Source organism: Pelagibius sp. CAU 1746, from assembly GCF_039839785.1.
In the GTDB taxonomy this organism is placed as follows: Bacteria; Pseudomonadota; Alphaproteobacteria; order Kiloniellales; family Kiloniellaceae; genus Pelagibius.
Genome location: NZ_JBDOQT010000002.1, coordinates 564,399 through 677,555 on the forward strand (window position 1 = coordinate 564,399; position 113,157 = coordinate 677,555).

The following is a 113,157-nucleotide window of genomic DNA, read 5'->3' on the forward strand; positions in this document are numbered from 1 at the left end:
AAACCGGAAGGCGCGTTGCGGCGCGGCTGGACCACGGGAGCCTGCGCCACGGCGGCCACCAAGGCTGCCTACACTGCGCTACTGACCGGACGTTTCCCCGATCCGGTGGCCATCACCCTGCCCAAGGGCGAGCAGCCCGCCTTCGCCCTGGCCCGCGAAACCCTGAAAACGGCGGCGGAAGGGGATGGCGGCGAGGCCAGCGCCGCCATCGTCAAGGACGCCGGCGACGACCCCGACGTCACTCACCTTGCCCTGGTGCAAGCCCGCGTCCGGCACGGGGCGGAAGGCAGCGGCGTCACCTTCAAGGCCGGCCCCGGCGTCGGCACGGTGACCAAGCCGGGCCTGCCGCTGGCGGTGGGCGAGCCGGCCATCAACCCGGTGCCGCGCCGCATGATGGAGGCGGTGGTGGCCGAGGTCGCCGCCGACCACGGCGGCAGCGGCGACGTGGAAATCGAAATCTCCATCGACGGCGGCGAGGAACTCGCCAGGAAGACCTGGAACCCGCGCCTGGGCATCCTGGGCGGCCTGTCGATCCTGGGCACCACCGGAGTGGTGGTGCCCTTCTCCTGTTCCGCCTGGATCCACTCCATCCACCGCGGCATCGACGTGGCGCGGGCGACCGGCCTTTCCCATGCCGCCGGCTGCACCGGCTCCACCTCCGAGGCGGCGGTCCAGCGGCTCTACGGCCTGCCCGAGGCCGCGATGCTGGATATGGGCGACTTCGCCGGCGGGCTGCTGAAGTACCTGCGGCTGCACCCGCTGCCGCGCCTCACCCTGGCCGGAGGTTTCGGCAAGCTCTGCAAGCTGGCTGCCGGCCATCTGGATCTTCATTCGGGCCGCAGCCAGGTCGACTTCGATTTGCTGGCGGATCTCCTGAAGGGCCTCGGCGCCAGCGATGCGCTGGTTACCGAGGCGCGGGGCGCCAACACCGCCAAGCAGGTGCTCGACCTGGCCACGGCCGCCAGGCTGCCGCTGGCCGACGCCGTGGCCGCGCGGGCGCGCGAGACGGCGCTGGGCGTGCTGGCGCGGCGCGGCGGCGAGGGCGAGACGGCAGTGGAAGTGCTGGTTTTCGATCGGGCTGGCAATCTCGCCGGCAAGGCGGCAGGGTGGCCCGCGTGAGCGAAGAGACCATCACCAAGCCGCGGCGGATCCTGCTGCTGGGCGGCACCGGCGACTCCCGCGTCCTGGCCGAGCGTCTCGCGGGGCGCGGCGACGTGGAAGTGATCTCCTCGCTTGCCGGGCGCACCGAGCAGCCGGCGCCCCTGCCCGGCGCCCTGCGCATCGGCGGCTTCGGCGGCGTCGCGGCCCTGGCCGACTTCCTGACGCGCGAAGGCATCGACCTGCTGGTGGACGCCACCCACCCCTACGCCGCGCGCATCACCGACAACGCCGCCGCCGCCTGCCGGCGCGCCGGCACGCCGCGCCTGCTGGTCGAGCGCCCGCCCTGGCAGAAGCGGCCCGGCGACGACTGGATTTCCGTGCCCGATACCGAGGCCGCGGCCAAGGCCCTGCGGGGATTGGCCGAACGCGTCTTTCTCGCGGTCGGCCGCGGCGAGTTGGAGGCCTTCGCGGGGCTGCCGGACATCTGGTTCCTGGTGCGCACGGTCGACGCGCCCGGCGGCAGGCTGCCGCTCGAGAACTACGAGGTGGTGTTGGGCCGCGGCCCCTTCGAGGCCAACGGCGAGCGGGCGCTGTTCCTGCTGCACGGCATCCAGGCCCTGGTCACCAAGAACTCCGGCGGCGAGGCGACCTACGCCAAGATCGCCGTGGCCCGCGAACTGGGCCTGCCGGTGGTGATGATCGAGCGCCCGGCGCACGCGGACGGCGAGACGGCGCATTCGGTCGAGGAAGCTTTGGGGTGGATCGAGGCGCGGCTGTAAGCCCAAAGCCCGGGTGTCGCTTCCTTCAACCCACACGTTGGCCGCTGAAATTCGCCTGCACGCCAGGGTCGCGCGCGCCGGCCCCGGCGGCGCCCCCCGGCCACTTCACATGGATTCGCGGCAGCGCCTGTTCTAGGCTCCTGGTCTGGGAGGCCGCATGGAACGCCGTTTGGCCGCAATTCTGGCCGCTGACGCCGTCGGATACAGCCGCTTCATGGCCCGTGACGAGGAGGCCGCGCTGGCGGCGCTCTCCGAACGGCGGAGCGTCATTGACCCGCTCATCGCCGCGCACAACGGTGTGATCTTCGGCTCGGCGGGCGACAGCGTCATCGCGGAGTTCCCGAGCTCCGTCGAAGCCGCCCGCTGCGCGGTGGAGATTCAGGAGCGCCTCACGGCGCTCAACGCCGGGCTGCCGGAGGAGCAGCGGATGCTGTTCCGCATCGGCGTCAGCTTCGGCGATATCATGGAGGAGGATGAAGACTTCTTCGGCGACGGCGTGAACCTGGCCGCGCGGCTGGAAAGCCTGGCGCCACCCGCCAGCATCTGCATCTCCGCCGCGGTCGCCGAGCAGCTCTCCGGCCCCCTGGCCGCAGCCTTCGCAAAAGCCGGCCGCCATCACCTCAAGAACCTGCCCAAAGCCGTCGAGGTCTGGTGCTGGCCCGCGCAGCGCGCCGGCCTGCTGCGCCGCAAGGCCGCTGCCGCGAAGCAGGGACAGCTTTTCGCCGCGACCCTGCTCGCCGCGGTGGCCGCCGCCGTCGTCGTGCTGTACCTGCGCGAGCCTGCGGAAGACGCGGTGCCTTCGGGCCCCCGAATCGCCGTCCTGCCGTTCACCAATATCGGCGGCAACACGGAGGATGCCTACTTCAGCGTCGGCCTGACCAACGACATCAACACGCTGTTGTCGAAGTTCTCGAACCTCTTCGTCATCGCACCCCATTCGGTGAGGAGCTTCGGCGAGGGTGCGGGCTGTGCGCGGGTGCGCGAGGAACTGGGTGCGGACTACATTCTTGCCGGTACGGTACGGCGCTCTCAGAACAAGCTGCGCGTCACCACTTCCTTCACCGACGCCAAGACCTGCCGCCGGCTGGATTCGCCCGGGCCATTCGACCGGGACCTCAGCGCCGACAACATCCTCGACCTGCAGCTCGAGATCGCCAAGAAGGTGGTGGCGGAGGTCGGCTCGGCCGACGCCCCGCTCTTCAATGCCCAGGTCCAGAACGCCATTCGGCGCAAGGCGCCGGACAGCCTGGAAGCCTACGACTGCGTCCTGCTGTCCTATTGGTTCTACGAGACCTTCGAGGCGCAACGCCATCGCCGGGCGCGCGCCTGTCTGGAGCGCGCCGTCGAGATCGACCCCGGTTATTCGCTCGGCTGGTCGCGGCTGGCCTTCAGCTACATCGAGTCCAAGAAGTACGCAATCGACACGCCCTCCGACTGGGCGGAGCGCAGCCGCGCCGCGGCGGAGCGGGCCATCGACCTCGATCCCGACAACCCCGATGCCTACTATGCGCTCGCCATTCTCAGCCAGGTGACCGGCCAGGACCGGACGGTGTTCCGGAACTTCGCCGAGAAAGCCATCGCCCTGAACCCGAACGACGCCTTCGTCCTGGCCGACCTGGGCCTCTGGATGGGCTATTCCGGCGCCTGGAAGCAGGGCGAGGAGTGGGTGACCCGCGCCAAGCTGATCAACCCCAAACACCAGAGCTGGGTGGATTACATCTGGCACCTTCACGCCTACCTGGAAGGCGACTACGAGACGGCGCGCGATGTCGCAGTGAAGATGAACCTGCCCGGCAACTACATGGTCCAGGCCAGCCTCACCGCGGCCTATGCGATGAACGGCGAACAGGCGAAAGCCGAACAGGCACTCGCGCACCTGCTGAAAATCCGCCCCGACTACCCGGCGGACCCGCGTGCGCCCTTCCGCAGCCGCGGCATGCCCGAGGAACTCATCGAAGGCCTGATGGAAGGCCTGCGCAAAGCCGGCCTGGACGTGCCGCCACAGTGATTTGAGCTTCCGGGACCGGTTTATGTTGCGTTGCAGCATAAACCGGTTTATTTGTGCCCTCCCGCGACGTCCGGCGACAGGCCGCGGCGCGGCTCACCCCTGAAACCTGAGCACTTCCTGCTGCGGCCCGGCCGGGCCGCGCGGTGCCGCCAACTGTTCCGGACCCCTGCATGCCCTCGCTCAGCGCCTACCGCGGCCAATGGCTCGGCAACATCCGCGGCGACGTCCTTTCCGGGCTGGTCGTCGCCCTAGCCCTCATCCCCGAGGCCATTGCCTTTTCCATCATCGCCGGGGTCGACCCCAAGGTGGGGCTCTACGCCTCCTTCTCCATTGCCGTGCTGGCGGCCATCACCGGCGGGCGGCCGGGCATGATCTCCGCGGCCACGGCGGCCACCGCCGTGGTCATGGTCACCCTGGTGAAAGAGCACGGCCTGGAATACCTACTGGCGGCCACGGTGCTGACCGGCGTGCTGCAGATCGCCGCCGGCTTCCTGCGGCTCGGCTACCTCATGCGCTTCGTCTCGCGCTCGGTGATGACGGGCTTCGTGAACGCGTTGGCCATCCTGATCTTCATGGCCCAGCTGCCGGAGCTGATCGGCGTACCCTGGCTGACCTACGTGATGGTCGCCGCAGGCTTGGCCATCATCTATCTCTTTCCCTTGGTCACCAAGTCGATCCCCTCGCCGCTGATCTGCATCCTGGCGCTGACCGCCGTCACCCTCGCCCTGGGCCTTGACCTGCGCACAGTGGGCGACATGGGCGAGCTGCCCTCCACCTTTCCGGTCTTCGCGCTGCCCCAGGTGCCCTTCACCTTCGAGACCCTGATGATCATCCTGCCCTATTCCGTCGCCGTGGCGGCGGTGGGCCTGCTGGAATCGCTGATGACGGCCACCATCGTCGACGACCTGACCGACACGCCCAGCGACAAGAACCAGGAGTGCATCGGCCAGGGCATCGCCAACGGCCTGACCGGCTTCATCGGCGGCATGGCGGGCTGCGCCATGATCGGCCAGTCGATGATCAACGTGAAGTCCGGCGGCCGCGGGCGGCTCTCCACTTTCTGCGCCGGCATCTTCCTGCTGTTCCTCATCGTCGTGCTGGGCGACTGGGTGAGCCGCATTCCCATGGCCGCCCTGGTCGCCATCATGATCATGGTCTCCATCGGCACATTTAGCTGGTCGTCGATCAAGAACCTGAAGAGCCATCCGCGCAGCTCCTCGCTCGTCATGCTGGCGACGGTGGTCTGCGTCGTCCTGACCCACAACCTGGCCATCGGCGTGCTGGCCGGGGTGCTGCTCTCGGGCATCTTCTTCTCCTGGAAGATCGCCCAGATCTTCCGCGTCACCTCGACGCTGTCGGAAGACGGCCGGGCTCGCACCTATGTGGTGGAGGGGCAGGTGTTCTTCGCCTCGGCGGACGATTTCACCGCCGCCTTCGACTTCAAGGAGGCGCTGGAGAAAGTCACCATCGACGTCAGCCGCGCGCACATCTGGGATATCTCCAGCGTCGCCGCGCTGGATATGATCGTTCTGAAATTCCGCCGCGAGGGCGCCGAGGTCGAGATCGTCGGCCTCAACCGGGCCAGCGAGACCATCGTCGACAAGCTGGCGATCCACGACAAGCCCGGGGCGCTGGAACGCCTCATGGGGCATTAGGGAAAGCAAAGCAGATGACCAAACTCATCGCCCTGGTGGACGGGTCCATCTATTCCGAAAGCGTCTGCGACCACGCGGCCTGGATTGCCGGGCGCAGCGGCGCGGAGATCGAGCTGCTGCACGTGCTGGGCCGGCGGGAAACCTCCAGCGAGCCCGCCAACCTCAGCGGCAACATCACGCTCGGCGCCCGCACCGCCCTGCTGGAGGAACTGAGCGCGCTGGACGAGCAGCGCGCCAAGCTGGCGCAGAAGCGCGGCCGCGCCATCCTGGAAGATGCCGCGGCGCGCCTGGCCGCCGGGGGCGCCGCCAATGTGACGTCCAAGCTGCGGATCGGCGATTTCGTGGAAACCGTCGCCGAGCTGGAGCCCGGGGCCGAGATGATCGTCGTCGGCAAGCGCGGCGAAGCCGCCGACTTCGCCAAGCTGCACCTCGGCTCCAACCTGGAACGGGTGGTGCGGGCCAGCCACAAGCCGGTCTTCGTCGCCTCGCGCGCCTTCAAGCCCATCCAGCGCTTCCTCGTCGCCTACGACGGCGGCACCAGCGCCATGAAAGCGATAGACCACATCGCGCGCAGCGACCTCTTCGCCGGCCTGGAGTGCCGCCTGATCTCCGTGGGCGGCGACAGTCCGGAGAACCGCAAGCGCCTGGACGACGCCAAGGCCCTGCTGGAAGGCGGCGGCTATAAGGTCGAAGCCGCGCTCCTGCCGGGCCAGCCGGAGCGCGCCATCGCCGAGGCCGTCGAGGCGGAAGGCATCGACCTTCTGGTCATGGGCGCCTACGGCCACTCGCGTATCCGCACCCTCATCATCGGCTCGACGACGACGGAGATGATCCGCTCCTGCAAGGTGCCGGTGGTGTTGTTCCGCTGAGGCCGGCGGAGCGCCTCTTCACTCCACCGCTTCGATGTCGAAGTATTTCACGCCCTGCGGCGTCTGTACTTCGATGCCGTCACCGGCGGACTTGCCCATGAGCGCGCGGGCCACCGGCGAGCCGATGGAGATTTCGCCGCGTGCCATGTCAGCCTCGTCGTAGCCGACGATGCGCACCACATAGCTGCGGTCGTCCTCGTCGATATAGGTGACGCGGGAGCCGAAGCGCACCTTGCCGCCGGGGCCGCCCACCGTCTGATCTTCCGGGCGCACCAGCGTTGCGTTCTTCAGGCGCCGCGCCAGCCAACCGCAGCGCTTGTCGATCTGGCGCAGGCGCTGCTTGTTGTAGATGTAGTCGCCGTTCTCGCTGCGGTCGCCGTTGCCGGCGGCCCAGGAGACGATGGCGCAGACCTCGTGGCGCTCGGCCTGCAATTGCTTCAGCTCCGCCTGGAAACGGGCCAGACCTTCGGGGGTGATCAAGGTGCGGATATCCTGCGCCATGGCGACCTGCGTCGTTCCTTTCCTTTGCCGGGCGGCGATTCGGCCCGCAGCCTAATGCCTCGTCCCGGCCCGCGGAAGCGGCAGATCAATTCTCCCCCGTTGCGCCGTAGAATAAGTTGCGTCAAGATTGCGAAACTTGGCGCACTTGCAACCAGACATAAGAAAACCCAACCGGGAGGAAACTGCAATGCATAGCGTCTTAGTGCGTTTCGCGGCGCCGGCCCTGACCGCAGCGGCGGCCCTCACAGCCGGCACGGCGGGGGCGGAGGAAAAGCGCGGCGCGGTCCTCGCCAACACCTGCTTCTCCTGCCACGGCACCGACGGCCACAGCGCCGGCGCCATGCCCTCCATCGCCGGCAAGTCGGCCGACTACATCGTCGAGACCTTGAAACGCTTCCGCAGCGGCGACAAGGCTTCGACGGTGATGGTCCGTATCGCCAAGGGGTTCACCGACGACGAAATCGTGGCCCTGGCGGACTACTTCAGCGCCGGCAACTAGGAGGACTCCCGCCATGACCCGCAAGACCTCCGCGATCGGCCGCCGCGGCTTCAACAAGCTGCTCGCCGCCTCCACCGCCGCCGTCACCCTGGCCGCTCCCTTCGTCGCGCGGGGCGCCGCCGCCAAGGTGGTGGTCGTCGGTGGCGGCTTCGGCGGCGCCACGGCGGCAAAATACCTGCGCCGCTTCGACAGCTCCCTGAGCGTCGAACTGGTCGAGCCCAACGCGAGCTTCGTCACCTGCCCCTTCAGCAACACCGTCATCGGCGGGCTCAATCCCATCGGGCGCGTCACCCACGGCTACCAGGGTCTGCGCGGCCACGGTGTCGTCGTGGCCCACGATACGGCCGCCGCCGTCGACGCGGACAAGCGCGAGGTCCGGCTCGCCGGCGGCGCGCGCCTGGCCTACGACCGGCTCATCGTCTCGCCGGGGATCGACTTCAAGTGGGGCGCCGTCGAGGGCGCGGAAGAATCGATCATCGGCCGGATTCCCCACGCCTGGAAGGCCGGAGCGCAAACCACGCTGCTGCGCCGCCAGTTGGAGGCCATGCCCGACGGCGGCGTCTTCGTGATCTCACCGCCGGTCAATCCCTTCCGCTGCCCGCCGGGGCCGGGCGAACGCATCAGTCTGGCCGCCCATTACTTCAAGACCCATAAGCCGCGCTCGAAGATCCTGGTCCTCGACCCCAAGGAGAAGTTCTCCAAAGAAGGGCTTTTCCGGCAGGGCTGGGCCGAACTCTACGGCGACATGATCGAGTACCGCAGCCTCAACGACGACGGCCGCGTGGTGCGGGTCGATGCCGCGAGCATGACGCTGCATACCGATTTCGATTCGGTGCGGGGCGACGTCATCAACTTCATTCCGCCGCAGCGCGCCGGCCGGATCGCCCAGGACGCCGGGCTGACCGATGAAACCGGCTGGTGTCCGGTCCATCAGGCCGATTTCGAATCGGCGCTGCTGCCCGGCATCCACGTCATCGGCGATGCCTCCATCGCCGCCCCCATGCCGAAGTCCGGCTTCGCCGCCAGCACCCAGGCAAAGGTCTGCGCCGCCGCCATCGTGGCCAAGCTGCGCGGCGAGGCGCCGGGCGCCCCCAAGTTCGTCAACACCTGCTACAGCCTGGTGGCGCCGGATTACGGCATCTCGGTGGCCGCGGTCTACAACGTCGAAGACGGCAAGATCGTCGCGGTGGAGGGGGCCGGCGGCCTCAGCCCCATGGAGGCCGACCACAGCTTCCGCCAGCAGGAGGCCGACTACGCCCGCGGCTGGTACGACAGCATCACGCAGGACATCTTTGCCTGATCGGCAGGGGCGTCCGCGCGGCCGGGACGGTCCCCTCCTTCATCGCGGTGGTCCGGCCACCGGCGACCGGCTATGGTTTGCACAGGCGGGCGCGCCGAGCCTGCGCCCGCTCCACCCCTCGCAAGGCAAGTTGCCGGGGAGAAGCGATGAAACGGCACAGCTTCAAGGACGGTGAGGTCATTTTCCGCGAAAACGACCCCAGCGACGCGGCCTATCTCATCATGGAGGGTAAGGTCGAGATCATTCACGGGCGAAGAAGCGAGGCGAATACAACCGTCGCCGTGCTCGGCCGGGGTGAGTATTTCGGCGAGATGGGCGTGATCGACGACAAGCCGCGCTCCGCCACCGCCCGCGCCAAGGGCGAGACGGCCTGCATGTCGGTGAGCCGGGATGAATTCATGGACATGCTGCTCAACCGGCCAGAGGAGTCCATTGAATTGCTGAAGGTTCTCTTCGAGCGCCTGCGCAAGGCCAACGACCGGCTCATGCTGATGGAGAAGTCCGGCGGGACGGCCTGACGAAGCCCCTCTATCGTCTGGGGCGAAGAGACGTGCTAGGCTTTCCGCGCTTCAGGAAGAGGGGCGGGATGTAGGCGAATGAAAGCGACGATGTTCGACCGCTACGGAGGGTTCGGCACCGTGCATCGCGTTGTCCTGGCCTTCTACGACAGGATGCTCGATTCGGACATCGTCGGCCCCTACTTCGACGACGTCGACATGGCCGCCCTGGTCGATCATCAGACCAAGTTCATCTCCCAAGTCATGGGCGGCCCCGCCTCCTACACCAACGAGGTGTTGGAGCAGGTTCACCGCAACATCGGCGTGACCGACGAAGCCTTCGACGAAATGGCGGGCATCCTGCAGCGGACGCTGCGGGAGTTCGAGTTCAAGGAAGAGGACGTGCACAGCGTCATTGCCGACATCAACAGCCGGCGCTCCTACATCGTTTCCCGCAAGTAGGCGTCCCGCCCCATGAGTTTCCAGCTCGATACCTTCAACAAGTTGCTGCTGGAGACCGTCGGCGTCGGCTTGGTGATCGCGACCTATCCCGACCTGCGCCCGGTGTTCCGCAACCACCTGGTGCTGGAGTGGTTTCCCGGCGCGGCGGACAGCGCCGGCGGCGGCCTGGAAGCGCAGTTCCCCGACATCGACATCCCGGCGCTGCAGGCGGCACTGGAGGAAAACGAGACCTACAAGGCCTCCCTGGAGGTCAAGGTGCGGCGGCGCATCCATGCTCTCTCCCTGGCCGCGACCAGGGCCGACATGGCCGACGGTTCCTGGGTCATCATCGAACTGCACAACGTCACCAAGGTGCAGGAACTGGAGTCCATGATTTCCTCCTACTCCGGCATGGTCGAGCGGCAGAACCGCATGCTGAAGAAGGAGAAGGAACGCGCCGAGAAGCTGTTGCTCAACATCATGCCGGAGTCGGTCTACCAGGAACTCAAGACCTTCGGCGTGACCACGCCGCAACGCTTCGACGAGGCTTCGATCCTGATGCTCGACTTCGTCGGTTTCACCACCCTGTCGGTGGAGCACGATCCCGCCACCATCGTTTCGGAGCTGAACGACATCTTCACCGCCTTCGACCGCATCGCGGAGCACCAGGGCTGCGAGCGCATCAAGACCATGGGCGACGCCTATGTCGCGGTCAGCGGGCTGCCGGAGGCAAACCCCGACCACGCCCAGGCCATCGCGCGCCTGGCGCTGCTGTGCCTGCGCTACCTGAAGCGGCGCAACGAGACCCAGAAGATCAAGTGGCACTGCCGTATCGGCCTGGCGCCGGGCCCGGTGATCGGCTCCGTGGTCGGCATCCAGAAATACGTCTACGACATCTTCGGTCCCGGCATCAACCTAGCGGCCCGCCTGGAGGCCCTCGCCGGCCCGATGGAGATTCTGCTCAGCGAGGAGATGCACCCGCGCCTGCACGCCCAGTTCCAGGTCGAGGATTGCGGCGAGGCCGAGGTACGCGGCTTCGGGCCGCGCCGGATCTACCGGCTGCTGGGCGCCGACGAACTGCACCTGCAAAACGATCCCGCGGCTTTCGGGAACTGAAGCCAGATGTCCCGAAGCGGGTCATCCCCCGCCGCCGAGCACCAGCACCGTCGGCTGCTTGGGCAGGCTGCGCAGCGAAACCCGGATAGTGGGATCGCGCGCGACCCGGATATCAAACTCCTCGGCCATACCTGCCAGAAAGGCGTTGAGGGAACCGCTGCCGAAGTAGTGCATGGGGATCACCAGGCTGGCGCGCAGATCCTTCAGCACCTGGATCATCGACGGCAGATCCAGGGTCATGCTGCCGTCGACCGGGGCGAAGACCACGTCCAGGCGGCCGATCAGGGCCAGATGCTCCGGTGTCAGCTTATGGTGCAGATGGCCAAGGTGCCCGATGCAGAGGTCGGCCACCTCGAAGACGAAGATCGAGTTGCCGTGAGGTTCGACGCTGCCGCCCCAGGAGCGGATGTCGGTGGAAACGTTGCGGATGAGGAGGTCTGCCAGGGTCAGATTGTGGACGGCGGGACCGCCTTGCGGATTCCAACCGCGCAGGACGTGCCGAATACCCGGGTCGGGGAAAAGGGTGAAGTGGGTTTCGTGGGCGTGGTTCATGGTGACCACCGTCGGCAGCGGACCGGGGCCTGCATCGCCCGCATAGTCCGTGGCGATCACCACGCCCGCCGGGCTGCGCAAACGGAAGGTGGAATGGCCGATGTAGGTGACCTCCACCGCGCCGCCGGCCTGGACGGAGGTAAAGCTGGCCGGAACGGCCGTGGGCTGCCGTTCGACAAAGGCGATGCACTTGCTCGCCTGCGCGGCGGAAAGCGGTAACAGAACGAAGGACGACAGCACGGCGAGAAACAGTGTCACGCCGTAAAGGAGCCTGGTCATACCATCCCTCCCAGCGGGCCTTTTTCAGGCCGGCGGGCGGAGCGCGCCCTTGCGCCGAAACTACCGCCCCGGCCAGCGCTCATTGTGTCAGCAGGCGGCGCGCTGCGCCAGACGCTTCAGGTGCGAAAGGTCAGGCGGTCCGCTTGGGGCGCAACACGTGGACGTGCTTAGGGTCGTAGAGCTTCGAATCGATGAAGTCGGTCTCGCCCAACACGCGGCCGACCAGAATGAGGGCGGTGCGGGTGATCTTGGCGGCGCGCACCTTCCCGCGGATGTCGGCGAGGGTGCCGCGGATGATCTGCTGGTCCGGCCAGGAGGCACGGTAGACGACTGCCACCGGGCAGTCGGCGCCGTAGTGCGGCGTCAGTTCCGTCTCGACGTGCTTCAGGTTGCGGATCGAGAGGTGGATGGCCAGCGTCGCGCCGGACTTGCCGAGGGTCGCCAGGTCCTCGCCCTCGGGCATGGCCGAGGCCTTCATGGTGGTGCGCGTGAGGATCACCGTCTGGCTCACCTCCGGCAGCGTCAATTCGCTCTCCAGCGCCGCGGCCGCCGCGGCATAGGCCGGCACGCCGGGGACGATCTCGAAGGGTATCTCCAGCTTGCGCAGGCGGCGGATCTGCTCGGCGATGGCGCCGTAGAGCGAGGGATCGCCGGAGTGCACCCGCGCCACGTCCTGGCCCGCTGCCTGCGCCTCTTCGATCTCGGCCAGGATCTCGTCCAGGGTCATGGGCGCGGTGTCCTTCACCGTCGCGCCTTCCGGCGCGAAGGCCACCACCTCCTCCGGCACCAGGGAGCCCGCGTAGAGCACCACGGGGCAGCGCGCAATGAGGTCGCGCCCGCGCAGGGTGATGAGGTCGGGCGCGCCGGGGCCGGCGCCGATGAAATAGACGGTCATGCCGCATCCTCGGAGTTCTTTTGGGCTTTCCCCGCGTAGCCGCGGGGTGTGTAAACCCAGGCGCCGCCATCCGACCGTGCGACGCGTTTCGTCTCGCTGGAGCCGACCAGCACCACGGTCAGCATGTCGACCTTGTCGGGCGTCAGCTCGGCGAGATCGACGACAGTGACGGTCTCCCCCTCGCGGCCCAGGTTGCGCGCCAGCACCACCGGCGTGTCGCCGGGCCGGTGCTTGCGCAGGATTTCCACCGCCTCGGCCAGTTGCCGGGTGCGCCGCTTGGAAGCCGGATTGTAGAAGGCGATGATAAAGTCCCCCTCCGCCGCGGCCTTGAGGCGGCGCTGGATCGCCTCCCAGGGGGTCAGCAGATCGGAGAGCGAGATGGTGCAGAAGTCGTGGCCGAGGGGCGCCCCGGCGCGCGCCGCCGCGGCCTGCAGCGCCGAGACCCCGGGCATGACGGTGACATCGACACGGGACCAGTCGGCGCGTCCGCCGCGCTCCAGCAGCTCGAAGACCAGGGTCGCCATGGCGTAGATGCCGGGATCGCCGGAGCAGACCAGCGCCACATCGCGCCCCTCGGCGGCGAGGTCGAGGGCCACGCGCACGCGTTTTTCCTCCTCGCCCAGCTCGTAGCCGTGGCGCGCCTTGCCGGCGGCCAGCGGCCCCAGCAGATCGAGATAGAGGCCGTAGCCGACCAGGTCCGTGGCGCGCAGTACGGCGGTTTCCACCTCCGGTGTGCGCCAGACCGCATCGCCCGGGCCGGTGCCGATGACGCTCAAGGTGCCGCGCCCGCGCCCGAGCCGGGCCGCGTCTACAACGGCGGGGGCCAGGGCGACGGCGCAGGTGGCGCGCTTGGACTTGGTCTTGGCGACCACCAGCTCGCCCTGCGCGCCGGCGGCGGCCAGGGCCGCGCCTTCGGCGACGCCGTGGCAGCCGACCTCGCGGAACACCAAGCCGGAAGGATTGGCGAGGCGCGGCGTCTCCGCTTCCAGCGTCGCGGCGTCGAAGAAGCGCGCCGGCACGCCCAGCGACTCTGCGAGCGCCAGCACCGCCGCCTCGTCCGCTTTCACGTCGATGGAGAAGACCCCGGCGACGGCCAGCGGCGAGAGGCCGGCTGCGGCCAGGGTGCCGCGCACCAGGGTTTCCAGCTCTTCGGGCGCGGCATGGCGCTCACAGCCGACGCCGAGGCAGAGCTTCGCCGGGTGGTAGACCAGGCGCTCGGGAGCCGGGCTGCCGGTTTGCTCCGTGATCTCGATCGCCAGCGGCCCGTCTCCGGCAAGCGGCAAGCCGCTGTCGGCCAGCCAGGGCGCCTCGCCGTCCAGCCGCACCGTCTTGCCGCCCAGCAGCGCCGCGGCGAAGCCCTTGTAGTCTCCGGGATTGCCGAGACGCCAGCCACTCGGCGGCGCGTCCAGGGCCACGGCGAAGCGGCGGTCGCCGGCGGTGGTGACGGCGGCTTCGATGCCGAGCACTTCCGCGATGACCTTCGCCAGCTCGTTGGCGCCCCGGTGGCCGCCCAGCAGCGGCACCGCCGCGCCGCCGTCCTCGGCCACGGCCACCACCGGCGGCTCGGCGCGCTTGTCGGCAACCAGCGGTGCCAGAGCACGGATCAGCGTGCCTGCAGCGCAGCAGCCGATGACGGGCCGGCCTTCCAGGAAGGCGGCCTGCACCGCCGCGGTGAAATCGTCGTAGAAGACGTCGGCCGCCTCGACCCGTCCGCGCCTGGCGTGGATCAGCGCGTTCGGCAAGACAGCCTTGAGGTGCGCGGCCAGCGCCGCGCCGCCCGGCGTCAGAACGATAAAGGCGGGAGCGAGAGTCAGCATGTCCAGGCCTCCCCGCGCCGGTGCACCAGGATCATGGAGAAATAGGGCGCGCTGTCTTCTTCCATCTCGGCCAGCGGCAGGATGCGCTGCTCGTCGAGGGTGGCGCGCTCCACGTAGCGGGCGCGGTCGAGCAGGCCCAGGAGGCCCAGCACCTTGCGCACCTTCTGCAGATGGCGGCCGACCTTGATGATGGCCGCCGCCTCGGTGTCGCGCAGCAGGCCGGCCAGCACCTGCGGCTCCAGGGTCGCGGGGACGACGTTCAGCACGTCGTTGCGCGCGGCCAGCGGCGCGCCCAGCACCGCCGCGCAGGCGGTGAGCGACGACACGCCGGGCACCACCTCGACCTTGTGGGTCTCGGCGACGCGCCCGAAGAGGTACATGAAGGAGCCGTAGAAGAAGGGATCGCCCTCGCAGAGCGCCACCACGTCGCGGCCCTCGGCAAGATGCCCGCCGATTTCCTCCGCCGCCCAGTCGTAAACCTCCTGGGCGGGAAAGCGCGCCGCCACCATGGGCATGCGGATCGCGATCTCGCTCTGCCCGCCGGGCAGGTGCGGGGCGACGATGGCGCGCGCCAGGCTATCGCCCTCTTCCGGCGCCGGATAGGCCAGCACCGGCGCGGCCTGCAAGAGACGCAGCGCCTTCAGGGTGATGAGCTCGGGGTCGCCGGGGCCGATGCCGAGGCCGTAGAGGGTGCCGGTCATGTCTTGACGCCCGCATACTGGGTGACGGGCATCATCGGCCGCCAGCCGCGGAAGGGGCCGACCGGCTCGGCGCGGGAGACGGCGATGCGGGTCAGGCTGCCGCCGTGCTGCTTCTGCCAGTCGAGCAGCACCGCCTCGCCCTCCAGCGTCACGGCGTTGGCGACCAGGCGGCCGCCGGGCTTCAGCTTGGTCCAGCAGACTTCGATCAGGCCGGGGTTGGAGACGCCGCCGCCGATGAAGACGGCATCGGGCGCCTCCAGTCCGTAGAGCGCCTCCGGCGCCTCGCCGGCGGCGATCTGCAGCAGCGGCGCGCCGAGGCTCTCGGCGTTCTCCGCGATCAGGGCGCGGCGTTCCGCCTTGCGCTCGACGGCAACGGCGCGGGCGCGCGGCGCGGCGCGCATCCATTCCACCGCGACCGAGCCGCAGCCGGCGCCCACGTCCCACAGCAACTGCCCCGCTACCGGCATGAGCGCAGAGAGCGTGGCCGCGCGCACCTCCCGCTTGGTCATCTGGCCGTCGTGGCGGAAGGCCGCGTCCGGCAGGCCCGGCGTGCGCGGCAGCAGCGGCGCGTCCGGCGCGGCGATGCAGTCGACGGCAATGGTATTGAGGTCGGCAACGTCATTGGCCGACCAGGTAACGGCAGTTCCCTCGACGCAGCGTTCCTTCTCGCCGTCCAGGTGCTCCAGCAGCGTCATATGGCTCTCGCCGTAACCGCGCTCGGTCAGCAGTGCGGCGACGGCGGCGGGAGTCGCCGCATCTTCGCTGAGGATGAGCAGCTTGGCGTTCGGTTGGATGTAAGGATGCAGCATCGCGAGGGGGCGGCCGTGCAGCGTGAGACAATCGATCTCCGCCAGGGGCCAACCGATCCGGGCGGCCGACAGGGTGAAAGCCGACCGCCCGGGCAGGATGGCAATCTCGCTACGCCGGATTCGTTTAAGCAGCGAGACACCGACCCCATACCACAAAGGATCGCCGGACGCCAAAACGCAAACGCGTGTGCCGCGGCGAGATTCGATTTCATCGAGCAGCGCGGAGAGCGGCGACGGCCAGGCAAGACGCTCGCGATCGTCCCGCGGCAGCATCGCCAGATGACGTTCGCCGCCGACGAAGACTTGCGCATCGTCAACCAGGGCGCGCGCCGGCGCGGTGAGACCCGCAAGCCCGTCCTCGCCGATGCCGACGATGGAGAGCCAGGGTTTCGTCTCGTCCAACATGACGCTCAGAGTCCCGCGCGCGCCAGCGCGTTCACCGCCGCCGCCGCCATGGCACTGCCGCCGCGCCGGCCGCGCAGCGTCAGGTAAGGCACTTCCAGATGAGCGGCTATCAGCGCGTCCTTCGATTCGGCGGCACCCACGAAGCCGACGGGAAAGGCGAGAATGACCGCCGGGCGCGGCGCGCCCTGCGCGAGCGTTTCCATCAGACGGTAAAGCGCCGTCGGGGCGTTGCCGATGGCCACCACCGCGCCGCGCAGCTCGTCCGACCAGAGATCGACGGCGGCGGCCGAACGCGTGGTGCCGAGGCGCTTGGCGAGATCGGGCGTGCGCGGGTCGTTCAAGGTGCAGATCACCCGGTTGCCGGCAGGCAGGCGCGCGCGGGTGACGCCGTCGGCCACCATCTCGCAGTCCGCCAGCACGGTCGCGCCGGCCTGCAGGGCCGCCCGGCCCGCGCCCAGCACGTCGCCCGAATAGGCGAGGTCCGGCGCGATCTCCGGCATGCCGCAGGCATGCACCACCCTGAGCGCGATCTCGCCGAGGTCTTCCGGCAGGGCCGAAAGGTCGGTCTCCGCGCGCACGATCTCGAAGGAGCGGCGGGTGATCTCCTGAGGGTCGCGGATGTAGTCCTGATCGGGATCGTTGAGGGGCGTGTTCATGTCGCTACCCTAGACTCGGTCGTCACCCTCGGGCTTGACCCGAGGGTCCATTTCTCCGCAAGCCCGGTGTCTGCCACAACCATGGATGCTCGGGTCAAGCCCGAGCATGACAGTCGGTGTTTGTGGTGGCCGCCGGAGCACATGCTTACGCCGTCTTCTTCTTCATGCTGACCGGCCCGTGCGGGTGGTCGGCGTGGGGATAGGGGTGATGATGGTGGTCATGCCCGTGACTGTGGCCATGATCGTGACTGTGGTCATGCCCGTGACTGTGGCCATGATCGTGCGAATGATCATGGTTGTGATGGCCATGGTCGTGGCTGTGATCATGGTCATGGTCATGGCCATTGCCCGCCGGGCCGGTGCCGATGCCCTCGACGTGGTGGTGATGGCTTTCCTGGGCCAGGCCGACCTCCGCCTCGAAGCCCAGCACCTGCTCGCGGTACTTGCAGAGCTTGCAGTTCATCAGGTTCTCGCCGTCCAGGATCTCCTGCACCCGCTCGGCGAAGGCGTCCAGCACCGCCGGATGATCGTTCAGGTAACCTGCCTTGACGAACTCAATCTCCGGATGGCGCGCGGCGACTTGGTCGGTGTAGTCGTAGATGCGCTTCACCAGGATGCCGGTGAAGAGGAAATAGGGAAAGACGACGATGCGCCTGTAGCCGAGCTTCGCCGCGTGCTCCAGGCCCGGCTCCACCAGGGGAAAAGTGACGCCGGAATAGCAGGTCTCGCCCCAGCCGAAGCCGAAACCTTCCCACAGCAGGCGCATGACCTTGGCGACGTTGGAATTGGCATCGGGATCGGACGCGCCGCGGCCCACCACCATCAGCAGGGTCTCGTGGCGCGGCACATCGCCGCCCCCAGCGCCATTGGCCGCTTCCAGGGCCTGCTCGATACGCGCGGCGGCAGCCTTGATCAGCTTGGGGTCGATGGCCAGCTCGCGGCCGTAGTCGATGGTCATCTCCGGGTGCTGGGCCTGGTAGGTATTCAGCACCGAGGGGATGTCGTTCTTGGCGTGGCCGGCGGCGAAGAGCATGCCGGGCACCGCCAGACAGCGGGTCACGCCCTTCTCGCGCAACTTGTCGAGCCCGCTGCGGATGATCGGGGTGGCGAACTCCAGGAAGCCGCTCTCGACTTCGTACTGGGGCAGACGTTCGCGGATGCCGCGCGCCACGGCCTCGAACTCGCGCACCGCGCCCTCGTCGCGGCTGCCGTGCCCGCAGACCATTACACCGATCTTGCTCATGTGTTTCTCCTCTACGCCTTCTGGCAACGCCTGCCCTCGCCTCGGCCGGGAGGAACGGCTCGCTTCGTTGCGGCGGACTTTACGGGGCCATCCGGGGGCGGGGCAAAGGGAAATCGGCCACCTCCCCCGCTCTCTCGGCCCTCCGCGCGATATCCAAGACCCGGTCGAGGTCCAGGTGCGCCTCCAAATGCGCCGCGAGCCGGTCCAGCACCGCCTCGATCTGGGCGTCATAGGCCAAGCCGGAGGCCGCACGGTCCTTCAAAGCGCCCAGGAAAGCGGCGCGGAAGCCGTCGGCGGCGAAGAGTCCGTGCAGGTAGCAGCCGGCCACCTTGCCGTCGGCCGAGACGGCGCCTTCCCAGCGTCCATCGAGATCGAGGAAGGGCCGCGTCAGGCCGGGCCCTTCGGTGACGCCGACGTGCATCTCATAGCCTTGCAGGGCGGCGGCGCTCTCCAGGTGGATGCCCCGCACCTCCTTCAGCGCCTTGTCGCCGGTGAGGACGGTTTCGACGTCGAGCAGGCCGAGACCCTCGGCCTCCCGGCCCGCCGGCCCCTCGATGCCCTCGGGGTCCGATACCCTGCGGCCCAGCATCTGGTAGCCGCCGCAGACCCCCAGCACGCGGCCGCCGCGGCGCAGGTGCGCCGCCAGGTCGATGTCCCACCCCTGCTGACGCAGGAAGTCCAGATCGGCCAGCGTCGCCTTGGAACCCGGCAGGATGACGAGGTCGGCGTCGCCCGGCAGGGCGCGGCCCGCCTCGACGAAGTCCACCGCCACGTCGGGCTCGGCAATCAGGGGGTCCAGATCGTCGAAGTTGGCGATGCGGGCGAGCTGCGGCACCGCCACCTTGATCTCGCGGCCCTCGGCGGCTTCCGCGCGCGCCACTTGTGTACGAGACAGGGCGACCGCGTCCTCCGCCGGCAGCTTCGCGGCCTCCGGAAAGAAGGGCACCACGCCCAGCGACGGCCAGCCGGTCCGCGCGGTGATGATCGCCAGGCCCTCGTCGAAGAGGCTGCCGTCGCCGCGGAACTTGTTCACCACGTAGCCGGCGACGCGGCCCGCCTCGGCCTCGCCCAGCACCGCGTGGCTGCCCACCAGGGTGGCGATGACGCCGCCGCGGTCGATGTCGGCCACCAGGATCACCGGCAGGTCGGCGGCCTCGGCAAAGCCCATGTTGGCGATGTCGCCCTGGCGCAGGTTCACCTCCGCCGGGCTGCCCGCGCCTTCGACAATCACCAGATCAGCCTCATCCCCGAGGCGCCGGAAACTCTCCAGCACCCTGGGCAGCAACTCGCCCTTCATCGCCTGATAGTCTCGTGCCTTGGCATTGCCGAGGATCTTCCCCTGCACCACCACCTGGGCGCCGACCTCGCTCTGCGGCTTCAGCAGCACCGGGTTCATGTCGGTGGTGGCGGGGACACCGCAGGCGCGCGCCTGCAGCGCCTGGGCGCGGCCGATCTCGCCACCGTCCGCCGTCACCGCGGCGTTGTTGGACATGTTCTGCGGCTTGAAGGGCCGCACCTTGAGGCCGCGCCGGGTGAAGGCGCGGCACAGCCCGGCCACCAGCAGGGACTTGCCGACGTCGGAGCCGGTTCCCTGCACCATGATGGCCGGAGTCTTCTCCATCAGAACTCGATGCCCAGTTGCGCCTTCACGCCCTGCTCGCGGAAGGGATGCTTCACCTGGGTCATTTCGGTCACCAGGTCGGCGGCCTCGATCAGCGGCTCCTTGGCGTTGCGGCCGGTGACGATGACGTGCAGCATTTCCGGGCGGCCCTCCAGGAAGGCGACGACCTCCTCCAGCGGCAGGTAGTCGTAGCGCAGCACGATGTTCAGCTCGTCCAGCAGGATCATGTCGTAGGGCCTGCCCTCTTTAGAGCTGGCTTCGCCCCGGCAGGCGTCGATCATTTCCTTGGCCATCTCCCAGGCGCCCTTGGCGGCGGCGATGTCGCGGGCGCGATCCTGGGTGTCCCAGGTGAAGCCCTCGCCCATGGCCTTGATGGTCACCTGGTCGCCGAACTTCTCCAGGGCGTGGCGCTCGCCGGTCTCCCACTTGCCCTTCACGAACTGGACGATGCCGACTTTCATGCCGTTGCCCAGCGCGCGGAAGACCAGACCGAAGGCCGCCGTCGACTTGCCCTTGCCCTTGCCGGTATGGACGATCAGCAGGCCCTTCTCCTTGGTCTTGTCGGCCAGCATCTTCTCCCGCGCGGCCTTGCGCTTCTTCGCCTTCTCGTTGGCGCGGGCGTTGACTTCCTCTTCGGTGAGCTCGGGCACTATTCGGCGACCTCCACGTGTTTCTTGGGCAACTTTCTCAAGGTGTTCAGTTCGGCGGCGGCGGAATTGGAGCGCGGCCGCCAGAGGCCGCGTTCCTGCGCCTCGGTCAGCCGCTCAGCCATCTCGGTCAGCGCCGCCGGGTTGTGGGCTTCCAGGAAGTCTCGCACAGCCGCGTCCTCCAGGTAAGCCGCATAGACGGCGTCGAAGTGGTGGTCGGCCACCGCGCCGGTGGTGGCGGCGAAAGCGAAGAGGTAGTCCACCGTGGCCGCCATCTCGAAGGCGCCCTTGTAGCCGTGGCGCATGACCCCGGCGATCCACTTGGGATTGACCACCCGGGCGCGCACCACGCGGGCGATCTCCTCCTCCAGGGTACGGATTTTGGGGTTTTCGGGGCGCGAGTGGTCGTTGTGATAGACGACGGGCCGCACGCCGGAGAGATGCTCCACCGCTGCGCTCATCCCGCCCTCGAACTGGTAGTAGTCGTCGGAATCCAGCAAGTCGTGCTCGCGGTTGTCCTGGTTGTGGACCACGGCCTCGACCTTGCCGAGGCGGTCCTCGAACAGCCCCTGCGCAGCCTGGCCACCGGCGCCGGCGCCATAGGCATAGCCGCCCCAGGCGAGATAGGCCTTGGCGAGGTCCGCCGCCTCGCGCCAGCCGCGCTCGTCGATGAGCGCCTGCAAGCCCGCACCGTAGGCGCCGGGCTTCGAGCCGAAGACGCGGAAGCCAGCCCGCCGCGCGGCCTCCTCCTCCGACGCGCCTTCAGCGATCATCAGCGCCTTGTCCTCGGCCACTTGCGCCGCCAGCGGGTTCTGCTCTGGCGGTTCGTCCAGCGCGGCGACGGCGCGGGCCGCCGAGTCCACCAGGTCGATCTGCGCCGGAAAGGCGTCACGGAAGAAGCCGGAGACCCGCAGGGTCACGTCGACGCGCGGGCGGTCGAGCACCGAGAGCGGCAGGATCTCGAAGCCGGTGATGCGCCGCGAGGCGGTTTCCCAAGTGGGTTTTACTCCCATCAAGGCCAGCGTCTGGGCGATATCGTCCCCGCCGGTGCGCATGTTGGCGGTACCCCAGGCCGAGAGCGCCAGGCGGCGCGGCCAGGCGCCTTCCTCCTGGCGGTGGCGCAGCAGCAGGCGCTCGGCGGAGGCCCAGCCGAGCTGCCAGGCCGCCGGGGTCGGCACCGTGCGGGTGTCGACGGAGTAGAAGTTGCGCCCCGTGGGCAGCACGTCGAGGCGCCCGCGGGTCGGCGCGCCGGAGGGGCCGGGTTCCACGAAGCGGCCCTTGAGCCCGGTCATGATCCCGTCGATCTCGGCGTCGCCCGACGACAGAACGGCGGGACGTACGACGCTGTCAATCTTCGCCAGCACGGCGGCGGTCCGCGTCCAGGCCGGGTCGGCTCTGCGCGCACCGGAAACCAGCGCCTGCGCTAAGTCTTCCAGGCGCTCCACCGTGTCGCCCTGGGTCCGCCAGGCCTCCTCACGTTTTCCTGGCGCCTCGCCCAACACCTTCGGGCGCGGCCCGCTCCAGGCCTCGCCCAGGACGCAGTCCAGGGGATCGAAATCGTCCAATCCCAGGTCGGCAGCCAGGGCGCGGATCAGGGAGGCATCGCCGCCCTCCCCCCTGCCGCGCGGCAGGCGGGTCAGCGCCACCAGCAGGTCGGTGAGTTGCCGCCCTTCCGGCGCCTGCCCGAAGATGTGCAGACCGTCGCGGATCTGCAGCTCCTTCAGCTCGCAGAGGTGGTTGTCGAGCTTGCCCAGCGCCGTGTCCGGGTCGTCGTCCTGGGCGATGCCGCAATCCTTGTCGAGGCCGGTCGCGGCGGAAAGCTCCAGGATTTCCTCGCGCAGCACCTTGAGGCGGCGCGGGTCGAGACCGGAAGCCTCGTAGTACTCGTCCACCAGGCGCTCCAGCTCGGCCAGTGGGCCGTAGCTCTCGGCGCGGGTCAGCGGCGGGGTCAGGTGGTCGACGATCACCGCCTGGGCGCGGCGCTTGGCCTGGGTGCCCTCACCGGGATCGTTGACGATGAAGGGATAGAGGTGCGGCAGCGGACCGAAGACCGCTTCCGGGAAACATTCCGAGCTCAGCGCCAGGGCCTTGCCCGGCAGCCATTCCATGTTGCCGTGCTTGCCCATGTGGACGACGGCCTGCACGCCCCCTCCCGCACCGGCCGCCTCGCGCAGCCAGGCATAGAAGGCGAGGTAGCCGTGCGGCGGCACCAGGTCCGGGTCGTGGTAGCTGGAAACGGGATCGATGTTGTAGCCGCGCGCCGGCTGCAGGCCGATCACCACCTTGCCGAGGCTGAAGGCGGCGAGACGGAAGCTGCCGCCCTCAACGAAGGGATCGCTTTCCGGCGCCCCCCACCTTTCCGTCACCGCGTCACGCACCGTCTGCGGCAGCTTGGCGAAGAAGCGCTTGTAGGCGGAGACTGCATACAATTCCCCGCCGGGACGCCGGGCGCGGTCGGTCAGGTCGTTGGTCGGCCCCGCCGCCAGCCGCCCGATGAGGGCCTGACCGTCGGCGGGCAGTTCGCCTGTGTCGTAGCCCTCGGCCTCAAGCGCGCGCAGCAGGTTCATGGTGCCGGCCGGCGTGTCCAGGCCGACCCCGTTGCCCAGGCGTCCGTCACGGTTGGGATAGTTGGCCAGCACCACGGCAAGGCGGCGCTTGGCCGTGGGCAGGCGGCGCAGGCGCAGCCAGTTGGCGGCCAGGGCGGCGACGAAGCCGATGCGGTCGGCCCGCGGTTCGTAGGCGACCACGGAGGTCTGGGTCGCCGGGTCCCAACGCGCCGCGCCCTTGAAGGAGACGGCGCGGCTCAGAACCCGGCCGTCGACCTCCGGCAGGGCGACGTTCATGGCGATGTCGCGCGCCGAAAGGCCGGTGGTGCCCTCCTCCCAGGCCGCGGCGTTGCCGCCGGAGAAGACCACCTGCAGCACCGGGCCGTCGCAGGCATCGAAAGGCGTCTCGGCCCTGGCCGCGCCCGGCGCGGAGAGCGCGAAGCCGGTGGCATTCAGCACGATCTCGCAGGAGGCTTCGGTGAGCAGGCCGCGCACCACCTCCGCCGACTGGGCGTCCTTCAGGGAATTGCAGTAAAGCGGCAGCGGGTTGATGCCCTCGGCCCGCAGCGCGGCGACGAGGGCATCGACCGCCGCCAGATTGCCGGCCTGCAGCAGCGCCCGGTAGAAGACGATGGCCGCCACAGGGGCCGCCGTGCGCCACCCGGCGCGCAGGTCGTCCAGCCCCGGCTGCGTCCTGCCCGGCCAGTAGAGCCCGGCGCGCAGCAGCGGGCGCGGCTCCTGCCAGTCGCTGTCATGGCCGAGCAGACCGGCGGCATAAGCGAGGAAATTACGGGCGTTCTCCGGCCCGCCCTCGATGCAATAGCGCCAGAGGCGGAAGGCCGCCTCTTCCTCCAGGGTCGAGAAGGCCGAGAGCCCCGGGTCCGGCTGCTCGTCGCCCGGCAGCATGGCGAGCTTGATGCCTCCGGCGCGGCAGGCGGCATGGATCTGCTCGACGCCGTAGGGCCAGTAGCTCTCGCCACCCAGCAGACGCACCACCACGAGTTTCGCCCCGGCGATCACCTGCTCCACGTAGAGGTCGACCGACATGTTGTGGCCGAGCTGCATGAGGTTGGCGAGGCGCAGGCTGGGCGCGCCCTCGCCCAAGGCGGCTTGCGCCGCGGAAAGCGCCGCCAGTTCGCTGTCGGCCGCCGAGAGGAAGACGATGTCGCCGGGGTCCTGGCCCAGGTCGACCGCCTCCGAGCCGTCGGTGACGGCGCCGGGCGTGGCCTGGAGGAGATGCATGACCCTGTTTCCTAGCCTGCGAAGGCCGCGCGGATCGCCGCCTCGTCCAGGCCGGTCTCGCCGATGAAGACGAGGCGCGTGGCGCGGCTCTCTTCCGGGCGCCAGTCGCGGTCGTAGTAGTGCTGCAGGCGCTCGCCCACGCCCTGCACCACCAGGCGCATGGCCTTGCCGGTGACGGCGGCGAAGCCCTTCACCCGCAGCACGCCGTGGGCGGCGATGACCGGGCGCAGACGCTCCAGCAGGGCGTCGGGGTTCTCCGTTTCCCCCAGTTCCACCGAGAACGACGTGAAGTCGTCGTGGTCGTGCTCGCCCGCTTCGTCGTGGTGCGACCGGCGGCTGTCCAGGTCGTCCTCCGCCGCCGCGTCGAGGCCCAGCAGCACCGCGGCGTCGATGGCGCCGTGGCTGGCGCGCAAGGTCTTGACCGCCGGGCGCAGATGGCGGGCGACGGTCGCCTCGACCTCGGCCAGCAGGGCGTCGTCCAGCAGGTCGGCCTTGTTGATCACCACCATGTCGGCGCAGGCCAGTTGCTCCTCGAAGAGCTCTTCCAGCGGCGTATCGTGATCCAGGGTCTCGTCCGCTTCGCGCTGGGCGGCCACGGCCTCGGGATCGCCGGCGAAGAGGCCGTCGGCCACGGCGGGCCCGTCGATCACCGTGATGACTCCATCCACCGTGGTGCGGGTGCGCACCTCCGGCCAGGCGAAAGCTTTTACGAGCGGCTTGGGCAGCGCCAGGCCGGAAGTCTCGATGACGATGTGATCGGGCGGCTCCGGACGGTCCAACAGGGCCTGGATGGTGGGCAGGAAGTCGTCGGCCACGGTGCAGCAGATGCAGCCGTTGGCCAGTTCCACCACGTCGTCATCGCCGCAGTCCTCGATGCCGCAGCCCTTCAGGATTTCGCCGTCAACGCCCAGATCCCCGAACTCGTTGATCACCAGGGCGATGCGGCGCCCCTGGGCATTCTGGAGCAGGTGGCGGATGGCGCTGGTCTTGCCGGCGCCGAGAAACCCGGTGATGACGGTCGCGGGGATCTTACCCGCAGGAATCTTAGGGATTTGGGACATGCTTACCTGAACCTGAGCCTCAATTCGCGCTTTGCCCGGAGGGTGAACCGGAAGCGGCCCCGGATCAAGTCCGGAGCCGCTCCAGGAGAGTCGAATTTGAGACCGGAAGGCCCTGTCCGGGCTGTCCCGGCAGCGACAACTTTGCGTTCAGGCCGGCCCTGATCCCCCTAGTCCTGTTCCAGCGCCTTGACGATGTCCTCGCACATCTTCTTGGCGTCGCCGAACAGCATCATGGTGTTGTCGCGGAAGAACAGCTCGTTCTGCACGCCCGCGTAGCCGCTGGCCATGGAGCGCTTGACGAAGAGCACCTGCCCGGACTTGTCGACGTCGAGGATCGGCATGCCGTAGATCGGCGAGGCCGGATCGGTCTTGGCCGCCGGGTTGGTGATATCGTTGGCGCCGATGACGAAGGCCACGTCGGTGCCGGCGAAATCGCGGTTGATCTCGTCCATCTCGAAGACCTCGTCGTAGGGTACGTTGGCCTCCGCCAGCAGCACGTTCATATGCCCCGGCATACGCCCGGCCACCGGGTGAATGGCGTAGCGCACGTCGACGCCCTTGGCTTTCAGCAGGTCGGCCATCTCGCGCAGCGCGTGCTGGGCCTGGGCCACGGCCATGCCGTAGCCCGGGATGATGATGACCTTCTCGGCATTGCCCATCAGGAAAGCCGCGTCGTCGGCCGCGCCCGACTTCACCTGGCGGTCGTCGTCGCCGGCGGCGGCCGCCGCCGCCGTCTCGCCGCCGAAGCCGCCGAGGATGACGTTGAAGATCGAGCGGTTCATCCCCTTGCACATGATGTAGCTGAGGATGGCGCCCGAGGAGCCGACCAGCGCGCCGGTGACGATCAGCAGGTTGTTCTGCAGGGTGAAGCCGATGCCGCAGGCCGCCCAGCCGGAGTAGGAGTTCAGCATCGACACCACGACCGGCATGTCAGCGCCGCCGATCGGCAGGATCAGCAGGAAGCCGAGCACCAGGGCCACCACGACGATGAGCCAGAAGACCACCGGCGATTGGCCGAGGCAGAGCCAGACGATGAGCGCCACCAGCAGAAGACCCAGCGCCGCGTTCAACGGATGCTGCAGCGGGAAGACCAGAGGCTTGCCGCTCAGCAGGGCCTGCAGCTTGGCGAAGGCGACCAGCGAGCCGGTGAAGGTGATGGCGCCGATGGCCACGCCCAGCGACATTTCGATGAGGCTGGCGACCTTGATGTCGCCGGGCACACCGATGCCGTAGGCCTCCGGCCGGAAGAAAGCCGCCGCCGCCACGAAGACCGCGGCAAGACCGACCAGGGAGTGGAAGGCCGCCACCAGCTGCGGCAGGGCCGTCATCTGGATCTTCAAGGCGATCGCCGTGCCGATGGCGCCGCCGATGAGGACGCCGGCGATGATCAGCCCGTAGCTCACCACCCCCGGCAGGGCCAAGGTGGTGAGGATGGCGATGGTCATGCCGACCATGCCGTAGATGTTGCCCATGCGGCTGGTCGTCGGATGCGAGAGGCCGCGGAGCGCCAGGATGAAGCAGACGGAGGCGACGAGATACAGCAGCGCTGCGAGATCAGCGTTCATGATGGTCCAGCCCCCCCTTACTTCTTTTTCTTGAACATGGACAGCATGCGCTGGGTGACGATGAAGCCGCCGAAGATGTTGACCGACGCCAGGATCACCGCCAGCACGCCCATGACCTCGCTGAAGCCGAAATCCGCCGGCCCCGCGGCAATCAGGGCGCCGACGATGATGACCGAGGAAATGGCGTTGGTCACCGCCATGAGCGGAGAGTGCAGCGCCGGCGTCACCCGCCAGACCACGTGGTAGCCGACGAAGACGGCCAGCACGAAGACGGTGAGGCCCACCACGAGAGTACCGGAGCCCTGCGCCGCCGCGGACTCGGCGGACATCCGCCCGGCCTCGACCGCCAGGGACGCCACGTCGTTGGCGAGATCTTGCGCCTGATTGGCGATCTCCGCGGCGCGTTCAGAGAAGGTTTCGTTGGCCATGGGCGTCAGCCTCCCTGTCCGTCGCTAGAGTCATCGGATTTTTCCTCTTCGGCCGCCGGCTCGGCGGGTGCTTCCTCCCCGGGTACGTCTTCCTGGGGCGCCTCTTCCTGGGGCGCGAGGGCCGGATGCACGAGCTTGCCGTCGCGGATGATGCAGGTGTCGGCGACGATCTGGTCCTCCCAGTTCACCGCCAGCTTCTTCTCTTCCTTGTCGACCAGAAGCTCGATGAAATTGTAGATGTTGCGGGCATAGAGCGCCGAGGCGTCGGCGGCCAGGCGGCTGGGCACGTTGACGTAGCCGACGATCTTCACGCCGTTCACGTCCACGACCTTGCCGGGCTGGGACAGCTCGCAGTTGCCGCCGGTCTCGACCGCCAGGTCGACGATCACAGAGCCGGGCTTCATGGACTCGACCATCTCCTTGGAGATCAGCTTCGGCGCCGGGCGGCCCGGAATCAGGGCCGTGGTGATGACGATGTCCATCTTGGCGATGGTCTCGGCAATCAGCGCGGCCTGCTTCTTCTGGTACTCGGGGCTCATCTCCTTGGCGTAGCCGCCGGCGGTCTCGGCCTGCTTGAACTCCTCGTCCTCGACCGCGACGAACTTGCCGCCCAGGCTCTCCACCTGTTCCTTGGCCGCCGGGCGCACGTCGGTGGCCGAGACGATGGCGCCCAGGCGCTTGGCGGTAGCGATGGCCTGCAGGCCGGCGACACCGGCGCCCATGACCAGGGCCTTGGCCGGCGGCACTGTGCCGGCCGCGGTCATCATCTGCGGGAAGGCCGAGCCGTAGGCCGCCGCGGCGTCCAGCACCGCCTTGTAGCCGGCCAGGTTCGATTGCGAAGACAGCACGTCCATGGACTGGGCGCGGGTGATGCGCGGGATGAGGTCCATGGCGAAGGCGGTCACGCCGGCGTCCTGCAGCGGTTTCAGCTCATCGCCGGCGCGGAAGGGATCGGCGATCGAGATGACCAGGGTGCCGGCTTTCAGGCCCTTGGTCTCCTCCGGCAGCGGACGGCGCACCTTGGCGACCACGTCCGCCGAGCCGAAAGCCACAGTGGCGTCGGCGGCGATGGCCGCGCCGGCCGCCTCGTACGCGGCGTCGGGAATGGCCGCGCCCAGCCCTGCGCCCTTTTCGACAGCGACCTCGAAGCCCAGGTTGATGAGCTTCTTCACTGTCTCGGGCGACGCCGCGACACGCGACTCGTCCGGGCGCTGTTCCTTGGGAATAGCGATCTTCATACCTGGAATGTCCCCTTGTGTGCCCCGATATGTGCCCAATTATACCCAAAATGCCGCCTGAGAAGCCCCCAGACTGCCAAGAACCGGTATTAAGCCCCTCTCAGTCAAAGCAATCGGCCCTTTGACCCAGGACGGATCATGTTAATGACGGTCGGAACGGCGCGATTCAACCTTATTCTTGCGGGTGGGCAGCCGTTCAGACCGGTTCCCTGCCCGCAGGCGGCGATCGCGGACTGAGGACCAGACCGGAGAAGCCGGCAAGCGGTGGACATCCGCCAGCCTGGCCGATAAGAGGGACGCTGAACAGTCCACCAGAGCGTGAGGACCGGCGACGTGAAGCTGCTGTCAGAGGCCGAGGAACTCCAGAACCTGATGGAGAACCTCGGGACCTTCATCGTAACCGGGGTCACCAAGTCCGGCACGACCTGGCTGCAGCGCATGCTGGACAGCCACCCGGAGATCGCCTGCGGCGGCGAGAGCAAACTGAACGTCTTCCTAGCCCGGCTGGCCCCGGCGCTGCGCGCCTACAACGAGGCGCTGACCAAGACCAACGCCAAGATCTACAAGGAAGGGGCGGTCTACCAGCCCGTGACCCAGATCCAGGCGTGGGCGGTCATGCAGTACCTCTTCCTCGACCGCCTGGCCGCCGTGCGCCGCACCGCCGAGGCTGCGGGCAAGCTGAGCGCCCTGAAGTGGATCGGCGACAAGGATCCCGACTACAAGCGCGAGCTGACCTCCTGGCGGGCCATCCTGCCGGAGACGCGGGTGGTGAGCACCACCCGCGACGGGCGCGACTGCTACGTCTCCCTGTGGTTCCACCTCTACCCCGAGCGCGAGCCCCTGGCGGCCGAGAACCGCGGCGACTTCGTCGGACGCATCCAGGGCCACGCCGCCACCTGGCGCGACACCATGGCGAAGTTCGAGAAGGACGCGGCCGACCACCCCGGCCGCCACTTCGCCGTGCGCTACGAGAGCCTGCTGGAAGATGCGCAAGGGGAGATGACCAAGCTCTTCGAGTGGTTCGGCTGCGACGCCTCCGAGGCCACCGTCGCCGAGGTGGTCGCGCGCAACGCCTTCGCCGTCGCCTCCGGCGGGCGCCAGCCGGGCGAGGCAGACCCCAGGAGCTTCCTGCGCAAGGGCATCGCCGGCGACTGGAAGAACCACTTCGACGAGGAGTGCAACCGGCTCTACTGCGAGGTGGCGGGCGAGGCCCTGACCGCCGCCGGCTACGAAGTATGAGATATCCCCTGCCCAACCCCGTCTACGTGGTCACTGACATCGAGGTGAACGGACCGACGCCGGGCGAACATTCCATGCTGGCCTTCGCCTCCGTCGCCGTCGATGCGGCAGGCGGCGAGATCGATACCTTTGAAGCGGTGCTGGAAACCCTGCCTGACGCGGGCGAGAACCCCACCACGATGGAATGGTTCAAGAGCTTCCCGGAAGCCTGGGCCGCCGCGACGACGAACCCTGAGCCGCCGCAGACCGTGATGGAAAGCTACGTTGACTGGCTGCGGGGCCTGCCGGGCCAGCCCATCTTCGCCGCCCACCCCCTGGCCTTCGACGGCGCCTGGATCGACCACTACCTGCGCCGCTTCCTCGGCATCCGCCTGCTGAAGGGCCCCTGGGAAGGCGAACCGCTGTTCTACACCGCCGGGCTCTGCCTACAGGCCTTCGCCGCCGGGCGCACCGGCTGGGACTTCTCCGCCTGCTTCACCGGCGGCTACCCGCCGGAGTGGCTCGGTCACGTACCGCACAGCCACATCTCCATCGACGACGCCCGCGGCTACGCCAACCTGCTGCGCACGCTGCTGCAGATGAAGCCGCCAGCAGGATAACAGCGGCCTCACAATGCAACCTGCACCTGCGGGCCGCGCGGGTAACGAAGGTTTCCGCGCACTGTTTCAATTGAAACCTTGCCCGCCGGCGGCGGTGCGCGCTCTGATAAGGGCCGTTCCACTCCGCCGGAAGGAGTCTCCGGCGGCAAGTTGACCTCCCTGGCGAGGAAACCGCGGAGATGCCGATGAGATACGAGAGCATCCTGGAGACCGTGGGCGGGACCCCGGCCGTACGCATCAACAAGCTGGCGCCCGGGGGCGTGAACCTCTACGCCAAGCTGGAAGCCTTCAACCCGATGGGCTCGGTGAAAGACCGCCTGGCCCTGGGCGTGATCGAGGACGCCGAACGCAGCGGCGCGTTGAAGCCCGGCCAGACGGTGGTCGAGGCGACCAGCGGCAACACCGGCATCGGCCTGGCCATGGTCTGCGCCCAAAAGGGCTATCCCCTGGTCATCGTCATGGCCGAGAACTTCAGCGTCGAGCGGCGCAAGCTGATGCGCTTCCTCGGCGCCAAAGTGATCTTGACCCCGGCGGCGGAAAAAGGCACCGGCATGCTGAACAAGGCCATCGAGTTGGCCGAGAAGCACGGCTGGTTCCTCTGCCGCCAGTTCGAGAACGAGGCCAACGCCGACTTCCACTCGCGCACCACGGCGCGCGAGATCCTGGAGGACTTCGCCGATGCACCGCTCGACTACTGGGTCACCGGCGCGGGCACCGGCGGCACCTTGAAGGGCGTCTCGCGCGTGCTGAAGGCCGAGAGCCCGAACACCAAGATCATCGTCTGCGAGCCGGACAACGTGCCGATCCTGGGCAGTGGCATTCCCATGCCGGAGACCCCCGGCGAGAGCCATCCCCTGTTCCGCCCGCATCTGATGCAGGGCTGGACGCCGGACTTCATCCCGCGCCTGACCGGCGACGCCCTGGCCGACCACAACGTCGACCGTATCCTGCCGGTCGGGGGCGAGGAATCGCTGCGCCTGGCGCGCGATCTGGCCTTGAAGGAAGGCATCCTGACCGGCATCACCGGCGGCGCCACCCTGGCCGGCGCCCTCCAGATCGCCAAGGAAGCGCCCGTCGGCAGCACCATCCTCTGCATGCTGCCGGACACCGGCGAGCGCTACCTCAGCACGGTGCTCTTCGAGCACGTCTCCGTCGACATGACCGCCGAGGAGATCGAGATCTCCAAGTCGACGCCGGCCGCCCGCTTCGACCGGCCTTCCGCTCCGCCGGCCGCCAAGCCCGAAGAGGCGAAGCCGGCCGCCGCTGCGGCGAAGGATGCCGAGGCCGAGGCCACCCTGGCCGAGGTGCTGGGCGACACCGACAAGCCGGTGGTCATGTTCGCCCTGGAATGGTGCGAGTTCTGCTGGTCGGTGCGGCGCTTCTTCGCGCGTCTCGGCATCGACTACCGCTCCGTCGACCTCGACTCGGTGGCCCTGCAGGAGAACAACATGGGCGGGCGCATCCGCGCCGCGGTCAGCGCCAAGACCGGCATCCGCACCATCCCGCAGATCTTCGTCGGCGGCACCCTGATCGGCGGCTGCACGGAGGTCTTCGACGCCTACAAGAGCGGCGCGCTGCAGAAGCTGCTGGAAGAAAGCGGCGGCGCCTACGACAGGAAGGCGCAGCTCGACCCCTACGGCTTCTTCCCGGCCTGGCTGCAGTCCCGCCAGGCGGTGGCGCAGAGCGACGAAGCGGCGGAGTAAAGGCTAGAACAGCAACTCCACGGCCGATGGCATCTAGTCGGAACAGTACTTTCGAGTATTCGTGAAGCTGGCTCTCACATCGCGGATGTAGCCGAGAGGAGTCACACCGCCGAGAAAGTAGACTTCTCCCTGGTCGCCGACCGTCCCTTCCAGGGCGTCCAAGGCTGCATCCGCGGCAGGGTCGCACATTCGGCTCAAGGCAATGACAGCCGCCCCGAAGGTCGGCGAATCTTGCTGCTCTGCCACAGCATAGATCGCCGGTACGTCTTCAGCCGTATCCAACAGGCCGAGGGTCAGGATAACTTGTCCCAAGGTGTGCCCGCTGGTATCCGCCATTCGGCCGCGCAAATAAGTCGCTATACCAGCGACATCAGCATCCAAGAGGCCGTTCCGGTCGGCCTGCAAAAGGATGTTCGCCATCTCGACCCTCACGGCCGGAAAACTGGCCGTCTCCCAGTCGACGTCGGGCAAGGCACGCCGGTCCTGTCGCCAAACCGCCTGCACTACGGGAAGGATGGAGTCCTTGTGGCGCATTCTCTTGATGGCATTGGTCACCATGAGAATCCCATCGATGTCCTTTGAGTTCAGGGCCGCAGTCAGCTCTTCCCGCGTGACGGCGGCAGCATTGTCGACCGCGAGGGCCGTCGCGCCGATGGCCGCAGGGACCAACAGAGAAGCAACCGCCAGGATTCTCACAGCGAAACGCCTTGGCATTTTCTTTTCCACTATCTCGGGTTGCCCGCAGCCGCACCACCTGAGGCAACGACAGTGCCCAAATGGGGTGCACATTCAAAGGCAAAATGAATGGGAAGATTTCATCCTTAGCGGGTTAATTCTTCGCTAAGATCCAGCGGCAGCAAGTCAGGCCATTCTCTCACTCCGGCAGCGGCAGGTTGCGGGCCTTCAGCACCTTCTTCTGACGCTTTTCCAGCTTCTTGACGTCGAAGTCGCGGATCAGGTCGTGGAACATCTGGTGCCAGTTGATCTCGGCGTCCAGGTGCATGAAGACCGAGCCCAGGCCGATGGCGGCGCGGTCCATGAGCACGAACTCGCGCGGCGGCTTCACGCCGCCGAGGCGCCGCAATTCCTTGTGTACCTCACCGGCCACTTTGGCGCCGTAGAGGCTGCCCTGCTCACCCATGATCTTCTGCGGCTTGTCCTCCAGCAGCGGGGCGTAGAGGAAGGCGGCCCAAAGGTTCAGCGCCGCCAGCAGGTCTTTGCTCAGGTTCGTGAAGCCCCAGGTGCGGTAGGCCTCCACCGCCAGCTCGGGATCGTCGCGCTCCAGCGCGAAATAGAGGTCGATGACGCCCTTGACGAACTTCGGCTGGAAGACGCGGATGCAGCCGAAGTCCAGCAGGTTCACGGTGCCGTCCTCGCGGAAGGTGTAATTGCCCAGGTGCGGGTCGCCATGGATGATGCCGTAGAAATAGAAAGGCACGTACCAGCAGCGGAACATGTTCATGGCCACGGCGTTGCGCTGCTCCACCGTGACCTCGCCCTTCACGAAGTCGAGCAGCGGATGGCCTTCCAACCAGGTCATGGTCAGCAGACGTTTGGTGGAAAGCTCCGGCAGCAGGTCGGCGACGTGCACGCCGGGCTCGTCGCGCAGCATGTCCTGGTAGAGCTGCATGTGGCGGCCTTCACGCGCGTAGTCCAGCTCCTCGCGCAGGCGCTCCGCCAGCTCGTGGTAGATGTTCGAGGGGTCGATGGCGCGGTCGTAGCGCCGGTAGATACCGAAGAGGATCTTAAGCTGCTGCAGGTCGGCCTCCACGGCCGAGAGCATGTCCGGGTACTGCAGCTTGCAGGCCAGGAGACGGCCGTCCAGGGCGACGGCGCGGTGCACCTGTCCCAGGGAGGCGGCGGCCGCGGCCTCGCGCTCGAAGGACTTGAACTTCTTCTCCCAGTCCGCGCCCAGCTCGCTGCGCATGCGCCGCTTCACGAAGGGCCAGCCCATGGAGGGTGCGTTGGACTGCAGCTGGCGCAGCTCCTCGGCATACTCACGCGGCAGGGCGTCGGGGATGGTGGCGAGGATCTGCGCCGCCTTCATCAGCGGCCCCTTGAGGCCGCCCAGCGCCGCCTTCAGCTCCGAGGAGTGCTTGCCGCGGTCGAGACCGATCCCCAGATAGCGGGCGCCGACCACCTGGGCGGCGAGGCCGCCGACGGAGCTGCCCACCTTGGCGTAGCGGCGCACCCGGCCGGAAAGGCGCGAGTCCTCCGCGCCAAAGTCCTCGTCATCGGGCCCCGGCTCTTCGTGATCCTCTTCCCGGCTGTCCTGCTCTTGGCTGTCGTGCTCTTGGCTGTCGTGCTCTTGGCTGTCGTGCTTGGGCATGCCCTAGAAGGTGGGCGTGCCGGCCCCGGAAGTCCAGAGCCCACCGCACGTCAGGGCTGCAGCACATAGCGGCCCGGCGCCGCCTCCAGTGCCGGATAGCCGGCCTCGGCCTTGCCCATCGGTGGCGGATCGACCGGCGCTCCCGAGTTTTTCGCCAGCCAGGCCTGCCACTCCGGCCACCAGGAGCCCTTGTGCACCGGCGCCGCGGCGCGCCAGCGGTCGGGATCAATGTAGCCCTCGTGGTCGCGCAGCCGGGCGGTCTGGTAAATGCGGCGCGGATGGCCCGGCGGGGTCACGATGCCGGCGTTGTGGCCGCCGCTGGTCAAGAGGAAGGTCACTTCGGTGTCGGTCAGCAGCACGATCTTGTAGACCGAGCGCCAGGGGGCGACGTGATCCTTGGCCGTGCCGACCGCGAAGACCGGTTGGCGGATGTCCGTCAGCGCCACCGGCCGCCCTTCCACCTCGAAGCGGCCCTCGGCCAGGTCGTTGTTGAGGAACAGGCGGCGCAGGTATTCCGAATGCATCCGGTAGGGCATGCGCGTCGCATCGGCGTTCCAGGCCATGAGGTCGGTCTGGTTGCTGCGCCGGCCCAGGTAATAGTCGTGCACCAGGCGCGACCAGATGAGGTCGTTGGAGCGCAAGAGCTGGAAGGCGCCGGCCATCTGCGTGGTGTCCAGGTAGCCCTGCGACCACATGATGTCTTCCAGGTAGGTGAGCTGGGCTTCGTCGATGAAGAGCATCAGTTCGCCGGCCTCGGTGAAGTCGGTCTGCGCGGCCAGCAGGGTCACTGTCTTCAGGCGCTCGTCCTTGTCGCGCGCCATGGCCGCCGCGGCGATGGACAGCAGCGTGCCGCCCAGGCAATAGCCCGCGGCGTGGACTTTTTGGTCCGGCACGATCGCGCCCACCGCGTCCAGCGCCGCCATGACGCCCAAGCGACGGTAGTCGTCCATGTCCAGGTCGCGGTCCTCGGCGCCAGGGTTCTTCCAAGAGATCGCGAAGACCGTATGACCCTGGGAAACCAGGAAGCGGATCAGCGAGTTTTCCGGCGAGAGATCCAGGATGTAGTACTTCATGATCCAGGCCGGGACGATCAGCACCGGCTCCGGATGTACCTGCCCGGTCGCAGGGCTGTACTGGATCAGCTCGATCAGGGCGTTGCGGTAGACGACCCGGCCCGGGGTCACCGCCAGCTCCTTGCCCGGACGGAAATTCTCGGTGCCCGCAGGGCCGCGTCCGGTGAGACGGCGCTCCATATCCTCCAGAGCGTTCAGCCAACCCTGATAGAGGTTGGCGCCGCCCTGCTCCAGGGTCTCGCGCAGCAGCAGCGGATTGGTCATCACGTAGTTGGAGGGCGAGAAGACGTCCAGCAATTGGCGCGTGGCGAAGGACACCACCGCCTCGTGATGAGTGGAGACGCCGCGTACGCCTGTTGTGGCCTGCTGCCACCACTTCTGGGTCAGCAGGAAGCCCTGGGTGATCATGTCGAAGGGGGGCCGGCACCAGGCTTCGTCCTGGAAGCGCTTGTCGCGGTGCTCCGGTTGGATGCAGGGTTCGCAAACCTCGCCGGCGGCCGAGCGTGCCGCACTCAGGGACAGCCTGACCATCTCGGACCAGGCTTCCTGCATCAGTTGCGCCTGCTTGCCGGGCGCTCCGGCCAGGTGCATCCACCAGTCGGTATAGGCCAGGCCCAGGGCTGCCGGCGAGATGCCCGCCGTCACCCGCGCGAGGCCGGCGTGCAGCATGCGGTCCAGGGCATCGCCGCCCAGAACGCCGGGCAGCGGCGGCGGGCTGGGCGCCACTTCGATGCCGGTCCGATGCCCGGCCACGTCGGGCAGGCGCGCAGGATCCGGCGCCTCGGTCGGCGCCGCGGGCGCACAGGGCCGCGGCAGGGGCTTGCCGCCCTCGGCAGCGAGCTTCAAGGCTCTTTGCTTCGTCGCCAACGAAATCTCCGCGCTGCTGGTAGCACCACAACTGCCGAATGGTAGCGTCAATAGACTACATAGGTACGGCAAAAGCCTTGCGCCAGATCACTTCGCCGCACCAGTCCGGCTCTCATTCGCCTTGGTGCGCCATGACGCAAAATGCCTCGACATGAATTCGTGTTTTACAGGAAGAAATTATTGTATTACGATATTTTTATATGATGAAACATGAATGTTTGAGGCACATGAAAGCTATGCGACAAGCTGCTGTCGAGCGAATCTGTTTCCTGATGGTCGGCATCACCGCGATCATGATGGCGGGTATCGCAGGGGCCTACCTCAACCTTTGGATCGACCGGGAAAGCCTGCGGGCCATGGTCGAGACCGAGATCCTCACGCCGGACACCGCCTACGCACTGACGAACCTGACCGTCACGGCGGGACTGCTGGTCGGCGCCATCCCCGCGGGACTCTCCCTCTGGGGCCTGTGGAATGCCGCGCGGCTGTTCTTCGGCTACAGCAAGGGTGCCGTCTTCACCGATGCCGCCGGCCACCGCCTGAAACGCATGGGGATGGCCCTGGCTTTGCTGCCGGTCGCGCAGATTGCGATCACGGCAGCGCTGTCGCTGATCTTCACGATGGACAATCCCGCCGGCCAGCGCCAGCTCTCGATCACCCTCAACCAGACCCATCTGCTGGTCGGCATCGCCGGCTGCATGTTGATCGTGATCGGCTGGGTCATGGCCGAGGCCACGCGGATCGCCGACGACAACCGGCAGATCGTCTAGGCGACCCCCAATGGCCATCGTCGTCAATCTCGACCTCATGCTGTCGAAGCGGAAGATGCGCTCGAAAGCTCTCGCCCAGGCAATCGGCATAACCGAGCAGAACGTCTCGCTGCTGAAATCGGGCAAGGTGAAAGGCGTGCGTTTCGAGACGCTGGAGCGGATCTGCCAGGCGCTGGACTGCCAGCCCGGCGAGCTGCTGGAGTGGCGGCCGGACAGGCCGGAGCCGGACGGAGAGTCCTGAAGAAGGCCTAGTCCATCTCTTCCAGCTCGCCGATGAAACGCTCGACGAGCTGGAGTCCGCGCGCCCAAAAGGCCGGGTCCGAGGCGTCGAGCCCGAAGGGGGCCAGCAGTTCCTTGTGGCGCTTGCTGCCCCCGGCGCGCAGCATATCCAGGTACTTCTCCGCGAAGCCCGCTTCGGCCCCCTCGTAGACCGCATAGAGCGAATTCACGAGGCAGTCGCCGAAGGCGTAGGCATAGACGTAGAAGGGCACGTGGATGAAGTGCGGGATGTAGGCCCAGTAGTTGCGGTAGTCGCCGTCGAAGGCGATGGCGGGGCCGAGGCTCTGCCGCTGGGTCTCCAGCCAGATCTCGCCCAGGCGGTCGGGCAGCAGCTCGCCGGAGCGGCGCTCGTCGTGCACCCGCGTTTCGAACTCGTGCATGGCGATCTGCCGCACCACGGTGTTCAGCATGTCCTCCACCTTGGAGGCCAGCATGACCTTGCGCAGCCTGGGCTCGGACTCCGCCTTCAACATGGTCTGGAAGGTCAGCATTTCGCCGAAGACCGACGCGGTTTCCGCCAGGGTCAGCGGCGTGTCGGCCATCAGATGGCCCTGCGGACCGGCCAGCACCTGATGCACGCCGTGGCCCAGCTCGTGGGCCAGGGTCATGACGTCGCGGGCACGCCCCTGGTAGTTCAGCAGCAGATAAGGATGCGCCGAAGGCACGGTGGGATGGGCGAAGGCGCCCGGCGCCTTGCCGGGGCGCACCGGGGCGTCGATCCACCGCTTCTCGAAGAACTGCTTGCCGATGGCCGCGAGAGCCGGCGAGAAATCGTGATAGGCGTCCAGCACCAGGCGTCGCGCATCCTGCCAGGGTATGATCCGGTCGTCGTCTTCGGGCAGGGGTGCGTTGCGGTCCCAGTAGGACAGCGTGTCGCCGCCGAACCACTTGGCCTTCAGTGCGTAGTAACGATGCGAGAGACGCGGATAGGCCTGATGGACCGAGCCGACGAGGGCGTCGACCACCTCATCCTCGACGAAGTTGGCGAGATTGCGCGAAGAGACCGGTCGCGGGAAATCACGCCACTTGTCCTCGATCTCCTTGTCCTTGGCCAGGGTGTTGGTGATCAGCGCGAAGACGCGGGCGTTGTCGCCCAGCACCTTGCCGAGGGACTTGGCCGCCTCGCGCCGCGCCGCCGGATCACGGTCGGTCAGGCGGTTAAGGATCTCGGCGGAGGTGAGTTCCTGGCCCTGGAAAGGAAAGCGCAGAGCGGCCATGGTCTCGTCGAAGAGACGTGTCCAGGCGGCGCGCCCGGCCACGTACTTCTCGTGCAGCAGGCGCTCCATCTCGTCGGAAAGCTGATGCGGGCGCATGGCGCGCAGGTCGCGCAGCCAGGGCGCATAGCGGGCCAGCGCCGGCGCCTTCAACTTCTCCTTCAACTCCGCCTCGTCGATGCGGTTCAGCTCCAGCGTGAAGAACACCAGGTCGGTGGAGATTGCCGTGCACCGCTCCTGCATCGACTGGAAGAAGCGGCCGATCTTGGGGTCGCTCATATCGCCGGAGTAGACCAGCTGCGCGAAACTCATGACCCGGCCCAGGGTCTCCTGGATCGCCTCGTAGTCGGCGATGGCCGCGCCCAGCGCCGCCCCATCCAACCCGGCCAGCCTGCCGGCAAACCGTGACTGGAACGCCGTGGACCGCGCGGCGGCGTCCTCCAGGTCGCTCTGCAGCGCAGGCGAATCGAGGCCGGAATAGAGATCCGCCAAGTTCCAGGCGGGCAGCTCACCGAGGTTTTCGTCGGTCACAGGTTTCGGATTCAAGAACACACCTTCAAAGCTTCTGCCAAAGCTTCTGCCAAAGCTGCTGCCAAAGCTTCTGCCAAAGCCGCGGCCAGAGCTGCTGGCGAAAAATCGGCTGACGGGACGGTCCGCCGCCCCAGGTATCGCACGAATTGGTTAAGATGTCGGCCAGATCGTCTTGACCCCCTGCGATATAGGCCGCAAATACAGGATCGCCAAGAGCAAAGCCGTGCCCGCCGGGGCAATCCCCCGCGACAGAGAGCCGCGGCAAGCGACGGTTCCGGAAAAGAGACGACAACCCGGCGGAGCCACAGAGGGAGGAAACATGGATTTCGAGGCTTGCCGTTCGCTGACCGCGGCGTTTTTCGACCAGGCAGCGAAGCGGCGCGACGCCGCCTTCGTCTGGCACAAGGAAGACGGCCGCTTCCGCCCGCAGAGCTGGACCGAGATCGCCGAGCAGGTCAGCGCCCTTTCGCGCGGCCTGCGCGCGCTGGGCCTGCAGCCCGGCGACCGGGTGGTCCTGGTGGCCGAGAACCGCCCGGAATGGCTGATCGCCGACCTGGCCATCATGGCTGCCGGCGCGATCACGGTCCCGGCCTACACCACCTCCCTGGCCAGCGACCACCGCCACGTGCTGACCGACAGCGGCGCCGTGGGCGCCATCGTCTCGACCCGCGCCCTGGCCGATCGCCTGTTGCCGGCAGTGCTGGACGCGCCGGGCTGCAAGTGGGTGGTCGGCATGGAAGACCTGCGCCGCGCCCAGGCCGGCGCCGTGCCGCTGCATGTCTGGAACGAAGTGCTGGACCGGGGACGCGAACTGCCCGACGACGTGGCCACGGTGGCCGCACGCGCCGAGCGCGGCGACACCGCCTGCATCATCTACACCTCCGGCACCGGCGGCGTGCCGCGCGGCGTGATGCTCAGCCACGGCGCCATCCTCTGCAATTGCATGGGGGCCTACAAGGTACTGGAGCGCCTGGGCCTGGGCCGGGAGGTCTTCCTCTCCTTCCTGCCGCTGTCGCACGCCTACGAACACACCGCCGGACAGTTCTTCCCCATCACCATAGGCGCGGAAATCTACTACGCCGAGGGGGTCGATCACCTGCTGCGCAACCTGGGCGAAGCCCGTCCCACCATCATGACGGCCGTGCCCCGGCTCTACGAAACCATGCACCTGCGCATCCGGCGCGGCATGGAGAAGGAAGGCGGCCTGAAAAGGAAGCTCTTCGAGAAGGCAGTGGCGCTCGGCCAGAAGCGCTACGACGACCCCAAGAGCCTGTCCTTGTGGGAACGGCTGCAGGACGCGGCGCTGGAGCGCCTGGTGCGCGGCAAGATCCGCAAGCGCTTCGGCGGGCGCATCAAGGCCATCGTCTCAGGGGGCGCCGCGCTCAACTACGACATCGGCCTCTTCTTCACCGCCCTCGGCCTGCCGATCCTGCAAGGCTACGGCCAGACCGAGACGGCGCCGGTCGTTTCCGTCAACCCGCCTTGGAAGGTGAAACTGGAGACCGTCGGCCCGCCCTTCGAGGGCGTCGAGGTGAAGATCGCCGAGGACGGCGAGATACTGGTGCGCGGCGAACTGGTGATGACCGGCTATTGGCGCGACGACGACGCCACGGAGCGGGCATTGCAGAACGGCTGGCTGCACACCGGCGATATCGGCGAGTTCGACGAGGACGGCTACCTGAAGATCACCGACCGCAAGAAGGACATCATCGTCTTTTCCGGCGGCGACAACGTCTCTCCGGCGCGGGTCGAGGGCTTCCTTACCCTGCAGCGGGAAATCCAGCAGGCCATGGTCTTCGGCGACAAGCACCCGCATCTGGTGGCGCTGCTGGTGCCGGACGAGGAATTCGCGGCACAGTGGTGCCGCAGCAACGGCAAGCAGCGCGATCCCGGCGCCTTGGGAGAGGACCCGGCATTCCGCGCGGCCCTGTCGGAAGTGGTGGACCGGGTGAACGGCTCTCTCTCCTCCCTGGAGAAGGTCCGCCGATTCGCGGTGCTCTCGGAGCCGTTCTCGGTGGAAAACGGCATGATGACGCCGACCATGAAGATTCGCCGCCACAAGATCCGGGACGCCTACGGCGAGGTGCTGAAGAATCTGTATTAGCAGCCGAGAGGATCTTGCCCCCGCAGCCCTGCCGATCCCGGGGCGTCCCGCGTAGGTTGTCGCCGCCGCGGACGTGGACCTTGCCCTCGGGCTCATTTTCGGCAAGAATCACGCCGATTTAGATCATTTTCCGGTTCGGGGGAATCCACAGTGATGAAACGCTTGGCGCTCTTGAGTGCGCTGCTTTGCGCCGTTCTTTTGACCACCAGCGAACGCGCGGCGGCACAGATCGCCCTCAACGAGACGCCCGCGGTGATCAGCGGCGGCGTCGGCTGGTACGACTTCAATCTTTCCGACGACGAAGCCGTCGACTTCCGCCTGGAATACCGCCACGGCGAGGATTTTCTCTGGTTGAAGCCCTGGGGCGGCGTCGAGGTTACCACCGACGGCAGCGTCTGGGGCGGCATCGGTGTGCTGATGGACATCACCTTCTTCGACTCCGTCGTGCTGACCGGCAGTTTCGCGCCCGGCCTCTGGGCCGAGGGCGGCGGCAAGGACCTGGGCCACGTGGTCGAGTTCCGCAGCCAGGTGGAATTGGGCTACCAGTTCGAGAACCAGTCGCGGCTTTCGCTGGCCTTCAGCCACATCTCCAACGCCAATCTGGACGACGACAACCCCGGCACCGAGGTGCTGAACCTCTACTATCACCTGCCGCTGGACGTGCTGTTCTAGACGAGCGCCTCGCGCAGACAGATCGAGGGCCGGCACGCACCCGCGGCGCCGGCCCTTCCCGTTTGGCGAGACCGCTTCCGGCGCCTAGTCTTGCCTCATGACTGACGACCGTCTCTTCCCGGCAACCGCCATGCCTGACCGCGACTGGTGGCAGGCGCTCTGGCCCGATCCGGAAGGCGTGCTGCGGCGTCTCGGCCTCCGCGCGGGCCTGACGGTCGCCGACCTCTGCTGCGGCGACGGCTACTTCACCGCCGCCCTCGCCCGTTTGGTCCGTGGTCGGGTGTACGCCGTGGATCTGGACCCGGCAATGCTGACACGGGCGCGCCGCGAGGTCGAAGGGGCCGGCGCCTCCGTCCTGGAATATATCGCCGCCGACGCCCGCGAGCTGGCCAAGGCGTTGCCGGAGACCGTCGACTGCGTGCTGATGGCCAACACCTTCCACGGCGTGCCGGAGCAGACCGCCCTGGCCCGTGCCGTCGCGGCGACGCTGAAGCCGGGCGGCCGCTTCATCGTGATCAACTGGCATACCCGGCCGCGCGGGGAGACGACGGTTTTGGGCCAGCCGCGCGGGCCGAAGACCGAGCTACGGATGGCGCCGGAACGGCTGCGCGGCGCGGTCGAACCCGCCGGTTTCGAACTGGAAAGCTTGCTCGAGCTGCCGCCCTATCACTACGGCGCGGCGTTCAGGCGCAGTTAGCCGGCCGGCCGCATCCATCGGGCCGAAAAGGCGGCGCGAAGAAAACGCCCTTCCCGCCAAGGCCCCCAGGGGAGAAAGGATACAATTCTTACGGACGCTTGAGGCAGATCAATGCCACCGCCAGTTGGTTTGCGCAGAGTTGCGGCCAGTGGTTGAAGAATGTGTAGCGTAAGGGGGGCGGGTCAGCCCCGGCGACACATCTGCCCGTCGATCGCCGCCCCCATGAAAATGACGCCCGAGCCGGGCGTCAAACGAGAGGGGATCCCCATGAAACTCATCCTTTGGATTTCTGCGGCCGCGTTGGCTCTCGGCGCGGGCGGCTATGGCGCCTTGGCCGATGCCGGCCATTCCCACAACGAGCAGTATAAAATGCTTCAGGACATGCAGGACAAGCACAGCGGGCATGATCATGCCCACAACTTCGGGGCCATGGAGGATGTCTCCCCCGAGGACATGCATCGGACCATGGACCTGCTGACGGATCTCGGCCTGGCTCTGCCGCCGATGAACAGCGAACGTGGCCGCGAAGTCTTCCTGGAGAGAGGCTGCATCGTCTGCCATTCCGTCAATGGCGTCGGCGGAGAGATCGGCCCCTCGCTCAACGCCGCCGACATGCCCGAGCCGATGAATGCCTTCGAATTCGCGGCGCGCATGTGGCGGGGCGCCCCGGTGATGGCGGAAATGCAGAGAGATCTGCTCGGCACAATGATCGACCTCAACGGACAGGATCTGGCCGACATCATCGCCTTCACCCACGATGAAGCGGAACAAAAGGAGCTCTCGATCACTCAGGTGCCCGAACAATACAGGGACCTGATCGCCCAATAGGGGACCGATCGCCGGCGCGACACTTCGAATGCTTCGGATCTCCGGAGGGAGGAGGCTATGAAACTCGATGCCTACAAGCTTGGCGTAGCAACCGCGATCGTCTTAGCGATCATCTGGGTCATCTGCAGCGTTCTGGTGCTTGCCCTTCCCGCCTTGATGATGCAGATGGGCGGACACATGTTGCACGCAGATCTCGGCGCGGCGCAATGGACGCTGCACTGGCCCGGATTTATCATCGGCCTGATCTTGTGGAGCCTGCTCGGCGGGCTCATGGTTTGGGCGGTCGCAGCAGTCTACAATCGTCTGGTCGGGTAAGACCAAGTCCTTCCCCGATGGACGGTACGCCCGCGGAACGCGGCCGGGCCGTGAGGCGTTTCGGCGCGCCTTGTCGCGTGGCACCCTCCCCTGGACAGGAGAGACAGACACATCATGCCGAACAACGCTTCCCCTCACTCTGACCGCGACCGCACTGCGCACTACACCTCGAACAGCCTGACGCTCATCGGCGCCATTTCGATGGGGACCGGCGTCATGATCGGCGCCGGCATCTTCGCACTGACCGGCCAGGTCGCCGAGCTGGCCGGAAGCTGGTTCCCCCTCGCCTTCCTCGCGGCTGCCCTCGTCTCCGCCTTCAGCGCCTATTCCTATGTGAAGCTGTCGAATGCCTATCCTTCCGCCGGCGGCATCGCCATGTTTCTGGAGAAGGCTTACGGCAAGACCATGATGACCGGTGCCTGCGCATTGCTCATGTACTTCTCGATGGTCATCAACGAAAGCCTGGTCGCCCGCACCTTCGGCACCTATACGCTGCAACTCTTCGACATCGACGAGGATCCCATCCTGGTTCCGGCACTGGGTGTCGGGCTGCTGGTCTTCGCCTTCCTGGTCAACATTCTCGGCAACCGCGTCATCCAGACCCTGTCCTTCTTCATGGCCTTTCTCAAGATTGCAGGGGTCGCGATCTTCGCGCTGGCGGGGCTTTGGCTTTCCGGGCTCGACTTCGAAAGCCTCTCCGCCGTCCCGGCCAAGACCGCTCCGGGCAGCTTTCTCGGCGCCGTCGCCCTGGCCGTCCTTGCATTCAAGGGCTTTACCACCATTACCAACAGCGGCGGCGAGATCGTCGACCCGCACCGCAACGTCGGCCGCGCCATCGTCATCTCGATTCTCATCTGCGTGGTCATCTACCTGCTCGTGGCCCTTGCGGTGGCGGGCAACTTGACGCTCGACGAAATCGTGCGGGCGCGCGACTACGCCCTGGCGGAGGCGGCGCGTCCCGCCTTTGGACGCTTCGGGCTGTGGTTCACCGTTATCTTCGCGATCGTCGCGACGGTCTCCGGCGTCATTGCCAGCGTCTTTGCGGTATCGCGCATGCTCGCCATGCTGACCGATATGAAACTGGTACCGCACAGTCATTTCGGCATGCCGGGCGACATCCAAAAGCACACCCTGGTCTACACCATCGTCGCCGCGATGCTTCTGACGGTCTTCTTCGATCTCGGACGTATCGCCTCGCTGGGAGCGATCTTCTACATCGTCATGGATATCGCCGTGCACTGGGGAATTCTGCGCCGCCTGCGCGGCGAAGTCGACGCCCGGCCGGCGATTCTGATCACCGCCATCGCGCTGGACGCGGCGGTCTTGGGCGCTCTGTTGATCGTCAAGGCCAACAGCGACATGCTGGTCATCTATGCTGCGGCCGCCGGAATGCTCCTGATCTTCGTCGGAGAGCGGCTGTTCCTGAAAGCCGACCGGCAAGGGGCAGGTTGACGAAGCGGGCCGCCGAAATCAGGCCGCGCCGGCCTCGTCCTTCGGCGGGAAGGTCGGCGCCAGGGAACCCAGACGCCTGGCCTCGTCCATGACCGGCACCAGATCGCTGGAGACCAGGTCGTAGAGCTGCTTGGCCGAGTCGATCACGTAGTAGACGGTCTGGAAGATGTCGATGCGATAAGGCGTGCGGAACACGGTCAGCGCATCGAAGGGCCGGCGCTCCGGCTTGTCGCTTTCCACCGCATAGGGCGTCTCGCCGGCCGAGGACGCGATGCCGGCGCCGTAGATGCGGGTACCCTCCTCGGTCTCGATGAGGCCGAACTCCACCGTGAACCAGAAGAGGCGCTGCATCATCCAGAGATAGGACTTGTCCAGTGTCAGCGCCGTCTCGCCGTAGATCTGCAGGAAATCGGCGTAGGTCGGCAGGGTCAGCATGGGGCAGTGGCCGAAGATCTCGTGGAAAACGTCGGGCTCCTGCAGGTAGTCGAAGTCCTCGCGCCGGCGGATGAAGGTGGCGGCGGGGAACTTGCGTTCGGCCAGCAGAGTGAAGAAGCGCCTGGGCGAGATCAGCGCCGGCACCGGCTCGACGCCGAAGCCGCCGATCTCCTGCAGGCGCGCGTTGACCTCCTTTAGCTGCGGCACGCGCTCGGCGGGCAGTTCCAGCGCCTCGATGCCGTTCAAAAAAGCCGTGCAGACGCGCCCCGGCAACAGCGCCTTCTGGCGCGCGTAAAGATCGCGCCAGACCGCGTTCTCTTCGTCGGAATAATGGATGATCCCTTTGGCGTCGGGGATCTTCGACTCGTAGCTACTGGTCTTCTTACCGGTCTCTGGGGCCATGATCCCTCTCCCTCCTTTCAGGCGGGAAACACCGATCAACATCTGCGGCACCGACCTCAGGGGGCAAGCATGAGCCTCCGGCCCTTACCGAACCTTTAACTCCCCTCCCCGCTCGGCTAGGAAGATCAGCCTTCGGCCTTCAGCACGCCGCGGCGGATCTGGTCCTCTTCGATGGAATCGAACAGCGCCTGGAAGTTGCCTTCGCCGAAACCTTCGTCGCCCTTGCGCTGGATCAGCTCGAAAAAGACCGGGCCGATGACGTTCTTGGTGAAGATTTGCAGGAGGCGGCCGCCGTCCTCGGTGGGCGCGCCGTCGATGAGGATCTTGTTGGCGGCCAGGCGTTTCAGGTCCTCGCCGTGGCCCGGCAGGCGGTCGTCGACCTGCTCGTAGTAGGTGTCGGGCACGCCCTCCTGGAACTCGACGCCCCCGGCCTTCAGGGTCTCCACCGAGGCGTAGATGTCGTCGGTGCCCAGCGCGATGTGCTGGATGCCCTCGCCCTTGTACTCTTCCAGGTATTCGGCGATCTGCGACTTGTCGTCGGCGCTCTCGTTGATCGGGATGCGGATCTTGCCGCAGGGGCTGGTCATGGCCTTGGACTTCAGGCCGGTCAGCTTGCCCTCGATGTCGAAGTAGCGGATCTCGCGGAAATTGAACAGGCGCTCGTAGAAATCCGCCCATTCCTTCATGCGGCCACGGTAGACGTTGTGGGTCAGATGGTCGATGTAGGTGAGCCCCGCCCCCTTGGGGTGCTGGTCGACGCCGGGCAGCGGCTTGAAGTCCACGTCATAGATCGAGCCGTTGTCGCCGTAGCGGTCGACCAGGTAGATCAGCGAGTCGCCGATGCCCTTGAGGGCCGGGATGTTCAGTTCCATCGGTCCGGCGCTGGACTCGACCACCCAGCCGCCCAGTTCCCTGGCCCGCTTGCAGGCCGCGGCGGCATCCTTTACCCGGAAGGCGATGGCGCAGACCGAGGGGCCGTGCAACAGGGTGAAGGCCTTGGGAAAACCGTCGCGCTCGGCATTGAGGATAAAGTTCACATCGCCCTGGCGGTAGAGCGTCACGTCCTTGGAGCGGTGCCGGGCGATGGCGGTGAAGCCCAGGGTCTCGAACAGCCGCCCGAGCGCCTCCGGGTCGGGCGCGGCGAACTCGATGAACTCGAAGCCGTCGGTCTGCATGGGGTTCTCCCACAAACCGTCCCCCGTTTTTCCGCTGGGGTTGCTTGTGGTGCTCTCACCTAGCGACTTGGCAGCCTGCGACATGTCTCACACCCTCGTTACGTTGCCACGACGTAAGCCCCATTACTGCGCCGGGTTGTAACCATCAACGGGGTCCCTTTGAATCTGGGCGGGCCCGGCGTCTCTTTAAAGGCCCCACGCCTCGTTAAAGGCGCAGCGCGAAGGGCCGTCCACGGTCATGCTGTTGCGGCGATGGTACGGCCCTTTCCCGCGCGCCCGCAATGCCCGCATGCCGTGTTGCGGCGCAGCACGAATGGAGTCGGCGACACGGCGCAGCTTAATCTTTCGTGGCCGCCGGGCCGCGCCTTACGATATGATTCAAGCCGTCCGGGAATCCGATCTTTCCTTGCTTTTTGCATTGGCTGACGCTTTGTGAAATTGAGAACTAGGTCAGTATAAATTACCTTTTTATTTACCATCGCAGGCTCAACTTTTCCTTGAGACCCGGCGACGCTGCGCCGTAACAGCAAGCAGGAACGTGGATGATGGCTTTGCAGGCGGTTTCCCTGGACGACAAATACGCCTTGGAGCGCGGCCGCGTCTTCCTGACCGGCACCCAGGCGCTGGTGCGCCTGCCGATGATGCAGCGCCAACGCGACCTGGCCGCGGGCTTGAACACCGCCGCCTTCGTCACCGGCTACCGCGGCTCGCCCCTGGGCGGCGTCGACCAGCAGATGACGCGCGCCAGTGAGTTCCTGAAGAAGCACCACATCCATTTCCAGGCCGGGGTCAACGAGGACCTGGCCGCCACCGCCATCTGGGGCACCCAGCAGAACGACCTCTTCGGCGACGGCAACTTCGACGGCGTGTTCTCCATGTGGTACGCCAAGGGCCCGGGCGTCGACCGCTCCGGCGACGTGCTGCGCCACGGCAACATGGCCGGCACCTCCAGGCACGGCGGCGTGCTGCTGCTGGCCGGCGACGACCACACCGCAAAGTCCTCCACCACCGCGCATCAGTGCGAGCTGACCTTCATGGATCTCATGATCCCGGTGCTCAACCCGGCGGGGGTGCAGGAGTTCCTGGACCTGGGCCTCTACGGCTGGGCCATGAGCCGCTTTTCCGGCTGCTGGGTGGGCTTCAAGACCATCGGTGAGACCGTCGATTCCTCGGCCAGCGTCGACGTCGACCCGGCGCGCACCCGGATCGTCCTGCCCGAAGACTTCGAGATGCCGCCGGGCGGCCTGCATATCCGCTGGCCCGACACCCCGCTGGAGCAGGAAGAGCGTCTGCACCGCCACAAGATCTACGCCGCCCTGGCCTTCGCCCGCGCCAACAAGCTGGACCGGGAGGTGATCGGCAACGGCAAGCGCCGCTTCGGTATCATCACCGCCGGCAAGGCCTATCTCGACGTGCGTCAGGCTCTGCACGACCTTGGCATCGACGACGACATGGCCGCGGAGATCGGTCTCGCCGTCTACAAGGTCGGTATGTCCTGGCCGCTGGAGCGGGAAGGGATCAGGCGCTTCGCCGAGGGTCTGGAAGAAATCCTGGTGGTCGAGGAAAAGCGCGCCATCATCGAGAACCAGGTGAAGGAGCAGCTCTACAACTGGCGCGCCGACGCGCGGCCGCGCATCGTCGGCAAGTTCGACGAGGAGGGCGACTGGGCCCTGCCCTCGATCGGCGAGCTGACCCCGGCGCGCATCGCCCGCACCATCGCCAAGCGCATCGCCCGTTTCCACAGCAGCGAAGACATCGAGCAGCGCCTGCGCTTCCTGGCCGAGAAGGAAAAGGCCATGGAAGCCGGCAAGGCGCCGCTGGCCCGCGTGCCCTACTTCTGCTCCGGCTGCCCGCACAACAGCTCCACCAAGGTGCCCGAAGGCAGCCGCGCCATGGCCGGCATCGGCTGCCACTACATGGTGCAGTGGATGGACCGCAACACGGAGACCTTCACCCAGATGGGCGGCGAAGGCGTGACCTGGATCGGCCAAGCGCCCTTTTCCAAGACCAAGCACGTCTTCGTCAACCTGGGCGACGGCACCTACTTCCACTCCGGCATCCTGGCGATCCGCGCGGCCGTCGGCGCCGGCGTCAACATCACCTACAAGATCCTCTACAACGACGCCGTGGCCATGACCGGCGGCCAGTCCGTCGACGGCCCGCTGGACCCGGCGATGATCACCCGCCAGTGCGCCGCCGAGGGCGTGCAGCGTATCGTCGTGGTGACCGACGAGCCGGACAAGTATCCCCTGGGCGTCAACTGGGCGCCGGGCGTCGAGATCGAGCATCGCGACCACCTGGACCGGGTGCAGAGGGAGCTGCGCGACACCGCCGGCGTCACCGTGCTGCTCTACGACCAGACCTGCGCCGCCGAGAAACGCCGCCGCCGCAAGCGCGGGCGCTATCCCGACCCGCCCAAGCGCGCTTTCATCAACGAGCAGGTCTGCGAGGGCTGCGGCGACTGCTCGGTGCAGTCCAACTGCGTCTCCGTGGTGCCGGTGGAGACCGAGTTCGGGCGCAAGCGCGCCATCGACCAGTCGTCCTGCAACAAGGACTTCTCCTGCATCAAGGGCTTCTGCCCCAGCTTCGTTACGGTGCACGGCGGCGAGATCCGCAAGCGGCAGCAGGACGGCGCCGGCAAGGGCGCCGCGGGCGGCCAAGCGGCCGGAGCCCCCTGGGAGGCCCTGCCCGAACCGCAGGTTCCGGCCCTCGACGCGCCCTTCGGCATCGTCGTGACCGGCGTCGGCGGCACCGGCGTGGTGACCATCGGCGCGCTGCTGGGCATGGCCGCGCACCTGGAGGGCCGCGGCTGCTCGGTGCTGGACATGGCCGGCTTGGCGCAGAAGGGCGGCGCGGTGGTCAGCCACGTGCGCCTGGCGCCGGCCCCGCAGGACATCCACGCCGTGCGCATCTCCGCCGGCAGCGCCCGCCTGGTGCTGGGCTGCGACATCGTGGTGGCCTCCGGCTACGAAGCGCTGTCGAAGATGGCGGCCGGGCGCACCCGCGCGATCATCAACAGCCATCAGGTCATGACCGGCGACTTCACCCGCAACCCCGACCTGGCTTTCCCCGGCGGCGAGATGGAACGCCTCATCGCCGAGGCCGCCGGCCCCGGCGGCGCCGACTTCCTGGACGCCACGCGCATCGCCACGGCGCTGCTCGGCGACTCCATCGCCACCAACCTCTTCATGCTGGGCTACGCCTGGCAGAAGGGCCTGGTGCCGCTCTCCGCGGAAGCCATCGACAAGGCCATCGAGTTGAACGCGGTGGCGGTGGCGGCCAACAAGGCCGCCTTCCTCTGGGGCCGCCGCGCCGCCCACGACCTGGCGGCGGTGGAGGCGGCCGCAGCACCCACGACGGGCTCCAGGACGGCCGAAGCGCGCGGCCGCCAGCTTTCACGGAGCCTGGACGAGGCCGTCGCCCGCCGCGTGGAAATCCTGACCGCCTATCAGGACGCCGCCTATGCCGGCCGCTACAAGGCCTTGGTCGAGAAGGCCCGCCAAACCGAGGCGGCCAAGGCGCCGGGCCTCTCCGGCCTCGCCGAATCCGTGGCGCGCTATTACTTCAAGCTGCTGGCGGTGAAGGACGAATACGAGGTGGCCCGCCTCTACTGCGCGCCGGAGTTCCGCCGCGGGCTGCGCGAGCAATTCGCCGGCGACTACAAGATCTCCTATCATCTGGCCCCGCCGCTTTTCGCGAAGCGCGACCCCGACACGGGCCACCTGATCAAGCAGGAGTTCGGCTCCTGGCTGCTGCCGGTCCTCAGCGGACTGGCGAAACTCAAGGGCCTGCGCGGCACGCCGCTGGATATCTTCGGCTATAGCGCCGAGCGCAAGATGGAGCGCAAGCTGATCGCCGACTACGAGGCGCTGCTGGACGAGGTCTTGGCGAAGCTCACCGCCGGCAACCACGCGCTGGCGGTGGAACTGGCCTCGATCCCCGAGAAGATCCGCGGATTCGGGCACGTGAAGGAAGCGCATGTGAAATCGGCCAAGGCCTGCGAGGCCGACCTTCTCGCCGCTTTCCGCGACCCGAGCCTGCATCACAAGAGCGCCGCGGAATGAGACGCGGCACCTCCCCGAGCCCCGCGGCGGCCATCTACACAGAAAGTCTGTTGTATCGCCTCCCCTGTCCCGCTTAGACTTTACGGGAGAGGCGGGGGACCCCACTCAATTCCGTTCTGCATTCGACTCTGGTTCGGGAGAGCAAGATGCAACGGTTATTGATCGTACTTTGCACATTCCTGGGACTTTTGGCGGCTGCCACCTCGGCGGCCGACGCCCAGTTCTATGCCGGCATCCATGGCGGCGCCAACTTCATGCCGGACAGCGATATCGAAGGCAGCGGAATCGACGGCCAAGCCAGCCTCGATCCGGGCTTCGCCGTCGGCGGCCTTCTCGGTTACCGTATCGGCCTGGGCGACAACCTTTCCATCGACGTCGAAGGCGAGTTCGCCTATCGCCTCAACGATGCCGACGAGTTTTCCGCCGCCGGCTTCTCGGCCAATGCCGGCGGCGAGGTACAGTCCTTCGCCTGGATGGCCAACGCCTGGGTGAACTGGGAGATCGGCGACAGCGGCTTCGCCCCCTATATCGGCGGCGGCGGCGGCGGCGTGCACATCGACATCAAAGACGCGCAGGTCGGCAACGTCTCCTTCGACAACGAAAGCGACTTCGTTTTGGGCGGCCAGCTCGGCGGGGGTCTCGGTTATCGGTTCGGCGAACACCTCGCCGTCTCGCTGGACTACCGCTTCCTGATCACCGACGACGCGAACGTCCAGGGCCTGGACGTCGAATACCAAAGCCACTCGGTCATGGTGGGGATCAAGTATCTCTTCTGACCCGCGCCCGCACGGGCGCGGGCAATCCACGTGGACCTATCGGGATCGGTCTAGCGCCGCGCCGGCGCTTCGTCGCCCATGCCTTCCAGAATACGGTCGGCGCGGCGGGTCGCGGCCTCGAACTGCTCCTCAAAGCCCTTCATGCGCGCCTTGGGCTCCTGATAGTAGGCGGTCATCTTCAGGCCCTGGATGAATATCCAGTTCAGCACCCGCCCCCAAAAGCGCATGGGTCGCACGAAGTCGAAGAGCAGCACCACACGCTCCTGCGGCGTGTCGTTGCGCACTTCGTGATCGTAGGTATCGTCGAAGACCAGCAGCTTGCCCGGCTCCCAGGGGCATTTCCGGTCCTCGACCCGCATGTAGCAATTCTCGCGGTCGTCCGGCACCACGAGGCCCAGGTGGACCCGCAGGATGCCCTTGGTGACGCCCTTGTGGGCGGTGATGTTGTAACCGGGCTCCAGGATGGAGAACCAGGCGGTCTGCAGCGTCGGCACCTGCTCCAGCAGCTTGGTGGTGACCGGCGCGTGGGCGCAGTTCTTCTGCAGCTTCGCGCCGAAACCGTAGAGGATGAAGGTGCGCCACTGCTGGCCCTTGGCGATGCGCTTCTGGTCGGAGGAAACCTCCTCGAAGGCCGGCACGCTCTCCTTGTGCTCCAGGATCTTCATCAGCTCGCCGTGGATCTCCTGCCAGCGCTCCTCGAAGGGCTTCAGGAAGGGAAACTCGGCCGGATTCAGCACCGGGTCGTTGCTGACCAGCGACTGGCTGGCCAGGAAGCCGCGCAGGCGGCGGATCAGCCGCTTGCCGAATTTCTTGACCTTCTTGCGGCGCGTGGCGCGGAAGTCGTCCGCCAACTGCATGGTTCCGGTCCCCCTATTCCGCCGCACGGACGGTCTCGACGACCGGCAGCGGCACGAGCCAGCGCACCAGTTCGGCCTGGCGCCGCAATTCGCTGTCCGGAACCGAGTCGTAGCACGGCAGGATGATCAGCTTGCCGAGAAGCCCGGCGGCGCGCGCCGGCGCCAGCTCCGGCCGGTCCTCCGGCGCCGCCACCGCCTGATTGCGCGGCAGGTTGGCGGCATCGAAGCCCTGGCGGCGCATCGCGGCGATGAAAGGCAACGGATCTTCCACCACAGCGGGGAAGACCCAGTAGTCGTGATGGGCGTTGGCCTGGCCCGGCAGCGCCAGGCAGCCGCCCAGAAGGTCCTTGAGACGCCGGCCTTTGGCGGCGCGGCGCTCCAGCACCGCCGGGTCGAAGCCTTCCAGGCGGCGGCACAACAGGGCGGTGAGGGCCGCCGAGGGGCGGATGCGCAGGCTTTTGGCCTTCTTGTACTTGGCGACGTTGCGCACGCGCTCGGACACCTGATCCTCGAAGTCCTTGCCCCGCAGCGCATAGAACCGTTGCAAGAGTCCGAAGACCAGCGGCAGGGACAAGAGCTTCAGGCCGGCGAACTGCAGGACCCGCTTGGCCTGGCGCTTGGTCGGTTGGATAGGATAGCCCGCCTGGATGGCGCGCATCTTGGCCAGCAGGCCCGGCTTGCGCACGTTCACCAAGGCGCCGCCCAGAGCCGTCGCGTTCTTCAGCGGCCCGAAGGAGAACATGGTGAGATCGGCCTTGGGGTTGCCGGGATAAGCCCGGCCGTTGAAGGCCTGGGCGCAATCCTCCACGACCACCAACCCAGCCTCGTGGGCGGCGTCGATCAGGTGATCGAACTGAAGGCGGCAACCGAAGAGGTGCGCCACCACCAGCACCTTGGCGCGCGGCGAGATCGCCTGCCTGAGGGTCTCGGCGGTCGGCGTGAGGCTGGCCGGATCGAAATCCAGCGGTACCGGCTGGTAGCCCTCGCGCTTCACGATGTTGACCATGCCGTTGATGTTGATGGCCGAGAAGATCACCTCGTCGCCGGGCTTCAACTCCAGCGCCTGGAGCAACAGGTCGAAACCGCTGCGCACCGAGAAGCACAGCAGGGTGTCCTCCTCCGGCCAGAAGGATTCGGCGCGGGCGGCCAGTTCCTCCCGCCGGCCCGCAGTCAGGCAGGCTCCGGCCCCGGCCAGGAGGTCCCTCCAGCCGATCTGCAGCTTCATCCGTGGCCACAGCCTCATAAATCGATGCCCCCCGGCATTCCATTCCGCGCACGGCGCGAGGCCGGCGACCGCCTGACCTCACGTTTCCGTGAAGCCGCGAAGGTACACCCAAGGCCCGTAAAACACTAGAGGGTCGACCGCGGCGGAATCGCCCGGCCGGGCGAAGGTCCGCGCGATTGTCCGCCGCCTATTGCAGGCGCCAGTAGTCCCCGAAATCGTTCTGGCGCCGCTGCTCTTCGGCGACGAAATCCCCGTCCAGCTTGCCCTGCAGCACCTGGACGATGTCCTGGCGCACGCGGGCGTTGTTGCGGAAGTACTGGTGCCCCGTGGGATCTGCGGTCCAGGCGTTGGCGCCCTTGGCCTCCCAGATCACCTTCGGGGCCACGTTGACCACCGAGACCTTCGCGGACAGCCCGTCCTTGCCACGCGGACCGCTGCGGCCCAGGCGGTCGGGATTGCCCATGGCGTAGTCGCTGGCCTTCAGGGCCAGATCCTGGTGGTTGTAGTAGACCGTCATCCGCCGGCAGCCGCGCAGCAGCGGCGCCACCTTGTGAGTTGCCTGCAAGGTGTCGTCGTCCTCGTCGGCGGCAGCCAGGATGATCTCGTCGAAGAGCGGCGGAATGTTGTTGCCGACGAAGGTGCGCATGGCCTGCACGGCGCCGCGCAGGGCCCAGTTGCCCATGGAGTGGCACAGCAGGTGGATGCGCCCGTCGCAGCGGTCGGCGCGCGGGGTGTTGCGGATGAAGTCCGTGGCCTTGAGGATCGCGCGGCCCAGCGCCGGACCGGAGGCCTCGGCCCGCTTGCGGTCGTCGGCGTAGGTGCGCCGTCCCACCCCGGCCCCGGCGGAAGGCCAGGTGAAGAGCAGCAGGGTCATATCCTTGCCGCCGGCGGCCAGCCACTGCTGGATCTGCACCGCCCGTCCCGCCGCCTCGCGAAAGCTGTGGTCGTAGCCGTGCACGAAGATCAGGGCGTCGCCCTTCTTCAGCATCTCGGCACGCACCTCGTCGAAGATCGCCTTGCTGCCCAGCTTGGACTTCTCGGCATCTTCCTTGCTCAACTGCTCCGGCGCCAGGGCGATCTGGCCGCCGTCGATGAAGCTGCCGAGATCCTTCTTGTAGAGATCCTTGCCGGCGAAGGTGACCTTGCCGAAGCGCAACTCGTCGAGGTTGGGGTGAAAGTCCTCGCCGATTTCCGGGGCCGCCCCGCCGGTGACCTTGCGATTGGTGCCGAAGTAGATCGTGGTTGCCATGGCCGTCCTCCCCTAGCTTGCGCGACGCGCGAGCTTACCAGCCTTGCACCCGGCAGGGCAGGGACAGAAAGGAGGTAACGCGGAGGGGCTAGGCCGGGAACAGTCTAGGCCCGGCAGATCGAAACGCCGCCGTCGACCAGCATCGCCGCGCCGGTCATGAAACTGGATGCTTCCGACGCCAGGTGCAGCACCGAGCGCGCGATCTCCTCCGGTGCCGCAATACGCTTCAGGGCGTGCAATCCCTCGACGAAGGCCAAGGCCTCCGGCGTGTCGGCCACCACGCGGCCCATGGGCGTGTCGGTGCCGCCGGGCAGGATCGCGTTGACGCGAATGCCCTCGGCACCGAACTCCGCCGCCAGCACCTGGGTCAGGCCGACCAGGCCCGCCTTGCTGGCGGCATAGGCTGCCATGCCGGGAAATCCCACCGAATGGCCGACAAACGTGGAGGTGAATATCAATGAGCCCCCGCCACGCTCCCGCATAGCCGGGATCTGGTACTTGGCGCCCAGAAAGGCGCTGGTGAGGTTGGTCTCCAGGGTATCGCGCCAGGCATCCGCCGAGGTTTCTTCGATCGCGCCCATGGCCCCCAGGGTGCCGGCGTTGTTGAAAGCGACATCGAGCCCGCCGAAGCGGCCTCTCGCCATATCCACGAGGGCCTCGGCATAGGCCGCGTCCCTCACGTCGCCCGCCAGGACCGCCACCTTGCCGCCGCCGGAGACGACCTCATCGGCCAGCCGCGCCAGCTCCGCCTGCCGCCGCGCGCCGGCGACCACCGCCGCCCCCTCGGCCGCGAACAGCAGCGCCGTCGCCCGGCCGATCCCGGAACTGGCTCCGGTGACGAGGGCGACCTTGCCTTCCAATGCGTTCATGCTCCGCTCCTCTCCGCTTTGCGCCGCGCTCCATTGCGCCGCGGAGCGCGAGAAGAGCAGCGAAACGGCCTGGGTCTCTATCCGAAGCTTGTATCCGAAGCTTGCGCAGACACGGCACAGCCGCAGATTGTCTGGATGACGCGCCGCTCACTTGGAGTTAGCTTCGGGAATCCCCGAAAGACGGAGTCGCCCCATGAGCCAGGATGTCATTCTCTACACCAATCCCCTGTCGCGCGGCCGCATCGCCCGCTGGATGCTGGAGGAGATCGGCTGTCCCTACAAAACGGAGATCCTCGACTACGGACCGCCGATGCGGACACCGGACTACCTGAAGGTCAGTCCCCTGGGCAAGGTGCCGGCGATCCGCCACGGCGACCAGGTGGTCAGCGAATGCGCCGCCATCTGCGCCTATCTGGCCGACGCCTTTCCGGAAGCAGGTCTGGCGCCGCCGCCCGCCGAGCGCGGCAGCTACTACCGCGCCCTCTTCTTCGCTGCCGGTCCCTTCGAGGCCGCGGCGACCGACCGCCATTTCGGCCTCGAGCCCGAGGAGGGGCGGCAACAGCGGATGGCCGGCTACGGCAGCTTCACGCGCATGATGGACGCCCTGGTGAAGATCGTGCCCGCGGACGGCTATATCGCAGGCGACCGCTTCACGGCCGCCGATGTCTATCTCGGGTGCCAAGTCGGCTGGGGCATGCGCTTCGGTTCCCTGGAGGAACGCCCCGAACTCGTCGACTACTGGGCAAGGGCCAGCGACCGCGAAGCCTTTCGCCGCGCCATGGCGATCGACGAGGAGCTGGCGGCGAAGGAGGCCGGGTAGCGCGGGCGCTCAGTCCGCCTGCCCTGCGAGCCAGTCGCTCAGGCCGGCGATCGACGCGATCCGTGCCGTCGGCGTGACGTTCGGGTGGCCGTCGTCCTGGGGACGGTATTTCCCGGTCTTGACCTGCACGGCGGCGAGGCCGGCGGCCAGCGCGCCGCCGATGTCGGCCTCGATGTCGTCGCCGACCATCAGCACCTCCTGCGGCGCCAGGCCGAGGCTCCCCAGCGCCAGGCCGAAAAAGTCTTTGGCCGGCTTGCCGACGACGCGCGCCTGCACTTCGGCGGCATACTCCAGCGCCGCGACGAAGGGGCCGAGGTCGAGGGCGATGCCCGCCTCGCGCCGGGAGACCCGGTTCTTGTGCAGGGCGACAAGCTCCGCGCCCGCGGCGATCCGCTGAAACAGGCCGTTCAGGCGGTCCCAGGTGAAGTCCTTGTAGAGGTCGCCCATCACCACGGCGTCGACCGCGCCTTGATCCATGATCGCGAAGTCCGCGAGGTCCTCGGCCAGCTCCGGCGCGGCGGCCAGGTGGATGCGCCTGGCGCCCAGGCCCGCCAGCAGCCGCGCCGCGGCAGCCGTCGGGGTAAAGATCTCAGCTGTCTCGACCCGGAAACCCATCGCTTGCAGGCGCCCGGCAATGGCGCGGCGCGGACGCGTCGTCGTGTTGGTGAGGTAACGGATGGCCAGGCCGCGGCCCTGAAGGTTCCTCAGCGCCTCTACGGCACCGGGGATCGGCGCATCGCCCTGGTGCAGCACGCCTTCCAGATCCAGCAGCAGGCCGCGGAAGGTCATATCGCAGTCCCCTCCACTGCCGTTCGGTTTGAAGCACAACGCGAGAGAAAGACCTTCGGTCTTCACCCCCCTCCCAACCTCCCCCCATCAAGGGGGGAGGAGATTTCTTTGGCTGCTTCAATACTTAACCCCCTCCCCCTTCGATGGGGGAGGGTTGGGGTGGGGGTGACACCTTCACCGCTCAAAGCCGTCGTCCAGCAGATATCCGCCTGCTGGCGGCGCCTCAGGGTGAGGCTATCTCTCGATCTCATGCTGAGAAGGACCGCAGGTCCGCCTCGAAGCATGATGCCTCCGTCAGGCTTCCGGGCCCTTCGGTAGGGTCACGCCGATCATGCAGTCGCGGGTGACCAACCCGGCCAGCGCCGCCTCGTCCCACCCTTCGGTGCCGGCGGGCCGGGCCGGCAGCACCATGTAGCGCAGGTCGGCGGTGGAGTCGTGCACGCGCACCTCGACATCGTCGGGCAGGGTGGTGCCGAACTCGGCCAGCACCTGGCGCGGTTCGCGCACCGTGCGGCTGCGGTAGCTGCGCGACTTGTACCAGTCCGGCGGCAGTCCGATGAGCAGGCGCGGATAGCAGGAACAGAGGGTGCAGACGATGACGTTGTGCACGCCTTCTGTGTTCTCCACCGCGCGGATCGGAATCCCGCCGGCGTCGATGCCCAGTTCCTCGGCCGCCTTGTTCACGTCGTCCAGCATGCGCGCCTTGAAATCCGGATCGGCCCAGGCATGGGCCACCATGCGCGCACCGGCGGCCGGGCTCTTGGCGTCGATGGCCTCCACCATGGCCCGTAGTTCGTCGGCGCTGAAAACGCCCTTCTCGACGAGCAGGTCGCCCACCGCCTGGGTCATGACCTGGTAGTGGGTCAGCGGCGTCTCCTCCAGGTCCGGCTGGAAGGGATGCGGCTGGTGCGGATGGCCGTGCTCGTGCTCGTGGTCGTGCGCCATTACGGGGCCTCCAGCCAGTTCTCGTAGATGTCGACCACCGTGGTGTCCTGGGCCGCGCCCCGGTAATCGTCCCACAGTTCCGCCGTTTCGAAGATCACCCGGTAGAGCGGCAGGGCCGGCTCGCCCGGGCGCCCGTAAGCCAGTTCCTCCGGATTGCGGTAGGGGCCGAGGACCGCCGTCACCCGCCCGGTCTTGCCGCGCACGAAGAAGGGCGTGCGTACGTGGCCCGGCGGGAAGGCGGCGCGCACCTTCACGGTCTCGCCGATATCGAAGCGCGCGCTCACGGCTTCTTCTCCTCACCCACGCCAGCGGGCCAGGCCTTGCCGATCTCCGCCATGCGGCGGCCCAGCTCGTCCACGGTGATGACGCCCTTTTCCAGGAGGTTGTTGGTGACCGAGGCGATCCAGCGCTCGTAGTAGCTCATCTCGTCGTAGGCGCCGGGGCCGAGATCCTCGATGCCGCGGCGCAATTCGTCGACGGTGATGACGCCGCGCTTGGGATCGGCCAGCAGACGCAGGATGGCATCGACCCGCTTCTCCCAGGGGGCGTAGTCGTGCTCACTCTGCCCGACAGGCCCGGCGGGCAGGCCGCCCATATCGTGATGACGGCGCAAGACCGTCTCGTCATTGCGTTCCTTGCTCATGGGGGAAGTATCGGCGGCGGCCCCCGAGAGCGTCAATGGGGAAGGCCTGCCTGCCGGCGGCAGTTCCTGCCGGGCAGATACGGTCCTTGCGGCGGCGCGCTCGCCCGCCGCCGCCCCGGTCCCGCAGGCTGTCCTGCCGGGGGGGGCCAGCCAATCGGCGGCAGACGTTGGTGAAGCGATCGTTATCGCGCTTCTGGCGCAATTATTGCTTCTGTTTTTCCGCTGAAGTTGCAGATTCTACGAGGAAGGCGAGGCTCCCGCGATGACGACGATTACCGGAGGACCAACCTTTGCGGCCGGCGATCACAGGCTGCTCGACAGCCGTAATGTCCGGCCGCACGGGCGCTCGCCCGAAGAGGTTCAGGAGGTCCTCGCCGGCATCGAGGCGCCGAAGGAAGCTTCCGGCATCCAGGCTCCTCAATGGGCCGGATCATCGGCCAACGGGCCCGCAACGCCCGCGCAGGTCGGCGGCGCGGTCGCGGCCGCCGAAACTGGCTTCCGCGCGCAGCAGATCGCCCAGGAAAGCGACGGCGTTGCCGCGGTAGCCGACGACGAAGCGGAAGAGTCGGCGGCCGTGCGGGCCTTCCTCGACTACATGTCGAAGACGCCGGAGGAGCGCTACTTCGAGGCCTTCCTGAAATCGAAAGGCCTGACCCAGGAGGAGTATGACGCCCTGCCGGTCGAGGACAAGAAGGCGCTGATGAAGGAATTCGAAGAATTCGTGAAGCAGAACGTGGAGAACAACAGCGCCGAGAAAGTCGCCCGGACCTCCCGCAGCGAACTGTTGTAGCGGCTTAGAGCGGAAAGACCGTCAGCCCCCGCCCTAACCCTCCCCCGTCCAAGGGAGAGGGAGATTTTCGACCGGCTGCTTGAAGATTACCCCTCCCCCGCGATGGGGGAAGGTCGGGAGGGGATGAGCCGCGCGCTCGCTGCCCACCAGGGGCTCGTCAGCCCAGCATCCCCAGGGCCTGCTTGTAGAGGTCGAGGATGGCTTCCTGCTCCTGGCGGTCGCCGGAGTCCATCTTGCGCAGGCGGATGACCTGGCGCATCACCTTGGTGTCGAAGCCCTCGCCCTTGGCCTCCGAATAGACCTCGCGGATATCGGCGGTCAAGGCCGCCTTCTCCTCTTCCAGGCGCTCGATGCGCTCGATGAAAGACCGCAGACGGTCCGCCCCAATGCCGCCAGCATCAGCCATGCATAAACTCCTAATTTCTGCGGGAACTCACCCGGTCGAAGGGCGCCGAGACTAGCCGCGGGACCGGCTTCTGGCAACGCCCCAGGGGAGGTGTAAAACGGGGATAACCCGGCTTCAGCCGTGGTCCCAGGAACTAACTGTGCTTGTGGCTTTCGGCAAAGGCCGCCTTCTGCTCGGCGGTGGCCTCCGTCTGGTACTGCTCCTTCCACTCGTCGTAGGGCATGCCGTAGATCAGCTCGCGGGCGGCGGCGTAGTCCATCTCCAGGCCCTTGTCCTCGGCCGCCGCCAGGTACCACTTGCTCAGGCAGTTGCGGCAGAAGCCGGCGAGGTTCATCAGGTCGATGTTCTGCACGTCTGTGCGCTGGCGCAGGTGTTCGACCAGGGTACGGAAGGCCGCGGCCTCCAGTTCGGTCCGTGTCTTGTCGTCCATTGCTAGGCTCTCTCCTTCTTGGCCGGGCGATCCAACTTCTCCAGGGAATCTGGGGCGCCGGCAGCGAATTTTCCAGGGCGACCCTAGGGCCTTTCGGCTCCTAGGCCACCGTCTGTTCGATGAGGAAGTCGACCACCTGCTTCAGCGCCTGGTGCTTGTCGGCGCCCTCGTAGCAGGCCTCGTTGAAGACCGCGAGCTGGCGGTGCGCCGAGGTCCCGCGGCGCAGGATCTCACGCGCGTGCTCCAGCTCCGCCAGGCAGCCCAGGGCCTCGGCGTGCTCCGAGGTCAGGGCGATAATCTCCTCCAGCAGATCGGGGTAGGGCACGATCTCGCCGCGCCCGTAGTCCACCAGGCCTTCGTCGATGCCATAGCGCTGCGCGCGCCAGCGGTTCTCCTCAATCAGCATGTTGGAGTACTTGCGCCAGCGCTGGTTGTTGCGCTTCAGCACATAGAGCATGCGCATCAGGCTGACGTAGACGGCGGCGATGGTGGCGCCGTCGGCCACGTCGGTGCAGATGTCGGCGATGCGCATTTCCAAGGTCGGGAAGCGCGCCGAGGGCCGCAGGTCCCACCAGATCTTGGTGCCGTCCTCCAGCAGGCCGGCACTCACCATGACGTCCAGGTGGCGCTGATACTCGCCGAAGCTGTCGAAAGTCTCGGGCAGGCCGGTGCGCGGCAGCTCGTGGAACACCGAGAGGCGGTAGCACTTGAGGCCCGTCACCTCGCCGCGCCAGAAGGGCGAGGAGGTCGACAGCGCCAGCAGGTGCGGCAGGAAATAGCTGGCCTGCTGCATCAGATCGATGCGCAGTTCGTCGTCGTCCAGCCCGACGTGGACGTGCATGCCGCAGATCAGCAGGCGCCGCACCACCGCCTGCATGTCGCGCGCCAGGCCGTCGTAGCGTTCCTTGCGGGTGTGCTTCTGCGCGTCCCACTGGGCGAAGGGATGGGTCGAGGCGGCGATGGGCGCCAGGCCGTAGTCGGCGGCCACCTCGGCAATGATACCGCGCATCTGCGCCAGCTCCTGCGCTGCCTGGCCGACGGTCTCGCACTTGCTGGTGCCGACCTCGATCTGCGACTGCAGGAACTCCGGGCTGACGTGCTCGCCCAGCTCCTGCTCGCAGCGGGTCATCAGGCTGTCGGGCGCCTCGACCACCAGGTCGCGGCTCTCCCGGTCGACCAGGAGATACTCCTCCTCCATGCCGACGGTGAAGGACGGCTCAGGCCGCAAAAGGCCGCCGCTCATCTCCGCTTCTCCCCGCTCCGCCGATCCATGCGCTCGCCCCCAAGCCGCGTTCAGTAATGCTCGACGCGATACAGCGCCGGGTCGCCCAGCACCGCTTCCAGGACCGCGGACAGGCGCTCGGCCCACTCGGCGGCGCCCTGCTGGGTATCGATCAGATCCTGGCGCACCTCGATCAGCACGTTGGCGAGACCGCGCCGGTCGCCGTGAACGTGCTGGGTGTAGCCGTGGCCATCGGCGCCGGAATAGGGTTCGTTGTCGCCCACCGTCAGTCCTTCGGCACGCAACCGCTCCATCAGCGGCCGCGGCAGGCGCGGGTCCCGGTTCCACAGGATGCCGATTTCCCAAGGGCGGCGCAGGCCGTGCATGACCGGCGTGAAGGAATGCATCGACACCAGCACCGGTGTCCGCCCACCCGCCGGCCCTTCCGCCTGTCCGCCGGCCATCATGGCGTCGATCTGCGCCGCCACGGCCTCGTGATAGGGCCGGAAGAAGGCGTCGATGCGCGCCCGGCGCGCGGCCTCGCCCAGGTCGCGGTTGCCCGGCACCACCGTGCCGTCGCTGATCTCCGGAATCAGGGTCGGATTGTCCAGCAGGCGGTTAGGATCGACGATGAGACGGGAAAAGTGGCTGAGCACCGCCGGGGCGTCGAGGCGGCGGGCCATGTGGCGCGTCACCTCGGCAATGCCGATGTCCCAGGCGATGTGGCGGGCCAGTTGCGCCTCGTCCAGGCCCAGCGACTTCAGCGCCCGCGGGACGAAGCGCGTCGCATGGTCGCAGAGCAGCAGCACCGGGGTCTTTCCGCCGGGGTTGACGAGATCGAAGGGGCGCGGCTCGTCCGGGGCCAGAAGCCCGGATTCCTGCGCCTCTTGAGGGCTTCCGCTGTACATATCGAGGGCCGACATAAGGCGCCGACTATAGCCGCCGCGCCCCGGCCAGGGAAAGCCCCCGCGCAGGCCCGGAGAGGCCCATTGTCAAGACGGGATGCGGCCCCGATACTGCCGGGCATGACCGACACCGGCACGGCCGGGGGCGCGATCCGCCCCAACACCTTCTTCTGCATCGACGGCCACACCTGCGGCAACCCCGTGCGCCTGGTGGCCGCCGGCGGCCCGGCCCTGACCGGCGCCTCCATGAGCGAGAAGCGCCAGGACTTCCTCGCCCGCTACGACTGGATCCGCACCGGCCTGATGTACGAGCCGCGCGGCCACGACATGATGTCGGGCTCGATCCTCTATCCGCCGAGCCGGGCCGACTGCGACGTCGCCGTACTCTATATCGAGACCTCCGGCTGCCTGCCCATGTGCGGCCACGGCACCATCGGCACCGTGACCTTCGCCGTCGAGCGCGGCCTGGTGCAGCCGCGCGAACCCGGTGTGCTGCGCCTGGAGACCCCGGCCGGTCCGGTCGAGGCGCGCTATGTCCTGAAGGACGGCTACGTGGACTCGGTGCGGATCACCAACGTCGGCTCCTACCTGGCCGCCGAGGGCGTCACCGTCGACTGCCCGGAGCTGGGCGGCATCACCGTCGACATCGCCTACGGCGGCAACTTCTACGCCATCGTCGAGCCGCAGGAGGGCTACGGCGACATGGCCGATCTCACGCCCGGCGACATCCAGCGCCTCTCGCCGCTGCTGCGCGCGGCGCTCAACGACGCGGTGGAAATCGTCCACCCGGAAAACCCGACGATCCGCGGCGTCAGCCACATCCTCTGGACCGGCAAGCCGACGAAGCCGGAAGCCGACGCGCGCAACGCGGTCTTCTACGGCGACAAGGCCATCGACCGCAGCCCCTGCGGCACCGGCACCTCGGCGCGCATGGCCCAGCTCCACGCCAAGGGCCGCCTGAAGACCGGCGACAAGTTCGTGCACGAGAGCATCATCGGCAGCCTCTTCACCGGCCGCGTCGAGGCGGAGACGGAGGTCGGCAATCACCCAGGCAATTCACACCGGGCCATCGTGCCTTCCATCGAGGGCTGGGCGCGCATGACCGGCCTCAACACCATCACCATCGACGCGCGCGATCCCTACGCGCACGGCTTCCAGGTGGTCTGAGGCCTCATGGAGCATTCGCACCACGGTCATCATCACGGGCACGGACATGCCCATGTTCACGGGGCGGGTGCCGACAGCGAGAAGCGGGTGTTCTGGGCCTTCCTGCTCACCGCCGGTTTCATGGGCGCGGAGGTGGCCGGCGGCCTGATCTCCGGCTCCCTGGCGCTGCTCGCCGACGCCGCGCACATGCTGACCGACGCCGCCGCCCTGGCCCTGGCCTGGATCGCCTTTCGCATCGCCCGCCGCCCGGCCGACCCGCGGCGCTCCTACGGCTACGACCGCGGCCAGGTGCTGGCGGCCTTCACCAACGGCGCCGTGCTGATCGTCATCGTCTGCTGGATCTTCATCGAGGCGGTTCAGCGGCTGCGCGAACCGGTCCCGGTCGAGGGCGGCATCATGCTGGTGATCGCCAGCCTCGGATTGGTGGTGAACCTCGTCGCCTTCGCGATCCTGCACGGCGGCGACCGGCGCAACCTCAACCTTCGCGGCGCCGCCGCCCACGTCCTCGGCGATCTGCTGGGCTCGGCCGCCGCCATCCTCGGCGCCCTGGTCATCCTCTGGACCGGCTGGACGCCCATCGACCCGCTGCTCTCCCTACTGGTCGGCCTGCTGGTGCTGCGCAGCGCCTGGCTGGTGGTCCGCGAGTCGGTACATATCCTGCTGGAAGGCACGCCCGCCGGCATCGAACCGACGGACCTGCGCCAGCGCCTCATCGACGACGTGCCGGGATTGATCGACGTCCACCACATCCACGCCTGGTCGCTGACCCCCGAACGGCCTCTGCTGACCCTCCACGCGCAGATCGGCGAGGCCAGCGACCCCCAGGCGACCCTGAAACGGATCAAGCAGGTGCTAGCCCGGCGCTACGGCATCGACCACTCCACCATCCAGATCGAACGCGGCGACTGCGGCGACGACTAGGGGGCGCAGGGCGGCGGAGGCACACCGCCCTGCATAGCTCCCTCGCCTGCCGCTTACTTCGGCAGCAGGACGGTATCGATGACGTGGATCACGCCGTTGGACTGGCGCACGTCGGCGATGGTGACCGTGGCGGTGCGGCCGTTCTCGTCGGTCAGGGTGATGTTGCCCTTGGCGTCGTTCTCGGCCAGGAGCTTGCCGCCGGCGACCGTCGGTACGGCGTGCACGCCGTTATCATCGGCGATCATCTTGTTGATGGCGTCGCTCATCGCCGCGGCCTGGACCACGTGATAGGTCAGGACCTTCTGGAGCTGCGCCTTGTTCTCCGGCTTCAGCAGGTCGTCGACCGTGCCCGCGGGCAGCTTGGCGAAAGCTTCATCGGTCGGCGCGAAGACCATGAAGGGCCCCTCGCCCTGCAGCGTCTCCACCAGGCCCGCCGCCTTCACCGCGGCGACCAGGGTTTCGTGGTCCTTGGAGTTGACCGCGTTCTCGATGATGTTCTTCGAGGGATACATGGGCGCGCCGCCGACCATCGTGGTGTCGCCCGAAGCGGCGGCCGACTGCTGCTTCGCCATTCCTGTCTCGGCATTGGCCGTGCAGGCGGCCAGGCTGACGGCCAGGAGGCTCGAACCGATCAGTTTCGTCAAAGTCTTCATCGATGCTATCCTTTCCTTCTCGGAGCGCGGATAATTCCGCTCTCCCAGGGCTTGCGCCGCCGGACCGGAAAAAGTTTCGCTGCCGGACAAAAAAATTTCGAAGGGGACGGATGGGCCGCGACGACACCGCAGGACCCCCAATGTCAGGGACCCCCGGATCAGGGCCCCCCGGAGCAGAGTCGCTCAGGGCAGAGGGCCCCGATTTCCTGCTCCCGCGCGTGGCGCGGCAGGACCGCGGGGCCTACCGGGCGCTCTACGACCTCTGTGCCGCGAAACTTTTCGGCGTCGCCCTGCGCATCTGTAGGGAAAGGAGCCTGGCCGAAGAGGCTTTCCAGGAAGCCTTCATCGCCATCTGGCGCAGCGCCGGCGACTTCGACCCGGCGCGCGGCTCGGCCCTGGCCTGGATGGCCGGGGTGACGCGCAACCGGGCGCTGGACCTGCTGCGCAAGCGCGGCCGCGGCGACCGGCCGATGGAGGACGACGCGCTGGAGGTGCTGTTGAACGAGGCCGAGGGCCTGCGCGGCGACCAGGCCGACCTGAACGCGCTGCTGCAATGCCTGGAGCGCCTGGAAGAAACCCCGCGCCGGGCGGTGATCCTCGCCTACTGCGGGGGCCTGACCCGCGAGGAACTGGCGGTGCGCTTCGATGCGCCGGCGAATACGGTGAAGACCTGGCTGCGCCGGGCGCTGGCGGCGCTGCGCGGCTGCCTGGAAGAGTAGTGGAAGTGGAGTAGGATCGGCAGATGGCCGACCAGGACGACAAAAGCCTCGACAAGGACCTGGACGCGGGCGAAAGGGCCCTCGGTACCGAAGCGCGCGACGGCGAGAGCGCGGAACAGCGGCGCGCGCGCCGGGACTGGGACGACAGGCTGGCGCCCCTGGCGCTCGCCGCGCCGCCGGCCGAGCCGCCCGCCGGCCTGTTCGAGCGCATCAGCGCGGCCCTGGACGGCGGGGCGGAGACGGCGAAGATCATACAGCTCGCCGAGCGCCGCACCCGGCGCTGGCGCGCCGTCGCCATCGCCAGCAGCGGCATCGCCGCCTGCCTCATGGTCGTGGTCGGCGCCATCCTCGCCATTGTGCCGCTCGAGGTCGCGCCGCCGATGGCGCCGGCACAAAGCTACGTCGCCCTGGTCACGCCGGAAGGCGGGGAAGGCCCGGCGATGATCGTCGAGGTCGATGTGGAACGAGGCACCGCCGTCGTGCGGAGCCTCAGAGTCGACGCGCCTGAGAACCGCTCCTTGGAGCTCTGGCGGATTCCCCCTGGAGGAACGGCGGTCTCGCTCGGCCTCGTCGATCCGCAGCGCCCCAACCTGCTGTTCGACGCCGCGCTGCGGCCCGGCGACACCCTGGCGATCACCGTGGAGCCGCCCGGCGGCGCCCCAGGCGGCGTGGCGACTGGACCGGTGATCCTCAGCGGTCCGCTGATCCAAACGCGCTAGATCACTCCTCGATCCGGCGGAATCGCCCGATCGAGAGTAAAGCGATCCACACTAATAAGTTAGAGCAACCTGCCCGCGTCCATCTGGACGCGGATTACTCTAGGCCGGCAGCGCGGGCCGCGTGTCGATGGCTTCCTGGATCAGGCCGGCGATGCGCGCGCGCTCCTCGCCCACCAGCGGCAGGCGCGGCGGGCGGCAGTCTTCGGTGCCGTGGCCGCACATGGCCTGGGCCAGCTTGATGTACTGCACCAGCTTGGGGTGGCAGTCGAGATGCAGCACCGGCGTGAACCAGCGATAGAGACTCAGCGCCTCGGCGGTGCGCCCGGCCCGCGCCAGTTCCCAGAGTTTCAATGTCTCCTCCGGAAAGGCGTTGACCAGCCCGGCCACCGTGCCGGCCGCGCCCAGCATGACCGATTCCATCACCAGGTCGTCGACGCCGCCGAACAGCACGTAGCGCTCGCCGCAGGCGTTGACGATGTCGGTGAGGCGGCGCGGGTCGTCGGAAGATTCCTTGATGGCGACGAGGGTCGGCTCGTCGGCCAGTTCGGCGAACATTTCCGGCGTGATGTCGACGCCGTAGGTGACCGGATTGTTGTAGCACATGACCGGCAGGGCCGAGGCGCGGGCCACGGCGCGGTAGTGGGCCAGGGTTTCGCGCGCATCGGACTTGTAGACCATCGCTGGTAGGACCATTAGGCCATCTGCGCCCAGGGCCTCCATGTCGGCGGCGTAGCGGCAGGCCGCGGCGGTGGTGGTCTCGGCAACCCCGGCGACCACAGGCACGCGCCCCGCCGCCGTTTCGGCCGCCGTCTTGACCACGGCGCGCTTCTCCGCCGCCTCCAGGGAGCAGTTCTCCCCCACGGTGCCGAGCATCACCAGACCGTGCACGCCGGCGCCGATCAGCATCTCCAGGTGCGCCGCGGTCGCCTCCAGATCCAGTTCGCCGCCGGTGGTGAACTGTGTCGTCGCCGCCGGGAAGACTCCCTCCCATTCCACCGTCATGCCCCTTGCCCCTTCATGGTCGCCTCACGCCTCCGAATGGACTGTGACTTCTCAAGCTCTTAGCATGTCCCACCGCCCTGCGTCATCGAATCAGGCCGCCTTGGAAACGAGAATGCACACGACAGGCTGCCCCTTGCCCCGTCTTGCGGTGCTGGCGGTGGTGACCCGCGGCCATCCCACGGGGCCGCAGGTCCTGCTGGTGCGCCGCGCCAATCCGCCCCAGGCCGGACACTGGGGCTTTCCCGGCGGCAAGGTGGAATGGGGCGAGCCCATCGCCGAGGCCGCCCGGCGCGAGCTGCGGGAAGAAACCGGCGTCCGGGGCGCCAACCCCAGGCCCTTCGAGGTCATCGACCTGATCGACGGTGGCCACCATCATCTGATGGTCGCCCTGCGCCTGGATTGGGCCGGCGGCGAGCCCCTGGCCCGCGACGACGCCCTGGAGGCGCGCTGGGTCGGTGCGGCGGCTCTGCCGCAGCCGCTCTGCGCCGATGTCGCCCGGGTGGTGCGCGGGGTGATGGAGGGGCAGGCCGACCGCGCGGCGCCGCGGCCCGGAGCGGAGACCGGGTCCGGGGCTGGAACCACGGAGTAGCCGGCCGGGACCCCGGCGGCCGGAATTGCCCGCCGGCAGCCTCGACTTCCGGCCGCCGCGGCGAGCCCTGGCACCGTGATCGGAAATTTTGGAAAACTATTCCATTGTTGCCTTGACGCGGCGGTTCGAATGCCGCATTAATAGGTTTCAAAGTGGTCATACCAAAAAACCACTAGTGTATCTCCGGATTGAAAGGGAGGCTGGCAGAAAATCGGAAACGGAGCCCCGGGGAACGCCGGGCGCGACGGGACCGAAAAGCCGGCGCAGGACGCCATGGATCGTCGATTTCAAGAAATTCCGCGCGAGCGCGTGGCCGATCGTATCGCCAGCGAGCTGTTGCGCATGATTTCCAGCGGCGAACTGGCCCCCGGCGAACGCCTGCCCGGCGAGCGGCAACTGGCGGACATGATGGGCGTCAGCCGCGTTTCCGTGCGCGCCGCCCTGCAGCAGCTCAAGGCGCAGGGCTTCGTCACCGCCGTCCAGGGCGGCGGCACCCGCATCACCGCGGCGGCCGACCAGCTCGATTCGGCGCTGGCCCGCCTTGTGCGCGCCAACCGCAACAACCTGCACGACCTCGCCGAGGTGCGCGCCAACCTGGAAGTCTGGGCCGCGCGCCGCGCCGCCGAGCGGGCGACGCCGGAGCAGTTGCAGGAGATCGAGCGCTGCTTCGCCACCATCATGAGCCCGGACCGCCCCTCGCGCGCCAAGGCAGAAGACGACCTGAATTTCCACCTGGCCATCGCCAAGGCGTCGAACTCCGCCGTCTTCATGCACCTCATGTCGATTCTGGGCGACATCCTGGAGCAAATGTTCGCCTTCCATCGCTATAGCCTCTATTCCAGCCCCGCCGACGACCGCCGCTTCATGGAGCAGCACCGGGCAATCTGGGCCGCCATCCAGCGCGGCGACGGCGACGCGGCCGAAGAGGCCATGCGCGAGCACCTGTCCACGGTGCTGTCGCGCTACGAGGAAGAGAAAGAAGAAGAAGAGTCCCTGCAGGCGGCGCAAGAGCCGCAGGCCGCGGCCCGCGGTTGACGCCTATGGGAGCCCCGCAGCCCGGCGCGTTTCTGCGCCGGCTTTTCGATGCCGCCCTCGAAGCCGCAGACCCGGCCCGCGCCGTACCGCGCTTCCTGCCGGCGCAACCGCCCAAGGGATCCGGAGGGCGCATCGTCGTGGTCGGCGCCGGCAAGGCCGCCGGCGCCATGGCCCGGGCGGTCGAGGATCACTGGGGCCACCTTCCGGAGTCGGAGCTGACAGGCCTGGTGGTGACCCGCTACGGCCACGCCGTGGCCTGCCAACGCATCGAAGTGATCGAAGCCGCCCATCCGGTGCCCGATCAGGCCGGGCTCGACGCCGCCCGGCGCATCCTGAAGATGGTCCAGGGCCTCGGCCCCGACGACCTGGTGCTGTGCCTCATCTCCGGCGGCGGCTCGGCGCTGCTCTCGCTGCCGGCCGAGGGGATCACTCTGGAAGAGAAGCAAGCGGTCAATAAGGCGCTCCTGCGCTCCGGGGCGGCCATCGACGAGATGAACTGCCTGCGCAAGCACCTCTCGGCCATCAAGGGCGGACGGCTGGCCGCCGCCGCCGCGCCGGCCAGGGTGGTCAGCCTGCTGATCTCCGACGTGCCGGGCGACGACCCGGCAGTCATCGCCTCGGGCCCCACGGTGCCGGACCCGACCAGCTTCGCCGACGCCCTGGCGATCCTCGACAAATACGGCATCGATGCTCCGGCGTCGGTGCGCGCCCACCTCGAGGCCGGTGCGGAAGAGACGCCGAAGCCCGGCGATCCGCGCCTCGCCGGCTGCGAGACCCACCTCATCGCCCGGCCGCAGGATTCGCTCGAAGCCGCCGCCGCGCTGGCGCGGCAGGAAGGGGTGACGCCGGTCATCCTGGGCGATTCCATCGAAGGCGAGGCCCGAGAGGTGGCCCAGGTCATGGCCGGCATCGCCCGCCAAGTGGCCCGCTTCGGCCAGCCCGCAGCCAGCCCTTGCGTGCTCCTGTCCGGAGGCGAGACCACCGTCACCCTGCGCGGCCAGGGCCGTGGCGGGCGCAACGCCGAGTTCCTGCTGGCACTGACCGTCGCCCTCGAAAGCGCGCCGGGGCAAGGGGCGCCGGGCATCTATGCCCTGGCCTGCGACACCGACGGCATCGACGGCAGCGAGGACAACGCCGGCGCCATTACCGGGCCCGGCTGCCTGGCCCGCGCCGCCGCGGGGGGGCTCGACGCCAAGGCCATGCTGGCCGACAACGATGGCTATAGCTTCTTCTCGGCCCTGAACGACCTGGTGGTGACCGGACCGACCCTCACCAATGTTAATGATTTTCGCGCCATCCTGGTGACCCCCGAAGCGGCAGAACGTTAGCACACGCCCGAACACCGGAAATTTTGGGCTGGGTTCTCGGAGAATCCTGAGTAAACTCCGCGCCATGCGACGACAAAGAAAAGCAAAGATTGTAGCCACGCTCGGCCCCGCCTCCTCCTCCAAGGAGCAGATTCGCGAACTTTTTCGCGCCGGCGCCGACGTATTCCGTCTCAATTTCAGCCACGGCACCCACGAAGACCACCGCAAGCGCTACGAGACGATTCGCGAGGTCGAGGCGGAGGTCGAGCGCCCGATCGGCATTCTCGCCGACATGCAGGGCCCGAAGCTGCGTATCGGCGAAGTGGAGGGTGGCGAGGTCGTTCTGAAAGCGGGGCAGTCCTTCCGCCTGGATCTGGACGAGACGCCCGGCAACGACAAGCGCGCGCCGCTGCCGCATCCGGAGATCTTCGCCGCCATCTCGCCCGGTACCGCCCTGCTGATCGACGACGGCAAGCTGCAGCTGGAGGTGCAGGACTGCGCACCCGACTACGCCGAGACCAGAGTCGTCACCGGCGGCCCCTTGCGCGACCACAAGGGCGTCAACCTGCCGGGCGTGATCCTGCCGATTTCCCCTATCACCGAGAAGGACCGCGCCGACCTGGAGTTCGCGCTGGATCTGGGCGTCGATTGGATCGCGCTGTCTTTCGTCCAGCGGCCGGAGGATCTGACCGAGGCGCGCCGGCTGATCGGCGAGCGCGCGGCGATCATGACCAAGGTCGAAAAGCCCGCCGCCCTGGAATGCCTCTCTCAGCTCATCGCGCTGTCCGACGCCATCATGGTGGCGCGCGGCGACCTGGGCGTGGAGATGCCGCCGGAGACCATCCCCAGCCGCCAGAAGCAGATCATCCACGCCTGCCGCCTGTCGGGCGTGCCGGTGGTGGTGGCGACCCAGATGCTGGAGTCCATGATCGCGGCGCCGGCACCGACCCGCGCCGAGGCCTCCGACGTGGCGACCGCCGTCTACGACGGCGCCGACGCGGTGATGCTCTCCGCCGAGTCCGCCGCCGGCAAGTACCCCAAGGAAGCCGTCACCTTCATGGACCGGATCATCGCCTCGACCGAGGCTGACCCCGCCTACCGCGGCCTGATCCATGCGCGCGAGGGCGACCCGGAGGCGACCGGCGCCGACGCCATCTCCGCCGCCGCCTCGCAGGTCGCCTCGACGCTCTCCACCGCGGCCATCGTCAACTACACCATGTCCGGCTCCACCGCCCTGCGCGCCGCGCGCCAGCGGCCCAACGTGCCGATCATGGTCTTCACCAACGAGATCCGCACGGCGCGCCGCCTGGCGGTGCTGTGGGGCGCCCACTGCCTGCACACCGAGGACGTGTCCAACACTCAAGAGATGGTGGAGAAGGCCTGCCGCCTGGCCGTACGCGAGGGCTTCGCCGACCTGGGCGACACCCTGGTGATCACCGCCGGCGTGCCCTTCAAGACACCGGGCACCACCAACATGCTGCGCATCGCCCGGGTGGAGCAGTAGCCGGGGAGACCCGGTGCCGCGCCGCTCCGGGCGCTCCTGTTCAGATGTCCCGGTCCTGCAGCAGCTTGCGCAGCCGTGCGGCGTTGATCGCCGCCGAGGTCAGGTTGGGATGGATCGCCAGGGCATCCTCGAAGGCCTTCAGCGCGCGCGGCGCGTCCTCCAACTCCGCATAGACCAGGCCGCGCCCGGCCAGGGCGCCGAAGTGACGCGGCTCCAGCGCCAGGGTCTTGTCGATGTCGGCCAGCGACTTCTCGTAGTTGCCGAGCAGGTAATAAACCGTCGCCCGCTTGTTCCAGCCCTCGGCGAAATCCGGTGCGATCAGCACCATCTGCTCGAACTTGCCGAGCGCGCGCGGGTAGTTGCCCTGTTGCAGCGCCTCGATGCCGTCGTGCATGAGGACCTGCACCGCACCGTCATCGGATTGAATCCAGATCGACCAGATGAGCCCCTCGACGCGCTGGGCCTCGCCGGGCCCCGGAGCTTCCAGCAGCCGCACGAAGAGCGCATCCAGACGCTCGTCCTTCTGGTCGGCGCGCGCCGGCAGGGTGAGGGCCAGACAGGCCCAGAAGGCCGCGAAAATTGCGATCGCTGTGATTGGCAAGCGCTTCATTCTGTGGATTATGGCGGAAGCAACCGTTCCGCCAAAGCCCAGACGATAAATCCAGGTTTCACAATTCTTTGAAGGCGCCCGGCCCGCCCCGGCGCCGCGGATTCCGGGCCCCAGGGTCCAGCCGCACCAGCAAGAGGGAGACCGCCGCATGGCAGGCGCCGCCTATTTCTCCTCCGACTATCCCGAGGCGCGACGGCGCTTCGCCGAGGCCGCGGAGCGTGCCGGCGCCCGGCTCACCAGCTACGGGCATCCCGAACGCGGCCCGAACGGCGAAGAGCTGGCGGCCGACGTCGCCTGGCTGGGACCGGAGGACGCCGGACGCGTGCTGGTGAGCCTCTCGGGGACTCATGGTGTGGAAGGCTTCTGCGGCTCCGGCGTGCAGGTCGGCTGGTTCGACAGCGGCCTGGCGGCGGAGCAGGACGCCGGGACCGCCTACATGGCGGTCCACGCAATCAACCCGCACGGCTTTGCCTGGCTGCGCCGCGTCACCGAAGACAACGTCGACCTGAACCGCAACTTCGTCGATTTCGCCGCAAGCCTGCCGGACAACCCCGGTTACGACGAACTGGCCGAGGCCCTCTGCCCGCCGACCTGGGACGACGCCACCATCGCCGCCACGCGCGGCGTGCTGCGCGCCTACGCCGAGGAACACGGCCCCTCCGGTCTGCAGGCCGCCGTCACCAACGGCCAGTACGTCCATGCCGACGGCATTTTCTTCGGCGGCACCGCGCCCACCTGGTCGCACCTGACGCTGAAGCGGATCTTCCAGCGCCACCTCGCCAGGGCCGAGCGGGTCGCGGTGATCGACTATCACACCGGGCTGGGGCCGCGCGGCCACGGCGAGCGCATCTGCCCGGCGGCGCCCGATGCGCCGGTGCTGGGGCGTGTGCGCGATTGGTACGGCGAGGATTTCACCTGCCCGGCGCTCGGCACCTCCTCGGCGACGGAGATCCGCGGCTTCAACGTCATCGGCATGGAAGAAGCCCTTCCCGGCGTCGAACTGACCGCCGTCGCCCTGGAGTACGGCACCCTGCCCACAGAGGAGGTGAAGCTGGCGCTGCGCGCCGACAACTGGCTGCACCTACACGGCGACATGACGAGCGCCAAGGGCGGAGCCATCAAGGACCAGATCCGCGAGGCCTTCTACCAGGACGCCGACGACTGGAAGGAAATGATCTGGGAGCGCGCGCTGGAAACCCAGCGCCTGGCCCTCGCCGGCCTGGCGGGGTGACGATTCCTGCAGCGGCGGAAAATGCGCTAGACTGGGCGCATGCCTGCGAAAGGACTGCTGCTGCCGGCTGCGCTCGCCCTCGTTATCGCCCTGCCCTCACCCGGTGAGGCGGCAGGCGACGCCGAGAAGGGACGGCAGATCGCCATCGACCACTGCTCGCGCTGCCACGTGGTCCCCGACTACAACCCCTACGGCGGCATCGAGAGCACGCCGTCCTTCCGCCTGCTGGCGCGGCGCGACGACTACCTGGAGCGCTTCCTGACTTTTTTCGAGCGCCCGCCGCATCCCGTGGTGGTGCGCATTCCCGGTGTCGAGCCGCCCACGGACGACCCGGCCTTCGTCGCCACCTTCCAGATCCAGCCGGAGCAGGTCGACGACCTCGCCGCCTACGCCGCCAAGCTGCACGCCGAACAGTAGCCTCCGCTCCGCCGGGAGGGGCGGACAGGGCGGCGGAACGCCCGACATTCCGTTATCGCGAAGACTGCGTTACAGTGTCGCCGTCCTGATATCGGAGAACAGCCATGAAACGCTCCGCCCCCGCGCTTGCCTTGATCGCGTCCCTCCTGCTGACCGCCTGCGGCAGCAGCACCGGAGACCGCGCCGCCTCGGGCGCCGGCATCGGCGCCGGCGTCGGCGCCGTGGTCGGGGCCGTCACCGGGCTGTCGATCCTTCAGGGCGTGCTGCTCGGCGCCGCGGCCGGCGGCCTGACCGGCGCACTGACCGACGAAGACGTCATCAATCTCGGCGACCCCATCTGGGCCAGCGACGACCAGCCCGCCAATTCCTCGGCGGTGGCGCGGGTGCAGGCCGGCCTGGCCAAGCTCGGCTACGATCCGGGGCCGATCGACGGCGTGCAGGGGGCCAAGACGACCGCAGCGATCAAGGCCTATCAGCGCGACAACGGCCTGACGGTGGACGGCCTCGCCTCCCAACAACTGGCCAGCCATATGGAAAACAAGATCGAGACCGCGCAGAAATGACGCGCGGCCGGGGTGTGCCCTAGACCGCTAGTGCGCCCTAGCCCGCTGACGTGACGCCCGGCAAGGCCGCCAAGGCCCGCGGCTCGGGGCCGCCGGTGGCCCAGTCGAGCAGTTCCACCGTGTGCACCACCGGGATGCCGGTGCCGCCGGCGATCTGGGTCATGCAGCCGATGTTGCCGGTGGCGATGACGTCGGGCCCGGTGCTCTCGATGTTGGCGACCTTGCGCGCCTTCAGGCGGTTGGCGATTTCCGGCTGCAGCAGGTTGTAGGTGCCCGCCGAGCCGCAGCAGAGGTGACCTTCGGGCACCTCCTTCACGGCGAAGCCCGCCGCCGTCAGCAGGGCCTTCGGCTCGCGGCGGATTTGCTGGCCGTGCTGCATGGAACAGGCGGAGTGGTAGGCGACGGTGAGCGGCCGGCCCGCCGCCGCGCCCTTCAGGCCCAAGGTGTCCATGAACTCGGTCACGTCCTTGGTCAGCGCCGAGACCTTGGCCGCCTTGTCCTTCCAGGCGGCGTCCTCGCGCAGCATGAAGCCGTAATCCTTCACCGTGGTGCCGCAGCCCGAAGCGTTGATGATGATGGCATCGAGCCCGCCTTCGTCCAACTCGCGCGTCCAGGCGGCGACATTGGCGCGGGCGGCGTCCAGGGCCGGGTCCTCCTGGCCCATGTGATGCACCAGGGCGCCGCAGCAAGCGGCCCCTTTGGCCACCACCACCTCGACCCCGTGGCGGATCAGGAGGCGCACCGTGGCCTCGTTGATCTCCGGCGCCAGCACCTTCTGGGCGCAGCCGGTCATCAGCGCCACGCGGGCGCGGCGCGGCCCCTGGGCGGCAAACACCTGCGGGGTATCGACGCGGCTGGGCGAGCGGATCTCCTTCGGCGCCATGGCCAGCACCCCTTTCAGGCGCCCCGGCATGAGGCCGGCCAGCGGCTTGGCGAAGAAGGCGCCAAGAAGGGCCAGGCGGAAGCGGTTGGGATGCGGGATCACGAAGGCCAGCAGCCGGCGCAGCAGGCGGTCGGGCAGCGGCCGCCGGTAGGTCTTCTCGATATGGCTGCGGGCGTGATCGACTAGGTGCATGTAGTGCACGCCCGAGGGACAGGTGGTCATGCAGGACAGGCAGGAGAGGCAGCGGTCGATGTGCTTGGCGACCTTCGCCGTCGCCGCGCGGTCGTTCTCCAGCATCTCCTTGATCAGGTAGATGCGCCCACGCGGGCTGTCCAGTTCGTCGCCCAGCAGGATGTAGGTCGGGCAGGTCGCCGTGCAGAAGCCGCAATGCACGCAGTTGCGCAGGATCCTGTTGGCCTCCGCAATACTGGGGTCGGCAAGCTGGGCCAGGGTGAAGTTGGTCTGCATCTCTTAGTCTTCGCTCCTCACAGCCCCGCGTACATGCGCCCGGGGTTCAGCACGCGCTTGGGATCGAAGCCGTCCTTCACCTTTTCGCTGAGCATCGCTTTCGCCGCGTCCTGCGGCTGGAAGACCGCGCCGGCGGCGCGCAGCTCCAGCGGCGCGCGGACCAGGGTCGCGTGGCCGCCGCCCGCCGCGGCGACGGCGGCGCGCACCTGGCCGGCGCCCGCATCGGCAGTTGCCGGCAGCGCCAGCCAGATCAGGCCGCCGCCCCAGTCGTAGAAAACGTCACCGCCGCCGATCGCCGCCGCCACGCCGGGCCCGGCGGTCGGCGCCACGGAGATGCGCCAGACGGCGAGGTCTTCCCGCCCGACGAAAGGCCGCACGCCGCGCAATTCCTGCCAGAAGGCCAGCGAGTTGCGGCTGTGCAGCTCCTCCGTCGCGCCGAGGTCGGCGAGTTCCTTGCGCAGGGCGGCGCAGCGGTATTCCACCGAAGGCCCCGGCCCTTCCAGGCGCAGCGCCGTCACCGAGGCCCCGGCTCCTGCCACGTAGGATACCGCCGAGGTCGCGGCCTGGGCCGCCGGCAGATGGGCCGCGCCGGAGACCTCGTGCGGCGAGCCCAGGGCGCGGGTCATGGCGGCCAGCGCCGCCGCGTCGTCCAGGCCGAGCAGCAGCACGGTCCAGGTCTTCTCCGGGCGCGGCAGCACCTTCACCGTCACGTCGGTCATCACCGCCAGGGTGCCGTAGGAGCCGCAGAGCAGCTTGCAGAGGTCGTAGCCGGTGACGTTCTTCACCACCCGGCCGCCGGACTTGAAGAGCTCGCCCCGGCCGGAGACCGCCTGCACGCCCAGGAAGTGGTCGCGCGCCGCCCCGGCCTTGATGCGCCGCGGGCCGGAGAGGTTGCAGGCCAGGACGCCGCCGATGGTGGCGGCCCCCGCCGCTCCGCCCAGCAGCGGGCCCAGCTCGGCCGGCTCGAAGGCCAGCATCTGGCGCTTCTCCTCCAGCGCCGCCTCGATGGCGGCCAGCGGCGTTCCGGCCTGGGCTGAGAGCACCAGCTCCTCCGGCTCGTAGAGGGTGATGCCGGTGAGGCGCGACAGGTCGAGGCTGTGGGCGGCCTGCACCGGACGGCCCAGGCCGCGCTTGCTGCCATGGCCCACGATTTCCAGCGGCGCTTCCTGCGACAACGCCCAGGCCACCGCCTCGCTCACCTGGTCGCGGGTCTCCGGCGCGAGGGTCTCCCCCTTCTGCGATTGCATACCTGGCTCTCTCTTTAGAAGCGGGGAAGATCGGGGAAAGGCAGCTTGCCGCCGCTGATGTGCATGCGCCCCAGCTCGGCGCAGCGGTGAAGCTGCGGGAACATCTTGCCGGGGTTCAGCAAGGCCTCCGGATCGAAGGCGCATTTCACGCGCTGCTGCTGCTTCAGGTCGGTCTCGCTGAACATCGAGCCCATGAGGTCGCGTTTCTCGACGCCGACCCCGTGCTCGCCGGTCAGCACGCCGCCGACTTCGACGCAGAGCTTCAGGATGTCGGAGCCGAAGTCCTCGGCCTTCTCCAGCTCGCCCGGCTTGTTGGCGTCGTAGAGGATCAGCGGATGCAGGTTGCCGTCGCCGGCGTGAAAGACGTTGGCGACACGCAGGCCGTAGTGCGCGCTGAGTTCGCGCATGCGCCGCAGCACCACCGGCAACTGGGCGCGCGGGATGGTGCCGTCCATGCAGTAGTAATCCGGCGAGATGCGACCCACCGCCGGGAAGGCCGCCTTGCGCCCGGCCCAGAAGGTCAGGCGTTCTTCTTCGCTTTCGCTGACGCGGCTGGTGACGGCGCCGTTCTCCGCGCAGATGCGCGAGACCTCGCCGATCAGGTAGTCGACCTCGGCCTGGGGGCCATCGAGTTCCACGATCAAGAGAGCCTCGACATCGCGCGGATAGCCGGCGTGGACGAAATCCTCGGCGGCGTGGATGGCCGGCTTGTCCATCATCTCCATGCCGCCGGGGATGATGCCGGCGGCGATGATGGCGGCCACCGCGTCGCCGGCCTGCTCGTTGGTCGGAAAGCCGAGCAGCAGGGCGCGCGCCGTCTCCGGCTTCTTCAAAAGGCGCACCGTCACTTCCGTCACCACGCCCAGCAGGCCCTCAGAGCCGGTCATGATGCCCAGCAGATCGTAACCCTCCGCATCCAGGTGCCGGCCGCCGATCCGCAGGATGGTGCCGTCCATCAGCACCATTTCGAGGCCCAGCAGGTTGTTGGTCGTCAGGCCGTATTTCAGGCAGTGCACGCCGCCGGAGTTCTCCGCCACGTTGCCGCCGATGGTGCAGGCGATCTGGCTGGAGGGATCGGGCGCGTAGTAGAAGCCCCGGTCCTCCACCGCCTTGGTGATGGCCAGATTGGTGACGCCCGGCTGCACCACGGCGCAGCGGTTGTCGAAGTCGATGTCGAGGACCCGGTTGAACTTGCCGAGGCCGAGAATGATGCCGTCGGCCAGCGGCAGGGCGCCGCCGGAAAGCGAGGTGCCGGCGCCGCGCGGCACCACCTTGACGCCACGCTCCCTGCAGACCTTCAGGACCTGGCTGACCTGCGCGGTGGTTTCCGGCAGCACGACGATGAGGGGAAGCTGGCGGTAGGCGGTCAGGCCGTCGCTCTCGTAGGCCTTCAACTCCTCGGCGTCGACGATCACCCCCTCACCGGGGACGATGGCGCGCAAGGCGGTGACGATATCGGCCTTGGCGTCGATGACGGCTTGATCCGGCTCCGGCATCTGCATGGGCAGGTCTCTCCCTGGATTCCGCCCGCCTGGACCCGAGAAGGGCGCGGGGCAATTGGTATTACCAATTTTTCGAGACTATGGCGCGCCGCGCCGGTGCGGTCAATGCCCCAGGCCGCCCCCAAGGGCGGAAAAGAGCGGAAAAAGGCAGAAATCCGGGATTTGGGGAGGCACTGGGAGGCCAAAATGCGGGCAAAGGCCCAGTGAGCAGCAAAAACAGGGCCGCGCCCGTTTCAGGGCGCGGCCTTGCTTGCGTCTCAAAGCTCAAAACCGCCGGCGGCGCCGGCGGGAGCGGTTCAGCCCTGGCGGGCCTTGAAGCGCGGGTTCTTCTTGTTGATCACGTAGACGCGACCCTTGCGGCGCACGACACGGCAGCCTTTTTCGCGCAGTTTCGCGGTCTTAAGAGAGTTAACGACCTTCATTTCTCTATCCTCTTTAGGCCCGCAGCTTCACGGGCCGGTCCGGGCCGGCGCGCGGGAAGCCGGAACATAGGCAGCGCGGAAGGGCCTGTCAACCTCGGAAAAGCCCGGAAATGAGCCCTTTTCTACCTTCCCGGCTGGCCCCGGCCAGACCCGGCCGGACCCGGCCGCAATGGGTCCTACCAGTCGGAGAGCATCTTCTCCGCCTCTTTCTTCAAGGCGTGAAAACGGCAGATCCTCAGGGCACCCGCATCGATGGCCTTGGTCCGCCGGGTCCACAGCTCGACGGAGTCGGTGATCGCTTCCGCGGTCTTCTTGTCGATCGACTTGCCCTTGAGGCTCGACAGGAACCGCGCCCAGTTGGCGGTGATGATGCCGTAGACCTCTTCGGTGATGTCTTCCTTGATGCGGATGTCCAGGCGGGCCTCGGTCAGGGCCACCTCGTAGTCGCGCATGGTCCAGGGATTGGGCCTCGTCGGCTCGCCCTCGGCCCAGTTGAAGACCGCCCGCTCGTCGGCCCCCTCGGCCACGACGTAGTCGGTGAAGAGGAGCTGGCCGCGCGGCTTGATCATGTTGATGATCTCTTTCAGCAGCCGGTCCTTGTCCTCCACCATGTAGAGCGCCTCCTTGGAGAACACGCAGTCGGTGGAATTCTCCCGGAACTCGTACTTGTCCATGTCGAAGTAGTGGACCGGCGCCCGCTTGGCGAGGCCGGCCATGGTCGAAAGCTCCATGCCCGCGTCCGCGACTTCGCGGTCGGCCTCCAGGCCGGTGATCCAGATGTCGAACTTCTCGGAGATCAGGCGGGTGGCGCCGCCCAGGCCGGCCCCCACGTCGATAACGGTGAAGGCGGGGTCCAGGCCGAAAGGCTTCACCAGCTTGAGGATATAACTTTCGTCGCCTGGCCCCGACATGCCCTTGCCCCAGAGCTGCTGCATCACCTCCAGGCGCTTGGACAACATCTCCGGCTGCTCATAGCGGACGGCGTCCTGCGTCAGATCCCCCATCTCCACGGGAATCTGCTGCTTCTTCCGGATCGCCAGGTCATAGCCCTCCCACCAGGCCTTGAGACGCACCCAGAACGGAATCTTGGCTTTGCCGGCCGGCCCGGCGGCCGCTTTGGACAACAGTGCCATCGGCACCTTTCTCAATCGTTCGTCGTTCCTCCCCGGCCTGCCGTGCGGCGTTAATGGCAGGCTGGGCCACGACATCGTTAACGGCAAATGACAAACAATCGCTTAATACGGGAGTTGCCGCGACTTCCGCAGGTTAGCGACGGAGGTGGGGCACCTGCGCGCGGCGGAAACCCGAATCCAAGCGGGCTCTGACCGGCGGCGTTAACCATGGAGTCGCCCCGGCATTCGCGGACTCCCTTTCCAGGAACGATATAAGAATAGATTTTCAATTTTTCGTTGCGCGAAGTCCGCGCATAATTTGCAACCCTTTTCCCGCCGATCGCCATATACTCCGGAAATCGATTAGTTCATTTGGTTAGCCATCGGATGGTTAGCCTTCGGGCTGGCCGGCTGACGATCACCTGGAAACGCGCCAGCTCCGCCGGGGCCCTTTCGGGCAAAACGGTTCCGGAGAAGCCGGAACCGAAGCGGACATGGCCTTGCAAGCTGAGGGGAGACGGCTGCAATGGTGAGAGCCGGTAAGAGAGCCGCTGTCCTATCGCTGTCCCGGTTTTGCGGGCTGTTTTGCCTGGGCGCCTTGTTGGCCGCGCCGCAGCCGGCCGCGGGTCAGGATCTCGCCAACATGATCCAAGCGGCCAAACAGGCGGAGGCGGAGAACACCCTCTTCGGCACCGTAGAGATCCGCTCCGACTCGCTGAAAGGCCTGCAGCAGTGGCAAAGGGTGGTCGGCGCCATGCGCACCGCCGGTCCGGCCTTCAACAACTGCGCCAAGAGTGCCGGCGCCTGCACCACTTCGATGTTGAAACGCTGGCGCGAGATCGTCCTTGCCGCCAAGGCCCTGCCGCGGGGAGACCGCCTCCGGTCGGTGAACAGCTCCTTCAACCGCTGGCCCTACAAGCTGGACATGGAAGTCTACGGCGTCCGCGAATACTGGGCGACGCCGAAGGAGTTCATCATCCGCTCCGGCGACTGCGAGGACTACTCCATCGCGAAGTACTACGCCCTGAGAAACGTCGGCTTCAGCAAGGACGAACTGCGGATCGTCGCCCTGCGCGACACCATCCGCGGCTTCGGGCACGCCGTCATGGCCGCCTACGTCGGCGGCGACATCCTGATCCTGGACAACACCTCCCAACTCGTCCTTCCGCACAGTAAGTACGGCCACTACGTCCCTCAGGTCTCGATGAACGAGACCTCGCGCTGGGCCCATGTGCCCGGCAAGCAGAGGCAGCTCAAGGCCCCCTCCGGCTTCGCCCTCTCGGCCAGTACCCTGTTCCAGAAACGCCAGTAAGACCGGAGCCGGAGATGTGCAGCGCCAGCGCCCCAGCCGAAAGCGACTTCATCAGCACCGAAGTCGACCCCAACCAGTTCAAGCCAACCCGCTCGCGCGCGCTCAGCCGCGGCCTGACCGTGATCGGCATCATACTCGCGATCTGCGTCGTTGTGCCCATCGTGCTGATCCAACTGCGGCAGGGCGATCTGGAGAGCGAACTGCAGCGCCGCCTGGAAGTCCTTTCGGCCGGACGCGCCGAAGTGATCGAGACCTGGCTCTCCGGCAGCGTCCGCCCGGCCGGCCGGGTGCTGGACAGCGAGCTCTTCCGGCTCTTCGCCACGGAAATGGACTTTTCCGGCGGCGACATCTCCGGGCCGGGCGCGGGCGCCCCGGCGGGCGGCGACGCTTTCTCCGCCACGCTCTCCGAGCAGCTCCCTTACATGGAGCAGATTCTCACCGACTTCGCCGACAATGCGGGCTTCGCGGCCGGCTACGTGATCAACCGGGAAGGTATCTCCTACGTCTCCACCGCCGGCGCGCTGCTGATGAGCGGCCAACAGCAGCAGATCGCCCGCGGCATCTTCGACAGCGGCACCATCGCCTTCGGCCCCGCCCGGCGCGCGCCCGGCGGCGCTGTCATCGACTTCTTCGCCCCCATCTTCGCCGCCCAGTTCGAGTTGACCGGCGGCCAGTACCCGGAGGATCCCGGCGAGTTGCGGCAGCTTCTCGCCGAGCAGACCGTCGGCGTGCTGATGCTGACCATTCCGATCGACGAGATGCTGATCGAGGTGCTGGCGCCGCCGCCGCTCTCCGGAGCCGGCGAGCGCCTAGTGCTGCTGCAACGCTCGGACGGCGGCCTCTTCCTGGTGGACCCCAACACTCTTCCGCCGGTACGGCTGGTCGAGGGCATAGATATGCCGCCGGCCGACGCCCCCCTGCCCTTCGCCGAGCGCGGCGCCGTCGGCCGGGGCACCGCCGTCTATTCGGCGGGCAGTCCGGTCCGCGAGACCGCCTGGTGGGTTGTTCAGGAAATCGAGACCGCGGTCGCCGAAAACCAGATGCGCGGCTTCGTTCTCGCGGTACTGGCGGTCGCCGGCCTGGTGATGCTGGCGGTGATCGCCGCCTTCGGCGCCTTCTGGTGGCGCCTCAACAACGAGCACAGCTCCACCCTGGCCGACCAGTTCAAGCGCCTGGCCTCGCGCATCGAAGCCCAGCGCCGGTTTCTCGACAGCGTCAACAACTCCATCGCCGAGTACATCGGCGTGAAATCGAAGGAAGGCAGGTACCGCTACCTCAACCCGGCCTTCGCGCGGGCCGTCGACCGCAGCGTCGGCGACGCGGTGGGCCTGGACGACGCGGCCCTCTTCGGCCAGGGGACGGCGGAACGCCTGGCCAGATCCGATCGCCGCGTTCTGGAGCGGGAGGCCTCGGTGACCTTCAACACCGAGATCTACCTGCAGTCCCGCCTGCATCACTTGCAGGTCTCGAAGGTCCCCTACCACGACGACAGCGGCGAAACCGTCGGCATCGTCTCGGTCATGCGCGACGTGACCGAACTGGTCGAGGAACACCAGAAGCGCGAACGCGCCATGCAGCAGATGGTGTCCTCTCTGGTGCGCGCCGTCGAGCTGCGCGACCCTTATCTGGCCGGCCACTCGCGCCGCCTTGCCGGCTTCGCCCGCGCCGTCGCCGAGCTGTTGGAAGCCGGATCCGAGGTCGTGGCCACGGTCGAGATCGCGGCCAACCTCTCACAGATCGGCAAGCTGGCGGTGCCGGTGGAGATACTGACCAAACCGGGCCGCCTCAGCGATAGTGAGATCGAACAGCTGCAACGCCACATCCAGCACACCGCGTCCATACTGCGCGACATCGACTTCGAATTGCCGGTACTGGACGCCGTCACACAGATGCACGAGCGCCTGGACGGCGGCGGCTACCCGAACGGCCTGTCGGGCGAGCAGATCGGCCTGGCCGGGCGCATCCTGGGGGCCTGCGACGTTTTCTGCGCCCGCCTGGAGCCGCGGGTCTATCGTGGCGGCATCTCGCCGGAACGGGCGCTTCAGATCCTGGAACAGAACGACCGACGTTACGATGCGCGGGTTATCGCGGCCCTGCGCAGGGTCGCGGAGTCGATCGCCGGAGAGAAGCTGATCGCCGATCTCGCCGGCGACTAGGGAACCTGCGACTAGGGGGCCGGCGCTACTTCGTCGTTGCGGTGTAGACGCCGTCCCAGTCCGGCGGCGGCGGATTGGCCTGGAAGTCTTCGATGCGCCGGCGGTAGAGCTGCAGGAAGAACGGCAGGTCCAGGCGCTCCAGAGAGCGGCCCTCCAGTTCCTCGATCGCCCGCAGGGCAACCGCCCAGTAGCGCCCCCGGTAAGCCGTCAAGAGATCGCCGATGCCGGCGATGGTGCGCCGGACATCCTCGTCCTCGGCGAGTTCGGCGGGGCCGAGCAGGGCGAAGATGCGTTGCGGCTCCCGCTTGCCCTTCACCCGTATAATGTCGAGTTCCACGTAGGTCATGCGCGCGCCCACCTCCAAGGCAGCGGCCTGGCCGATGATGATCTGGGCGCCATAGGTCTTGCATTGGCCTTCGGCGCGCGAAGCCAGGTTCACGGTGTCGCCCATGACGGTGTAATCGAAGCGCTGTTCGGACCCCATGTTGCCGACGACGCAGGACCCGCTGTTGAGACCGATACCGACATCCAGGCGAATGGCCTGCCCGCCGGCCGTCTGGGCCTCCTGGGCCAGTTCGACGTTCAGGCGGTCGATCTCCCGGCGCATCGCCAAGGCCGCCCGGCAGGCGTTGCGGGCGTGCTCGTCGTCCGGGACGGGCGCGTTCCAGAATGCCATGACCGCGTCGCCCATGTACTTGTCGATGGTGCCCTGGTGGTCGAGTATCTGGGCCGACAGCGGCGTGAGCAGCCGGTTCATCAGGCGGCTCAGCCGCTGCGGCTGCTGCTGCATGCTCTCTGAAATCGAGGTGAAGTCGCGCACGTCGCTGAACAGCACGGTCATGTCCCGGCGCACGCCGCCCAGCACCAGAAGATCCGGATCTTTCACCACTTGGTCGACCAGGGCCGGGGAGATGTATTGGCGAAAGGCGCTGCGGACCTGCGCGCGCAGATGCTCTTCGCGCAGGTAGTTGATGAAGACGAGAAGGGCGAATACGGCCAAGGCGCCCAGGGTCGGGTAGGCCACGTCGATCAGCACGCCCTCAGTGGTATAGAGCAGCCAGGAGGCGGTCAGCAACGCCGCCGCCACCACCGCGCCCAGCAGCATGGTCAGCAACGCGCCCAATACAGGCACCAGAGCGATGAACGACAGGGCCACGAGGGCGAAGACCACCAACTCCGCCCCCAAGGCGTAGTTCGGGCGCAGCAGCAACTGGTTTCCGAGAATCATCTCCAGGACCTGAGCGTGCACCTCGACGCCGGGGATATCTTCCTGCAGCGGCGTCGCCTTGATGTCGAGCAGGCCCGCGGCCGAAGTGCCGATCAGCACCAGCTTGCCGGCCAGGCGCTCCGGCGCGACGCTGCCGGCCAGGATGTCCTTGGCCGAGACGTAGAGATGAGGGCGCGTCTCGGCGTAGTGCACCCACAGCCGGCCGTTGCGGTCGGTCGGCACCTCGACCCCGGCCACGACGAAGGAGCGGACGCCCGCGTCGTCGGTCTTGATGGCGAAAGCGTTGCCGCCGGTGGCGATGCGCAGCAGTTCGACCGAGAGTCCCGGCAGGATACGGTCTTCGGCGACGACGAAGGCCGGCACCCGGCGCACGATACCGTCGCGCTCCGGCACCAGGCTGAAAACCGCGCGGCTGGAGGCCGCCGCGTCCACCACCGGCGTATTGCGCACCAGACCGCGGAAGTGAAAAAGGTAGGGCTTCGGATCCTTGCCCAGAACCGCCAGGGGAACCTTCGGCAAGGAAGCCGCGTCATCACCGTCCCGGCGCCGGTGATAGGCGGCCTGGCCCAGCACCAGGCGCGAATTGCGGATGGCGCGGGCGAAAACCTCGTCGTTGGCGGGAAGGCTGCGCAGCGCTTCCTTGACCTCGGGCGCCACGCCGGTCAGGGAGTCCGCATAGGCCGCAGGCGAGGAGCGGTCGGGCTCGGCGAAAACCATGTCGAAAGCCGTCGCGACCACGCCGGCCTCACGCAGCCGGTCGATCAGCCGCGCGACGGTGGTGCGCGGCCAGGGCCATTGGCCGACCTCCGCCAGGCTCTCCTCGTCGACGTCGACGATGATGACGGGCTCCATTGCCGGCTGGCGGGGCTCGACCAGCTGGTAGAGGTCGAAGGTCTTGAGCCGCAGGGTCTCCAGGGGGGCAGGATCCCAAACCCGCAACGCCAGCAGCGGTATGAAGAGGCAGAGGCCGAGCAGCCGGCTGATGCCGAACCTCTGAGCCAGCCGCAGCAGGGACGATTGCTTCAGCAAGCGCCGCAGCAAGGCGGCCTTGCCGCTGTCCTTCCGGCGGTCCCCCGCCCCGATCGATGACACCTCCTCGCTCACTTCCACCCCGTCTCCTGGCTGCCCGTCTCCTGGCTGCCCGTCCCCCGGCTACCCATCACGGGCGCCGCGTCAGGGCGTCCGGCGCCCGGACCGATGCAGCCATGAACTCCTACAGGACCATCAACCGCCGTTGACCAGGCTGTTGGCCGTGACATCGGCGATGCTGGAGAGCGCACTGTCCACATCGTGGATCAACACCACCGTGCCGCTCTCCAGGACCAGCTCATCGATACCGGCGCCGCCGCCGTTGTCGGTGAAGCTCGCGACGGCGTCTTCAATATCGATCCCCAACGGTCCGTCGACATCGCTGACGTCGGTGAAGGACAGGAGATCGCCTTCGTTGACGGAGAAGTCGAGAATCTCGTCGCTCCCTTCGTTGGCGGCGAGGCTGAAGAGGTAGGCGTCGGCCCCGTCGCCGCCGACGAGCAGATCGTCGCCTTCCTGGCCGGCGATGGTGTCGTCGCCACCCTGGCCCATGACGCTGTCGTTCCCCGAACCGCTTTCGATCCAGTCGGACTCGCCAAGGCCGCCCAGCGCCGCGCGCAGGGCCGGTCCCTCAACATCGTTGAAGACCAGCACCGCAAGGTCGAAGAGGCTGCCTTCGTATTCGGCCTCGACCAGCAGCGTGTCGCCGAAGACCAGGTTGCCGCCGCCGCCACCCAGGATGACGTCTTCGCCGAAGGAGCCGCCGGCCTCGGCGACCTCGTCGCCGATCAGCAGATCGCCCGCGGCGCTGGCCAGCACCACCGCGCCCGGCAGGTGTTCCTGCCCGCTGATCAGGATATCGTCGCCGGAGCCGCCGATCAGCAGGTCGGCGCCGTCCACGTCCACCAGGAAATCGGCGCCGCCGCCGCCGTCCAGGCTGTCGTCGCCCTGGTCGCCGAAGAGGAAGTCGTTGTGGTCGCCGCCCTGCAGCAGGTTGGCGGCGGTGTTGCCGAAGAGGAAATCCTGGCCGCGGCCGCCCTGCAGGCTGTCGCCGTCGACGTCCGCGTAGAGCACCGTCTGGCCGGCGTCCTCCTCGTTGGTCCCGGCGCCCTGGGCCGGGTTCAGGTCGTCCGAGGAGTCCTGCGGGTTGAAATCGTCGATCGCCGCCAGATCGTCATTGTTGAGGGCGGTGTCGAAGGACGTGGGCTCGTTGCTGGTGGTCCAGTCCGCCGAGGTGTTGGTGTCGGCGGTGAAAGCGTCCCCCGGACTATCGCCGGCGGTTTCCTCGTCGGCGAAGACACGGGCGAAGACATGGGTGCCCTCGTCGTCCACGGCGGGGGCGTCGTCGAGCACGATGTCGGAACGGTCCAGCGCGGCCAGCAGGGCATCCTGGTCGCCCACCAGGCCGGAATAGGTCTCCAGGTCGATCAAGGCGCCCAGCAGGGCCGCGGCGTTGGCGGTGGCGCTGCCGGAACCCACCCAGTTGCCGCCGGTGCCGCCGAAGAGTTCGCCGTCGGCGCCGTTGGCCAGGAACATGTCGACCGAACCGCTGTCCTGCACCAGATAGACGCCGAGCATGTCCGAGGTGTCCTCGCCGAAGCCCCAGACCGATCCCGGCTCGGTGTATTCGCCGGGGACCTCGTAGGTGCCGGTCTGCTGGATCTCGCCGCCCGGCGTGGAGGTCGCCCAGGTGCCGTCCTCGAAGATGGTCAGAAAGCCCAGCGGCGGGATGTTGATGCTGCCGCCCGTCGCCGTGGAGAGGTCGATGGTCACCAGGTGGCCGTCCGCGCCGATGATCTGAATCATCAGCGACTTGACCTCCGACGTGCTGACGGCATGGTCGACGATGTTGCGGATCTCGATGTAGTTCTGGCCGGTGTTGACCGTTTCGATGATGTCGCCGTGCTTTTCGACCGAGGTGCCCACGCCCAGGCCGATCTCGTTGATGCCGACCGCGCCGGCCAGGAAGACCTCGGCCTGTACCTCGAAGGAGAAGGTCTCGGTGACGGCGTTGTCGCCGTCGTCCGCCTCGACGCCGGAGTCGCCGTTGCTGCCGTCGCCGCCCGGGGCCGGCGAGCCGCTCTCGAGGGCCGCTTCCTCGGTTGTCACCGCGACCTCGACGGTGAGGGTGCCGGTGTAGTCGTCCGCGGGATCGAGCTGCAGCGAGGCCACCAGGTCCTGGAGCTCCGCCTCGGTGCCGGTGAAGGTCCAGACCAGGCTGCCGTTGACGTGCGTGACGTCTCCGCCGAAGCCGGTGTCGTAGACCAGGTCCGCGTCGTCGTCGCTGGCGATCGCCGGGCTGCCGCTCAGGGTCACCTGAATTGTCGTCACCGCCTCCGAGCCGTCGTCGTCGAAGCCGCCGGCGTTGAAGAGATCGCCGTCGGGATTGTCCGGATTGCCGTCCTGCAAGCCCAGCAGCAGCGCCAGGTCGACCAGCGAGCCGTTGGTGGAGACGCCGTAGCCGCCGGTGGTGACCAGCGCGCCGCCGTCGGCCACAGCGTCGACCGGCACGTCGAAGTCGTCGTCGTTGACCGCGCTGTCCGAGCCGTCCACCGCCGTCGCCTCGACGGTAAAGCTGCCGTCGACGTCGCTGTCCTCAGGCGGGGTCGCCTGGATCAGGGCAGAGAAGTTCGTCACCCCGCCGACCAGCGTCAGGGTCAGGGTGGTGGTGCCGTCACCCTCGACCGCGGCGATCTGGCCACCGGCCGAGGCACTCAGCACCCAGCCCTCGGGCGCGGTGACGACGACCTGGCTCAGCGTGTCGCCAGGGGTCGTCACGTCAGCGGTGATCTGCACGTCGCCGGTGGTGTCTTCCTTCAGGCTGCCGTCGTCGCCGGGCACGGCGAGCGCCACTGTGGGGGCCCCCGCTGCACCGGTGTTGGCATCGGCAGAGGCCTCCGATGTCGCCTCGTTGTTGCCGGCCTCGCAGTCCTCGTCGACCGGCTCCTCCAGCGCCGTGGCGGTCGCCGAGAAGGGGTAGACCTCGCCGTCCGCAACGCCGTCGGAGGCGGTGACTTCGAAGGTGTAGTCGGTGAAGCCCGAGACGCCGTCGCTCACCAGGAACTCCACGTCGCCGTCGCCGTTCACCGAGACGGTGACGCCGGCCAGGGCCGGCAGCGGCTCGACCACCGTGAAGCCATCGGGGATGTCCACCACCACCGTGTGAAGCTCGGAGCCGTCGATGTAGTCGCCGAAGCTCGCCGAGACCGAGACCGTGCCGGTTTCGCCAGGCGAGAACTCGCCGTCCGGATCACCGCTGTCGTTCACGTTGACCGAGACGGACAACCCCGCGCCCTCGCCGTCGGCCACCGCGTCGACGTCGACGTCGGCGCTGACCGGCGCGGACATCGCTGTGTCGCCACTGTTGGGATCGGTCGTGGTCGCAGTGAAGGAGATATCGCCGCCCATCACCGTGACCACATCCAGGTCGCTGTCCGGCGGCGGCATCAGGGTCACCGTCAGCACGACCGTCGTCGGCTGGCCCGAGGTCGTGTAGACGCCCGTGGCCGGATCGAAGATGCCGCCGTCGTCTCCCACGACGGTGGTGAACCAGCCCTCACCGGCCCCCGGCAGGTTGCCGACCAGAACCTCGCTGACATAGTCGTCACCCGGCGCCGTCACCGTGACAGTGAAGTCGCCCTGGCCGTCTTCGGCGATGCAGAGCGCCTCGCCGCCCAGGCTCACCGACACCGCCGGCGCCCCGGCCGGGTCCAGCGTCACGCTGTCGCTGGCCTGGTCGTCTTGGGTGTTGTTGGCCGTCGTCTGCTCGACGTCGCCGGCCTCCGGGTCGGTGTTGGTATTCTGCTCGACCGCAGTCGCCTCGGCCTGCCAGGTCACTTCCTGCTCGCCCGGCAGCGGGTCGTCGGCCAACACCTGCAGCACCGCCTGGAAGTTCGGGTCCGTCGTGGTCCAGGAAACCTCGTCACCGACCTGCGTTCCGCCGTCGGTATCGGTCACCGTGAAGCCCAGAGGTACCGTCACCGTCACCGTGTGCAGTTCCGAACCGTCGGCGGAATCTCCGAAGGCCGCATCCACCGTCACCGTACCGGCTTCGCCCGGCGCGAAGGATTCATCTCCGCTGGCGCTCACCGCATCCACCGTCACATCGACGGGATCGGCGACCGCATCGACGTAGACCGTGCCGGTGGCGCTGGCCGAGCCGGTCGCCGCCGGCGTCGTAGTGTCTTTGGCGGTCACCGTGATCTCGATGTCCGCCAGATCCAGGTCGCTGTCGGCAACCGGCGCGTCCAACGTGAAGGAGCTGGAGAAGTCCTGCACGTCCTGGGCATCGGCAAAGGTGATGATGATGGTGGTCACGCCGCCGGGCGTCGCCACCACCGCGCTGCCGAGCAGCGGCGGCCCCGCGAGGTCCGCGTTGATCTGCGCGATGTCGACGTCGCCCGGCGCGATCCCCGGCAGGGCGATCTCGACCGAGGCCAGCTCGTCCGTCGGATTCCCGGCCGCCGCCGAGAAACCGATGAGATTGTCTTCGGAGTCTTCCAGGATGGTGGCGATCCCCGCCTGCGCAGCCAGCAGGACCACGCCGTCCGGAACCCCGAAGGCCGCCGTAGGCGCCACTTCACCGGCGGTGACCATGACGGAGAAATCGGTATCCAGGGTCAGACTGTTGTCGCCGGTCTGTGCCTCCCCCCCGCTGGGCGAGAACTCCGCGGTCGTCACGTAGATCGTGCCGGTCACCTCGCCGTCGAGACCGGCCGGCACTTCGACCTGTAGCGATGCCACGGCGTCCGCGTAGTCCGCCGGATCGGCGACACGCAGCGTGAAGCTGCCGCCGCCGTTGTTGACGATCGAGGCTCCGGCCGGCGCCCCGGCCCCGAGCGCCAGAATACCCGCCGAGAGAACCACCGTGACGTTGGTGATCGCCTCCGATCCGTCGCCGTCCGGGCCCGAGGCGTCGAAGCCCGTGTCGATGATGCTGAGCGACAGATCGAGGGGAATTTCCTGCGCCGTGGCGGCTTCATCCACGGTCGCCGAGGAGCCCTGGCTGGCGATCGCCGCCTCGTCCAAGACCGCGTCCAGGACCAGGGTTCCCGAGACGCTGGAGCTGCCCATCTTAGTCGGATCCAGCAGGTCCTGGGCCGTCGCCGTGATCTTGATGCCCGGCAAGTCCGCGTCGCTGCCCGCCTCCGGCGCATCGAGCGTGAAGGAACTGGCGAAGACCTGGACGTCCTGGGTGATGTCGAAAGTAATGACGATGCGCGTGATGCCGCCGTCCGTCGTCACCTCGACGGTGCCCAGCGGCGGGTCGCCGTCCAGGTCGGCAATGATGCTGGATATGTCGAGGTCTTCCGGCGCGAAGCCCGGCAGCTCCAGGACGATGGACGTCAGCTCGTTCTCGATGTTGCCTGCGGTCGCCGCGAAGATCGCCAGGTTGTCGACCGAGTCCTCCTTGATCGCGGCGATGAGCCCCGCCCCGCCGGTGGCGGCGCCCGGCAGGCCGAAGGCGGCGCTGGGCGCCACGGGACTTTCCGGCGTGAAGAAAACGACGAACTGCGGAAAGTCCGGAAACTCGAGCGTCGGCGCGGCCACTTCGCCGATCACGCCCTGCGGCGTGAGGCCGAGGAAACCGAAGGCCTGGCCCAGCCAGGGCGGCAGGCGGAACTCGGCGCCGCCGCCCAGCGCCTGAGGGCCGACCGCAGTCTCGATCGGCACCTGTTCCAGCAGCGCCTCCAGGATGTCCTGGGGCAGTTCCTCGGGGAGGTTGCCTTCCTGATCGTTGGGATTGGGTTGGGTCGGCGGTGTGGGCGGCGAGTCGTCGTCGTTGCGGTCGAGCTGGCGCTGGATGCCGATGGCATTGCCCAGGTCGCGGCCGAAAACGTTGTTGATGACTTGGCTGCTGGCCACCGCCGGCGAACCGGGCAAGGCGTTGGAGCTGGCCACCTGCAGGAAATGGTTGGCCTGGGTGAACTGGGCGATGCCGCCGCCGTTGCTGAAGATGAAACTACCGGTCTCGCCGGTGTCCGGATTGACCAGGTTGACGATCCGGGTGTTGCCGCCCAGGGTCGCGATCTGCACGCCGACGGTGGTGCCGCGGATGCCGATTGTGCCGACCGGCGTTTCCACGTCCATACCGCCGCTGGGCGCGACCTGGCCGGTGACGAAGACGAAGGTCCCCTGGATCAGGGACACCCCCATGGAGTTGTCGCTGCCCGCCGGATTGTAGATCAGTTCGTCGATGACCATCCGTGCGTTGGATGACAGGGAGAACACCGTGTCGTCCACGAAGACGATGCCCAGTTCCGAGCCGACGCCGGTGGAAACGATGTCGCCCTGGAAAATCGGGTCGCCTTCCTGCAGGTCGGCGCGCGAGCCGTCGCTGTGCTGCACCCGGGCAACGCCGCCCAGATCGCTGACCTCGCCGATGGGCGCGCCGAGTTCCACCGCGGCGCCGGCCTGGGCGAAGGCAACGGGGAACTCCGGACCGGCAAGCGCTTCGACCGTCGCATAGTGCAGCTGTGCGCCGTCGGCGGTTTCCAGCAGCGGCGGCTGCACCTGGGCGAAGTAGTCCTGCAACAGCAGTTCCCCGCCGTCCGGCCCGCGCAGCAGGAGATCGTCGTCCAAGCGGACGAAATCGGCGGAAAAGAGGAAGTCCGCATCGACCTGGACCGCTGCCTGGTCCGAGATATCGATGACGTGATGGTTTTCGGAGGCAAAATCGCCGACGGCCGTGGTCTCGCTGACCATTTCACCCCACTCCCTGTGTGGACATGACCCGAGGTCGGCCGTTTGTGCGTTGAGCAAAAACCCGGATAAAAAAACCAAGCAAACACTAACGAAAATCCGGATATCTATCGGCCACCCTGGAAAAAAGCTAACAGCATCCGGAGGCAACTGAGAACAAAAAAGAGAATATTTTGTGGCAAAATAGTGTAGTTAGTGTTGATTTTTACTTACTATCTCCAATAGCAGCTCACCTTTTTAAATAATACTCATTGAGTATATATAGTTTATTAACAAATATTACTATCATTAACCATAGAATTTCCTACAACCTCTCGACGCACCTATGTAAAGATTGCAAATACGGCAGATGACTCTCTTGAGATTTTGCCTGTCGATCACCTTGAGATCACAGTATTTATGAAAATCATCCCATTCCTTCATGACTAAATGACGGTCGGTTTGGCCCTTGGGACTTGAGGGGCTTTCCGCGAAGGCCGGAGGGGGCCGCCGTGGTTTGACGGTCAAGTCGTGGAGTGACCTCCGGACTTCTAAGGCGCTGTCAATTTTCGAGTGATGAGGGGGAGAGAAGGGCCGGGCGAGCCGTGCCGGCTGGAAAAGCCGGCTACCCAGCCGTGGCCGCGGCGGCAGATGGAGGTGCGCGGGGAAGCATGCGCGCCTGCCTAGGTCCCCTACAAAGGGGAGGCTGCGACCGGTCGCCCGTGCGGCGCCGGCCGAGCGCCGCGGCGGGAGGCATACCCGCCGCGGACCATCGCGGTTATGGGATTTGAGGAGGGAAGCGGAGGGCGATGCGAGAAGCGCAGGCGGCCCTGCGGCCAGGCACGGCTCCGGGCCTTATGCGAAGGACTCCGGGGGGACTTCGCCGAGGGTCAGGCCGCTCGCCGCGAGCTCGCCGCGGGCCCGGTCGAGAAGAGCCTGCAGTTGGTCCGGGCTCGCCGCCTCGCAGCGCAGCACCAGAATGTCCTGGGTGTTGGAGGCCCGCAGCAGCCACCATCCCCCACCTTCCTGAACCCGCAGGCCGTCGATCGTCGTCATATCGGCGCCCCGCGCCACCTGGCGCGCCTTCACCTCCTCGATGACCGGAGCCTTGCGCTCCTCCGGGCAGGGCACCCGGATTTCCGGCGTGTTGAACAGGCGCGGCAGCGAGTCCCGGAAGCCGGCAAGGTCTTCACCGGAAGTCTGCAGCACCGAAAGCACCCGCAGAGCGGCGTAGATCGCGTCGTCATAGCCGTAGTAGCCGTCGGCGATGAACAGATGGGCGCTCATCTCACCGGCCAGCGGCGCGCCGAGCTCCTTCATACGGGTCTTGATCAGCGAATGCCCGGTCTTCCACATGACCGGCTGGCCACCGGCCGCCGCGATGCCGTCGAAAAGAGCCTGACTGCACTTCACGTCGCCGACGATCGGCGCGCCGGGATGGCGCCGCAGCACATCGCGCGCCAGCAGCAGCAGTATCTGGTCGCCCCATAAGATCCGCGCCTTTGAATCGACGAAGCCCACCCGGTCTCCATCGCCGTCGAAGGCGATGCCGAGGTCGCAGCCCTCCGCCAAGACCGTTTGCTGTAGTTGCTTCAAATTCTCCGGCACGGTGGGGTCGGGGTGATGGTTCGGGAAGTCGCCGTCGATGGTCTCATTCAACAGGATGTGCTCGCCCGGCAAGCGGGCCGCTACGGCGGCCATCACATCCCCCATCGCGCCATTGCCCGCGTCCCAGGCGACCTTCATGGAGCGCGTGGCGGTGATCGCCGAAAGCACGCGGTCGACATAGGCCTCGAAGACCGAGACCGTCCTGGCGGCCCCGCTGCCTCGAAGGTAGTCCGCGGCCGCCGCGACCCTGCCGAGAGACTGGATATCGTCGCCGAAGAACGACGCCTTGCCCAACATCAGCTTCAGGCCGTTGTATTCCGGAGGATTGTGGGAGCCCGTCACCATGACGGCGCCATCCACGTCCAAGGTATGAGCGGCGAAATACAGCATCGGGGTGGGCCCGCGGCCGATATCGACGGCGTCGATGCCGCTGTCGAGCAGGCCGGCGATGAATGCCTGCGCCAGCGCCGGCGAGGAGTGGCGCCCGTCGCGCCCGACCGCGACGGACTTGCCGCCTCGCCGCCTCGCCAGGCTGCCGAAGGCCCGCCCCAGAACCTCGGCGTCGGCAACGGAAAAGGTCTGCCCGACGATACCCCTGATATCGTACTCCCGCAGCAAGGAGGGAGCGAAGCTGTGCGGTGCGTCCGCAGGCGCTGCATTGCCGGCATTCGTCATTCTGCGTTCACCATCCCGATAGTTTCCATATACCGCTCAAACCCGGTCGAGCGAGCGGACCCAGCGGGCCACCCGAGCGAGTCCATCGGCCAAGCCGGTCTCCGCCTGGAAGCCGATGGACCGCGCCTTCAACGGAGAAGCGACCAGGTGCCGTGGGTCGCCTTCCCGCCTCTGTCCATTGAAGGTGACTGCCGCATCGGCGCCCAAAGCGGCAATAATCGATTCAGCCAGCCTCGCGACCGTCGTGCCGACGCCGCTTCCTCCGTTGAATACCGAATGCCCCCCCGGCGCCTGACCGTAAGCTTGCAGCGCCAAGGCGACCGCATCGTCTATGAACAGGAAATCCCGCGTCTCGGCGCCGTCGCCGAAAAGCTCGATACGGGATTCGCCTCCGTGGATCCGCCTGAACAGATCCCAGACGATCTGCTTGCGCAGGCCCGGCCCGTAGAGGGAAAAGTAGCGGATTGCAATGGTCCGCAGTCCATGGGCGTCGCTCGCCCGGCGGCAGGCCTCCTCCGCCAAGCACTTATGGCGGCCATAGGTCGAGGTCGGATGTGCCGGCGAGGTTTCTTCGAGCCGCCTGGCACCGGCGTCGCCATAGACCGCCGCACTTGACGCCAGGATCAGCGACGCCTGGGGCGCGGAGTCACGGAGGGCTTCGCAGAGCAGTTCCGTCGTTTGCACCGTGTCGGCGAAACAACCGGAGGGATCTTCCTCCACCTGCCTGACCGTTCCGGCGCCCGCGGCGTGAAGGACCAGCGCCGGCGGACCGTAGCAGCCAAAGGCCTGCGAGATGCTGGCCTCGCAGACTCCGCCGCCCAACCATGCCGTATCGGGTGACTGTGTTTCGGCAGGGCAAGTCGCGGCACTCCGCGCCATACCCACGACTCTCCAGCCCCGCGCCCCCAAGCTCCGAGCGACCTGCGAGCCCAGGAACCCCTTGGCACCCGTTACCCAGGCGACCTTACCCTCGGTTTCCATCTCCGTCACCGACCGCCGGAGCCTCTCGGCTTATGCCCCACAAAGGTGTAGGGCCGCCCGGGTGCATCGCTTCGACTGCCCAACCAGGCAACGAGCCAATCGGGAACAAGCGAGGGAAAAGGGAAGCGGAAACGGGAGGCGATACCGCCCTTGATCTCGTGGCGCGTGCGCGGGGAGGTGTTGATCTCGCTGGCGAGCGGGTTCAGGCACTTATCCAGGACGATACCCGCCGTGGCGATGGCGTCCCGGTACTCGTCCAGAGTAAAGGCGTTTTCGCCGCCATAGAGATGATGCAGCGGATGAGACTTCAGAAAAGCATCCAAATCCTCCCGCTTCGAGAGCACATGCTCGCGTGTCGCGATGAAAAGACCATCGGGCTTGAGGACTCTCCCGATCTCGACAAGCATCTGATTGAGATCGGCGGCGTGATGCAGGGCCTGACGGCAGTGGACGGCGTCGAAAGACGCATCCGCGAAGGGCAGGCTTTCTCCCCACTCCGTCACGATCTCCACGGAAAGCTCCGCCTCGGCCATAAGAGCGCTTATGGCCCCGGCACCGACGAGGTCGCTCGGATCCGGCTCCAGCGCCGTCACTTCCCAGCCGTCCTTCGCCAAGGCATAGGCGGCGATGCCACGCCCGGCGCCGAGATCGAGGGCGCGGCGGCCTCGTGCCTCCCCCAGTTCCGCTCGGATCGCCGCCCATTCGACACTTTCCCGGAACCGCTCCGCCGCCTTCAGCAGGGGATCGTCATAGTAGCAGTCCCGGACAAGCTGCTGCTTGTCCGGCTGATGGCGCAGCCAGGAGACGGCACCTTCCCAGTTCATCGGGTAGTCCGTCACGATTGTTCCAACTTGCGAATCTCCCGGGCCGGGTTCCCTGCGACAAGAGTGAAGGCCGGCACATCCTTGGTCACGACGCTGCCCGCCGCGACGACGGCGCCTTTACCAATCGAGACCCCTCTGTTAATCACGCAGTTGCATCCGATCCAGACATCATCCTCGATCCGGACAGGCCGATCGCCCAGGTCGATCTCCACGGGGTGGCCTTTCGAGATGATATCTTTGAAGTGCTGGTGACGTAGCGCCGCATCGAAAGGATGGGTCAAGTTATCCATAATCGTTACGTTGTGGGCTATCAAGACCCGGTCACCGATCACGACCTCCGCACCGGACCATACCTTCGAGTTCTCTCCGAGATAGCAATAGGCCCCCATCCGGATTGAGCCGCCGTGCGCAAACAACAGCAGCTCCCCACGAACTTGCGAATGCGGTCCCACCTGAATCGAATCCGCCGGGCGATTATGGAGAATCAGCCTGGCGGTATCGAAAATGCGCGCGGTCGGATCAACCTGGCCAACAGCCGCACCGAAGCTGCGCCGTCCGAACAGCCGGCGCGAAAGATAGCGAAGCAAAGAGAGCAAGTTACTTGACCATTTCCAAGCAGATAACAGCCCGGGAGGCAGCGGCGAAGTCAGAGTCGTACTCAGATTGGGTGTGGATGTCGAAATAGGTTTCATCGGCAGCGGCAAGCCGATCAGAAACTGTCCAGCCATCCGGAGAATAGCGATAGACCGTCTCGACAACCTCATTCGGTTGGAATTCGGCGATCACCCTGTCGATCATGTCGCCATCGAATACCTGGAACCAGCGGTGGTTCTTCGCCTTGCCATAGGGGACCGACAGATAGAGACGGCCTCCCGGCTTTAGCATCCTGCGAAACTCGCCAACCGCCTTGAGACAGGACTCCGGCCTATTCTCAAGTTTAGTCGCATCGCTCGGCGAGAACCGTGTGTTGTCCAAGCCAATGTGCTCAAGGGTCGAAAGGCAGCAGATCCAATCAAAATACGAGTCGCGAAAGCAGCTCTCGCGCAGATCTTCGAATACGTAATTGACTCCCTTCTTCCAGAAGGCGTGGCTCTCCGGCGCCAGGGTGGAGATGTACAGGTTCTTTTCCGAGATCTTCGGATTTTCCACCAGGTAATCGAAATTCAGCACCGATCCAGCGTCGAGCAGGCGCCCGCCCCCGCCGGGCAGGCGCGCAACGAACCACGGGTATTCGACGACGCGTTCATCCAAACGAAAGCCGTAATTCTCCGGAATCGCATAGCAAGGCCAGTCGGGGTTCGAAGTGGATTCGGCGATGACCTTTCTCTTCTCGACGTGATACCCCGGCGTCCAAGGCTTTCTGTCACCCTGAATGTAACGGCGGTGAAGCCTGGAATCACGAAGGCGGCGCAAGCTCTTCCTGAGCGTCGCGAGTTTACGGAAAACGAATGAAAGCATGCTCTTCCTCATCACGGTCCGGAGACCTGCCGGAATGTTTATGGTTGCCGTCGGAAGCCCGCGGCTATTCCCTTGAAGCGATTGATAAGCGCGGCACCGCTGCGCGCGACACGACACTCCACCTTCGCTCTTTCGCTCCGCTTGGCGAAGAAACCGGAGACGGCCGCAACATTCTCCGCCGCCATGTGCGGCGGCGGAAAGGATTTAACGCTGAAGGTCGGGTCGAGCCTATCCGGAACGTCTCCGCCATGCTGCTTCGCATGAGTGGCCTTTTCGTCCCATCCTTCGTGAAGCACCATGGTCTTGCGTGGGTATAGGACCAGGCCTCTGGCGAGAAACACGCTGAGATACCACTTGATCGCCCATGAATCGACGCGGCCGTTCAGCTGATCGCGCAACATCCCGAAATAGGGCGCTCCGCCTCCACAATCGAACTCCAGCCGCAGCGCCTTGTCGTTCTTGAGCGCCTCATAGCCCTTCGCGTCGCCATCGAATTTCCGCCAGGCCCGCGCCCAAGTTGCCCAGCCCCAGGAGGTCGTCAGCGGCAGAAACACCGCGTCTTCGTCGCCCGTCAACTCCAAGGGGAACAAATGTCCGGAAACCTGCATGACACGTTCCTCGTCTTTATAGCGTGCCAGCGCATCGTTCATGTAGCCCAGGAAATGCGGAGAGACGACCAAATCCTCCTCCAGAACGATGGCCCGGCCGTGCCGCCCGCATAGCGCCGAAACACCATCGGTGATGGAGTTCGCCAGCCCCAGGTTCCGCTCCCGCTCGACGACGGTGACCGACCCGAACCCCGTCACGCCCCGCACCAGCTCGCGCATCTTCTTCACATCCAATTCCGCTTCGGGCGACTTCGCGCCATCGGAGTAGATGACCAGATCGCTAAGCTTCGCCTCGGCATTCGCCGAAAGACTGGCGAGAAGGCGTTCGGCCCGTTCCGGGCGCCGGTACACGAAGAGTGCGATCGGCGCGAGTTGGGAAGGCATGCTCTGCATTTCAGCTATGCCGGCTTCACGGCATCGACGATCAGGGACGAGTAGCGTATCTCCGTCGGCGTGTTGCGAGGGTCGTAGCGCCGGGAGCGTATAACCCGTCCGTTTTCGTCCGACCACTCGACGGCATGGAACTCGCCCGCCGCATCGAAGTATTCCAGCGGCCGAACCTGAAAACCGGCTGCCTCCAGCTTCGGGGGCAAGGTGTCGATTGTGTAGAGAACCTTATGATCGTCCGCGCCGGGACCGGTTCCGTTGACCCGTACCGCCTCGATGTAGTTTGCGTCCGGATTGTATCCGTCGGGCACCGCGATCCGGAAGCAGCCACCGGGCTTCAGATACTGAAAAGCAAGTGACAGGGCGCATTCCGTATCAGCTTCGCCGATGTGCTCCAGAACGTGCTCGCAGAACAAACTGTCGATGCTTTCCGCCGGGCACAACCGCGACCAACTATCCGCACGCGTGATATCGAGGTCATGAAAGTTGGTCAGAATCCAGCCTTGCGGGCCGATGTTGCTCGACCCCACCACAACGCGGAGCGGCCGTTTCCTCCGCAACGTTCTTTGCGCCATCTCGGAAGGAGGCGTGTGGAACAGTTTCTTCAATAGCCTGCGGATCATGTTCGTTACTCTGTGGAAATCAAGCGCCCGCGCCTTGACGTGCCGCTTCTCTGAGGATATTTGCCAACTCGCGCCCGGCCTGGCTCTGGCGGGCCTCGACGACACGGACTGCCTCGGCTTCCGCCTCGGCGTCCGGTCCACTTTCCGACTGCGACCAGGCGCGCTCTAGCTTTTCCGCAAGCTCGACCGGATCCTCGGGATTGAAGTAGACGGCCCGCGGCGGATCCTGCTCCAAATGAACCGGCAGATTGGAGAGCAGGATCGGCCGGCCGAGCGCCCGTGCGTCCTCAACGACGGTGCTCCATCCTTCGAACAGCGAAGGCTGCAGAATCAGCGCCGCATGACGCATAATCTCGATCTGGTCCGCGCGCGGCACGATCCCCAGAAGTATCACCCTGTCCTCGCAGCCTTCCTCCTGAAGAAGGGCCCTTAGCTTCTCAAAATGGCCTTTCACGCGATGCTCGTAGGTAGAGCCCGTGCAGACGTAGCACAGATCCGGCGCCCGGTCCCGTAAGCGGCCCAAGGCCCGAAAAGCCACCTCGTGATTCTTATGGGCCCAGAACTGGTTGGGAATGTAGACGAACTTCTTCGGAAGGCCGTAGGCCTCGTGGGGCTCTCGTCCACCCGCCGCCTGCTTTTGCGGCAAGGAGGAAAACCGCCAGACATGGATATTCGCCCTGACGTCCGGAAAATGCGCCTTGAGATCCTCGAGCGCCGCCTGACTGCTCAGCACGAGCACGTTGGTACTGGCGATGATTGCGCTGTTCTTTCTATTCCGCGAATCGCGGAGCTCTTCGGTAAAGAGCTCCGGCAGGAAGATCTCCTGGAAATCACCGATCCAGTATATCGATCGAGACGTTCCAGGGGTGAAGTTGATAACGGGAAATACCAGGTCGGCATCGTGATACTCAATGCTGTCGCTGCGCCTCAACGCCCGCCGCACCAGCCAATTGACCGCCCGGAAGACAAACCGGGTCGCCGCGTTGATCCGCGCGAACTTCATCATCGGATGCAGATCGACGAAGTCGAAGGACAACAGCCCGTCGACCACCGAATCTTCCGCACCAAGCGTGGAGGTCAACCGCACACGCGGCCTCTCGGCCGGCGGAAGCGTCGCCAAAGCGTAGAGAATGTTGCGGATATAGTTCTCGCCGCCCAGCCAGTTCTGACCACCGATCAACGGCACGGCCAGAAGGATCTGGTCAAGTGTCTTCTCAGAAAGCTTCATCTTCCCCTGTCGGACCCCTTGGCCCCCAAACCTAAACGTAGAGACTCCCGAGCGCCCGCAAAGGCAGCCCGAATGCACGCCAGCCAGTAGGAGCAGAGAATCATCGGTAAGTGCCTGCGCGACCCGGTCAACGCGTAGAGCACTGTGCGCATGAAGACGTTGCTCGTGCTGTGCTTGGCCATATAGAGCTTCATACACTCCGAGAAGGTCGGCGAGGCGGAGGGCCGATGCCCGGTCTTCTCGTACATCGGGATCAGGGTCAGCCGGGGGTCCGTCCAGAGCTCAAAACCCTTCCGGCCCGCGCGGATCGTCCATTCGTAGTCGGAACCATAGTGGTTCAGAATTCGCGTATGGAATCTTCCAATGCCCCTGGCTGTCTTTAAAGTCAAAAACAGCCCGCGGGTCGACAGACAGTTGATATCCTTTGGCTCGGGCGCAACGGAAAACAGCATTCGAACATCGTCGAAGGCAACCCCCGTCTCCTTCGGCAGCCCATCCTGGCTGTCACGATGTTGAGCGAGCAGAAGCGAATTGGGCTTCGTCTTCAGCAAGCGAACCCCGGTCTCGATGAAGCCCTCGTCTATTACGACATCGTCATTGCATATGACGACGACGCTGTCGTCGTCAGCGCCAATATCATGCAGGTAGTCCAACCCCTTCTGAAGGGCGCCGCCCCACCAAAGGTTCCCGTCGCCATGGATGATCTTGACGCCGGGACTCTCCGCCCTCACGGCCTCCGCCGTCCCGTCGGTGGAGCCGTCGTCGATCAGGACGAACTGGAGATTTTCACATGTCTGCGCGCTCACGAACCTTGCAAACTCCACCGTGATGTCGCGGCGGTTGTGCACGGGCACCAGCAAATAGACAGCGGGATCAGGCAATTTTCTTCAGGATGAAAATCTGGTTGTCTCCAAGGCCGATCCCGTCGACAAGCCGCGTGGCCAGGTGGTTGAACCCGCTTCGGTGGAGCCGCGAGAGTAGGTGGAGTTTTCGCCCGACGGCCTCCGGCTTGGGCCGCATCGCCCAAAAGACCGACGGCTCGCCGGGATCTGGACAGGTTGCGAGATGTATCCATTGATAGTGCAGCCACTCGGGCGTAGTGACCTTCAAATGCCGCTCGATCTCAAGTCCGGCACTTGCCGCCAGCAATGACATGGAGCGGCTATTGAAGAACTGGACGTGATAGGGGGTATGCCAATGAATCCACTTCCTGCCGAACAGGCGCCGCCATAGACTCGATGCATTTGGCGTGGTCACGATCACACGCCCCCCCACCTTCAGTATCTTCGCAACGTCCCGCATCAATTCCTGCGGGGACTGCAGGTGCTCGATGACCTGCTCCAAAGTGACATAGTCGAAGGTCTCCCCCTCGCACATCCCGGCATGGAACGCGCCGATCCTGATATCGAAGCCTTGACGCTCGGCGATGATGCGCGCGTTTTCGTCCAGCTCCACGCCTACGACCCGGCAACCTCGGTTACGGTGATAGCCCATGGCCTGCCCATAGCCGCAACCGATATCGAGGACGGAGACACCTTCCGGCACCCAACGGAAGGCATTGCACTTCGCGCCGCGCCACCACCCTTGCCACCGCGGCAAGGGCTCATGCGGCCGATAGCCTTCCGGATCGAATTTATGCCTTGGATAGTAGTCGGAGTAGAGTTCCGTAAGCTCGCCCTCGGAAAAAGCGGTGGGCAGAAACTCATGGTGGCAAGCGCGGCATTCGAACAGGTCGTAGGTATTCGGGTAGCCGTAGCGGTCATCGAACAGCCCCGATATCTGCAGGTTCCCCTCGCCACCGCAGACCGGGCAGCGGGACTGCCGTGATTCGCCCACCGCGCTCACCGGCCCCGCCCCGCTCCGTGAAGTTCGGCTGGCTGCCCAACTTCCGGCGCGACCTCCCAGCTCACTTCCTGATTCACGTAGCCCAGGCGGCCGTCATAGGGCGCTCCTGAAGAGAACGTCGTGTGCACTTCGAAGCTCTGCACCTTGTCGACCCACTCGATAATCTCATTTCTGCCGCTGACGGCTCCGGCGGTGACCGAATAAACCCCGGGGTTCAAGTTCAAGTTCCTGGTCCGGACAGTCATTCTATAGCGCCCTGGCGTCACCGCGACCTTTTCGACATCCTTTTGATGCGAACAGAGCAGCGGAACGCCGTTGGCGTCCCAGACGATCATCCACAGGGACACCTCGTCGCCGACCAGCACGTTGACGCCCAAGGTAAGTTCGATGTCCTCCCCTATCAGGAATTCGGTCTTGGGATTCTGCTTGCTATCCGAAATCGCGCAGTAGTCGATCTGGAACGCGCTGCCGCCGCGATGCCGCATTTCCGCCTCGACCGCGACGTACGGCTTTCGCTCCCCACCCTTCATGTACTCCGATATGACATCGCTGGCCGCACCGATCATCCGCATCCGGCCGGCATCGAGATACATGCAGGTCGTACAGAGGGCCTTTATCGCTCCCATGTTGTGAGAGACGAAGAGTATCGTCCGGCCGTCACTCACCGCGTCGTGCATTTTCCCGAGGCACTTCTTCTGGAAAGACAGATCGCCGACGGCGAGCACTTCGTCGACGAAAAGAATCTCTGTGTCGAGATGGGCCGCGACCGAAAAGGCCAACCGGGTATACATTCCGCTCGAATAGCGCTTTACCGGCATGTCTATGAAACCGGATATGCCGGAGAAATCGACAATCTCGTCGAACCGGGCAAGAACCTCCTTGCGCGACATACCCAGGATCGCGCCGTTCAGGAAGATGTTCTCCCGCCCGGTCAACTCCGGATGGAATCCGGTGCCGACCTCCAGCAGAGAGCCAACCCGCCCTCTTATCTCGGCCGTTCCACAGGTCGGCGTAGTGATGCGTGAAAGAATTTTCAGGAGGGTACTCTTGCCGGCGCCGTTCCTACCGATAATTCCGGTAACCTGCCCTCGCTCGATGTCGAAGCTGATGTCTTTCAGCGCCCAAAACTCGTTGGCCTCACCTCGCTCTCTGCCGCTCCGCGACGAAAACATCGACATCATGCCCCGCGCCACATTTCTGTAGAACGGCTGCATCCCGTTCTTTCTATAGCGCTTGCCGATGTTCCGCGCGCTGATCGTCACTTCCTTGGTTGTCATCGGCCTTCCAGCTCTCAGATACGATCGACGATCGTGCTCTCCAAACGGTAGAACACCCATATGCCAAGAAAGAGCGTCACGACCGCGAAGCAAGCCGAGTACAGGATTTGCCAGTCGGCAGGCATCTCGGTTCCGACGATCGCCCAGCGGAATCCGTCGAAGACGCCGACCAGCGGATTCAGCCCCAGAACCGACTTGAACGGTTCGGGTACGATGGCAGTGGAATAGATGATCGGCGTCGCATACATCAAGACCTGCAGGATGAAGGGGAGAGCGATGCCGAAGTCGCGGTACAGCGCGTTCAAGGGCGCGAGGATCAGCCCGAGGCCGACCGCTTGCATGACCAGAATCGCAATGAAGGCCGGCGCCCAGCACATACGCCAGGCCGGCGGCAAGTCGAACGCATAGGCCACCGCCACCAGCAGAACGACCGTGACCGCGAAGTCCAGAAATTCGGCGGCCGCCCCGGCGACCGGAAGCAGAATGCGCGGAAAGTAGACTTTCGTGATCACCCCGATGTTGTTGGTCAGACTGACCCCGCTGAGCGTTACGATGCCCGAGAAAAGAAACCACAGAAACAGGGGAGGCATCACGAAAAGTGGATAGGGAATATCGCCGACGGGGATCTTCGCGACCTGCCCGAAGATGACGCTGAATATCGTCAGCATGATGAGAGGCCGGGCGACCACCCAAATAAGCCCTACGACCGCCTGCTTGTAGCGGACCGTGATCTGCTTCTTGACCAGTGCGGAGAAGAGTCCGCGGTAGCGCCAGAGCTCCGCAAGGGCCTCGGCGGAGAGGCCTTGGGCGCTCCGAATCGTGTAGGAACCCCGCCGTGCCTGCATATCAAGCATTCACTTCTTTCAGAAAGACCAGTTGGTGATCGCTCACGACCGACGGCAGGCCGTCGTACTCGCCCGCGCGGTATCTGTTGCGCGCGATCGACCATGCCTCTCTAACGGGAAGACGGTAGCCCGCCTTTGCGAAAGTCGCGACTTTCTTTATCACCGCGAGCCCCGGCAGATGCCGCAGTGCCTTGAGTGTCGGCACGCAGACATGCTCCGGGTACTGCACGTACCACCATTTTGCGCCGGTGAAACGGGCCGGCAAAGATTGGGGAGCACCGGTCAAGACGGCGATCCGGCCTCCCTGTGCCAGAAGCCTCCGCAGGCTGGCGAACATGGCGCGCGGGTCGTAGAGATGCTCGACCACGTCGAACAAGGTGATGAGATCGAAGGCCGCCGCCGGACCGTCCAAGCTCGCGACGATTTCATGCCCCCGCTCCCGCTGAATCTCCGCACTCTCCCGCGATGGCTCGAAGGCGAAGGTCCGGCACCCTCGGTCGCGGGCAAAGGTGAGAAAATCGCTCGCGCCGCTGCCGATATCCAAGACCCGCTTTCCGGGCATCAGCGCCCCTGAGAGGGCCTGCAGAGTGCTCCGGTCGGCGATGTTTCCGAACTTCTCCGTGGTCCAGCGTTCGCCTGACGAGCTCCGCCGGTAAAGATCGAGCGCCTCTTCCGGCGGGATCGCGTTCATCGTCATCAATGTTCCGCAACCGTTACAGCGAAAGAGCTCCGGCGCCTCCGCCAGTTCGATCATCAGGGAACCGAACTTCACCCGATCCCGATAGCCGAGAACCCCGACGAAGGTCATGCGGTCCTGCCGGCAATAGGGGCAATGGGAAAAGCGGAAGGTGTTCATCGCCGGATACCTAGAGGGCCAATTTCCCCGTTCGGCACCACTCCGCGCAGACGGCCAGGTCGTGCTGGTCGTCGGCTTCGAACCAGCCGCCGTTGACGGGAACGGTATCGATGCGGCTTCCGTTGGCGATCATGAGCGAAAGAAGCTCGGTCATCGAGATCGTCTCCCGGCGCGCCAGGGGAAGACCGGAGAAAAGGCTACAGAACACGTCCCATCCCTTCGGCGAGAACCGCAGAAGCCCCATATACTGTCCTTGGATCTCATCGAGGCTGCCGGCCCGCCCGCCAATCTCGGTCAACCTGCCCCGGTCGTCGGTCCTGAAGGTCTCGGCGTCTTCCAAGGGGTCGTCGAAACGCGCGCGCCATTGGTCAAGCCAGTCCCGGTCGTAAGCGATGGTGACGTCGCCCTCCGCACCCGCCAGATCGGAGACGACGCGCGGCTCGTAGACGATATCGGAATAGGAGACGATACAGGGCGCTTCGGAAAGCCACGCGCCGGCGCAAGTGAGAGACACGACCATGTTCGTCTCCTCCCAGCGCGCGTTGCGAAACTCCGTCAGTTCGGGACTCGCGACCAATTCCCGCTTGTAGCCCGTGACGACACCGATCTCGGTCACGCCGCCGCGGCGCAGGGCGTCGATCTGCCAGTGGAGCAATGGTCGCCCGGAAAGCGCCAGCATGCACTTCGGGTTGTCAGCGGTGAGATCACGCATACGGCTGCCGCGCCCGGCGGCTAGAATGACCGCCCTCATTCCGCGTCCCCCATCAGCGCCCTGAGCCGCGCGGTATCGATGTCGTTGAACGTCGCCTCGCGCTCCGGATGCCACATCCAGCCTTCCCAGCCGAGCGTCTTATGGACGAAGGCCTCGACCGACCCATCCGGAGCCTGCGCTCTCGGCTCGAAGTCGGACGGACAGGCGGCGATACCCAGATCGTGAAAGCTGTTGACCTCTTCCGGCCAAGCCGCCTTGTCGTCACCTGCGACGACCAACGAATGGCGCTTCGCAACGTGGCCGCTCACCGGGACCAGCGCCCCGCCGAAGAACACTGCCAGCATCTGCATCCCGCGGCAGATGCCTAGGACGGGAAGCCCCGCCGTGCGGGCATGTTCCAGCAGCCAACGCTCCGTCCGGTCCCGCGCGGGATCCTTGCCGATATCTCCGCCTCCGGACAGAACGATCCCTTCCACGCCCGTCCGGGCGACCCACTGCGCGAGCGCGCCGTTGTGATCCGCTCCGGGCGCAAGCCCGTTGGGCACGGGCAGCGGCAGAAGACCGCCTTCGTACAGCCATTGGCTCAGACGCTGGTCCAGGGCATCCCGCACTTCCCGGCGCTCGGGAAAAGCATCCACGCGTTGCGTGACGGCCACCAGCCTGCGCGCCGAGAGACTCATGCGAGAATTCGTACCCGACAGTTGGCGCAGTCCAGATGCAAGCGCCGGGAGGCGGACCATTGGTCGTAGCGCTGCTGCCCGGCACCGATAACTGCGGGAAGGCCGCGCTCTCCCGCCCTGATCGCCATATGCGAGTTCGCCCCGCCCCAGGCGGTGATCAGGCCTGCGATCGGATAGGAAAACAGCCAGTCGTACCCCGGATCCGCATTGGGGATGCAGACGATGGCACCCGCCAACTTGTCCCGGTCTTCCTCGGTCACAACGCTGCCGATGACGTCCTTCTGAGTGATGAAATTCGGTTCCGACTTGGGCAGCTCGAAAGCCCAGACGTCCTCGGGCCTCGAAATGACCGGCGGAAGCGAAAGCCTGGCGGACTGTTCGAACTGGGCCTTGCCCGCCTCGATAGAACGCTCCAGGACATCCCGCTGATAGGTGGCGCCGTTGTGAAGCCCGCGGAATGCCGCGATATCGCAATAGGACAGATCCTCCGGCGAGAAGCCGAAAGAGGCGCCGACCTTGCCGATCAGAGACAGAGCATCGGAGAGGTTGCGCGTGAACTGGAACTTCGCCAGCTCTCTCAGCTCGATCGCCGCCTGCAGGAAATTGAGAAGTCCGACGCCGTCCGGATGCAGTTGGTGCTCCTCCAGAAGCGCTACGATCGCGCGGAGCTGAGGAAGCGAGACCGAAAAGGGAGATCCCGATTCGGACGCGTCTTCAGAATAGTGACCCCAATCGAAGTATTGATCCGGCGCTTCATCATACCTGGGGGAGAGAATGTCATAGGTCCCCGGCCGCAGATGGCCGTAGCGGGACAGGAAGGTGGCGCGGTCCAACGCTCCTCTGTCGCGGGCGAGCTGGCCGCTCACCGTCGACAGACTGGACATGAAGCGGTCTCTCTCGGCTTGCGAGAACACCCCCTTGGCAACCAGAGACTGCAGCATCTGAACGGCAATGAATCCCGCACGCGCCAGACCGGCGAAAGGCAGCGTTCCGTAGCGCTTGGCATCCTCCAAGAGCCAGAAGATCCGCTCCAGCGGATCGACGTCGGAGGCCGCGAGCTTGTCGTAGCGCGCCGACAGAACATCCAGCTTGTCGGCATCGGCCTTCCACAGCCCGTTCTTCGGGTGAATGATACGGTTCGTCAGGCGCCGCAGGCTCTCCGCGAAGGCCTGCTGCTCCGCTTGCGAGAAACCGTATTCCCCGAGCTTCTCCAACCGCTCCGGCAGATCGAAGGTATAGCAGGAGAAGACGATCTCGAACTCCACCTTGTCATGATGAGCGGGCTGATCGAGCAAGCGGTCGATGTAGTAGTCGACCAAGCGCGCGGCCAAACCCTCTTCCAGGTCGGCCGGGATGAACGAATTGAAGGAAAGCCGAACATCGATATACGGTTGACCGAAGAACTGCAGCATTAGCGGAAAACTGCGCAGGTTCCGGTAGCCGTAGTTGTGACGCTGATAGGCCCAGATGGAATCCGTGACCAAATCCTGGTAGAGCGAGAGGGCCAGCGGCCGCGGCTTCAATCCGATGATCTCGGCGGGATTCCAATCGGGCATAACGCCGAAGATGGTTCGCTCGCCCATCAGGAAAGGATGGGGGCGCATACCGCTCTTGACCTTGTCGGCGATGGACGTCAGGCGGCGTTCTTGAGCCTCCGGGTCTTCGGGGTCGGCACCTAAAACAAGCGGGCGCGCCTGGAGAAGCCAAAGGCATTCGCTCCCGTCATCCTCCCGGGTAACGGCAAACTCGCAATCGACCGGGATTCCGCCGAACAGTTCCAGAAGCTCATCAAGAAGAGCACAGACCCCAAGCAACTCCTCGGGAGGGCCAATGGGTGAGCGCTGCGCGCCAAGCCAGATCCGCCCGTCTTCTCCGCCCCCGGTGATGGCTGTCGTGTCCGGCCCCTCCGCCCAGTTGACAACCCTGTAAGCCGCGCAGGTTTTCGGATCGTGGCTGAAGGCAACGCCGGAGCGGATCACGTCCCGCAGCATCGGCTGAACCAAGACCTGATCGTTGTCGTCGTGGCCGGGGAAGGCTGCGGCCACCCTGGAAACCGCTTCGGGAAAATCTTCGGCAACAACATCGGGTATCGACAAATAGGCGCCCGCGTTGGACCCGCCGCTGTGGTCCTCCGACCAACAGCTCGAGCGCACGATCCACGGCGCCGCCGGCAAGTCGCGCCGCACACGACCAGCCACATCTTCCGGGCTGGAACTCCACTCCTTTACCGAAAAGTAGGTCAGGGGCAGAATCCGCGCGGCATTCAGCTTGCCGCGCAACAGCGCCAGCGTTTCCGCCTTGGAGGAGAATGAAAGGAACATCCGGGAACTCTACAGAGCTGACCTAGGTCACTTGGTGCTGCGGGCACACCAGGCCCGCGTCAGATAGGTTGCCTCGATGCTATCGAGTCCGCTTATCCTTTTCTCGACCCGCCCTAAGAAATCCTTAAACTTTTCCGCACCCAGCTGCGCTTGCAGATCGTTGACCGACCGCCAGGCGCCGAGATAGCGCTCGGGCGTCATCTCAATGACGTGACGCCCCTCCATATAGACCACATCGTCAAAATACGCGCATTCGAAGAGCTTCTCGGTCAGGGTCTCCGTTATTCCCGAACGGCCCGACGAAACGCGCCTGATTTCGGGGTTCAGTTCATTAAGATAGGACTCGATTTCCACCAGCATCGGGTTGACTTCGATCAGGCGTGGATTCCACAACGCGGCGAAAACGCCGCTCGGCCGGAGCAGGGAGTGAAACTCCTTAGTCGCCTTGTCGAAATCCGCCCAATGAAAAGACGACGCCATGGTGAGCAGGTCGCAGCAATTGTCCTCTAGAGTCGTGTCCTCGGCGCTGCCGGCCAGCCACCGGACATCGATGTCGCCCGTAAGGCTCTGGCCTTCGGAGCGCATGTCCTCATTCGGCTCTACCGCCACCACCGATCGAACGCCCGCCTCCGCCACCATGCGGGTCCAAATTCCGGTTCCGGCACCGACATCGACGAAATCGATCTCGGACTGAGGTTTTCCCACCAACCCGAGAATCGATTTCAGAACGCTGCTGCTGTAGTTCGGCCTGTTCACCGCATAGGCTTTCGCCAGGCCGGTAAAATCTCCCGGCGTCATCTTCTTTACAGTCATGGTGAGATTTTTTTCTCCAGTTTCTCAACGACCAAGTCCGCCAGATCGGTCACGGTAAGCGTCTCATCGTGATCCAATCGACAATCCGGGTTCCTCGGCTCATCAACCTCCAGATCGACTCCGGCGATATCCGAGACCTCCCCACGGTCGAATGCCGCATACAGTCCTTTGGGGTCCCGCTGACGCAGCTCCTCCAAGGGCACTTTCAGATAGACTTCGAAGTACTGTGGAAGGTGTCGGCGATTCCAATCGTGGACCTCCCTGAAAAGAGAGATGGTCGCGATGACAACCACGATTTCCTGACGCGCCAGAATCCCGCACAGGCGCGCATACCGGAAGGCCAGTGCCAAGCGCTCCTCCCGTCCGTGGTTGCCCGCTCCCGGGTCCACGGCATCGAACACCTCACGGAGTTCATCTCCGTCTAGTAGAAGCACGGCTTTTCCCCGCCGCCTCAGCCGCTCTGCCACGGCTTTGGCCAGCGTCGACTTCCCCGCGCCTGACAGTCCCGTAATCCAGCAAACGCCGCCGCCGCTTCGATCCCCGCTTCCCTGCAACGCAGCCATTTACTTCGCGAGCCCCCGGCGCATCCTGTCGAACAGTGCCCGCATCAACCGGCCACGCCGCGGCCCGCTGGGCGTCTGCGGAAACTGAACCTGATAGAGTTCTCTCAATCCAACGCAGATATCGGGCCTCCTCCCTTCCAAGAGAACAAAGAGGCCTTCCATCAGCATCCTGCATTCGCTCAATGAGTAGCCTGCGGCCCTCAAGTCGGGAATCGATATCCGCTTTGCAAAGTCCGCCAGCCAGGCCAGGCGACAGCCTTCTTCCTTCGACCCAGCAATGGTGCCGAGCAGATTTCGCGGCAGCGGTACCGAGCGAAAAAGGGGCAATTCATCGACGTTCGGCTTGTAGCTCATCTGCTGCGGGCCAGCGTCTCCACTCAACCCGTAGCCCAGTCTCTCCATCGTGAGCCCCGCAGCGCCTTCGATGGCGGACACGACAGCCCGGTCCACGCCCTCGCCACCCCAGCTCCCAACCGCCCCGGCGCGATTGATACGCTGCACGTCATCGGGATTGGCAAGCCGATAGAGCCGTTCGGCGTCCGCCGCCTTTTCAAAGGTAGAACGCTCCACCGCCTGCGAAACGAGTTCCGGCGTGGCGTGCAGACCAAGAGCTTCGACCACCTGGAAAAGCGTGCCAAGGGCATCCGCTTTGTAGTCCTCGAAGCGAAAGACGTTCACGCTCTTCCCAGCCAGCCAGCTTTCGCAGAACAACGACCAGTTCTCCGGGCGCTTCAACAGCGTCAGATGATCGGGCGACTCCAGAAACTCGGCATAGTCTCCGGCGCCCGCCTCCCGCTTAAACCGTGAGAAAAGCGAATCCCGAGGATCCCTGACAAAGAACAGTATCTGGTCGTTCAAGCTTCGGTCGTCGGGCCACTCGTGGGTCCACCTGACCTCGATATCGTCGCGAAACGTGAAGGCTTCTTCCTCGGACAGGACGGGCAGCCACTTCTTAAGGAGGTCCTCATGTTCCGCCAATCGCCAGACGCCGCCGTCTCTGTGCCACATGCCAAGAGGCGAATGCCGATAGGTCTTCACCCCCAAAGCCAGCAGGCAATTGATCAACCAAGTCGCACCGCTGGGCTCTCGAGGTGACACCAAAAGAACTGTTTTCATAGCGTCCGGCACCCGAACGGACGGGCGGGCGGCCGACAGGCCTTCTGTCCCGATCGCATGCTGCCGGTCATCCCCCGCGATATCAGCGATCGCGCCGATTGTGCTCGCCCGCGAC

101 protein-coding genes (2 of these 101 running past the window's edge) are annotated in these 113,157 nt (G+C 66.6%); 38 read left to right on the plus strand and 63 right to left on the minus strand.

The genetic code is table 11. The annotated features are described in order from the left end of the window. The 5 genes from AAFN88_RS19450 to AAFN88_RS19470 all read left to right on the plus strand — a co-directional run. On the plus strand, nt 1-1,119 hold the 3' portion of the coding sequence (locus AAFN88_RS19450; protein WP_347522303.1) for a cobalt-precorrin-5B (C(1))-methyltransferase. The gene continues 9 nt to the left of window position 1, outside the view; the window shows 1,119 of its 1,128 coding nt (coding positions 10-1,128); its start codon lies off the left edge, out of view; its stop codon occupies nt 1,117-1,119. Next, a complete protein-coding gene (locus AAFN88_RS19455) occupies nt 1,116-1,880 on the plus strand; it encodes a cobalt-precorrin-6A reductase (RefSeq protein WP_347522304.1) in 765 nt (254 codons plus the stop codon). Before AAFN88_RS19450 ends, AAFN88_RS19455 begins: the two co-directional genes overlap by 4 nt. A 157-nt stretch (nt 1,881-2,037) precedes the next feature. Next, on the plus strand, nt 2,038-3,888 hold the full coding sequence (locus AAFN88_RS19460; protein WP_347522305.1) for a tetratricopeptide repeat protein: 1,851 nt from the start codon (nt 2,038-2,040) through the stop codon (nt 3,886-3,888). A 170-nt stretch (nt 3,889-4,058) separates the two neighbouring features. Beyond that, nucleotides 4,059-5,543 (plus strand): SulP family inorganic anion transporter, encoded by a 1,485-nt coding sequence (locus tag AAFN88_RS19465; RefSeq protein ID WP_347522306.1) that lies wholly within the window; start codon nt 4,059-4,061, stop codon nt 5,541-5,543. A 14-nt stretch (nt 5,544-5,557) separates the two neighbouring features. Beyond that, on the plus strand, nt 5,558-6,412 hold the full coding sequence (locus AAFN88_RS19470) for a universal stress protein (RefSeq protein ID WP_347522308.1): 855 nt from the start codon (nt 5,558-5,560) through the stop codon (nt 6,410-6,412). Between the two features lie 18 nt (nt 6,413-6,430). Here the strand turns inward: AAFN88_RS19470 and AAFN88_RS19475 are convergent, their stop codons facing one another. Continuing rightward, nucleotides 6,431-6,913, minus strand: coding sequence for a GreA/GreB family elongation factor (locus tag AAFN88_RS19475; protein WP_347522310.1), 483 nt, complete (start codon nt 6,911-6,913; stop codon nt 6,431-6,433). Between the two features lie 187 nt (nt 6,914-7,100). Between AAFN88_RS19475 and AAFN88_RS19480 the strand changes: the two genes are divergently transcribed. The 5 genes from AAFN88_RS19480 to AAFN88_RS19500 all read left to right on the plus strand — a co-directional run bounded on the left by AAFN88_RS19480 (nt 7,101) and on the right by AAFN88_RS19500 (nt 10,766). Further along, nucleotides 7,101-7,412 (plus strand): c-type cytochrome, encoded by a 312-nt coding sequence (locus AAFN88_RS19480; protein WP_347522312.1) that lies wholly within the window; start codon nt 7,101-7,103, stop codon nt 7,410-7,412. Nucleotides 7,413-7,425: 13 nt separating this feature from the next. Then, on the plus strand, nt 7,426-8,712 hold the full coding sequence (locus AAFN88_RS19485) for an FCSD flavin-binding domain-containing protein (RefSeq protein ID WP_347522313.1): 1,287 nt from the start codon (nt 7,426-7,428) through the stop codon (nt 8,710-8,712). Between the two features lie 146 nt (nt 8,713-8,858). Then, nucleotides 8,859-9,230, plus strand: coding sequence for a cyclic nucleotide-binding domain-containing protein (locus tag AAFN88_RS19490; protein WP_347522314.1), 372 nt, complete (start codon nt 8,859-8,861; stop codon nt 9,228-9,230). Between the two features lie 78 nt (nt 9,231-9,308). Beyond that, a complete protein-coding gene (locus AAFN88_RS19495; protein ID WP_347522315.1) occupies nt 9,309-9,671 on the plus strand; it encodes a group 1 truncated hemoglobin in 363 nt (120 codons plus the stop codon). Between the two features lie 12 nt (nt 9,672-9,683). Next, nucleotides 9,684-10,766 (plus strand): adenylate/guanylate cyclase domain-containing protein, encoded by a 1,083-nt coding sequence (locus tag AAFN88_RS19500; RefSeq protein ID WP_347522317.1) that lies wholly within the window; start codon nt 9,684-9,686, stop codon nt 10,764-10,766. Between the two features lie 21 nt (nt 10,767-10,787). On the opposite strand, the gene AAFN88_RS19505 is transcribed toward AAFN88_RS19500, so the two are convergent. The 14 genes from AAFN88_RS19505 to AAFN88_RS19570 all read right to left on the minus strand — a co-directional run bounded on the left by AAFN88_RS19505 (nt 10,788) and on the right by AAFN88_RS19570 (nt 28,471). Then, nucleotides 10,788-11,597, minus strand: a complete 810-nt coding sequence (locus AAFN88_RS19505; RefSeq protein ID WP_347522318.1) for an MBL fold metallo-hydrolase — start codon at nt 11,595-11,597, stop codon at nt 10,788-10,790. Between the two features lie 130 nt (nt 11,598-11,727). Continuing rightward, entirely contained in the window at nt 11,728-12,492 is a 765-nt protein-coding gene (cobM, locus tag AAFN88_RS19510; RefSeq protein WP_347522319.1) for a precorrin-4 C(11)-methyltransferase, read from the minus strand. After that, nucleotides 12,489-14,309 carry a precorrin-3B C(17)-methyltransferase gene (gene cobJ, locus AAFN88_RS19515; protein WP_347522320.1) on the minus strand — a complete coding sequence of 607 codons (1,821 nt, stop codon included), beginning with the start codon at nt 14,307-14,309 and terminating at the stop codon, nt 12,489-12,491. The genes cobM and cobJ overlap by 4 nt, the downstream gene beginning before the upstream one ends. After that, entirely contained in the window at nt 14,303-15,010 is a 708-nt protein-coding gene (gene cobI / locus AAFN88_RS19520) for a precorrin-2 C(20)-methyltransferase (RefSeq protein WP_347522321.1), read from the minus strand. The genes cobJ and cobI overlap by 7 nt, the downstream gene beginning before the upstream one ends. Then, on the minus strand, nt 15,007-16,224 hold the full coding sequence (gene cbiE / locus AAFN88_RS19525) for a precorrin-6y C5,15-methyltransferase (decarboxylating) subunit CbiE (RefSeq protein WP_347522322.1): 1,218 nt from the start codon (nt 16,222-16,224) through the stop codon (nt 15,007-15,009). Before cbiE ends, cobI begins: the two co-directional genes overlap by 4 nt. Nucleotides 16,225-16,229: 5 nt before the next feature. Further along, nucleotides 16,230-16,880 carry a precorrin-8X methylmutase gene (locus tag AAFN88_RS19530; protein WP_347522323.1) on the minus strand — a complete coding sequence of 217 codons (651 nt, stop codon included), beginning with the start codon at nt 16,878-16,880 and terminating at the stop codon, nt 16,230-16,232. A 145-nt stretch (nt 16,881-17,025) separates the two neighbouring features. Continuing rightward, nucleotides 17,026-18,123 (minus strand): sirohydrochlorin chelatase, encoded by a 1,098-nt coding sequence (locus AAFN88_RS19535; protein WP_347522325.1) that lies wholly within the window; start codon nt 18,121-18,123, stop codon nt 17,026-17,028. 79 nt (nt 18,124-18,202) lie between these two features. Further along, nucleotides 18,203-19,744, minus strand: coding sequence for a cobyric acid synthase (locus AAFN88_RS19540; RefSeq protein ID WP_347522326.1), 1,542 nt, complete (start codon nt 19,742-19,744; stop codon nt 18,203-18,205). Then, nucleotides 19,744-20,394: a cob(I)yrinic acid a,c-diamide adenosyltransferase gene (gene cobO, locus AAFN88_RS19545; protein WP_347522328.1), complete on the minus strand. Its 651-nt coding sequence runs from the start codon at nt 20,392-20,394 to the stop codon at nt 19,744-19,746. The genes AAFN88_RS19540 and cobO overlap by 1 nt, the downstream gene beginning before the upstream one ends. Then, on the minus strand, nt 20,394-24,179 hold the full coding sequence (cobN, locus tag AAFN88_RS19550) for a cobaltochelatase subunit CobN (RefSeq protein ID WP_347522330.1): 3,786 nt from the start codon (nt 24,177-24,179) through the stop codon (nt 20,394-20,396). Before cobN ends, cobO begins: the two co-directional genes overlap by 1 nt. An 11-nt stretch (nt 24,180-24,190) precedes the next feature. After that, nucleotides 24,191-25,240 carry a cobalamin biosynthesis protein CobW gene (cobW, locus tag AAFN88_RS19555; RefSeq protein WP_347522332.1) on the minus strand — a complete coding sequence of 350 codons (1,050 nt, stop codon included), beginning with the start codon at nt 25,238-25,240 and terminating at the stop codon, nt 24,191-24,193. Between the two features lie 167 nt (nt 25,241-25,407). Then, nucleotides 25,408-26,805, minus strand: a complete 1,398-nt coding sequence (locus AAFN88_RS19560; protein WP_347522333.1) for an NAD(P)(+) transhydrogenase (Re/Si-specific) subunit beta — start codon at nt 26,803-26,805, stop codon at nt 25,408-25,410. 17 nt (nt 26,806-26,822) lie between these two features. Continuing rightward, the gene (locus AAFN88_RS19565; RefSeq protein WP_347522334.1) at nt 26,823-27,233 is read right to left on the minus strand and encodes an NAD(P) transhydrogenase subunit alpha; all 411 of its coding nucleotides are present in this window, start codon (nt 27,231-27,233) and stop codon (nt 26,823-26,825) included. A 5-nt stretch (nt 27,234-27,238) separates the two neighbouring features. After that, a complete protein-coding gene (locus AAFN88_RS19570) occupies nt 27,239-28,471 on the minus strand; it encodes a Re/Si-specific NAD(P)(+) transhydrogenase subunit alpha (RefSeq protein WP_347522336.1) in 1,233 nt (410 codons plus the stop codon). Between the two features lie 333 nt (nt 28,472-28,804). Between AAFN88_RS19570 and AAFN88_RS19575 the strand changes: the two genes are divergently transcribed. The 3 genes from AAFN88_RS19575 to AAFN88_RS19585 all read left to right on the plus strand — a co-directional run bounded on the left by AAFN88_RS19575 (nt 28,805) and on the right by AAFN88_RS19585 (nt 32,012). After that, nucleotides 28,805-29,710 (plus strand): sulfotransferase, encoded by a 906-nt coding sequence (locus AAFN88_RS19575; protein WP_347522339.1) that lies wholly within the window; start codon nt 28,805-28,807, stop codon nt 29,708-29,710. Next, nucleotides 29,707-30,309 (plus strand): DNA polymerase III subunit epsilon, encoded by a 603-nt coding sequence (locus AAFN88_RS19580; protein WP_347522341.1) that lies wholly within the window; start codon nt 29,707-29,709, stop codon nt 30,307-30,309. Before AAFN88_RS19575 ends, AAFN88_RS19580 begins: the two co-directional genes overlap by 4 nt. A gap of 185 nt (nt 30,310-30,494) precedes the next feature. Then, complete coding sequence (locus AAFN88_RS19585) at nt 30,495-32,012, plus strand: pyridoxal-phosphate dependent enzyme (RefSeq protein WP_347522342.1); 1,518 nt, start codon at nt 30,495-30,497, stop codon at nt 32,010-32,012. A gap of 33 nt (nt 32,013-32,045) precedes the next feature. On the opposite strand, the gene AAFN88_RS19590 is transcribed toward AAFN88_RS19585, so the two are convergent. From AAFN88_RS19590 to AAFN88_RS19600, 3 genes are all read right to left on the minus strand, one after another. Continuing rightward, nucleotides 32,046-32,738 (minus strand): hypothetical protein, encoded by a 693-nt coding sequence (locus AAFN88_RS19590; protein WP_347522344.1) that lies wholly within the window; start codon nt 32,736-32,738, stop codon nt 32,046-32,048. 148 nt (nt 32,739-32,886) lie between these two features. Further along, nucleotides 32,887-34,341, minus strand: a complete 1,455-nt coding sequence (locus AAFN88_RS19595) for an AarF/ABC1/UbiB kinase family protein (RefSeq protein WP_347522345.1) — start codon at nt 34,339-34,341, stop codon at nt 32,887-32,889. Nucleotides 34,342-34,391: 50 nt separating this feature from the next. Further along, complete coding sequence (locus tag AAFN88_RS19600) at nt 34,392-36,281, minus strand: alpha/beta fold hydrolase (RefSeq protein ID WP_347522347.1); 1,890 nt, start codon at nt 36,279-36,281, stop codon at nt 34,392-34,394. A 236-nt stretch (nt 36,282-36,517) separates the two neighbouring features. Between AAFN88_RS19600 and AAFN88_RS19605 the strand changes: the two genes are divergently transcribed. Both AAFN88_RS19605 and AAFN88_RS19610 read left to right on the plus strand, forming a co-directional pair. Continuing rightward, complete coding sequence (locus AAFN88_RS19605) at nt 36,518-37,051, plus strand: DUF2975 domain-containing protein (protein ID WP_347522349.1); 534 nt, start codon at nt 36,518-36,520, stop codon at nt 37,049-37,051. Nucleotides 37,052-37,061: 10 nt separating this feature from the next. Then, nucleotides 37,062-37,292, plus strand: a complete 231-nt coding sequence (locus tag AAFN88_RS19610) for a helix-turn-helix transcriptional regulator (RefSeq protein WP_347522351.1) — start codon at nt 37,062-37,064, stop codon at nt 37,290-37,292. 7 nt (nt 37,293-37,299) lie between these two features. Here the strand turns inward: AAFN88_RS19610 and AAFN88_RS19615 are convergent, their stop codons facing one another. Next, nucleotides 37,300-39,090, minus strand: coding sequence for a M3 family oligoendopeptidase (locus tag AAFN88_RS19615; protein WP_347522352.1), 1,791 nt, complete (start codon nt 39,088-39,090; stop codon nt 37,300-37,302). 304 nt (nt 39,091-39,394) lie between these two features. On the opposite strand from AAFN88_RS19615, the gene AAFN88_RS19620 reads away from it, so the two are divergent. The 6 genes from AAFN88_RS19620 to AAFN88_RS19645 all read left to right on the plus strand — a co-directional run bounded on the left by AAFN88_RS19620 (nt 39,395) and on the right by AAFN88_RS19645 (nt 45,143). After that, nucleotides 39,395-41,179, plus strand: a complete 1,785-nt coding sequence (locus AAFN88_RS19620; RefSeq protein WP_347522354.1) for a long-chain fatty acid--CoA ligase — start codon at nt 39,395-39,397, stop codon at nt 41,177-41,179. A gap of 153 nt (nt 41,180-41,332) precedes the next feature. Beyond that, on the plus strand, nt 41,333-41,851 hold the full coding sequence (locus tag AAFN88_RS19625; protein ID WP_347522356.1) for an acyloxyacyl hydrolase: 519 nt from the start codon (nt 41,333-41,335) through the stop codon (nt 41,849-41,851). A 97-nt stretch (nt 41,852-41,948) separates the two neighbouring features. Then, nucleotides 41,949-42,548: a class I SAM-dependent methyltransferase gene (locus tag AAFN88_RS19630; protein WP_347522357.1), complete on the plus strand. Its 600-nt coding sequence runs from the start codon at nt 41,949-41,951 to the stop codon at nt 42,546-42,548. Between the two features lie 267 nt (nt 42,549-42,815). Further along, the gene (locus AAFN88_RS19635) at nt 42,816-43,376 is read left to right on the plus strand and encodes a cytochrome c (protein WP_347522358.1); all 561 of its coding nucleotides are present in this window, start codon (nt 42,816-42,818) and stop codon (nt 43,374-43,376) included. Between the two features lie 57 nt (nt 43,377-43,433). Beyond that, nucleotides 43,434-43,691, plus strand: a complete 258-nt coding sequence (locus AAFN88_RS19640) for a DUF5676 family membrane protein (protein WP_347522359.1) — start codon at nt 43,434-43,436, stop codon at nt 43,689-43,691. Between the two features lie 114 nt (nt 43,692-43,805). Continuing rightward, nucleotides 43,806-45,143: an APC family permease gene (locus tag AAFN88_RS19645; RefSeq protein WP_347522360.1), complete on the plus strand. Its 1,338-nt coding sequence runs from the start codon at nt 43,806-43,808 to the stop codon at nt 45,141-45,143. Between the two features lie 18 nt (nt 45,144-45,161). Here the strand turns inward: AAFN88_RS19645 and phhA are convergent, their stop codons facing one another. Together phhA and hppD are read right to left on the minus strand one after the other, a co-directional pair. Then, entirely contained in the window at nt 45,162-45,980 is an 819-nt protein-coding gene (phhA, locus tag AAFN88_RS19650; RefSeq protein WP_347522361.1) for a phenylalanine 4-monooxygenase, read from the minus strand. A 125-nt stretch (nt 45,981-46,105) separates the two neighbouring features. After that, nucleotides 46,106-47,155 carry a 4-hydroxyphenylpyruvate dioxygenase gene (hppD, locus tag AAFN88_RS19655; RefSeq protein WP_347522362.1) on the minus strand — a complete coding sequence of 350 codons (1,050 nt, stop codon included), beginning with the start codon at nt 47,153-47,155 and terminating at the stop codon, nt 46,106-46,108. Between the two features lie 545 nt (nt 47,156-47,700). On the opposite strand from hppD, the gene AAFN88_RS19660 reads away from it, so the two are divergent. Both AAFN88_RS19660 and AAFN88_RS19665 read left to right on the plus strand, forming a co-directional pair. Continuing rightward, entirely contained in the window at nt 47,701-51,219 is a 3,519-nt protein-coding gene (locus AAFN88_RS19660) for an indolepyruvate ferredoxin oxidoreductase family protein (RefSeq protein ID WP_347522781.1), read from the plus strand. 146 nt (nt 51,220-51,365) lie between these two features. Then, on the plus strand, nt 51,366-51,995 hold the full coding sequence (locus tag AAFN88_RS19665; protein WP_347522364.1) for an outer membrane beta-barrel protein: 630 nt from the start codon (nt 51,366-51,368) through the stop codon (nt 51,993-51,995). A 50-nt stretch (nt 51,996-52,045) separates the two neighbouring features. On the opposite strand, the gene AAFN88_RS19670 is transcribed toward AAFN88_RS19665, so the two are convergent. From AAFN88_RS19670 to AAFN88_RS19685, 4 genes are all read right to left on the minus strand, one after another. Next, nucleotides 52,046-52,852, minus strand: coding sequence for an aspartyl/asparaginyl beta-hydroxylase domain-containing protein (locus tag AAFN88_RS19670; protein WP_347522366.1), 807 nt, complete (start codon nt 52,850-52,852; stop codon nt 52,046-52,048). 13 nt (nt 52,853-52,865) lie between these two features. Further along, entirely contained in the window at nt 52,866-54,095 is a 1,230-nt protein-coding gene (locus AAFN88_RS19675; RefSeq protein WP_347522367.1) for an aminotransferase class V-fold PLP-dependent enzyme, read from the minus strand. 169 nt (nt 54,096-54,264) lie between these two features. Continuing rightward, the gene (locus AAFN88_RS19680; protein ID WP_347522368.1) at nt 54,265-55,326 is read right to left on the minus strand and encodes an alpha/beta hydrolase; all 1,062 of its coding nucleotides are present in this window, start codon (nt 55,324-55,326) and stop codon (nt 54,265-54,267) included. 104 nt (nt 55,327-55,430) lie between these two features. Further along, a complete protein-coding gene (locus tag AAFN88_RS19685) occupies nt 55,431-56,195 on the minus strand; it encodes an SDR family oxidoreductase (protein WP_347522370.1) in 765 nt (254 codons plus the stop codon). Nucleotides 56,196-56,388: 193 nt separating this feature from the next. On the opposite strand from AAFN88_RS19685, the gene AAFN88_RS19690 reads away from it, so the two are divergent. Beyond that, nucleotides 56,389-57,015 (plus strand): glutathione S-transferase family protein, encoded by a 627-nt coding sequence (locus tag AAFN88_RS19690; protein WP_347522372.1) that lies wholly within the window; start codon nt 56,389-56,391, stop codon nt 57,013-57,015. Between the two features lie 9 nt (nt 57,016-57,024). Here AAFN88_RS19690 and AAFN88_RS19695 read toward each other — a convergent pair whose 3' ends face one another. The 4 genes from AAFN88_RS19695 to AAFN88_RS19710 all read right to left on the minus strand — a co-directional run bounded on the left by AAFN88_RS19695 (nt 57,025) and on the right by AAFN88_RS19710 (nt 59,392). Further along, a complete protein-coding gene (locus AAFN88_RS19695) occupies nt 57,025-57,804 on the minus strand; it encodes a TIGR01458 family HAD-type hydrolase (protein ID WP_347522373.1) in 780 nt (259 codons plus the stop codon). Between the two features lie 294 nt (nt 57,805-58,098). Beyond that, nucleotides 58,099-58,749 (minus strand): nitrile hydratase subunit alpha, encoded by a 651-nt coding sequence (gene nthA / locus AAFN88_RS19700; RefSeq protein ID WP_347522374.1) that lies wholly within the window; start codon nt 58,747-58,749, stop codon nt 58,099-58,101. Then, nucleotides 58,749-59,033, minus strand: a complete 285-nt coding sequence (locus tag AAFN88_RS19705) for an SH3-like domain-containing protein (protein ID WP_347522375.1) — start codon at nt 59,031-59,033, stop codon at nt 58,749-58,751. The genes nthA and AAFN88_RS19705 overlap by 1 nt, the downstream gene beginning before the upstream one ends. Next, on the minus strand, nt 59,030-59,392 hold the full coding sequence (locus AAFN88_RS19710; protein WP_347522376.1) for a nitrile hydratase: 363 nt from the start codon (nt 59,390-59,392) through the stop codon (nt 59,030-59,032). Before AAFN88_RS19710 ends, AAFN88_RS19705 begins: the two co-directional genes overlap by 4 nt. 262 nt (nt 59,393-59,654) lie before the next feature. Here AAFN88_RS19710 and AAFN88_RS19715 point away from each other — a divergent pair, with 262 nt between their 5' ends. Continuing rightward, a complete protein-coding gene (locus tag AAFN88_RS19715) occupies nt 59,655-60,182 on the plus strand; it encodes a hypothetical protein (protein ID WP_347522377.1) in 528 nt (175 codons plus the stop codon). A 157-nt stretch (nt 60,183-60,339) separates the two neighbouring features. Here AAFN88_RS19715 and AAFN88_RS19720 read toward each other — a convergent pair whose 3' ends face one another. From AAFN88_RS19720 to AAFN88_RS19735, 4 genes are all read right to left on the minus strand, one after another. Continuing rightward, entirely contained in the window at nt 60,340-60,588 is a 249-nt protein-coding gene (locus tag AAFN88_RS19720; protein WP_347522378.1) for a DUF2312 domain-containing protein, read from the minus strand. 133 nt (nt 60,589-60,721) lie between these two features. Next, the gene (locus AAFN88_RS19725) at nt 60,722-61,018 is read right to left on the minus strand and encodes a DUF1244 domain-containing protein (RefSeq protein WP_347522379.1); all 297 of its coding nucleotides are present in this window, start codon (nt 61,016-61,018) and stop codon (nt 60,722-60,724) included. A gap of 100 nt (nt 61,019-61,118) precedes the next feature. After that, the gene (locus tag AAFN88_RS19730) at nt 61,119-62,261 is read right to left on the minus strand and encodes a carboxylate-amine ligase (protein ID WP_347522380.1); all 1,143 of its coding nucleotides are present in this window, start codon (nt 62,259-62,261) and stop codon (nt 61,119-61,121) included. Nucleotides 62,262-62,311: 50 nt separating this feature from the next. Continuing rightward, entirely contained in the window at nt 62,312-63,163 is an 852-nt protein-coding gene (locus tag AAFN88_RS19735; RefSeq protein WP_347522381.1) for an N-formylglutamate amidohydrolase, read from the minus strand. A gap of 102 nt (nt 63,164-63,265) precedes the next feature. Between AAFN88_RS19735 and AAFN88_RS19740 the strand changes: the two genes are divergently transcribed. Continuing rightward, on the plus strand, nt 63,266-64,312 hold the full coding sequence (locus AAFN88_RS19740; protein ID WP_347522382.1) for a 4-hydroxyproline epimerase: 1,047 nt from the start codon (nt 63,266-63,268) through the stop codon (nt 64,310-64,312). Between the two features lie 6 nt (nt 64,313-64,318). Continuing rightward, complete coding sequence (locus AAFN88_RS19745; RefSeq protein WP_347522383.1) at nt 64,319-65,233, plus strand: cation diffusion facilitator family transporter; 915 nt, start codon at nt 64,319-64,321, stop codon at nt 65,231-65,233. A gap of 53 nt (nt 65,234-65,286) precedes the next feature. Here AAFN88_RS19745 and AAFN88_RS19750 read toward each other — a convergent pair whose 3' ends face one another. Further along, nucleotides 65,287-65,886, minus strand: coding sequence for a fasciclin domain-containing protein (locus tag AAFN88_RS19750; protein WP_347522384.1), 600 nt, complete (start codon nt 65,884-65,886; stop codon nt 65,287-65,289). Between the two features lie 218 nt (nt 65,887-66,104). On the opposite strand from AAFN88_RS19750, the gene AAFN88_RS19755 reads away from it, so the two are divergent. Together AAFN88_RS19755 and AAFN88_RS19760 are read left to right on the plus strand one after the other, a co-directional pair. Then, nucleotides 66,105-66,605, plus strand: coding sequence for a sigma-70 family RNA polymerase sigma factor (locus AAFN88_RS19755; protein WP_347522385.1), 501 nt, complete (start codon nt 66,105-66,107; stop codon nt 66,603-66,605). 23 nt (nt 66,606-66,628) lie between these two features. Next, on the plus strand, nt 66,629-67,324 hold the full coding sequence (locus tag AAFN88_RS19760; protein WP_347522387.1) for an anti-sigma factor: 696 nt from the start codon (nt 66,629-66,631) through the stop codon (nt 67,322-67,324). A 99-nt stretch (nt 67,325-67,423) separates the two neighbouring features. Here the strand turns inward: AAFN88_RS19760 and AAFN88_RS19765 are convergent, their stop codons facing one another. Further along, the gene (locus AAFN88_RS19765; RefSeq protein ID WP_347522389.1) at nt 67,424-68,326 is read right to left on the minus strand and encodes a dihydrodipicolinate synthase family protein; all 903 of its coding nucleotides are present in this window, start codon (nt 68,324-68,326) and stop codon (nt 67,424-67,426) included. Nucleotides 68,327-68,438: 112 nt separating this feature from the next. On the opposite strand from AAFN88_RS19765, the gene AAFN88_RS19770 reads away from it, so the two are divergent. The 4 genes from AAFN88_RS19770 (at nt 68,439) to pyk (ending at nt 72,761) form a co-directional block, all read left to right on the plus strand. Then, the gene (locus AAFN88_RS19770; RefSeq protein WP_347522390.1) at nt 68,439-68,915 is read left to right on the plus strand and encodes an NUDIX hydrolase; all 477 of its coding nucleotides are present in this window, start codon (nt 68,439-68,441) and stop codon (nt 68,913-68,915) included. Nucleotides 68,916-69,224: 309 nt separating this feature from the next. Further along, a complete protein-coding gene (locus AAFN88_RS19775) occupies nt 69,225-69,950 on the plus strand; it encodes a FadR/GntR family transcriptional regulator (RefSeq protein ID WP_347522391.1) in 726 nt (241 codons plus the stop codon). A gap of 5 nt (nt 69,951-69,955) precedes the next feature. Beyond that, on the plus strand, nt 69,956-71,278 hold the full coding sequence (locus AAFN88_RS19780; RefSeq protein ID WP_347522392.1) for a glycerate kinase: 1,323 nt from the start codon (nt 69,956-69,958) through the stop codon (nt 71,276-71,278). Nucleotides 71,279-71,342: 64 nt separating this feature from the next. After that, nucleotides 71,343-72,761 carry a pyruvate kinase gene (gene pyk, locus AAFN88_RS19785; protein WP_347522393.1) on the plus strand — a complete coding sequence of 473 codons (1,419 nt, stop codon included), beginning with the start codon at nt 71,343-71,345 and terminating at the stop codon, nt 72,759-72,761. Nucleotides 72,762-72,801: 40 nt separating this feature from the next. Here pyk and AAFN88_RS19790 read toward each other — a convergent pair whose 3' ends face one another. Further along, complete coding sequence (locus AAFN88_RS19790; protein ID WP_347522394.1) at nt 72,802-73,362, minus strand: tetratricopeptide repeat protein; 561 nt, start codon at nt 73,360-73,362, stop codon at nt 72,802-72,804. A 157-nt stretch (nt 73,363-73,519) separates the two neighbouring features. On the opposite strand from AAFN88_RS19790, the gene AAFN88_RS19795 reads away from it, so the two are divergent. From AAFN88_RS19795 to AAFN88_RS19805, 3 genes are all read left to right on the plus strand, one after another. Further along, nucleotides 73,520-74,602, plus strand: a complete 1,083-nt coding sequence (locus AAFN88_RS19795; protein ID WP_347522395.1) for a M14 family metallopeptidase — start codon at nt 73,520-73,522, stop codon at nt 74,600-74,602. Between the two features lie 39 nt (nt 74,603-74,641). Next, nucleotides 74,642-75,019, plus strand: a complete 378-nt coding sequence (locus tag AAFN88_RS19800) for a hypothetical protein (protein WP_347522396.1) — start codon at nt 74,642-74,644, stop codon at nt 75,017-75,019. A gap of 104 nt (nt 75,020-75,123) precedes the next feature. Then, nucleotides 75,124-75,582, plus strand: a complete 459-nt coding sequence (locus AAFN88_RS19805) for a peptidoglycan-binding domain-containing protein (RefSeq protein WP_347522397.1) — start codon at nt 75,124-75,126, stop codon at nt 75,580-75,582. A gap of 37 nt (nt 75,583-75,619) precedes the next feature. Here the strand turns inward: AAFN88_RS19805 and glcF are convergent, their stop codons facing one another. The 5 genes from glcF to AAFN88_RS19830 all read right to left on the minus strand — a co-directional run bounded on the left by glcF (nt 75,620) and on the right by AAFN88_RS19830 (nt 81,237). Continuing rightward, nucleotides 75,620-76,933: a glycolate oxidase subunit GlcF gene (gene glcF / locus AAFN88_RS19810; protein ID WP_347522398.1), complete on the minus strand. Its 1,314-nt coding sequence runs from the start codon at nt 76,931-76,933 to the stop codon at nt 75,620-75,622. Nucleotides 76,934-76,950: 17 nt separating this feature from the next. Then, nucleotides 76,951-78,180: a glycolate oxidase subunit GlcE gene (glcE, locus tag AAFN88_RS19815; protein ID WP_347522400.1), complete on the minus strand. Its 1,230-nt coding sequence runs from the start codon at nt 78,178-78,180 to the stop codon at nt 76,951-76,953. Between the two features lie 14 nt (nt 78,181-78,194). After that, the gene (locus AAFN88_RS19820; RefSeq protein ID WP_347522401.1) at nt 78,195-79,682 is read right to left on the minus strand and encodes an FAD-linked oxidase C-terminal domain-containing protein; all 1,488 of its coding nucleotides are present in this window, start codon (nt 79,680-79,682) and stop codon (nt 78,195-78,197) included. Between the two features lie 296 nt (nt 79,683-79,978). After that, the gene (ykgO, locus tag AAFN88_RS19825) at nt 79,979-80,104 is read right to left on the minus strand and encodes a type B 50S ribosomal protein L36 (RefSeq protein WP_193370320.1); all 126 of its coding nucleotides are present in this window, start codon (nt 80,102-80,104) and stop codon (nt 79,979-79,981) included. Nucleotides 80,105-80,280: 176 nt separating this feature from the next. Then, nucleotides 80,281-81,237: a methyltransferase domain-containing protein gene (locus AAFN88_RS19830; protein WP_347522403.1), complete on the minus strand. Its 957-nt coding sequence runs from the start codon at nt 81,235-81,237 to the stop codon at nt 80,281-80,283. A gap of 622 nt (nt 81,238-81,859) precedes the next feature. Between AAFN88_RS19830 and AAFN88_RS19835 the strand changes: the two genes are divergently transcribed. Next, nucleotides 81,860-82,528 carry a transglutaminase-like cysteine peptidase gene (locus tag AAFN88_RS19835; protein ID WP_347522404.1) on the plus strand — a complete coding sequence of 223 codons (669 nt, stop codon included), beginning with the start codon at nt 81,860-81,862 and terminating at the stop codon, nt 82,526-82,528. Nucleotides 82,529-82,542: 14 nt separating this feature from the next. Next, nucleotides 82,543-84,684 carry an HD domain-containing phosphohydrolase gene (locus AAFN88_RS19840; RefSeq protein ID WP_347522405.1) on the plus strand — a complete coding sequence of 714 codons (2,142 nt, stop codon included), beginning with the start codon at nt 82,543-82,545 and terminating at the stop codon, nt 84,682-84,684. A 25-nt stretch (nt 84,685-84,709) separates the two neighbouring features. Here the strand turns inward: AAFN88_RS19840 and AAFN88_RS19845 are convergent, their stop codons facing one another. From AAFN88_RS19845 to gmd, 22 genes are all read right to left on the minus strand, one after another. Next, the gene (locus tag AAFN88_RS19845; protein WP_347522406.1) at nt 84,710-87,016 is read right to left on the minus strand and encodes an adenylate/guanylate cyclase domain-containing protein; all 2,307 of its coding nucleotides are present in this window, start codon (nt 87,014-87,016) and stop codon (nt 84,710-84,712) included. 120 nt (nt 87,017-87,136) lie between these two features. Continuing rightward, a complete protein-coding gene (locus AAFN88_RS19850; protein WP_347522408.1) occupies nt 87,137-93,646 on the minus strand; it encodes a FecR domain-containing protein in 6,510 nt (2,169 codons plus the stop codon). 831 nt (nt 93,647-94,477) lie between these two features. Continuing rightward, entirely contained in the window at nt 94,478-95,905 is a 1,428-nt protein-coding gene (pgmG, locus tag AAFN88_RS19855; RefSeq protein WP_347522409.1) for a phosphoglucomutase/phosphomannomutase PgmG, read from the minus strand. A gap of 36 nt (nt 95,906-95,941) precedes the next feature. Beyond that, the gene (locus tag AAFN88_RS19860; RefSeq protein WP_347522782.1) at nt 95,942-96,886 is read right to left on the minus strand and encodes an NAD-dependent epimerase/dehydratase family protein; all 945 of its coding nucleotides are present in this window, start codon (nt 96,884-96,886) and stop codon (nt 95,942-95,944) included. Between the two features lie 5 nt (nt 96,887-96,891). Continuing rightward, nucleotides 96,892-97,725, minus strand: coding sequence for a class I SAM-dependent methyltransferase (locus AAFN88_RS19865; RefSeq protein WP_347522410.1), 834 nt, complete (start codon nt 97,723-97,725; stop codon nt 96,892-96,894). After that, nucleotides 97,722-98,306 carry an acyltransferase gene (locus AAFN88_RS19870; RefSeq protein ID WP_347522412.1) on the minus strand — a complete coding sequence of 195 codons (585 nt, stop codon included), beginning with the start codon at nt 98,304-98,306 and terminating at the stop codon, nt 97,722-97,724. Before AAFN88_RS19870 ends, AAFN88_RS19865 begins: the two co-directional genes overlap by 4 nt. Nucleotide 98,307: 1 nt before the next feature. Continuing rightward, a complete protein-coding gene (locus AAFN88_RS19875) occupies nt 98,308-99,168 on the minus strand; it encodes a methyltransferase domain-containing protein (RefSeq protein ID WP_347522414.1) in 861 nt (286 codons plus the stop codon). A 38-nt stretch (nt 99,169-99,206) separates the two neighbouring features. Then, nucleotides 99,207-100,160, minus strand: a complete 954-nt coding sequence (locus tag AAFN88_RS19880; protein ID WP_347522415.1) for a hypothetical protein — start codon at nt 100,158-100,160, stop codon at nt 99,207-99,209. A 14-nt stretch (nt 100,161-100,174) separates the two neighbouring features. Continuing rightward, on the minus strand, nt 100,175-100,786 hold the full coding sequence (locus AAFN88_RS19885; RefSeq protein ID WP_347522416.1) for a hypothetical protein: 612 nt from the start codon (nt 100,784-100,786) through the stop codon (nt 100,175-100,177). 19 nt (nt 100,787-100,805) lie between these two features. Further along, nucleotides 100,806-102,014: a glycosyltransferase family 1 protein gene (locus tag AAFN88_RS19890; protein ID WP_347522417.1), complete on the minus strand. Its 1,209-nt coding sequence runs from the start codon at nt 102,012-102,014 to the stop codon at nt 100,806-100,808. After that, entirely contained in the window at nt 102,011-102,895 is an 885-nt protein-coding gene (locus AAFN88_RS19895; protein ID WP_347522418.1) for a glycosyltransferase, read from the minus strand. Before AAFN88_RS19895 ends, AAFN88_RS19890 begins: the two co-directional genes overlap by 4 nt. Continuing rightward, complete coding sequence (locus AAFN88_RS19900; protein WP_347522419.1) at nt 102,888-103,859, minus strand: class I SAM-dependent methyltransferase; 972 nt, start codon at nt 103,857-103,859, stop codon at nt 102,888-102,890. Before AAFN88_RS19900 ends, AAFN88_RS19895 begins: the two co-directional genes overlap by 8 nt. Further along, nucleotides 103,856-105,136, minus strand: coding sequence for an ABC transporter ATP-binding protein (locus AAFN88_RS19905; RefSeq protein WP_347522420.1), 1,281 nt, complete (start codon nt 105,134-105,136; stop codon nt 103,856-103,858). Before AAFN88_RS19905 ends, AAFN88_RS19900 begins: the two co-directional genes overlap by 4 nt. A gap of 14 nt (nt 105,137-105,150) precedes the next feature. Continuing rightward, a complete protein-coding gene (locus tag AAFN88_RS19910; RefSeq protein ID WP_347522422.1) occupies nt 105,151-105,990 on the minus strand; it encodes an ABC transporter permease in 840 nt (279 codons plus the stop codon). Next, the gene (locus AAFN88_RS19915; RefSeq protein ID WP_347522423.1) at nt 105,983-106,837 is read right to left on the minus strand and encodes a class I SAM-dependent methyltransferase; all 855 of its coding nucleotides are present in this window, start codon (nt 106,835-106,837) and stop codon (nt 105,983-105,985) included. The genes AAFN88_RS19910 and AAFN88_RS19915 overlap by 8 nt, the downstream gene beginning before the upstream one ends. A gap of 10 nt (nt 106,838-106,847) precedes the next feature. Beyond that, a complete protein-coding gene (locus tag AAFN88_RS19920) occupies nt 106,848-107,588 on the minus strand; it encodes a phosphocholine cytidylyltransferase family protein (protein WP_347522424.1) in 741 nt (246 codons plus the stop codon). Next, a complete protein-coding gene (locus AAFN88_RS19925) occupies nt 107,585-108,229 on the minus strand; it encodes a gamma-glutamyl-gamma-aminobutyrate hydrolase family protein (protein ID WP_347522425.1) in 645 nt (214 codons plus the stop codon). The genes AAFN88_RS19920 and AAFN88_RS19925 overlap by 4 nt, the downstream gene beginning before the upstream one ends. Continuing rightward, a complete protein-coding gene (locus AAFN88_RS19930) occupies nt 108,226-110,550 on the minus strand; it encodes a PEP-utilizing enzyme (RefSeq protein WP_347522426.1) in 2,325 nt (774 codons plus the stop codon). The genes AAFN88_RS19925 and AAFN88_RS19930 overlap by 4 nt, the downstream gene beginning before the upstream one ends. A 27-nt stretch (nt 110,551-110,577) precedes the next feature. Continuing rightward, nucleotides 110,578-111,363 (minus strand): class I SAM-dependent methyltransferase, encoded by a 786-nt coding sequence (locus AAFN88_RS19935; protein WP_347522428.1) that lies wholly within the window; start codon nt 111,361-111,363, stop codon nt 110,578-110,580. After that, nucleotides 111,360-111,926: an adenylyl-sulfate kinase gene (locus tag AAFN88_RS19940; RefSeq protein ID WP_347522429.1), complete on the minus strand. Its 567-nt coding sequence runs from the start codon at nt 111,924-111,926 to the stop codon at nt 111,360-111,362. The genes AAFN88_RS19935 and AAFN88_RS19940 overlap by 4 nt, the downstream gene beginning before the upstream one ends. Continuing rightward, nucleotides 111,927-113,042, minus strand: coding sequence for a sulfotransferase domain-containing protein (locus AAFN88_RS19945; protein ID WP_347522430.1), 1,116 nt, complete (start codon nt 113,040-113,042; stop codon nt 111,927-111,929). Between the two features lie 82 nt (nt 113,043-113,124). Continuing rightward, nucleotides 113,125-113,157, minus strand: the final stretch of a protein-coding gene (gene gmd, locus AAFN88_RS19950; protein ID WP_347522431.1) for a GDP-mannose 4,6-dehydratase. It continues 1,029 nt past the right edge of the window; the window shows 33 of its 1,062 coding nt (coding positions 1,030-1,062); the start codon falls outside the window, past its right edge; its stop codon occupies nt 113,125-113,127.

Excerpts from the sequence above, each read along its gene's own strand:
- AAFN88_RS19460 (WP_347522305.1), top strand. The coding sequence starts at position 2,038 with ATGGAACGCCGTTTGGCCGCAATTCTGGCCGCTGACGCCGTCGGATAC.
- AAFN88_RS19465 (WP_347522306.1), top strand. The coding sequence starts at position 4,059 with ATGCCCTCGCTCAGCGCCTACCGCGGCCAATGGCTCGGCAACATCCGC.
- AAFN88_RS19470 (WP_347522308.1), top strand. The coding sequence starts at position 5,558 with ATGACCAAACTCATCGCCCTGGTGGACGGGTCCATCTATTCCGAAAGC.
- AAFN88_RS19475 (WP_347522310.1), bottom strand. The coding sequence starts at position 6,913 with ATGGCGCAGGATATCCGCACCTTGATCACCCCCGAAGGTCTGGCCCGT.
- AAFN88_RS19480 (WP_347522312.1), top strand. The coding sequence starts at position 7,101 with ATGCATAGCGTCTTAGTGCGTTTCGCGGCGCCGGCCCTGACCGCAGCG.
- AAFN88_RS19485 (WP_347522313.1), top strand. The coding sequence starts at position 7,426 with ATGACCCGCAAGACCTCCGCGATCGGCCGCCGCGGCTTCAACAAGCTG.
- AAFN88_RS19490 (WP_347522314.1), top strand. The coding sequence starts at position 8,859 with ATGAAACGGCACAGCTTCAAGGACGGTGAGGTCATTTTCCGCGAAAAC.
- AAFN88_RS19495 (WP_347522315.1), top strand. The coding sequence starts at position 9,309 with ATGAAAGCGACGATGTTCGACCGCTACGGAGGGTTCGGCACCGTGCAT.
- AAFN88_RS19500 (WP_347522317.1), top strand. The coding sequence starts at position 9,684 with ATGAGTTTCCAGCTCGATACCTTCAACAAGTTGCTGCTGGAGACCGTC.
- AAFN88_RS19505 (WP_347522318.1), bottom strand. The coding sequence starts at position 11,597 with ATGACCAGGCTCCTTTACGGCGTGACACTGTTTCTCGCCGTGCTGTCG.
- cobM (WP_347522319.1), bottom strand. The coding sequence starts at position 12,492 with ATGACCGTCTATTTCATCGGCGCCGGCCCCGGCGCGCCCGACCTCATC.
- cobJ (WP_347522320.1), bottom strand. The coding sequence starts at position 14,309 with ATGCTGACTCTCGCTCCCGCCTTTATCGTTCTGACGCCGGGCGGCGCG.
- cobI (WP_347522321.1), bottom strand. The coding sequence starts at position 15,010 with ATGACCGGCACCCTCTACGGCCTCGGCATCGGCCCCGGCGACCCCGAG.
- cbiE (WP_347522322.1), bottom strand. The coding sequence starts at position 16,224 with ATGTTGGACGAGACGAAACCCTGGCTCTCCATCGTCGGCATCGGCGAG.
- AAFN88_RS19530 (WP_347522323.1), bottom strand. The coding sequence starts at position 16,880 with ATGAACACGCCCCTCAACGATCCCGATCAGGACTACATCCGCGACCCT.
- AAFN88_RS19535 (WP_347522325.1), bottom strand. The coding sequence starts at position 18,123 with ATGAGCAAGATCGGTGTAATGGTCTGCGGGCACGGCAGCCGCGACGAG.
- AAFN88_RS19540 (WP_347522326.1), bottom strand. The coding sequence starts at position 19,744 with ATGGAGAAGACTCCGGCCATCATGGTGCAGGGAACCGGCTCCGACGTC.
- cobN (WP_347522330.1), bottom strand. The coding sequence starts at position 24,179 with ATGCATCTCCTCCAGGCCACGCCCGGCGCCGTCACCGACGGCTCGGAG.
- cobW (WP_347522332.1), bottom strand. The coding sequence starts at position 25,240 with ATGTCCCAAATCCCTAAGATTCCTGCGGGTAAGATCCCCGCGACCGTC.
- AAFN88_RS19560 (WP_347522333.1), bottom strand. The coding sequence starts at position 26,805 with ATGAACGCTGATCTCGCAGCGCTGCTGTATCTCGTCGCCTCCGTCTGC.
- AAFN88_RS19565 (WP_347522334.1), bottom strand. The coding sequence starts at position 27,233 with ATGGCCAACGAAACCTTCTCTGAACGCGCCGCGGAGATCGCCAATCAG.
- AAFN88_RS19570 (WP_347522336.1), bottom strand. The coding sequence starts at position 28,471 with ATGAAGATCGCTATTCCCAAGGAACAGCGCCCGGACGAGTCGCGTGTC.
- AAFN88_RS19580 (WP_347522341.1), top strand. The coding sequence starts at position 29,707 with ATGAGATATCCCCTGCCCAACCCCGTCTACGTGGTCACTGACATCGAG.
- AAFN88_RS19585 (WP_347522342.1), top strand. The coding sequence starts at position 30,495 with ATGAGATACGAGAGCATCCTGGAGACCGTGGGCGGGACCCCGGCCGTA.
- AAFN88_RS19595 (WP_347522345.1), bottom strand. The coding sequence starts at position 34,341 with ATGCCCAAGCACGACAGCCAAGAGCACGACAGCCAAGAGCACGACAGC.
- AAFN88_RS19605 (WP_347522349.1), top strand. The coding sequence starts at position 36,518 with ATGCGACAAGCTGCTGTCGAGCGAATCTGTTTCCTGATGGTCGGCATC.
- AAFN88_RS19610 (WP_347522351.1), top strand. The coding sequence starts at position 37,062 with ATGGCCATCGTCGTCAATCTCGACCTCATGCTGTCGAAGCGGAAGATG.
- AAFN88_RS19620 (WP_347522354.1), top strand. The coding sequence starts at position 39,395 with ATGGATTTCGAGGCTTGCCGTTCGCTGACCGCGGCGTTTTTCGACCAG.
- AAFN88_RS19625 (WP_347522356.1), top strand. The coding sequence starts at position 41,333 with ATGAAACGCTTGGCGCTCTTGAGTGCGCTGCTTTGCGCCGTTCTTTTG.
- AAFN88_RS19630 (WP_347522357.1), top strand. The coding sequence starts at position 41,949 with ATGACTGACGACCGTCTCTTCCCGGCAACCGCCATGCCTGACCGCGAC.
- AAFN88_RS19635 (WP_347522358.1), top strand. The coding sequence starts at position 42,816 with ATGAAACTCATCCTTTGGATTTCTGCGGCCGCGTTGGCTCTCGGCGCG.
- AAFN88_RS19640 (WP_347522359.1), top strand. The coding sequence starts at position 43,434 with ATGAAACTCGATGCCTACAAGCTTGGCGTAGCAACCGCGATCGTCTTA.
- AAFN88_RS19645 (WP_347522360.1), top strand. The coding sequence starts at position 43,806 with ATGCCGAACAACGCTTCCCCTCACTCTGACCGCGACCGCACTGCGCAC.
- phhA (WP_347522361.1), bottom strand. The coding sequence starts at position 45,980 with ATGGCCCCAGAGACCGGTAAGAAGACCAGTAGCTACGAGTCGAAGATC.
- hppD (WP_347522362.1), bottom strand. The coding sequence starts at position 47,155 with ATGCAGACCGACGGCTTCGAGTTCATCGAGTTCGCCGCGCCCGACCCG.
- AAFN88_RS19660 (WP_347522781.1), top strand. The coding sequence starts at position 47,701 with ATGGCTTTGCAGGCGGTTTCCCTGGACGACAAATACGCCTTGGAGCGC.
- AAFN88_RS19665 (WP_347522364.1), top strand. The coding sequence starts at position 51,366 with ATGCAACGGTTATTGATCGTACTTTGCACATTCCTGGGACTTTTGGCG.
- AAFN88_RS19670 (WP_347522366.1), bottom strand. The coding sequence starts at position 52,852 with ATGCAGTTGGCGGACGACTTCCGCGCCACGCGCCGCAAGAAGGTCAAG.
- AAFN88_RS19675 (WP_347522367.1), bottom strand. The coding sequence starts at position 54,095 with ATGAGGCTGTGGCCACGGATGAAGCTGCAGATCGGCTGGAGGGACCTC.
- AAFN88_RS19680 (WP_347522368.1), bottom strand. The coding sequence starts at position 55,326 with ATGGCAACCACGATCTACTTCGGCACCAATCGCAAGGTCACCGGCGGG.
- AAFN88_RS19685 (WP_347522370.1), bottom strand. The coding sequence starts at position 56,195 with ATGAACGCATTGGAAGGCAAGGTCGCCCTCGTCACCGGAGCCAGTTCC.
- AAFN88_RS19690 (WP_347522372.1), top strand. The coding sequence starts at position 56,389 with ATGAGCCAGGATGTCATTCTCTACACCAATCCCCTGTCGCGCGGCCGC.
- AAFN88_RS19695 (WP_347522373.1), bottom strand. The coding sequence starts at position 57,804 with ATGACCTTCCGCGGCCTGCTGCTGGATCTGGAAGGCGTGCTGCACCAG.
- nthA (WP_347522374.1), bottom strand. The coding sequence starts at position 58,749 with ATGGCGCACGACCACGAGCACGAGCACGGCCATCCGCACCAGCCGCAT.
- AAFN88_RS19710 (WP_347522376.1), bottom strand. The coding sequence starts at position 59,392 with ATGAGCAAGGAACGCAATGACGAGACGGTCTTGCGCCGTCATCACGAT.
- AAFN88_RS19715 (WP_347522377.1), top strand. The coding sequence starts at position 59,655 with ATGACGACGATTACCGGAGGACCAACCTTTGCGGCCGGCGATCACAGG.
- AAFN88_RS19720 (WP_347522378.1), bottom strand. The coding sequence starts at position 60,588 with ATGGCTGATGCTGGCGGCATTGGGGCGGACCGTCTGCGGTCTTTCATC.
- AAFN88_RS19725 (WP_347522379.1), bottom strand. The coding sequence starts at position 61,018 with ATGGACGACAAGACACGGACCGAACTGGAGGCCGCGGCCTTCCGTACC.
- AAFN88_RS19730 (WP_347522380.1), bottom strand. The coding sequence starts at position 62,261 with ATGAGCGGCGGCCTTTTGCGGCCTGAGCCGTCCTTCACCGTCGGCATG.
- AAFN88_RS19735 (WP_347522381.1), bottom strand. The coding sequence starts at position 63,163 with ATGTCGGCCCTCGATATGTACAGCGGAAGCCCTCAAGAGGCGCAGGAA.
- AAFN88_RS19740 (WP_347522382.1), top strand. The coding sequence starts at position 63,266 with ATGACCGACACCGGCACGGCCGGGGGCGCGATCCGCCCCAACACCTTC.
- AAFN88_RS19745 (WP_347522383.1), top strand. The coding sequence starts at position 64,319 with ATGGAGCATTCGCACCACGGTCATCATCACGGGCACGGACATGCCCAT.
- AAFN88_RS19750 (WP_347522384.1), bottom strand. The coding sequence starts at position 65,886 with ATGAAGACTTTGACGAAACTGATCGGTTCGAGCCTCCTGGCCGTCAGC.
- AAFN88_RS19760 (WP_347522387.1), top strand. The coding sequence starts at position 66,629 with ATGGCCGACCAGGACGACAAAAGCCTCGACAAGGACCTGGACGCGGGC.
- AAFN88_RS19765 (WP_347522389.1), bottom strand. The coding sequence starts at position 68,326 with ATGACGGTGGAATGGGAGGGAGTCTTCCCGGCGGCGACGACACAGTTC.
- AAFN88_RS19770 (WP_347522390.1), top strand. The coding sequence starts at position 68,439 with ATGCACACGACAGGCTGCCCCTTGCCCCGTCTTGCGGTGCTGGCGGTG.
- AAFN88_RS19780 (WP_347522392.1), top strand. The coding sequence starts at position 69,956 with ATGGGAGCCCCGCAGCCCGGCGCGTTTCTGCGCCGGCTTTTCGATGCC.
- pyk (WP_347522393.1), top strand. The coding sequence starts at position 71,343 with ATGCGACGACAAAGAAAAGCAAAGATTGTAGCCACGCTCGGCCCCGCC.
- AAFN88_RS19795 (WP_347522395.1), top strand. The coding sequence starts at position 73,520 with ATGGCAGGCGCCGCCTATTTCTCCTCCGACTATCCCGAGGCGCGACGG.
- AAFN88_RS19800 (WP_347522396.1), top strand. The coding sequence starts at position 74,642 with ATGCCTGCGAAAGGACTGCTGCTGCCGGCTGCGCTCGCCCTCGTTATC.
- AAFN88_RS19805 (WP_347522397.1), top strand. The coding sequence starts at position 75,124 with ATGAAACGCTCCGCCCCCGCGCTTGCCTTGATCGCGTCCCTCCTGCTG.
- glcF (WP_347522398.1), bottom strand. The coding sequence starts at position 76,933 with ATGCAGACCAACTTCACCCTGGCCCAGCTTGCCGACCCCAGTATTGCG.
- glcE (WP_347522400.1), bottom strand. The coding sequence starts at position 78,180 with ATGCAATCGCAGAAGGGGGAGACCCTCGCGCCGGAGACCCGCGACCAG.
- AAFN88_RS19820 (WP_347522401.1), bottom strand. The coding sequence starts at position 79,682 with ATGCAGATGCCGGAGCCGGATCAAGCCGTCATCGACGCCAAGGCCGAT.
- ykgO (WP_193370320.1), bottom strand. The coding sequence starts at position 80,104 with ATGAAGGTCGTTAACTCTCTTAAGACCGCGAAACTGCGCGAAAAAGGC.
- AAFN88_RS19830 (WP_347522403.1), bottom strand. The coding sequence starts at position 81,237 with ATGGCACTGTTGTCCAAAGCGGCCGCCGGGCCGGCCGGCAAAGCCAAG.
- AAFN88_RS19835 (WP_347522404.1), top strand. The coding sequence starts at position 81,860 with ATGATCCAAGCGGCCAAACAGGCGGAGGCGGAGAACACCCTCTTCGGC.
- AAFN88_RS19840 (WP_347522405.1), top strand. The coding sequence starts at position 82,543 with ATGTGCAGCGCCAGCGCCCCAGCCGAAAGCGACTTCATCAGCACCGAA.
- AAFN88_RS19850 (WP_347522408.1), bottom strand. The coding sequence starts at position 93,646 with ATGGTCAGCGAGACCACGGCCGTCGGCGATTTTGCCTCCGAAAACCAT.
- pgmG (WP_347522409.1), bottom strand. The coding sequence starts at position 95,905 with ATGACGAATGCCGGCAATGCAGCGCCTGCGGACGCACCGCACAGCTTC.
- AAFN88_RS19860 (WP_347522782.1), bottom strand. The coding sequence starts at position 96,886 with ATGGAAACCGAGGGTAAGGTCGCCTGGGTAACGGGTGCCAAGGGGTTC.
- AAFN88_RS19875 (WP_347522414.1), bottom strand. The coding sequence starts at position 99,168 with ATGCTTTCATTCGTTTTCCGTAAACTCGCGACGCTCAGGAAGAGCTTG.
- AAFN88_RS19880 (WP_347522415.1), bottom strand. The coding sequence starts at position 100,160 with ATGCCTTCCCAACTCGCGCCGATCGCACTCTTCGTGTACCGGCGCCCG.
- AAFN88_RS19885 (WP_347522416.1), bottom strand. The coding sequence starts at position 100,786 with ATGATCCGCAGGCTATTGAAGAAACTGTTCCACACGCCTCCTTCCGAG.
- AAFN88_RS19890 (WP_347522417.1), bottom strand. The coding sequence starts at position 102,014 with ATGAAGCTTTCTGAGAAGACACTTGACCAGATCCTTCTGGCCGTGCCG.
- AAFN88_RS19905 (WP_347522420.1), bottom strand. The coding sequence starts at position 105,136 with ATGACAACCAAGGAAGTGACGATCAGCGCGCGGAACATCGGCAAGCGC.
- AAFN88_RS19910 (WP_347522422.1), bottom strand. The coding sequence starts at position 105,990 with ATGCTTGATATGCAGGCACGGCGGGGTTCCTACACGATTCGGAGCGCC.
- AAFN88_RS19915 (WP_347522423.1), bottom strand. The coding sequence starts at position 106,837 with ATGAACACCTTCCGCTTTTCCCATTGCCCCTATTGCCGGCAGGACCGC.
- AAFN88_RS19920 (WP_347522424.1), bottom strand. The coding sequence starts at position 107,588 with ATGAGGGCGGTCATTCTAGCCGCCGGGCGCGGCAGCCGTATGCGTGAT.
- AAFN88_RS19925 (WP_347522425.1), bottom strand. The coding sequence starts at position 108,229 with ATGAGTCTCTCGGCGCGCAGGCTGGTGGCCGTCACGCAACGCGTGGAT.
- AAFN88_RS19930 (WP_347522426.1), bottom strand. The coding sequence starts at position 110,550 with ATGTTCCTTTCATTCTCCTCCAAGGCGGAAACGCTGGCGCTGTTGCGC.
- AAFN88_RS19935 (WP_347522428.1), bottom strand. The coding sequence starts at position 111,363 with ATGACTGTAAAGAAGATGACGCCGGGAGATTTTACCGGCCTGGCGAAA.
- AAFN88_RS19940 (WP_347522429.1), bottom strand. The coding sequence starts at position 111,926 with ATGGCTGCGTTGCAGGGAAGCGGGGATCGAAGCGGCGGCGGCGTTTGC.
- AAFN88_RS19945 (WP_347522430.1), bottom strand. The coding sequence starts at position 113,042 with ATGAAAACAGTTCTTTTGGTGTCACCTCGAGAGCCCAGCGGTGCGACT.